At 47.8% G+C, this 86,666-nt stretch carries 84 protein-coding genes, 3 tRNA genes and 1 pseudogene; 46 read left to right on the top strand and 42 right to left on the bottom strand.

The annotated features are described in order from the left end of the window. On the top strand, positions 1 to 314 hold a 314-nt coding region (locus INF29_RS02090), incomplete at its 5' end, for an IS3 family transposase (RefSeq protein WP_193484323.1). 99 nt (positions 315 to 413) lie between these two features. On the opposite strand, the gene INF29_RS02085 is transcribed toward INF29_RS02090, so the two are convergent. Then, the gene (locus INF29_RS02085) at positions 414 to 620 is read right to left on the bottom strand and encodes a hypothetical protein (RefSeq protein ID WP_072848353.1); all 207 of its coding nucleotides are present in this window, start codon (positions 618 to 620) and stop codon (positions 414 to 416) included. Positions 621 to 776: 156 nt separating this feature from the next. Here INF29_RS02085 and INF29_RS02080 point away from each other — a divergent pair, with 156 nt between their 5' ends. The 3 genes from INF29_RS02080 to INF29_RS02070 are packed head-to-tail and all read left to right on the top strand — an operon-like array spanning position 777 to position 2,789. Beyond that, a complete protein-coding gene (locus INF29_RS02080) occupies positions 777 to 1,754 on the top strand; it encodes an alpha/beta fold hydrolase (RefSeq protein WP_072848350.1) in 978 nt (325 codons plus the stop codon). 48 nt (positions 1,755 to 1,802) lie between these two features. Beyond that, on the top strand, positions 1,803 to 2,285 hold the full coding sequence (locus INF29_RS02075) for a PaaI family thioesterase (RefSeq protein WP_193484321.1): 483 nt from the start codon (positions 1,803 to 1,805) through the stop codon (positions 2,283 to 2,285). A 21-nt stretch (positions 2,286 to 2,306) separates the two neighbouring features. Next, positions 2,307 to 2,789 (top strand): PaaI family thioesterase, encoded by a 483-nt coding sequence (locus INF29_RS02070; protein WP_087988902.1) that lies wholly within the window; start codon positions 2,307 to 2,309, stop codon positions 2,787 to 2,789. A 284-nt stretch (positions 2,790 to 3,073) separates the two neighbouring features. Here INF29_RS02070 and INF29_RS02065 read toward each other — a convergent pair whose 3' ends face one another. Beyond that, the gene (locus INF29_RS02065; RefSeq protein WP_072848344.1) at positions 3,074 to 3,322 is read right to left on the bottom strand and encodes a helix-turn-helix domain-containing protein; all 249 of its coding nucleotides are present in this window, start codon (positions 3,320 to 3,322) and stop codon (positions 3,074 to 3,076) included. 131 nt (positions 3,323 to 3,453) lie between these two features. On the opposite strand from INF29_RS02065, the gene INF29_RS02060 reads away from it, so the two are divergent. After that, positions 3,454 to 3,918 (top strand): SLOG family protein, encoded by a 465-nt coding sequence (locus INF29_RS02060; RefSeq protein WP_193484320.1) that lies wholly within the window; start codon positions 3,454 to 3,456, stop codon positions 3,916 to 3,918. Here the strand turns inward: INF29_RS02060 and noc are convergent. The 11 genes from noc to rpmH all read right to left on the bottom strand — a co-directional run bounded on the left by noc (position 3,890) and on the right by rpmH (position 13,634). Continuing rightward, positions 3,890 to 4,720, bottom strand: coding sequence for a nucleoid occlusion protein (noc, locus tag INF29_RS02055; protein WP_243184057.1), 831 nt, complete (start codon positions 4,718 to 4,720; stop codon positions 3,890 to 3,892). The genes INF29_RS02060 and noc overlap by 29 nt on opposite strands. A 225-nt stretch (positions 4,721 to 4,945) precedes the next feature. Further along, positions 4,946 to 5,665: a 16S rRNA (guanine(527)-N(7))-methyltransferase RsmG gene (rsmG, locus tag INF29_RS02050; RefSeq protein WP_193484318.1), complete on the bottom strand. Its 720-nt coding sequence runs from the start codon at positions 5,663 to 5,665 to the stop codon at positions 4,946 to 4,948. A 3-nt stretch (positions 5,666 to 5,668) separates the two neighbouring features. Further along, complete coding sequence (locus INF29_RS02045; protein WP_193484316.1) at positions 5,669 to 6,091, bottom strand: hypothetical protein; 423 nt, start codon at positions 6,089 to 6,091, stop codon at positions 5,669 to 5,671. A gap of 22 nt (positions 6,092 to 6,113) precedes the next feature. Beyond that, on the bottom strand, positions 6,114 to 7,994 hold the full coding sequence (mnmG, locus tag INF29_RS02040) for a tRNA uridine-5-carboxymethylaminomethyl(34) synthesis enzyme MnmG (RefSeq protein WP_193484314.1): 1,881 nt from the start codon (positions 7,992 to 7,994) through the stop codon (positions 6,114 to 6,116). Between the two features lie 121 nt (positions 7,995 to 8,115). Then, positions 8,116 to 9,504, bottom strand: coding sequence for an MATE family efflux transporter (locus INF29_RS02035; protein ID WP_193484312.1), 1,389 nt, complete (start codon positions 9,502 to 9,504; stop codon positions 8,116 to 8,118). Between the two features lie 20 nt (positions 9,505 to 9,524). Beyond that, positions 9,525 to 10,919: a tRNA uridine-5-carboxymethylaminomethyl(34) synthesis GTPase MnmE gene (mnmE, locus tag INF29_RS02030; RefSeq protein WP_193484310.1), complete on the bottom strand. Its 1,395-nt coding sequence runs from the start codon at positions 10,917 to 10,919 to the stop codon at positions 9,525 to 9,527. An 82-nt stretch (positions 10,920 to 11,001) separates the two neighbouring features. After that, positions 11,002 to 11,706, bottom strand: a complete 705-nt coding sequence (gene jag, locus INF29_RS02025) for an RNA-binding cell elongation regulator Jag/EloR (protein WP_087988896.1) — start codon at positions 11,704 to 11,706, stop codon at positions 11,002 to 11,004. Between the two features lie 3 nt (positions 11,707 to 11,709). Next, positions 11,710 to 12,741, bottom strand: a complete 1,032-nt coding sequence (locus INF29_RS02020; protein ID WP_191344035.1) for a YidC/Oxa1 family membrane protein insertase — start codon at positions 12,739 to 12,741, stop codon at positions 11,710 to 11,712. A gap of 72 nt (positions 12,742 to 12,813) precedes the next feature. Further along, on the bottom strand, positions 12,814 to 13,026 hold the full coding sequence (gene yidD, locus INF29_RS02015; protein ID WP_072848327.1) for a membrane protein insertion efficiency factor YidD: 213 nt from the start codon (positions 13,024 to 13,026) through the stop codon (positions 12,814 to 12,816). A 14-nt stretch (positions 13,027 to 13,040) separates the two neighbouring features. After that, a complete protein-coding gene (gene rnpA / locus INF29_RS02010; RefSeq protein ID WP_072848531.1) occupies positions 13,041 to 13,397 on the bottom strand; it encodes a ribonuclease P protein component in 357 nt (118 codons plus the stop codon). Between the two features lie 102 nt (positions 13,398 to 13,499). After that, positions 13,500 to 13,634, bottom strand: coding sequence for a 50S ribosomal protein L34 (gene rpmH / locus INF29_RS02005; protein ID WP_022253700.1), 135 nt, complete (start codon positions 13,632 to 13,634; stop codon positions 13,500 to 13,502). A 928-nt stretch (positions 13,635 to 14,562) separates the two neighbouring features. Between rpmH and dnaA the strand changes: the two genes are divergently transcribed. From dnaA to INF29_RS01910, 19 genes are all read left to right on the top strand, one after another. Then, positions 14,563 to 15,891 carry a chromosomal replication initiator protein DnaA gene (dnaA, locus tag INF29_RS02000; protein WP_022253699.1) on the top strand — a complete coding sequence of 443 codons (1,329 nt, stop codon included), beginning with the start codon at positions 14,563 to 14,565 and terminating at the stop codon, positions 15,889 to 15,891. A 283-nt stretch (positions 15,892 to 16,174) separates the two neighbouring features. After that, the gene (gene dnaN, locus INF29_RS01995; RefSeq protein ID WP_193484308.1) at positions 16,175 to 17,278 is read left to right on the top strand and encodes a DNA polymerase III subunit beta; all 1,104 of its coding nucleotides are present in this window, start codon (positions 16,175 to 16,177) and stop codon (positions 17,276 to 17,278) included. Between the two features lie 51 nt (positions 17,279 to 17,329). After that, the gene (locus INF29_RS01990; protein ID WP_193484306.1) at positions 17,330 to 17,602 is read left to right on the top strand and encodes a hypothetical protein; all 273 of its coding nucleotides are present in this window, start codon (positions 17,330 to 17,332) and stop codon (positions 17,600 to 17,602) included. A 42-nt stretch (positions 17,603 to 17,644) separates the two neighbouring features. Further along, the gene (locus tag INF29_RS01985; protein WP_193484305.1) at positions 17,645 to 17,935 is read left to right on the top strand and encodes a hypothetical protein; all 291 of its coding nucleotides are present in this window, start codon (positions 17,645 to 17,647) and stop codon (positions 17,933 to 17,935) included. 25 nt (positions 17,936 to 17,960) lie between these two features. Then, positions 17,961 to 18,179 (top strand): RNA-binding S4 domain-containing protein, encoded by a 219-nt coding sequence (locus tag INF29_RS01980; protein ID WP_072848320.1) that lies wholly within the window; start codon positions 17,961 to 17,963, stop codon positions 18,177 to 18,179. Positions 18,180 to 18,204: 25 nt separating this feature from the next. Next, a complete protein-coding gene (locus tag INF29_RS01975; RefSeq protein ID WP_193484303.1) occupies positions 18,205 to 18,771 on the top strand; it encodes a hypothetical protein in 567 nt (188 codons plus the stop codon). A gap of 16 nt (positions 18,772 to 18,787) precedes the next feature. Then, entirely contained in the window at positions 18,788 to 19,363 is a 576-nt protein-coding gene (locus INF29_RS01970) for a hypothetical protein (RefSeq protein WP_193484301.1), read from the top strand. Between the two features lie 64 nt (positions 19,364 to 19,427). Then, entirely contained in the window at positions 19,428 to 20,510 is a 1,083-nt protein-coding gene (recF, locus tag INF29_RS01965; protein ID WP_087988891.1) for a DNA replication/repair protein RecF, read from the top strand. Positions 20,511 to 20,844: 334 nt separating this feature from the next. After that, positions 20,845 to 22,746: a DNA topoisomerase (ATP-hydrolyzing) subunit B gene (gene gyrB / locus INF29_RS01960; protein ID WP_193484299.1), complete on the top strand. Its 1,902-nt coding sequence runs from the start codon at positions 20,845 to 20,847 to the stop codon at positions 22,744 to 22,746. A gap of 22 nt (positions 22,747 to 22,768) precedes the next feature. After that, complete coding sequence (gene gyrA, locus INF29_RS01955) at positions 22,769 to 25,309, top strand: DNA gyrase subunit A (protein ID WP_193484297.1); 2,541 nt, start codon at positions 22,769 to 22,771, stop codon at positions 25,307 to 25,309. Positions 25,310 to 25,439: 130 nt separating this feature from the next. Beyond that, positions 25,440 to 26,558, top strand: a complete 1,119-nt coding sequence (locus INF29_RS01950; protein ID WP_072848308.1) for a hypothetical protein — start codon at positions 25,440 to 25,442, stop codon at positions 26,556 to 26,558. Further along, positions 26,555 to 27,382 (top strand): TPM domain-containing protein, encoded by an 828-nt coding sequence (locus tag INF29_RS01945; protein ID WP_193484295.1) that lies wholly within the window; start codon positions 26,555 to 26,557, stop codon positions 27,380 to 27,382. Before INF29_RS01950 ends, INF29_RS01945 begins: the two co-directional genes overlap by 4 nt. Positions 27,383 to 27,582: 200 nt before the next feature. After that, positions 27,583 to 27,870, top strand: coding sequence for a hypothetical protein (locus INF29_RS01940; RefSeq protein WP_193484294.1), 288 nt, complete (start codon positions 27,583 to 27,585; stop codon positions 27,868 to 27,870). A 118-nt stretch (positions 27,871 to 27,988) separates the two neighbouring features. Beyond that, positions 27,989 to 29,167, top strand: a complete 1,179-nt coding sequence (locus INF29_RS01935; protein WP_193484292.1) for a CapA family protein — start codon at positions 27,989 to 27,991, stop codon at positions 29,165 to 29,167. A gap of 151 nt (positions 29,168 to 29,318) precedes the next feature. Then, on the top strand, positions 29,319 to 30,047 hold the full coding sequence (locus INF29_RS01930) for a FadR/GntR family transcriptional regulator (RefSeq protein WP_072848299.1): 729 nt from the start codon (positions 29,319 to 29,321) through the stop codon (positions 30,045 to 30,047). Positions 30,048 to 30,162: 115 nt separating this feature from the next. Then, a tRNA-Thr gene (locus INF29_RS01925) sits at positions 30,163 to 30,235 on the top strand. A 161-nt stretch (positions 30,236 to 30,396) separates the two neighbouring features. After that, positions 30,397 to 30,477 (top strand) — tRNA-Tyr (locus INF29_RS01920). Positions 30,478 to 30,490: 13 nt separating this feature from the next. Beyond that, positions 30,491 to 30,564, top strand: a tRNA-Met gene (locus INF29_RS01915). A gap of 506 nt (positions 30,565 to 31,070) precedes the next feature. Then, positions 31,071 to 31,706: a CatA-like O-acetyltransferase gene (locus tag INF29_RS01910; RefSeq protein WP_193484290.1), complete on the top strand. Its 636-nt coding sequence runs from the start codon at positions 31,071 to 31,073 to the stop codon at positions 31,704 to 31,706. A 103-nt stretch (positions 31,707 to 31,809) separates the two neighbouring features. Here INF29_RS01910 and INF29_RS01905 read toward each other — a convergent pair whose 3' ends face one another. From INF29_RS01905 to INF29_RS01875, 7 genes are all read right to left on the bottom strand, one after another. Continuing rightward, positions 31,810 to 32,529, bottom strand: coding sequence for an MBL fold metallo-hydrolase (locus INF29_RS01905; RefSeq protein WP_193484287.1), 720 nt, complete (start codon positions 32,527 to 32,529; stop codon positions 31,810 to 31,812). Next, positions 32,526 to 33,380, bottom strand: a complete 855-nt coding sequence (locus tag INF29_RS01900; protein WP_193484286.1) for a patatin-like phospholipase family protein — start codon at positions 33,378 to 33,380, stop codon at positions 32,526 to 32,528. Before INF29_RS01900 ends, INF29_RS01905 begins: the two co-directional genes overlap by 4 nt. 100 nt (positions 33,381 to 33,480) lie before the next feature. Further along, positions 33,481 to 36,594: an efflux RND transporter permease subunit gene (locus INF29_RS01895; RefSeq protein ID WP_193484284.1), complete on the bottom strand. Its 3,114-nt coding sequence runs from the start codon at positions 36,592 to 36,594 to the stop codon at positions 33,481 to 33,483. Between the two features lie 3 nt (positions 36,595 to 36,597). Beyond that, on the bottom strand, positions 36,598 to 37,722 hold the full coding sequence (locus INF29_RS01890; protein WP_193484282.1) for an efflux RND transporter periplasmic adaptor subunit: 1,125 nt from the start codon (positions 37,720 to 37,722) through the stop codon (positions 36,598 to 36,600). After that, entirely contained in the window at positions 37,719 to 38,198 is a 480-nt protein-coding gene (locus INF29_RS01885; protein ID WP_193484280.1) for a MarR family winged helix-turn-helix transcriptional regulator, read from the bottom strand. Before INF29_RS01885 ends, INF29_RS01890 begins: the two co-directional genes overlap by 4 nt. Before the next feature lie 203 nt (positions 38,199 to 38,401). Beyond that, positions 38,402 to 39,427 carry a stalk domain-containing protein gene (locus tag INF29_RS01880; protein ID WP_193484277.1) on the bottom strand — a complete coding sequence of 342 codons (1,026 nt, stop codon included), beginning with the start codon at positions 39,425 to 39,427 and terminating at the stop codon, positions 38,402 to 38,404. A 160-nt stretch (positions 39,428 to 39,587) separates the two neighbouring features. Then, on the bottom strand, positions 39,588 to 40,076 hold the full coding sequence (locus tag INF29_RS01875) for a C-GCAxxG-C-C family protein (RefSeq protein ID WP_072848257.1): 489 nt from the start codon (positions 40,074 to 40,076) through the stop codon (positions 39,588 to 39,590). A 166-nt stretch (positions 40,077 to 40,242) separates the two neighbouring features. Between INF29_RS01875 and INF29_RS01870 the strand changes: the two genes are divergently transcribed. Then, a complete protein-coding gene (locus tag INF29_RS01870; protein WP_193484275.1) occupies positions 40,243 to 41,181 on the top strand; it encodes a carbohydrate kinase family protein in 939 nt (312 codons plus the stop codon). 307 nt (positions 41,182 to 41,488) lie between these two features. Here INF29_RS01870 and INF29_RS01865 read toward each other — a convergent pair whose 3' ends face one another. After that, a complete protein-coding gene (locus INF29_RS01865; protein ID WP_193484273.1) occupies positions 41,489 to 41,674 on the bottom strand; it encodes a DUF4177 domain-containing protein in 186 nt (61 codons plus the stop codon). A gap of 14 nt (positions 41,675 to 41,688) precedes the next feature. After that, entirely contained in the window at positions 41,689 to 42,579 is an 891-nt protein-coding gene (locus tag INF29_RS01860; protein ID WP_193484271.1) for a LysR family transcriptional regulator, read from the bottom strand. Between the two features lie 163 nt (positions 42,580 to 42,742). Here INF29_RS01860 and INF29_RS01855 point away from each other — a divergent pair, with 163 nt between their 5' ends. From INF29_RS01855 to INF29_RS01825, 7 genes are all read left to right on the top strand, one after another. Next, entirely contained in the window at positions 42,743 to 43,681 is a 939-nt protein-coding gene (locus tag INF29_RS01855) for a (4Fe-4S)-binding protein (RefSeq protein WP_193484269.1), read from the top strand. A 1-nt stretch (position 43,682) separates the two neighbouring features. Then, positions 43,683 to 44,672: an ABC transporter substrate-binding protein gene (locus INF29_RS01850; RefSeq protein WP_193484267.1), complete on the top strand. Its 990-nt coding sequence runs from the start codon at positions 43,683 to 43,685 to the stop codon at positions 44,670 to 44,672. After that, positions 44,656 to 45,657: a FecCD family ABC transporter permease gene (locus INF29_RS01845; protein WP_193484265.1), complete on the top strand. Its 1,002-nt coding sequence runs from the start codon at positions 44,656 to 44,658 to the stop codon at positions 45,655 to 45,657. Before INF29_RS01850 ends, INF29_RS01845 begins: the two co-directional genes overlap by 17 nt. Then, entirely contained in the window at positions 45,650 to 46,423 is a 774-nt protein-coding gene (locus tag INF29_RS01840; protein ID WP_193484263.1) for an ABC transporter ATP-binding protein, read from the top strand. Before INF29_RS01845 ends, INF29_RS01840 begins: the two co-directional genes overlap by 8 nt. Before the next feature lie 211 nt (positions 46,424 to 46,634). Beyond that, on the top strand, positions 46,635 to 47,021 hold the full coding sequence (locus tag INF29_RS01835; RefSeq protein WP_072848236.1) for a (deoxy)nucleoside triphosphate pyrophosphohydrolase: 387 nt from the start codon (positions 46,635 to 46,637) through the stop codon (positions 47,019 to 47,021). 180 nt (positions 47,022 to 47,201) lie between these two features. Beyond that, positions 47,202 to 47,591, top strand: coding sequence for a hypothetical protein (locus INF29_RS01830; RefSeq protein WP_193484262.1), 390 nt, complete (start codon positions 47,202 to 47,204; stop codon positions 47,589 to 47,591). Positions 47,592 to 47,751: 160 nt separating this feature from the next. Then, positions 47,752 to 47,961 carry a hypothetical protein gene (locus INF29_RS01825; RefSeq protein WP_193484260.1) on the top strand — a complete coding sequence of 70 codons (210 nt, stop codon included), beginning with the start codon at positions 47,752 to 47,754 and terminating at the stop codon, positions 47,959 to 47,961. 135 nt (positions 47,962 to 48,096) lie between these two features. Here INF29_RS01825 and INF29_RS01820 read toward each other — a convergent pair whose 3' ends face one another. Beyond that, a complete protein-coding gene (locus INF29_RS01820; RefSeq protein WP_193484258.1) occupies positions 48,097 to 49,581 on the bottom strand; it encodes a carbon starvation CstA family protein in 1,485 nt (494 codons plus the stop codon). 516 nt (positions 49,582 to 50,097) lie between these two features. Here INF29_RS01820 and INF29_RS01815 point away from each other — a divergent pair. Together INF29_RS01815 and INF29_RS01810 are read left to right on the top strand one after the other, a co-directional pair. Further along, positions 50,098 to 50,859: an arginase family protein gene (locus tag INF29_RS01815; RefSeq protein ID WP_193484256.1), complete on the top strand. Its 762-nt coding sequence runs from the start codon at positions 50,098 to 50,100 to the stop codon at positions 50,857 to 50,859. Between the two features lie 227 nt (positions 50,860 to 51,086). Continuing rightward, positions 51,087 to 51,536, top strand: a complete 450-nt coding sequence (locus INF29_RS01810) for an Hsp20/alpha crystallin family protein (protein WP_072848527.1) — start codon at positions 51,087 to 51,089, stop codon at positions 51,534 to 51,536. 177 nt (positions 51,537 to 51,713) lie between these two features. Here INF29_RS01810 and INF29_RS01805 read toward each other — a convergent pair whose 3' ends face one another. Next, a complete protein-coding gene (locus INF29_RS01805) occupies positions 51,714 to 53,321 on the bottom strand; it encodes an Ig-like domain-containing protein (protein ID WP_193484255.1) in 1,608 nt (535 codons plus the stop codon). 417 nt (positions 53,322 to 53,738) lie between these two features. Between INF29_RS01805 and spoIIID the strand changes: the two genes are divergently transcribed. After that, positions 53,739 to 53,993, top strand: coding sequence for a sporulation transcriptional regulator SpoIIID (spoIIID, locus tag INF29_RS01800; RefSeq protein WP_022255925.1), 255 nt, complete (start codon positions 53,739 to 53,741; stop codon positions 53,991 to 53,993). Between the two features lie 386 nt (positions 53,994 to 54,379). On the opposite strand, the gene INF29_RS01795 is transcribed toward spoIIID, so the two are convergent. Further along, a complete protein-coding gene (locus tag INF29_RS01795) occupies positions 54,380 to 55,012 on the bottom strand; it encodes a Crp/Fnr family transcriptional regulator (RefSeq protein WP_087988865.1) in 633 nt (210 codons plus the stop codon). Between the two features lie 149 nt (positions 55,013 to 55,161). Between INF29_RS01795 and INF29_RS01790 the strand changes: the two genes are divergently transcribed. Further along, complete coding sequence (locus INF29_RS01790; RefSeq protein ID WP_022364961.1) at positions 55,162 to 55,545, top strand: desulfoferrodoxin family protein; 384 nt, start codon at positions 55,162 to 55,164, stop codon at positions 55,543 to 55,545. A gap of 126 nt (positions 55,546 to 55,671) precedes the next feature. Continuing rightward, positions 55,672 to 58,197 (top strand): FAD-dependent oxidoreductase, encoded by a 2,526-nt coding sequence (locus INF29_RS01785; RefSeq protein ID WP_072848226.1) that lies wholly within the window; start codon positions 55,672 to 55,674, stop codon positions 58,195 to 58,197. Positions 58,198 to 58,380: 183 nt separating this feature from the next. Here INF29_RS01785 and INF29_RS01780 read toward each other — a convergent pair whose 3' ends face one another. The 3 genes from INF29_RS01780 to INF29_RS01770 all read right to left on the bottom strand — a co-directional run bounded on the left by INF29_RS01780 (position 58,381) and on the right by INF29_RS01770 (position 61,298). Then, entirely contained in the window at positions 58,381 to 59,790 is a 1,410-nt protein-coding gene (locus INF29_RS01780) for an MATE family efflux transporter (protein ID WP_193484253.1), read from the bottom strand. Beyond that, complete coding sequence (locus tag INF29_RS01775; protein ID WP_193484251.1) at positions 59,772 to 60,242, bottom strand: MarR family winged helix-turn-helix transcriptional regulator; 471 nt, start codon at positions 60,240 to 60,242, stop codon at positions 59,772 to 59,774. The genes INF29_RS01780 and INF29_RS01775 overlap by 19 nt, the downstream gene beginning before the upstream one ends. Positions 60,243 to 60,674: 432 nt before the next feature. Further along, positions 60,675 to 61,298 carry a Maf family protein gene (locus INF29_RS01770; protein WP_193484249.1) on the bottom strand — a complete coding sequence of 208 codons (624 nt, stop codon included), beginning with the start codon at positions 61,296 to 61,298 and terminating at the stop codon, positions 60,675 to 60,677. A gap of 217 nt (positions 61,299 to 61,515) precedes the next feature. Between INF29_RS01770 and INF29_RS01765 the strand changes: the two genes are divergently transcribed. Beyond that, complete coding sequence (locus INF29_RS01765) at positions 61,516 to 62,700, top strand: MFS transporter (RefSeq protein WP_193484247.1); 1,185 nt, start codon at positions 61,516 to 61,518, stop codon at positions 62,698 to 62,700. A gap of 63 nt (positions 62,701 to 62,763) precedes the next feature. Here INF29_RS01765 and rbr read toward each other — a convergent pair whose 3' ends face one another. The 12 genes from rbr to INF29_RS01705 all read right to left on the bottom strand — a co-directional run bounded on the left by rbr (position 62,764) and on the right by INF29_RS01705 (position 76,618). Then, positions 62,764 to 63,306 carry a rubrerythrin gene (gene rbr, locus INF29_RS01760; protein ID WP_072848203.1) on the bottom strand — a complete coding sequence of 181 codons (543 nt, stop codon included), beginning with the start codon at positions 63,304 to 63,306 and terminating at the stop codon, positions 62,764 to 62,766. A gap of 581 nt (positions 63,307 to 63,887) precedes the next feature. Continuing rightward, the gene (argF, locus tag INF29_RS01755; RefSeq protein WP_072848202.1) at positions 63,888 to 64,796 is read right to left on the bottom strand and encodes an ornithine carbamoyltransferase; all 909 of its coding nucleotides are present in this window, start codon (positions 64,794 to 64,796) and stop codon (positions 63,888 to 63,890) included. A 20-nt stretch (positions 64,797 to 64,816) separates the two neighbouring features. Further along, entirely contained in the window at positions 64,817 to 65,989 is a 1,173-nt protein-coding gene (locus INF29_RS01750; RefSeq protein WP_193484245.1) for an aspartate aminotransferase family protein, read from the bottom strand. Between the two features lie 18 nt (positions 65,990 to 66,007). Next, positions 66,008 to 66,862, bottom strand: coding sequence for an acetylglutamate kinase (gene argB, locus INF29_RS01745; RefSeq protein WP_193484243.1), 855 nt, complete (start codon positions 66,860 to 66,862; stop codon positions 66,008 to 66,010). Between the two features lie 16 nt (positions 66,863 to 66,878). Next, positions 66,879 to 68,093, bottom strand: coding sequence for a bifunctional glutamate N-acetyltransferase/amino-acid acetyltransferase ArgJ (argJ, locus tag INF29_RS01740; RefSeq protein ID WP_072848196.1), 1,215 nt, complete (start codon positions 68,091 to 68,093; stop codon positions 66,879 to 66,881). Between the two features lie 32 nt (positions 68,094 to 68,125). Continuing rightward, positions 68,126 to 69,055, bottom strand: a complete 930-nt coding sequence (gene argC / locus INF29_RS01735) for an N-acetyl-gamma-glutamyl-phosphate reductase (RefSeq protein WP_193484241.1) — start codon at positions 69,053 to 69,055, stop codon at positions 68,126 to 68,128. Positions 69,056 to 69,543: 488 nt separating this feature from the next. Further along, positions 69,544 to 70,938, bottom strand: a complete 1,395-nt coding sequence (gene asnS / locus INF29_RS01730; RefSeq protein ID WP_193484239.1) for an asparagine--tRNA ligase — start codon at positions 70,936 to 70,938, stop codon at positions 69,544 to 69,546. Positions 70,939 to 71,060: 122 nt separating this feature from the next. Then, a complete protein-coding gene (gene msrB, locus INF29_RS01725; protein ID WP_087988856.1) occupies positions 71,061 to 72,047 on the bottom strand; it encodes a peptide-methionine (R)-S-oxide reductase MsrB in 987 nt (328 codons plus the stop codon). An 8-nt stretch (positions 72,048 to 72,055) separates the two neighbouring features. After that, entirely contained in the window at positions 72,056 to 72,877 is an 822-nt protein-coding gene (locus INF29_RS01720; protein WP_193484237.1) for a carbon-nitrogen hydrolase family protein, read from the bottom strand. 359 nt (positions 72,878 to 73,236) lie between these two features. Then, the gene (locus INF29_RS01715; RefSeq protein ID WP_191344012.1) at positions 73,237 to 74,421 is read right to left on the bottom strand and encodes an aminotransferase-like domain-containing protein; all 1,185 of its coding nucleotides are present in this window, start codon (positions 74,419 to 74,421) and stop codon (positions 73,237 to 73,239) included. Between the two features lie 418 nt (positions 74,422 to 74,839). Then, on the bottom strand, positions 74,840 to 75,244 hold the full coding sequence (locus tag INF29_RS01710) for a hypothetical protein (RefSeq protein ID WP_193484235.1): 405 nt from the start codon (positions 75,242 to 75,244) through the stop codon (positions 74,840 to 74,842). Between the two features lie 189 nt (positions 75,245 to 75,433). Further along, on the bottom strand, positions 75,434 to 76,618 hold the full coding sequence (locus INF29_RS01705; RefSeq protein WP_072848178.1) for an aminotransferase-like domain-containing protein: 1,185 nt from the start codon (positions 76,616 to 76,618) through the stop codon (positions 75,434 to 75,436). A gap of 631 nt (positions 76,619 to 77,249) precedes the next feature. Here INF29_RS01705 and INF29_RS01700 point away from each other — a divergent pair. From INF29_RS01700 to INF29_RS01670, 7 genes and pseudogenes are all read left to right on the top strand, one after another. Next, positions 77,250 to 77,783: a helix-turn-helix domain-containing protein gene (locus INF29_RS01700; protein ID WP_022255906.1), complete on the top strand. Its 534-nt coding sequence runs from the start codon at positions 77,250 to 77,252 to the stop codon at positions 77,781 to 77,783. Between the two features lie 30 nt (positions 77,784 to 77,813). Beyond that, a pseudogene (locus INF29_RS15190) lies at positions 77,814 to 78,824 on the top strand (ABC transporter ATP-binding protein); the annotation flags it as partial. Positions 78,825 to 79,402: 578 nt separating this feature from the next. Continuing rightward, a complete protein-coding gene (locus INF29_RS01690) occupies positions 79,403 to 80,242 on the top strand; it encodes an ABC transporter permease (RefSeq protein ID WP_072848174.1) in 840 nt (279 codons plus the stop codon). A gap of 3 nt (positions 80,243 to 80,245) precedes the next feature. Further along, positions 80,246 to 81,040, top strand: a complete 795-nt coding sequence (locus INF29_RS01685; RefSeq protein WP_072848172.1) for an ABC transporter permease — start codon at positions 80,246 to 80,248, stop codon at positions 81,038 to 81,040. Beyond that, positions 81,037 to 82,125 (top strand): ABC transporter substrate-binding protein, encoded by a 1,089-nt coding sequence (locus INF29_RS01680; RefSeq protein WP_072848170.1) that lies wholly within the window; start codon positions 81,037 to 81,039, stop codon positions 82,123 to 82,125. The genes INF29_RS01685 and INF29_RS01680 overlap by 4 nt, the downstream gene beginning before the upstream one ends. Positions 82,126 to 82,151: 26 nt before the next feature. Further along, positions 82,152 to 82,544: a hypothetical protein gene (locus INF29_RS01675; protein ID WP_193484231.1), complete on the top strand. Its 393-nt coding sequence runs from the start codon at positions 82,152 to 82,154 to the stop codon at positions 82,542 to 82,544. A 272-nt stretch (positions 82,545 to 82,816) separates the two neighbouring features. Then, positions 82,817 to 83,887, top strand: coding sequence for a stage II sporulation protein P (locus tag INF29_RS01670; protein WP_193484229.1), 1,071 nt, complete (start codon positions 82,817 to 82,819; stop codon positions 83,885 to 83,887). Between the two features lie 389 nt (positions 83,888 to 84,276). Here INF29_RS01670 and INF29_RS01665 read toward each other — a convergent pair whose 3' ends face one another. Both INF29_RS01665 and INF29_RS01660 read right to left on the bottom strand, forming a co-directional pair. Next, positions 84,277 to 85,134: an anti-sigma-V factor rsiV gene (locus tag INF29_RS01665; protein ID WP_193484227.1), complete on the bottom strand. Its 858-nt coding sequence runs from the start codon at positions 85,132 to 85,134 to the stop codon at positions 84,277 to 84,279. Positions 85,135 to 85,152: 18 nt separating this feature from the next. Further along, positions 85,153 to 85,662, bottom strand: coding sequence for an RNA polymerase sigma factor (locus INF29_RS01660; RefSeq protein WP_072848161.1), 510 nt, complete (start codon positions 85,660 to 85,662; stop codon positions 85,153 to 85,155). Positions 85,663 to 85,860: 198 nt separating this feature from the next. On the opposite strand from INF29_RS01660, the gene INF29_RS01655 reads away from it, so the two are divergent. Next, a complete protein-coding gene (locus tag INF29_RS01655; RefSeq protein WP_193484225.1) occupies positions 85,861 to 86,517 on the top strand; it encodes an HAD-IA family hydrolase in 657 nt (218 codons plus the stop codon). The last annotated feature ends 149 nt before the right edge of the window (positions 86,518 to 86,666 follow it).

The following is an 86,666-nucleotide window of genomic DNA, read 5'->3' as shown; positions in this document are numbered from 1 at the left end:
ATGGAACAGGTTTGATTCTCCATTCCGATCAAGGATGGCAGTACCAAAACAAATATTACCGCCAAATGCTCAAACAAAAAGGTATCCGGCAAAGTATGAGCCGAAAGGGTAACTGTCTGGACAATGCAGTTATGGAAAATTTCTTTGGACTGCTTAAGAGTGAACTTCTCTATCTCCAAAAGTTTCAATCCATGGAACACTTCAAACAAGAATTGGTGGAATATTTGGATTATTATAATAACCATCGAATCAAAGCAAAACTAAAGGGCTTGCCACCTGCAATTTACAGACAACAAGCCCTTCTGGCTTCTTAAACAATTTTAATTTGAAAATATTGTCTAACTTTTTGGGTTCAGTTCAATCCGAGGATTCCAGCTTTTTTATTTTTCTATGATTTGGGCATGAACCCATCTTTACAGCCCTCTTGCCAGTCTTTGGAGCATATCCAGCAAATATCCATCCATGAACCGCAGCACCAACACCAGCGCCGCCAGGTATGCCGCCAGAGAAATGACTTTTTGCAGATGGTTCTGGAAACGGTCTGCCGCTGCCACTTCCAGCACCGACTGGATACACACAATGAGAAACAACTGTCCTGCCAGCACCAGAAACCCTTCCATCTGCCCTTCCCCTCCAGAAACAAAAATCTTCATACTATCTTATGAAACTTCCATCTTTCTTATGAAACTGCCTCTTTTCAAATGCACGATTTCGGTTCATAATAATAGTAATGGGATTTTTTTAATTTGCTGAAAAGAAAAAAAGGAGGTAACACGATGATTCAAAAAGCCATTCGGAAACTTTCTCTCCCTCTCTTTGCCTCTGCCGGCATCACTGCCGCCGGACTTATCCTTTATCAGCGCATCAGTCTGCATCGGGCATCCCGTAAGGGAGATAAAACACCTTTTGAAAGCTACACCACCCCCGACGGGGTTTCTATGGCATATGAACGTTTTGGTTATGGTCGTCCTGTGGTACTGCTCCACAGCCTCCATCCCGGGGCATCCAGACGGGAATGGCGCCCCCAGATCGAAAAGCTGGCAAAAGATTTTCGGGTATACACCGTAGATTTGCCGGGCTACGGTCAGTCCGACAAGCCCACCAAGCCCTGGACAGCTTATCAGTACGCCAAAGCCCTTCACAGCTTCCTTTCGGATGTCATCGGAAAACCCGTTGCTCTTGCTGCTGCCAACGGCGGCGCAGACATCGCTCTGGTGCTGTCCATGCTTTACCCGGAAGATCTGGAAAAGATGGTGCTCATCTCTCCCGAAGGCATCGGCAGAGGATTTGCCACACCCAATGATACCCAGCAGCTGAAAAAACTGCTGTCGCCTGTCATCGGCACCCAGGCATTTCTGGACGGCACATCCAAAAAAGCCCTGCGGCTTCTGGCAGAAGAACTCTTTTACCAGAAAGAACGGATGCCGGTTGACTTCGTGAAAAACCTGAAACAAAACGCACGCTACGGCAAAGGCGCACAGGCTAGCTATGCCGGTTATGTGACCCGCTTTGCCGCTGCCGATACCAAACAGGCTTTTGCTTCTCTTTCTCTGCCCTTCCTGCTGATTTGGGGAGAGAGAAATGTACGCAACAGCGCCGTTTATCTGGAAGAAGCCGAAAATTTACAGGAAAAAGGGGAATTTATGCTCTTTGAGGATACGGCTGCCCTGCCCCACATGGAAAACAGCAAGGCATTTGGCCAGATCCTGAAAGATTTTTTGAGTGAAGAAGATCTGGAGCGCAAAGCCATGTGAGCCTTCAGACCAACAAAGGAAAAAAGGAATGGAAAGGATGTTTTTGATTTGAACTTCAATGAACTGCCCGGTCTGTCACAGACCCAAATGGAAGAATGGTACCATCAGGCAGTGGCCCCCAATTCTTCCCGTCTGCGGGAAGGCGCCATTGCCAAACTGGAACCCAAATTCGTATCCTGCGATTTTCAGACAGGAGAAGCCGTGATGGAATATGAAGCGCTGGAATGGGAACTGAACCCCCAGAGCATGGTCCACGGCGGCATCATCATCACTGGTTTTGACACCTCTTTGGGGATGCTCTGCCATTACTACGCATACCCCAATATGCTGACCACCGTCAGCCTGTCCTCCACGTTTGTTCGCCCCATCCGTATGGGCGATACCATGGTGTTCCACAGCAAAATCAAGTCCTTCGGCCGCAGTCTTGTGACACTGGAAGGAAAAGTATATCTGAAAAGCACAGGAGAACTGGCTGCCACCGCAACAGCCACATTCAAGATTCTCCACCATAAAGTCAAAACAGAAATCTAAACAAAAGAAAGGAATCGACCTATGATCTACTTAAGCGAAGAAACCTCCTCACAGGAGAATATGGAAGCATGGCTCAGTCAGCTTTCTGACCCGGAATTTCCACTGCTGAAAGACAGCGTGTTAAAACTGCTCAAACCCAGACTGGTGGCATGCAATTTCGAAGAAAAGTCCGCAGAGTTTGCCTTTACCGTAGAGGATTGGCAGCTGAACCCGGAAAAAGGGCTTCACGGCGGCATTATGGCAACAAACTTTGATGTGTCCTTTGGTCTGCTGTCCCATTATTTCGCAAAACAGCATATGGTTTCCACAGTGACCATCCATACCACATTCTTGAAGCCCGTTATACCCAACGACGTCATCCATTACAAAGTGCAGATGTCCCATCTGGGCAGAACCATCCACAGCATGACAGCAGAAGCTTGGCTGGAACGTGACAACATTCTGGCAGCTACGGCTTCCGCTTCCTACATGAAACTTCATCAGACTTTTGACAGTCCCATCTGATTTTTGGGGGCTGTATCATAAGAAAACAAATATAGCCGGATTCCTTGCATAAAAAGGATTCCGGCTTTCCTGTTTTTATTGGCGTTATTTTCCTCTGAAAACTGCCCCAGAAATCAAGCAATGTGGTGATTGTTCATTAGAATGTGTCCGCATGTCAAAGACACACCCTTCTGTAATCCAAATCATATTATATATGTTATGTAAACAAAAAAACTTCATATTTTCTGAAGAAAATAAATAAAAAAGCCGGTGTTTTTCCATGAAAATATACCGGCTTACGTTTATTATTCTTCCGCTTCTTCATAAACCAACAGGTCAGAAACTTCACAATCCAGCACATAGCAAATCCGTGCCAAAACATCCAGATCCAGTTTTTCCACCTTGCCGCCATACCACTTGTGGATGACTTCATAGCGGGTGCCTGTCAAACGGCTCAGTTGGTTGCGGGTCATACCACGGCTGTCCATGATCTCTGCCAAACGCAGACGGACGGCGCCGTATTTCCGCTGTATCAAAATGGACTTTTCTTCCATATGCTTCACCTCTAGGACTATGCTATCTATATCTTCTCTAAAAATCTATATCCATTTATATCGTAATCTATTCTATTTTAATTATTGATTATCACTATATAAATAGTTACTATAAATATGAGGTGATTTCATTGAAAACAAAAACATGCTGTTTTTCCGGGCACAGAGAACTATATCCCAAAAAAATCCCCCTTCTGGAAAAAGAATTGCACAAAATCATTGCTGACTGTATAGAAAAAGGGTATCGCCGTTTTCTCTGCGGAGGCGCAAAAGGATTTGACTTTTTGGCGGCAAAAACCCTCTTGGCACATCAAAATACCTGTCCTGAAATCCAATTGGAACTTGTTTTCCCCTATAGATACCTGCCGCCCATGTGGAAAGAAATAGCGGCAAAGGCAAACAGCCTGACTTATCTATCTGAAACCTACTACCCCGGCTGTTTTTATGCCCGCGACCGCTATATGGTCAGCCAAAGCCATGGAATCATTTACTATCTGGAAAAAGAAACAGGCGGCACCGCTTACACCGTGCGCTGTGCCAAAAACAGTTCTTTGGAACACTTCCCCATTACTCTTTCTTCCGAATCCGAATGGTAATCTGGCACCCATCTTCCTGTTCCTCATCCTCATAGACCACATCCACCCCTGCCCGGCGGATGACCTCCACAGACTGTTTGATGGTATTGGTGAACAGGCGGAAATCCGTGACGCAGCGCTTTTCTTTCTGTTCCTGTTTCTCCGCCATGGCTTTGGCACGCATTTTCTCCAAGGTATCTGCCACCAATTCTTCCGTCTTACGGACATTCAGTTCCTCCCGGATCATCTGCTCCAGCACCACCGTTCTGGTTTCTTCATTAGGCAGTTTCAGCAATGCCCGGGCATGACGTTCCGTGAAGTTATTTTCCACCAAAAGCCGCTTCAAAGGGTCTTCCAGCTTCAGTATCCGCAGTTTATTGGCAATGAAAGACTGGCTTTTGGAGAGCTTGGAAGCCAGTTCTTCCTGTGTCAAACCATAGTCCTCCATGAGGTTTCGATAGCCTTCCGCTTCCTCCAGAAAAGACAGGTTTTGCCGCTGGATATTCTCCAATAACGCCAGCATGGCGCTGTCATACTCATTGACCTGCACCAGCAGGCAAGGCACCGTTTCCAGCCCAGCCAGTTCCGCAGCCCGAAGCCTGCGCTCCCCCGCTACCAATTCATAAGAACCGCCGCTCATTTTCCGCACCGTTAAGGGCTGCAAGATCCCATACTCCCGGATGGAGGCGGAAAGCTCCTCCAGTGCTGCCCGCTGAAAATAGCGTCGGGGCTGATAGGGATTGGAACGGATTTTTTCTATGGGAATCTGGTATACCACCGCATCTTTTTTCAACCGCATTTCGGGAAATTTCAATACTTCCATACAAACACTCCTTCTGTTCTGCCAAAGTCTGTAAAAAGGGGTTTTTTTTCTGTTCCAGACAGCGGCAAACTCCCTTTTTCCACATTTTAGCACAGAAGGATTGCCCATCCTCAAAAACCGTACAACAAAAAAAGCAGACTCTCGACAGAAAGCCTGCTTTTTTCACAGGGTGCCGAAAAAGTCGACACCCTGTCAACATCATTTTAATTTTTTGATTGCATTTTCTTATTTCAGTGGATTTTTATTGATTTTCCCTGCTTTTCTGGGGTATGCCTTGGGTGTAGGCGCGGTTTTTTCAATGATGACCAGTTTATGCTGCAAGTCTGTGAAAGGGATTTCCACATCCATGACTTCTGCCACTTTGCCCCCCAGTTTTTTCAGCGCGCCTTGGGCTTCGTCAATTTCTCTCAGGGCATCGGGGCCTTTCAGCGCCGCCAGTCTGCCGCCTACTTTCACAAAAGGCAGGCAAAATTCCGCAAGGACTGCCAGATTTGCCACAGCTCTGGATACGCACAAGTCGAACTGTTCCCGATAATCAGGATTCTGACCGCCGTCCTCTGCACGGCTATGGACATAATGCACGCCGGAAAGTCCCAGCTGACTGCCCACTTCTTCCAGAAAGCCAATGCGTTTCTGCAAAGAGTCCAGCAGGGTCATTTCTACCTGAGGACAGGCAATTTTCACAGGGATACCGGGGAAACCTGCCCCTGTACCTACGTCGATGATCTTTTCCTGTCCGGTCAATGACAAATGGGGCAGGATGCTCAGGCAATCCACAAAGTGTTTCTGCACCACGTCTTTTTTGTCTGTAATGGCGGTGAGGTTCATTTTCTCATTCCATTCCAGCAGCAGGGACAGATATGTCATAAACTGTGATGCCATTTCTTCTGTGAGGGTCACGCCCATTTTTTCACAGCTTTCCTGTAACAATACCTTATGTTCCATAAGCTACTCCTTTTCGATACAATAGATTTTCCATTTGCCAAAGTCGTCGGGCTCTGCCACCATGCCAACGGAAATGACTTCCTTTTCTCCTGCCGCCGCAAGGGACAGGGTACGCATGCGCTCCCCTGTTTCCTTCACGAAAAAGCGGTATTTTTCCGCATGGGCAAAAACCCCTTTGATTTCTTCCAAGTCCGCACCACTGATGGCGCTGGACAGATACCCTCTCGCTTCCTCTGTGCCCTCCTGTTTCAGGGCATGGAGAAAGGCAAGGAGTGTGCCTTTGGGACTGACCAGAGAGAAAAACGGAGATTTCCGGGTGGAAAGCACCGCATCCTCCAGCCGAAAGGCTTTATGATTGACGGGCAGAAACAGTTTCCTGCCCTGTGGTTTCGGCATAGGTTTGCCGTTCCATGAAAGAAAGAACATATTTCTTCCCCTCCTTCATTTCTCAGCCATTTCGTTTCTGCTGTTCCATATAAATGAGCAGAACGGAAATGTCCGCCGGGGAAACGCCTGTGATACGGGAAGCGTGACCCATGGAACGGGGACGAATGGCATTGAGTTTTTGACGGGCTTCCAGTCGAAGCCCCTGAATGGTTTCGTAGTCCAAATCTTCCGGCAGCAGACGGTTTTCCAGTTTCTTGAACTGTTCCACCTGTTTCAGCTGCTGGCTGATATAGCCTTCATATTTGATCTGGATATTCACCTGTTCCCGTACAGGGGCAGGCAATTCGGGGCGTTCCTTATCCAAAGGCGCCAGTTTTTCATAATCCAGTTCGGGACGTTTGATAAGGTCTGCCAGTTTGAAACCGGACTTGATGGGAGTACTGCCGTACTGTTCCAACAGTTCCAGTGTTTCTTTGGCAGGGGTGATGGTCAGGGCTTTTACCCTTTCGATTTCTTCCCCAGTCTGACGTTCTTTTTCCAGCAATGCTTCGTAGCGTTCATCGGAAATCAAGCCGATTTCATGACCGATGGGTGTCAGACGCTGGTCTGCGTTATCCTGACGAAGGAGCAGACGGAATTCCGCACGGGATGTCATCATACGGTAAGGCTCTTTGCTGCCTTTGCTGATGAGGTCATCAATGAGAACGCCGATATAACCGTCGGAACGCTGGAGGATAATGGGTTCTTTCTGCTGGATATAACGAACGGCGTTGATACCGCCCATAAGCCCCTGTGCAGCCGCTTCTTCATAGCCGGAGGAACCATTGAACTGACCAGCGGAAAAAAGACCGTGATAGTCCTTAAATTCCAGAGAAAGCTTCAGCTGGGTTGCGTCGATACAGTCATACTCGATGGCATATGCAAAACGGGTGATTTCGCAGTTTTCCAGACCGGGAATGGTACGGTACATGGCAATCTGCACATCCTCCGGCAAAGAGGAGGACATGCCCTGGATATACATTTCTTCGGTGTTTTCTCCTTCGGGTTCTACGAAGAGCTGGTGACGTTCCTTATCGGCAAAACGCACCACTTTATCCTCGATGGACGGGCAATAACGAGGGCCTGTGCCTTCAATCAAGCCGCCAAACAAGGGAGAACGATGGAGATTATCCCGGATGACCTGATGGGTCTTTTCGTTGGTGTAAGTAAGCCAGCACAAATCCTGTTCTCTGGCGATGCCTTCCGGTGTGTTTTCAAAGGAGAAAGGCACGATGTCAGGGTCGCCGTACTGGGGCTGCATTTTGCTGAAGTCCAGAGAGTTCCGGTTCATACGGGCAGGTGTGCCTGTTTTGAAACGGAACAGACGGATACCCATATCCAGCAGGTTCTGGCTCAGTTTTGTAGCAGGCATCAGGTTATTGGGTCCGCTTTCGGTGATGCAGTCCCCGGTCAGGCAACGGCTTTTCATATATGTGCCCATGCAAAGCACAGCCGCTTTACAACGGTAAACGGCACCGCTGGCAGTGACAACGCCCACCACCTTATTGTCTTCCATGAGGATTTCGGAGATTTCCGCCTGCTTGATGCGCAGATGAGGGGTTTTCTCCAGCGTATGTTTCATTTCCTCATGGTATCTTGTTTTGTCCGCCTGTGCCCGCAGAGAGTACACAGCGGGACCTTTGCCTGTATTGAGCATTTTGGTCTGGATATAGGTCTTATCGATATTCTTGCCCATTTCGCCGCCCAATGCGTCGATTTCGCGGACAAGATGGCCTTTGGAGCTGCCGCCGATGGAGGGGTTGCAGGGCATCATGGCAATGCTGTCCAGACTGATGGCAAACATCACCGTTTCCATACCCAGTCTGGCTGCTGCCAATGCGGCTTCACAGCCTGCATGACCGCCGCCCACAACGGCAATATCTATGGTTTCTGCTTCGTACATGTTCTATTTTCACCTCTATTTGAAGTTTATTTACTTCCACATGAATTTCCATTGTACCATTTTATGAGAAAAACCCCCGGAATGCAAGGATTTTCGAGGGTTTCTCCAAAAAAAACATATTTTACGCCTCTGCGGGCTTTTTGCCTGCCTCCAGTTTTTTCATGGCGTTCTTAAACTGGTAAGCAAACATGATGGCTGTGGTGGTCACAGCGATGAAGTCTGCCACGGGTTCCGCCAGAAAAACGGCTCTGTCTTTCTGCTCCAAAATGGCAGGCAGAATATAAATCAAAGGAATGAGCAGGATAATCTTTCTGTAAACTGCCAAGAACAGGGATGTTTTGGCGTTGCCGATGGCAATGAAAGTCTGCTGGCAGGCAATCTGGATGCCGAAAATGCCAGAGAGTGCCATATAATGCCGCAGTGCCCAAGCTGTATAACTCAGTAATTCCTCGTTATTGGTAAACATAGACGGAATCAAACGAGGGAATACCATACAGATTGCCCACAGTATCAGAGAATAAGTCAAACAATACCGCAGCAGCAGGCGGAAAGTCTGACGCACACGGTCCGCGTTGCCGGCGCCGAAATTATACCCTGTAATGGGCTGTGCCCCCTGTGTAAAGCCCTGTAGGGGCAGCATGGAAAACTGCATGATGCTGGTCAAAATACTCATAGCACCTACGGCAATGTCGCTGCCATAACGATACAGAGAGGAATTGAAGCAAACGCTGATGGCGCTTTCCGTTGCCTGCATGATGAATGGGGACATCCCCAGCAGCAGACAAGGTCCCACTACGGAGCCGCGCAGGCGGAAATATTTTTTCTGCAATTTCAGTATGGTTTTCTTGCCTGTCAAAAAGCGCAGTACCCAGATAGCGGAAACCGCCTGAGAAATGATGGTAGCCAGCGCCGCACCTTTGACCCCCATATGGAAACCGAAAATGAAAATGGGGTCAAGTACGATATTGATGATAGCACCAATGACAACGGTGGCCATACTGATTTTGGCAAAGCCCTGTGCGGTGATGAAAGCATTCAGACCCAAGGCAAACTGTACGAAAATGGTACCCAGCGTATAAATGCGCATATAGTCCATGGCATAGCCGATGGTGTTTTCACTGGCGCCGAATGCCATGAGTAGAGGCTCCGCGAATCTGCGGAAAAATACCGTCAGTATCAATGCGATGATGATGAGCATGATAAAGCTGTTGCCCAATGTATAATGCGCTTCTTCGTTATCGCCTCTCCCCATGAGGACGGAAGCACGAGGGGCGCTGCCCATACTCACCAGTGCCGCAAAGGCTGTGATGAGCATGATAATGGGCATGCAGACCCCTACCCCTGTTAATGCCAATGCCCCAATGTCAGGAATATGCCCGATATACATACGGTCAACCACATTATAAAGGACGTTGACCACCTGCGCGGTGATGGCAGGGATGGCTAACTGCCTTAATAATGTCTTGACATTTGCCGTACCCAGTACGTTATCCTGTCCAGATGGGTTCATATGTTTCTACCTTCTTTCCTTTATTTTCCCAAACAGAATTTGGTGAAGATGCGGTCGATGATTTCCTCATCAGCCACATCGCCGGTGATTTCCCCTAATGCCCGGCTGGCGTCCTGCAAGTCCATGGAAATGAAATCCTCGGGCATACGGGTGCCAATGGTCACAAGGCAGCGTTCCATGGCTTCTTTTGCCTGATAAAGCGCATTTTTATGACGGGTATTGCCCAAGAGGGCGTCGTCTGCCGTTGCGGTCTGACCGCTGAAGAACAATGTCTTGATGGCGTCAATGAGGGCATCAAAACCAGTGTTTTCTTTGACGGAAACGAACAGAATCTGTTCCTTTGGCACGAACTGTTCCAGTTCTTCCAGAGAAAGTTTCTGTTCCAAATCAGATTTATTCAGCATAACGATGCTGTGTTTTCCATCAATGAAGGACAAAATTTCTCTATCCTCTGCTTCCAGTGGACGGGAGGCATCCAGCATCATGAGAATCAGGTCTGCCTGTTCCGCATAGGCTTTGGATTTTTCCACGCCCATTTTTTCCACCACGTCCCCTGTTTCACGGATACCTGCGGTGTCTACGATTTTGACGGGGATGCCGTCGATGTTGATATATTCCTCTACGGTATCACGAGTGGTACCGGGAATGTCTGTAACGATGGCGCGGTCTTCTTCCAAGAACCAGTTCAAGAGAGAGGATTTGCCTACGTTTGGTTTCCCAACGATAACAGTCTGCAAGCCCTCCCGGAGGATTTTCCCTCTGTCTGCCCCTGCCAGAAGTTTTTCCATGCGGGCAAGGAGTTTCTTTGCGCCCTGCTCCATGGAATCGTAAGTTTCTTCTTCGATGTCGTAATCTGGATAGTCAATGACAGCTTCGATGGAAGCGATCATGTCGATGATTTCCTGACGCATCTGACGGACTTCTGTTTTCAGTCTGCCTTCCAGCTGATTCACAGCCGCCTGACGGGACAGCTCTGTTTTGGACTGAATCAGGTCAATGATGGCTTCCGCCTGGGTCAGGTCGATACGACCGTTGAGGAAGCCACGTTTTGTGAATTCGCCCGGTTCTGCCAGTCTGGCGCCAGCATTGAGCAGTGCCTGCAAGACACGCTGAGTCACCAAAAAGCCGCCGTGGCAGTTCACTTCCACGATATCTTCTTTTGTATAGGTATGAGGGGCTTTCATGACAGAAACCAGCACTTCGTCAATGACTTCCCCGTCGGGACCGTCGGTGATCTTCCCATAGGAAAGGGTGTGACTGGGTTTTTCCGTCAGTTTCTTTTTGCCCTGGAAAATGGTGTCCGCCAAAGCGATGCAGCCATTCCCGCTCATGCGGACGATGCCGATGCCGCCGCTGCCCAGTGGTGTGGAGATGGCAGCAATGATGTCGTCCAGAAAATTTGCCTGCTGCAGCATAGATAAATCCCCTTTCTTTTCTCATATCTGTAGAAAAAGGCGTCCGCAGGGTATCCCCTTTGGTCGCCTTCTTTTGTAAAGTTTATGCTTCTGCTTTTTCCATTCTTTCCGCTCTTTCGTGTCTTTCGCCCCGTTCCATTTTTCTGGAATCTTTGGGCTGACCGTTTTTGCCTTTCAGGGCAATGACCACATTACGGAAAGGTTCTTTCCCTTCACTGAATGTTGTCACATAGCGGTCATTCTGCAATGCGGAATGAATGATTCTTCTTTCATAAGGGTTCATAGGTTCCAGCACCACATTTTTTCTGGTGTGTTTTACCTTTTTCGCCAGGTTGAACGCCAGTGTTTCCAGTGTTTCTTTTCTTCTCTGGCGGTAGTTTTCTGTATCCAGCATGACGCTGATGTAAGACGCACTGTTTTTGTTCACAACCAGATTTACCAGGTACTGCAGAGCGTCCAGTGTCTGACCTCTTTTACCGATGAGAATCCCCATATCGTCACCAGTCAGGTCAACCAGCAGGTGTTTATCCTGCATTTTTGTTTCGATTTTGATGATCAGTCCCATGGACAGGAATACTTCGCGCAGGAAGTTTTCTGCCGCTTTTTCGGGATTGAAGTTTTTCTTTACCAGTACAACGGCATCTTTGCCGCCGAACATGCCCAGAAAGCCTTTGGAGCCTTCTTCAATAACGGTAATGGTGACCTCGTCTTTTTCCGCCTGCAGTTCTGCCAGTGCAGCTGCAACGGCTTCGTCGATGGTCTTACCGGATTTTCTGATTTCGTCCATTTCTTACAACGCCCCCTCAGCCAGTTTCTTTTTGTAGAATTTCTGCAGGAAAATCTGCTGCAAAATACCGAAGATGTTACTGATTGTCCAGTATACGCCCAGACCTGCAGGAACCTGCAGACAGAAGAATGCCATCATGATGGGCATGAAATACAGCATCATTTTGTTCATGCTCTGTGTCATGGCTGCTGCCTGATCGTTTTCCGCACTTGCGGTGGTGTTCATCAGGGATGTCATGACTTTAGACTGCAGGAATGTGGTCACACCTGCCACAATGGGCACAATAATGCTAGGGAAACTCAGACCACACTTACTTACCAGCGGAATGGTCAGGAATGTTTCGATATTGTTTTTGGTATCCAGCAGAGGCAGCAGTGCGTTGCCGCTGTCACCCAGTGTAGCCAAAATGGTGTTCCAGTCGTCTGCTTTGATATTTGCTACCAGCATAACAACGTCATTGACATTGCTCAGGTCAATGGTGCCCAGATTTTTATAAGTATCTACCAGATCCTGTGCAAAAGGTGTGAAGGCTTCCATACGCAGCGCCGCGGGAATCTGGATGATGGCGTTGGCGATGTCTGTGTAGTTGTTGCCGATGACATCAACGTAAACATAAGCGTTCTGGAAGATGTAGTACAGTGCGTACAGGATAGGAAGCTGGATCAGCATAGGCAGGCAGCCGCCCATAAGGTGTACGCCGTTTTTCTTCTGGAAGTCCTGCAATTCCAGCGCCATTCTCTGCTGAGACATGGTGTCGGTCTTGCCTTTGTATTTATCTCTGATTTTGTTCATCTCCGGCTGAAGCTGCTGCATCTTAAAGGAAGACTTCTGCTGCTTCATCATCAGAGGGAACAAGATAAGTTTCACGATTAAGGTAAAAACGATGATGGCAATCCCCAGCGCACCTGCACTGACACTGCCGTAAATGCCGTTAAAGAGCATGTTATAGATTTTGCCAAGAACGATGGCAATGGGTTCGAAAATACCCGGTTCTCGCACCATACGCATGGTGGACAACAACATCAATTCATTCACTTTTTTGCCTCCTTACAACACCAAACATGAGAATTTTTCTGCACTTTTCATCAGCGCAATCAAACAAAAAAATCAAGGCACCGGATCATAGCCGCCTTCATGAAAAGGATGGCACTTCAATAACCGCCGCACCGCAAGATAGCCGCCCTTTAAGGCACCATACTTCTGGATGGCTTCATAGGCGTATCTGGAACAGGTGGGGGTAAAACGGCAATGGGGCCCGATATAAGGGGAGATCCCCAGCTGATACAAACGAATGAGAAACAAAAATACTTTTTTTACCATACGAACATATCATCTCACTTTTTTTCCGCTTCCTCCGGGCAGAAGAAATTATGTTTTTTCATCAAATGACGCAGAGAATCCCGCACTTCCCAATAAGAAGCCTCATTGCAGGATACACGGGCAATGACCACGATGTCATAGCCACGCTTCAGCTCTGCTTCCATACTGCGGTAGCTTTCCCGGATCAGGCGGGTCACATGGGAGCGGACAACACTCTTGCCGACTTTTTTGCTGACGGAAATGCCCAGACGGTTTTCCGCCGTGCCGTTTTTGATGATATACATCACCAGACGGCGATTGGCAAAAGATCTGCCCTTATGATATACATAGCGAAACTGAAAATTCTTTTTCAGGGATTGTGTAAAAAGCATGGTCATCCAGCTCCCTTCCCGATTTGCCTAAAAAAATTTTTTCCAATGACGAACAAAAGGCCACATTCTGCGGCCTTAATTTACTCTTGGTATCATCGAAAATTATGCGGACAGTACTTTTCTGCCTTTTCTTCTTCTTGCAGCCAGCACTTTTCTGCCGTTTGCAGTTCTCATTCTTTTTCTGAAGCCGTGTTCTCTGCTTCTCTGTCTTTTCTTGGGCTGAAATGTCATTTTCATTGCACATGCACCTCCTTTGTCCTTGCAGGGTTTTAACGCCCTTTTTACGAGCACTGCTACTATTATAGTGAAAAAGCAAGTCCCCGTCAAGAAAAAAATATCCGCTACAAGGGGAATTTACGGCTTTTTTTCCATTTTCCACAAAAAATTGTACGAAAATCCATACCAAAAAAAAGTACATTTGGAACTCTTTGGGACTTTTTGTTCTATATATTGTAATTAACCCGATTTTTTCTCTGTGTTCTGATTTTGTAAAAAATACAGAAAAAATATGGACTATCAAAAAACGGACTGCTGTTTTTGTGTGATTTTCCGTTTTTTTGACAAAAAAATCACAAGTTGTGCCATTTGCTTTTTTGGTGAAAATCTGACTTTTCCACAATTCAGTCCATTTTTTCATTGCGGTTGTGGATAACTTTTGTTATACTGAAAGACAGAATCAAAATGAGATGTGCCTCCGCGGCAGGCAGCTGTCTTGACGTACCGAATACCAAAAGGGAAACAGAGAGCTGTTTTTTTGTCTGAAAATTTGCCGAAAAAAACCGTCCTGCATTGGCGGAACTTGGAAAAAAGGGGCTCCCTTTGACGACAGCGGCAGGATTTTTGTCCTTTTTTTCAGCTATTCCACAATTTCCACGCCTTGTTTCGGAAAGTTATCCACAAGCTGTTGATAACCCTGTGTATAACTTTTGTGAGCTGTGGATTTTCTGCGGATGAAAAAAATATGATTTGCATCAAAAGACCGAAATATCTATTTTTTCGGGATTGTGTAAAACATCGGGACTGTTTTTCCACACCGCTGTGTATAAAAAGCAAAATGTGTTGTCCATACACAGGGAAAAAACAGGGGACTGTGGGCAAACCAATGGGTTATCCACAGCATTTTGCATCGGATTTTTGAAAAAGAAATGTAATAGGAGGATTGTTTATGGACATCAACCAATCTTGGAACGCGGCTTTGAAGCTCATCGAACAGGAAATTTCCTCATCCATCGGTTTTGAAACATGGATTCTGCCCATTGTGCCTGTGGGCATCGACGGCAGCCGTTTTCTGCTGCAGGTCAGTGACAACGTATGCAAGGAAATTCTGGAAAAACGTCATCTGACCCTCATCCGCAGCGCTCTGAAGAACGTGACGGGCATCAATTACGACATCGTCATCCTGACCGAAGGGGAAAAAACTCCCGTCCATACCACAGCAGAAGTGAAAAAAGAAGAAAGCGGCGATGTGGCGCGGAATCTGAATCCCAAATATGTATTCAGCTCTTTCGTGGTGGGCAACAGCAACCGTATGGCTCACGCGGCATCCCTTGCCGTTGCGGAATCTCCCGCAAAAGCCTACAACCCTTTATTTTTGTACGGAAACTCCGGTCTGGGCAAAACCCACCTGATGCATTCCATCGCACACTTTATATTGGATAAGAATCCGGCGGCAAAGGTGCTCTATGTAACCAGCGAAACCTTCACCAACGAGCTGATCCTGTCCATTCAGAACAACAAAAACGAGGAATTCCGCAACAAATATCGGAACATTGACGTGCTGCTCATCGACGATATTCAGTTTATTTCCAAAAAAGAAGGGACACAGGAAGAATTTTTCCATACATTTAATGCGCTGTATGAATCCAACAAACAGATCATCATTTCTTCCGACCGTCCGCCCAAGGAAATCAAAACACTGGAAGACCGTCTGCGCAGCCGTTTCGAATGGGGCCTCATCGCAGATATTCAGCCCCCTGACTACGAAACAAGAATTGCCATCCTGCGGAAAAAAGCAGATCGTGACAACCTCCATGTGCCCGACGAAGTCATGGCCTACATCGCGAAGAATATCGTATCCAACATCCGTGAACTGGAAGGGGCACTGACCCGCATCGTGGCTTACGCAACCCTGACAAATCAGGAAATCACACTGGCGCTGACAGAAAAAACCCTGCGGGATGTTTACAGCGAAAACGCCCAGGCGCCTCTGACACCACAGCTCATTCAGGAGATTGTGGCAAGACGCTACAACATCAGCGTAGAGGACATTCAGGGCAACAAAAAGCCCAAAAACATCGCCTTTCCCAGACAGGTATCCATGTACCTGTGCCGGAAATTATTAGACATTTCCCTGCCGAAAATCGGCGAAAGCTTCGGCGGCAGAGATCATACCACCGTCATCCATGGCATTTCCAAAATCGAAAAGCAGATGGAAAATGACGAAGCACTGAAAAATACCATCATGGAACTGGAAAAAGAGATCAAAGAACGGTAAAAAAGGCAGTCGCAACCTGTGGATAAGTCTGTCCCCATGGGGCTGTGAAATTCCTTGGGACAGGCTGTGGATAAATGGAGGGGAAAATAGACCCCTGTGGAAAGTGTTTATAAGCAGGGGAGTTGTCCTTGGCTTTTCCACATGGTTGTCCCTCGGTGGTTTTTCCCATGATTTCAAGGAAAAATGGGGTTTTCCACAGTTTCCACACCCTCTACTGCTACTGCTACGAACCAAATTCTATTATTCTATCCATGCACTGTGAACAAAAAGGAGATGTGTATAAATGAAACTCATGTGCGGCAAAGAAACCTTGCTGAACTTCATCAATATCGTGAACAAGGCTGTCTCCTCCAGAACAACACTTCCCATTTTGGAATGTATTCTGCTGACAGCAGACCAAAGAGGCTTCACTATGACAGCCAATAATCTGGAACTGGGTATCCAGACTGCATCCATTGATGCAGATGTACTGGAAAAAGGCGAAATCGCCATTGAAGCAAAAATCTTCCATGAGATTATCCGTCGTTTGAACGGCGATACTGTCACACTGGAAACCGATGAGAAAAACAGCATCACCATCACTGGCGGTACTTCCCGTTTTACCATCATGGGGCAGAGCGGCGACGATTTCCCTGCACTGCCTGATGTGGTACAGGAAGAAGCTTATACTTTGGGACAGAATGAACTGCGTAACCTCATCCGTCAGACCATTTTCTCCATTTCTCAGGAATCTACCAAACAGATCCTCACTGGGGAACTGTTCGAAATGAAAGAAAACGCACTCCAGGTGGTTTCCATCGACGGCTACCGCATTTCTTTCCGCAAAAGCCCTCTGGAACATGACTTTACAGAAAAGAGCGTTGTGGTTCCCGGCAAAACTTTGACAGAACTGACAAAAATCCTTTCTCAGGAAGACGAAGATAAGGTGCATCTGTATTTTACAGATAAACACGTGCTCTTCGATCTGGGCATGGCAACCATGGTTTCCCGTTTGCTGGAAGGGGAATATGTCAGCTATGAAAATAACTTTACAGAAGATTTCAAAACAAAGATCATCATTGATACAAATGAATTGATTCAGGCACTGGAACGCGCGTCTTTGGTTTCCAGAGATAACCGTAAAACACCTGTGCGTCTGGAATTGAAACCCAATGTATTGGTCATCACAGCAAGAAGTGATATGGGCACCGCTTATGAAGAAGTGCCGAACGAAACAGACGGCGACGAAATGCAGATTGCTTTCAATCCTCGTTATTTGATTGAAGCCCTGCGTGCTATCGACGATGAAAAAGTGGCAATCCGTTTCACCGGATCTCTCAGCCCTTGTACCATCGTGCCGCTGGAAGGCAAGGCTTATCAGTATCTGATCCTGCCTTTGCGTATGTGATGAAAATCAAATAAAGAGAAGCAATAATCATAGACTGAAAGGAGTTCATACATGTATATGATCATGCGTGCTGTGCAGATCTTGGCACTGGTTGTATTTTTGTGGGGCAGCGCCAATGATAACGCACGGAATCTTGTTGGCAATGGTGCGCCCATTCTGGTTTGGGGAAGTTTTGCCGTAATGATCATTGCGGCTTATCTGGGTGCGAAAGTGCGCCAGAACAGCGGCGCGGTGACAAAAGAACAGACCATGGCGGAAAATAAACGCTCCATCATTTTGATGGCTGTGATTGTCATCGCTGTAATCATCATGTGGATTTTGTAATTTTCGGAACGGATTGCAGATAAACGGAAAGGGGCTTCGTTTATGTATATTGTACTGCGGATATTGCAGATTGCCGCATTGGTGGTGTTTTTGTGGGGCAAGTCCAACAACAATGCGGAACATTTGATGGGGGCAGGTGGACCTTTCCTGGTTTGGGGAAGTTTTGCGGTGATGATCATCGCATCCTATCTGTCGAGAAAAGAATATCTGAAAACCCATGAGGTGACACAGGAACAGATGCAAGCTGGAAATCGCCGTTCCTGGATTCTTGTGGTGGTGATTCTTCTGGCGGCAGCGGCATTGACTGCTGTGCAGTTTTTCATGAAAGAATGATTTTTTGCGGAAAGGAGTGGAAATCATGGATAAAGTCTATATTCATACAGAGTATATCAAACTCCAGCAGGTGCTGAAGCTGGCAGGGCTCATCGATCAGGGCTCTGATGTGAAAGTATTTCTGGCAGACGGCGTTGTCTATGTCAATGGGGTCATGGCAACGGAACGGGGCAAAAAAATCCGCCCCGGTGATGTGGTGGAAGTCGAAGGCATTGGGAAAGTAGAGGTTGTGGCAGAAGACTGATTTTTCTGGGAAAGGGGCATGTCCTATGGAAAAAAACAATCTGAAACCTTTGATTTTATGCGCGGTATTCCTTATCATCGCTGTCATTGGCTGTACCTTTTGGACAAAATGGCAGAATCGCCCTCTTTTGGGAAACACCGATGAGGAAATTTGCGAAACCATTGACCGCGTGGGGAGAGGACGGAAGGCGGAAATTGATCTGAAACACGTAGAGGATGGGGAAGTTGACGGATATACTTACCGCTGCGTCTTTTATGAGAGCGTAGAAAATGAGGATTATCCCCAGTTGGTCATGTTCCGGCAGGATGAAGATGGGAATTTTCTATGGTATGAAGGTAAGCTTTCTCGTTTTAGTCATGTTTACGCTATGCCAGACCCGCCGGATACCCAGGTTGATGTATATCGCTTTTCTCTGGAAGAAGAGTTCTATTATTTCTGTTATGTGACCGGGGAAGATGTGGCTTACCTTACGGACGAAGCGGGAAATGCCTACCCGGTGGGAGAAGAACGCCCGGCGTTTCTGACTTTCCTGTCTTACTGGGATAATATATATACGGAATACCTGGATGCGGAAGGCAATCCTTTGTGGTAAAGGGGGGCGAAGCTTCATGAGAAAATATGTGATTTTGGCAGTGCTCCTTTTGGCGGCAGGGATACTGTTTTTTCTGGGAAAGCCCAAACTGCTGGGCAATGACCGAGAGCAGATACAGGAAAGCATTGCGGCTTTTCACGAAGTACAGCCGGAGGAAATCCAGTTAGAGCTGGTGCAGGATGCGGAAGAACAGGGCGAAACTTATCGCTTTGCTGTTTACATGCGGAGAGACAAGAAAGAAGACCGTGACTGGGAAGAAGATTGGGATTTTCCCTATCTGGCAGTATTCCAGCAGCGGCGAAACGGGGATTTCGTGAAGATGCAGTACAACGGTGACCGTTACTGGCTTTCCCGTTCCTGGGAACGCTTTGCCTATGGCATTCAGGATAAGTATTACGTCTATGATGTGCCGGGCCCGGAAGGGCGGTGTCAGTTTGTGTATGTCATGGACGAGAATGTAGCAGTCTTGCGAAAAGAGAAAACAGGAGAAGTCTATGAGATTACAGACCATCCTTTTTTGATTCCCTTTTTGCCTTATGATGATGGCAGAGGCTTTATAGCAGAAGATGGGGCAGGCAACCGCATTGCATAAACCCAAAACCCCTATGCATGGGTATTATGCATAATTTATAATTATAATAAAAAGGTGCATATTTATGTATATTAAAGAAGTATCTTTACAGGGGTTCCGCAATCTGGAACCCCTCCATATTGCGCCTACAGCAGGCATGAATCTGTTTTATGGCGATAACGCACAGGGGAAAACCAATTTTCTGGAATCCCTTTATTTTTGTGCCTTGGGACGCTCTCTACGGGGCAGAAGCGAGCAGCAGCTCATTGCCTTTGGGGAGGAAGAAAGCCATATCCGCTTGGAAGTCATGCGGAAAAACAGGGGTGACCGTATCGACGTCCACCTGAAACGGGACGAGAAAAAAGGCATTGCCGTCAACGGCATTCCTGTGAAAAAAATGGGGGAATTGTTCGGCACCCTTTACGCTGTCATATTCTCGCCCGAGGATTTATCTCTCATCAAAGACGGCCCGGCGGAGCGCAGACGGTTTTTGGATATGGAGCTGAGCCAGATCAGCAACGTGTATTTTTATGACCTTCAGCAGTATTATCGTGTGCTGAAACAGCGGAACAATCTGCTGAAAGAAATCAAGGTGAAGCCGGCTTTGGCAGACACCCTTTTCGTCTGGGATGAACAGCTTATTGAGCGAGGCGAGCGGATCATGGCTGTCAGAGCCAAATTTTTAGCCCGTCTGGACGAAATAGCCGCCCAGAGGCATGAAATATTGACGGGAGGCAAAGACTGCCTGAAAACGGAATATAAGCCAAATTGCGAGGGGGGCAGTCTGCGGGAGAAGCTGGAGCGGAGTTTAGACCGGGATATTTACACCGGTTCCACCAACGCAGGTCCTCACAAAGACGACATCCTTTTTCTGGTCAACGGAAAAGATGTGAAGCAGTTCGGCTCTCAGGGGCAGCAGCGGACAACGGCCCTTTCGGCCAGACTTGCGGAAATCGAGCTGATTCGGGAGGAAACGGGCGAAAGTCCCGTACTGCTGTTGGATGACGTTCTGTCGGAACTGGACGGCAAGCGGCAGAAATACCTTATGGAAAGTATTGAAGGCTTGCAGGCATTTTTGACCTGCACCGGCATCGAGGATGCTGTCCGCAGTTATTTGAGCAGGGAAAACCTGTTTTATGTGAAAAACGGAAAAATCGGCAAGAAATGATCTCTCTGTCATTGTTCTTGGGAACGGGCAGAGGGATTTTTTTATGTTTCGATTTGTGATAAAACAATTTGGAAAATTTTCCGCAAAAATTCTTTTGCTAGAAAAGACAGTTTGTCCGCGTCAGAAGGAATTTCTGTTTTTTTACCCAAAATCCATAATTAAGGTTAGAAGCCATTGGAAATAATACATAAAAATGGCTGTTTTCCTTGAAAAATCAATGTTTTTATGATATAATACCACTATGATTTACCGGATGCAGGAACATCCGATTTTTTTGGGGCAATTTTTCCTGAAAATCTGGGAAATTGCCAAGATTATGTGAGGAGAGGAAAATATGTCAGCAGAATATAATGAAAGCCAAATCCAGGTCTTAGAAGGTCTGGAAGCGGTGCGCAAACGCCCGGGCATGTATATCGGCTCCACCAGTGAAAAGGGGCTCCACCATCTGGTATACGAAATCGTGGATAATGCCGTGGACGAAGCCCTGGCAGGCTTCTGTACAGAAATCACTGTTACCATCCACCCCGACAACTCCATTTCTGTATTGGATAACGGTCGTGGTATCCCTGTGGGTATCCACCACCAGAAAGGCATTTCCGCTTTGGAGGTTGTATTCACCATACTGCATGCAGGCGGTAAATTCGGCGGCGGCGGATACAAAGTATCTGGCGGTCTGCACGGTGTAGGTGCGTCCGTTGTAAACGCCCTGTCCACATGGCTCTATGTCAACGTCTATACCGACGGCAAAATCTATGAACAGAAATACGAAAGAGGCAATGTCCTTTGCCCTGTTCACGAAATCGGCACCACAGACAAACACGGTACCTTCGTTCATTTCCTGCCTGACCCGGAAATTTTTGAAGAAACGGTGTTTACCTATGATGTTCTGAAACAGCGACTGAGAGAAACTGCTTTCCTCACAAAAGGTCTGAAAATCAACCTTATCGACCTGCGGGAAGGCAAGGAACAGGAACGCTCCTTCCACTACGAAGGCGGCATCAAGGAATTTGTTGCGTATATCAACAAAAGCCGTCAGCCTCTTTATGACAATATTTTCTACGCTACCGGCGAAAAGGACGGCGTGCTGGTGGAAGTGGCTTTCCAGCATAACGACGGCTACACAGAAAATATCTTTACGTTCGTGAATAACATCAACACCCCCGATGGCGGTACCCATCTGGTGGGCTTCAAATCCGGTCTGACCAAGACCATCAACGATTACGGCAAAAAAATCGGCATCATCAAGGATTCCGACAAAAAACTTTCTGGCGATGACGTGCGAGAAGGCATGACAGCCGTTGTCAGCATCAAAGTGGGTGACCCGCAGTTTGAAGGCCAGACAAAGGCAAAACTGGGCACCAGCGAGGCAAAAGGTGCCGTAGAAGCCGTTTTGAGCGAATATTTGACCTATTTCCTGGAAGAAAACCCGGCAGTGGGTAAAATCATCATCGAAAAAGGTCTTATGGCTTCCAGAGCCCGTGACGCTGCCAGAAAGGCAAGAGAACTTGTCCGCCGCAAAACCGGTCTGGAAAATACCCGTATGCCAGGCAAGCTCACAGACTGCACCAGCCGCGACCCTTACGAATGCGAAATCTATATTGTCGAAGGGAATTCCGCGGGCGGTTCTGCCATCAAGGCCCGTGACCCCAAAACACAGGCCATCCTGCCTCTGCGGGGTAAAATTTTGAACGTGGAAAAAGCAAGACTGGACAGAATCCTCAACAGTGAGGAAATCCGCAATATGATTACCGCTTTTGGCACTGGCATTTCTGAGGATTTTGACATTGAAAAACTCCGTTATCATAAAATCGTTATCATGACCGATGCCGACGTGGACGGTGCTCATATCCGTACACTGCTTCTGACATTCTTCTATCGCTATATGCCCCAGCTCATCGAGGAAGGCAAGGTATATATCGCACAGCCCCCTCTGTATCGGGTAGAGAAGAACAAAAAGCATTATTACGTCTATGACGATGCCCAGCTGGAAGAACTGTATAAAGAAATCGGCAGAGATAACATCAAAGACGTACAGCGGTACAAAGGTCTGGGTGAAATGGACTATGACCAGCTCCGAGACACCACCATGGCAGTGGAACACCGTATTTTGAAAAAAGTTGACATCAGCGACGCCCTTTTGGCAGATGAAATCTTCAGCATGCTCATGGGGGACAGTGTGGAACCCAGACGGGAATTTATCGAGGAAAACGCGCAGTATGCGGAAATGGACTTCTGATGAAAGGGATTGAGGTGAAACCATGAGTGAAGTAAACAACGAGATGGATAAGGTCGTTTCCATAGACATCAACGAGGAAATGAAAAAGTGCTATATCGACTACGCCATGAGCGTTATCGTAGCCAGAGCACTGCCCGATGTCCGTGACGGTCTGAAGCCTGTACAGAGAAGAATTCTCTACTCCATGAACGAAATGAATCTGGAGCCCAATAAACCCTATAAAAAGTCCGCCCGTATCACTGGTGATACCATGGGTAAATATCACCCCCACGGCGACAGCTCCATCTATCAGGCAATGGTGCGTATGGCACAGAATTTCTCTATGCGTTATATGCTGGTAGACGGTCACGGGAACTTTGGCTCCATTGACGGCTACGGCGCAGCGGCAGCCCGTTACACCGAAGCCCGTATGTCCAAGGTGGCAGCAGCCATGCTGGCGGACATCGAAAAAGATACGGTGGATTTTGTGCCAAACTACGACGAAACGGAAAAAGAACCTGTGGTTCTGCCTGCAAGAATTCCAAACCTGCTGGTGAACGGTTCCTCAGGTATCGCCGTTGGTATGGCAACAAATATCCCCCCTCATAATCTGGGAGAAGTCATCGACGGTCTGACCGTCATGATAGATAATAAAATCAATGGCAAAGAAACCGATGTGGAAGAACTGATGGAATATATCAAAGGTCCTGACTTCCCCACCGGCGCCACCATTCTGGGTAAAAGCGGCATCCGCGCCGCATACCGCACAGGCAGAGGTAAAATCCTTGTGCGTTCCACAGCGGAAATCCAGCCCATGGGCAACGGCAGAGAAAAGATCGTCGTAACGGAAATCCCTTATATGGTCAATAAACTCCGTTTGATTGAAAAGATTGCCGAACTGGTCAAAGAAAAACGTGTGGACGGCATCAGCGATTTGTACGACGCTTCCGCCGGCGATGATATTCAGATCATCATCGAACTGAAAAAAGACGTAAACGCGAACGTTATCTTGAATCAGCTTTATAAATATACCCAGCTGCAGGAAAGCTTCGGCGCCATCATGATTGCTCTGGTAAACGGCAAGCCTGCGGTGCTGAATCTCCAGCAGATGTTGTCTGAATACCTGAAACATCAGGAAGAAGTGGTGACCCGCCGGACAAAATTCAATCTGGATAAGGCGGAAAAACGTGCGCATATTCTGGAAGGGCTGCGTATCGCCATTTCCAATATCGACGAAGTTATCCGTATCATCCGTACCAGCTACGATGATGCAAAGGAACGTTTGATGGAACGCTTTGGTCTGTCTGAAATTCAGGCACAAGCCATTCTGGAAATGCAGCTGCGCAGACTGCAGGGACTGGAACACGAAAAAATCGACGCGGAATATAAAGATTTGCAGGAAAAAATCGCTTATTATAAATCCCTGCTGGCGGACGAAGCCAAACTCCTTGGCGTGATCCGCGATGAAATGCAGGATATCAAAAATAAATACGCAGACCCCCGCCGTACCCAGCTGGTGGCAAACCCCGGCGAAATCGACGTGGAAGACCTCATTGACGAGGAAACATGCGTATTTACACTGTCTAACCTGAACTATGTAAAACGGACACCTCTCATGACTTATAAGAGCCAGAACCGTGGCGGACGTGGTATCGTTGGCATGCAGACAAGGGATGAGGACTTCGTGAAAGACCTGTTCCTTTGCTCCACCCACGACACTATCCTGTTCTTCACAGACCATGGCAGAGTGTACCGTCTGAAAGGCTACGAAGTGCCGGAAGCAGGCAGAACCGCAAGGGGTATGGCCATCGTGAACCTGCTGGAAATCGCTCCCGATGAATCTGTCACAGCGGTGATTCCTGTGAAGGAATTTAGAGAAGACCGTTATCTGGTGATGCTCACAAAACAGGGTCTGATCAAGAAAACAGATATGGCAAGCTACAGCAATATCCGCAAAGGCGGTTTGATTGCCATCAACCTGCGGGAAGACGATAGCTTGATTTCCGTTATGACCACCGAAGGGGAAGACGAAATTCTGGCAGCAACCAGAAATGGCATGGGCATCCGTTTCAGCGAAAAAGATGTGCGTCCCATGGGCAGAACAGCCACCGGCGTGAAAGCCATCTCCCTGAGAGAAGGAGATTATCTGGTTTCCGCTGTGAAAATGAGCCCCACAGCCAAAGTCCTCAACGTAACGGAAAAAGGCTTCGGCAAACGGACGGTGCCTGATGAATTCAAGGTGCAGTACCGCGGCGGTATGGGTGTGAAGATCCATCAGCTTACAGAAAAAACAGGACTGCTCACCGGCGTTTTGATGCTGGAAGAAAATGAAGAAATCATGCTCATCACTTCCGAAGGTGTTATCATCCGACTGCGGGGAGCGGATATTTCCACCATCGGCAGAGTTTCACAGGGTGTGAAACTGATGAATCTGGATGAAGGCGTCAGCGTGGTAGGCATTGCCAAAATCACTGAGGACGATATCGAATCCGAGGAAGAAGAATTGGCAGAACTGGCGGAAAAAGAGGCAGAAGCGGCTGCGGAAAACGAAGAAATCACCGTTTCTGAAGATACAGAAGCATAAAAGAGAATCAAAAAAATAGATACGGGGCGGAAAGACAGATTTCCGCCCTGTTTTGTTTCCCAAAAAGGAAAAACGGCAGAAAAGTCGAAAAAATCTCTTATACCCAAATGAAAAAAAGGAGGGAATCATCATGGCAGAAGGCATCACCTATCTTTGCCCCGGCTGCGGCGCATATCTGCGCTATGACGGCGGACAGGGCAAATGGGTTTGTGATTATTGTGATTCATCATATACCAAAGAGGAATTGGAACAGCGAGGCGCAAAAACCGAAAACAGCGGCTATACCGTCAGCTCCGGTGACAGCGGCAAGACGGAAACCGTGGATTTTGCCTGTGAGGAAAATGTGGCAGAAGGCAAGGATCAGGAACATCTCAGGGCATACAGCTGCCCCAACTGCGGCGCGGAAATCGTGACCGATGACGTAACAGCGGCGACTTTCTGCGTGTTCTGCGGCAATCCTACCGTAAACCCCCAGCAGTTCAGCGGAAAATATCATCCTTCCGCTATGATCCCCTTTGCAACGGATAAAAAACAGGCACAGGAAGCCTTTCTGAAGCTGTGTAAGGGCAAAAAACTCCTGCCCAAGGGTTTTACCTCCCAGCAGCGTCTGGAGAAAATCACAGGGGTTTATGTGCCTTATTGGCTCTTTGACTGCAAAGCGGACTTCGATTACCACGCAACTGGGGAAAATCACCTGATCTGGAGCGATGGGGATTATGATTATACCAAAACAGATCTGTTCCATATCCATCGGGCAGGGACCATGGATTTTGAAAATATCCCTCTGGATGCTTCGGAAAATATGGAGGATGCCCTCATGGATGCGCTGGAACCCTTTGATTTTACCAAGGTGGAACCCTTTGATATGCGGTACCTCAGCGGTTATCTGGCGGAAAAATACACTTATGAGCCAAAAGACCTCTTTGAACGTATGAAAGATCGTGTTTCCAGAGGCATCGAAAATCGCGCTTCGGAAGAAGGCAGACGGTATGATGTGGTACATAGCGTACAGTGCAACACAAACTATAAATCCGACCATCAGGCATATTTGCTGCTGCCTGTGTGGATGCTGGTAAGCAATTTTAAAGGCAAGAAATATCTCTTTGCCATGAACGGACAGACAGGGAAAATTGTTGGGGAACTGCCCTGTGATACAGGTCGCAGTGTCACCTGGTTCCTGCTGATCTTCGTCATTGTATTTGTGGTTGCCTTTCTGCTGGTATGGCTGATTGGAGGTGTCATGGCATGAGAAAAACAGGTTTGGTATGTTTGTTGACCCTGATTCTTTGTTTCACGGGCAGCCTGACAGCTTTTGGTCGTATGGAAGGCCATGTGTTCGATGAAGCGGGATTGTATACCCAAGAGGAAGCGGCAGACCTGACTTCCCGGGCAGAAGCCATTGGGGAAACCTATGGGATGGATGTGCTGTTTTTGACCACCACAGATACCCAAGGTCTGGAAGCCAGAGAATACGCGGCACAGTTCTTTTTGGACGGGGATTTTGGTTATGGCGCGGAAAAAGACGGTATTGTGTTCATCATCGACATGGGAGGCAGAGATGCCCAGATGGTCACTTCCGGCGAAGGCATCCGTATTTTCACCGATTATTACATCGATAAAATCTGGAATGAAGTGCAGCCGATCCTTTCCGAAGGGGCGTATTACGATGCCATGTCCACATTCCTGACAGATGTGGAATATTACTGCGGGGAATATCAGAAATATCTGGCAAACCCCGAAGCCTACCAGTCTGAATACCAAAAAGAACAGGAAAGCCGGAATATCGTCCTTTATGTGGGCATTTCTCTGATTTTTGCCCTCATTATGGCTGGGGTTTCTGTGGTGTTCATGCGCAAAGGGCATAATAACGTGAAATCCTTCACCGACGGCAGAGCCTATCTGAAGGAAAATGGTGTAAATTTCCGTGTGAACCAGGATTCCTTTGTGACCACTCACACCACCAGAAAACGTATCATCAAAAATGAGGACAACAATAACAATTCTTGGGGAGGCGGCTCCTCTACCTTTTCCAGCGGCGGTCATAACTTTGGCGGTGGCGGCGGAAAATTCTAAATATCACAGGTTGTGAAAATAATTCACAAAACTGCTGCTTTTTTCATAAAAAGGCGGCAGTTTTTTTTGTTTGCCTGACAACTGGAAGAAAATGTAAGAAATAAACAAAGAAATGAAAAGAAAATCAGATTTTTTGTTGAAAATAATCAAATGCGGTGGTATGATAGCTATAAACCCAATGAAACAGGAGGAGAAAAGGCATGTTAGGTTTTTTATATGATCTGGGCTGCACATTTACGCTTTTTGTGTTGGTGGTGTTTATGGAAGGGGTCATTGCCACCAGAAAAAATGCAAAATGGACAGGTCTTATCCTGTCTGCGGTGCTGCTGATCATCTCTGTTTTTGTGGGGGCATATATGCACGATTTGGGCGCGTTCCTGTTTTTGCTCATTCCTGTGGTCTTGTGTCTGGCGGCGTATTTTTTCTCCAGACATCAGGTGAAAAAAGGCAAAATTACGCCTACCATCAAGGAACAAATGAAAGATTGATGGGGAGAAAAAAAGGGAGCCTGTCTGCTCCTTTTTTTGTGGGAAAAATACTGTGAGAAAGCGAAAAATATAGTATACTGGCTGTAATACAAATTGTCGAAGTAAAGGGGGTTTTGTCATGAAAAAACGGTGGATGCTGCTGGCAGCGGCGTTCCTGCTCTGCGGCTGCGGCGGGGCAAAGGCGGAATATACGGCAGAGGCAGGCACTGCGGAGCCTGTGGTGAAGGAAGTCACCATGGCGGTTGTGGGGGATATCATGGTTCATGATTACCAGTACGAGGAAGCCTATGACCCGGCAACGGGAACTTATGACTTCATGCATAATTTTCAGGATGTGAAGCGGTACTTCGAGGGCTATGACTTCGTTATCGGCAATCTGGAATTGACCTTCGGGGGACCGGACAAAGAATACGCTTCTTTCCCTTGCTTTAATACGCCGGACAGCTTTCTGGATGCGGTGAAAGACGCGGGATTCAATCTGCTGACCACTGCCAATAACCACAGCATGGATACGGGAGAAGCGGGCCTGAAACGCACCATTGCCCAGCTGGATGCCTATGATATCGACCATGTGGGCACCTACGCTTCTCAGGAGGCAAGAGATACCATTTATACCAAGGAAGTCAATGGCATCACATTTGCCTTTGTATCGGCTACCTACGGCACCAATGGGATTCCTGTGCCGGAAGATTATCTGGTGAACCACATTGACGATGCCCTTATGGCTGACATCACAAAAGCCCAGGAATTGGCGGACGTTGTGGTGGTGCTGCCTCATATGGGCAATGAGTACGAAACAGTGCCCAATGATATTTTCGTGGAATGGGCAGACAGTATGTTTGCAGCCGGCGCAGATATTGTGCTGGCAAGCCATCCCCATGTGCTCCAGCGGATGGAATACCGTCAGGTGGACCATGGCGACGGCGTCCATGACGGCTTCATCATTTATTCTCTGGGGAATTTCATTTCCTCTCAGACAACACCTCCCAGAAACGCTTCCATTGTGCTCCATCTGACTGTGGAACAGGTGGCGGACAATCCGGCGGAAGTGAAGGAAGTTTCTTTTGTGCCCATTTGGACCCAGTTCCGCAATGCCAATGACCAGAATCATTTCGTTGTGCGCAGTGTTTATGAGATGCTCACACTGCCGGAAGAAGAACGGTATCAGGTGGTGCGCCCAAAGGATTATGAACGCCTGAAGGAAATTCATGAGGAAACAGCCTGCTTCCTTTTGGACAAAAATATCCCTCTGGAACAGATTCAGGACGAATATGTGTTTCCCAAGGAAATAGATTAATTAAAAATGCAGTTTCCCTTGTGAAAATGGTATAAAGTTTCGGGAAAGTCCGCGGAAAGACTTGCGGGAAGTTGACAGCGGTGCTAAAATAATATGGAACGTACAAAAGAGAAAATGAATAAAAATACAGAAAATGTAAGGAGGAAGCGGCATGGGGCGTGATTATTTGATGGAACAGGCGGAATACCTGAAAAAAGACCTGGGAAAACACAATATTTCACAGACACTGTTCCAAAGATTAAAAGAATTGATTATAGAAGGAAAGCTCCCTGCGGGCTATATGATGCCAAATGAAAACATTGTCAGCGAGATGCTGGGGGTGGGCAGAAGCACTTTGCGGGAAGCCTATACAGCACTGGCAGTTTTCGGCTTTATCCGCCGCTCAAAGGCAGGTACATTCGTCAATGAAATCGATAATATCGTCAACATTGCGCCTTTTAGCATCACGGTGGAAAATTCCGACCTGAATGATTTGTTGGAATTTAGGTATATGCTGGAAGGGGAAACAGCAAGTTACGCGGCAAAACGTGCCACAGCAGAGGATATTGCACAGCTGACCCATTGCTATGAGAAAATGATTGCTTACCGCAATGATGTGAACCTGTTCGTAGATTATGACTCTATGTTCCATATGCAGGTTTCTGCGGCAACACATAATAAACTGCTGATCAGTACCATGATCGCGGCGAAGGAATCTTTTGAAAAAGGCATCCGCCTTGCCATGCGGGAGTCTTTGACACAGAATCCCAGAGTGATTGACGTGACCATCGAACTGCATGGGAAAATTCTGGAAGCCATCAAAAACGGCGATTATCAGACAGCATATTCCGCTATGCGGGAACATATTTCCTATGTAAATCTGACAGTAAAATACGGTTGATAGAGAACTTTGCCGGCAGGAAAAAATTTCTGCCGGTTTTTTTAAAAAAGTGCTTGACGAATGAAAAGAGTTATGATAATATTATTCTTGCATTCGGTTCGAGTGCAAAACACATGCCGATGTGGCTCAATTGGCAGAGCAGCTGACTTGTAATCAGCAGGTTATCGGTTCGAGTCCGATCATCGGCTTTTTTCTTATTTCTGGAAACGGAAATAGGTGAGAAATAAGGTTTATTTTTTACTTTCCGAAGGAAAGGAAAAACCATTTCATCATTTTCCATTCATTTCCTCGTGACATTGCAGGCAATGTCAGGTCGGAAATTCATAAACGGAAAATGATTCCATTATATGGGTGGATTCCCGAGTGGCCAAAGGGGGCAGACTGTAAATCTGTTGCGATAGCTTCGAAGGTTCGAATCCTTCTCCGCCCATTTTTTATACTGCCGCGGAGTAGAGCAGTCCGGTAGCTCGTCGGGCTCATAACCCGGAGGTCGCAGGTTCAAATCCTGTCTCCGCAATTCAACAAAAAGCACCATACACGAAAGTGTGTGGTGTTTTTTTGTTGTGTGAAGATGTCTCATGCTGAAGCTGGAAAATTGGGGTCCCCGTGGGCTTGCCCATGGGGTGTCATTCAAATCCCTGCACCCCAAAGAAAATGGGGACGCCGAAGGCGGCTTTGCGGAGCAAAGTGCTTGACCCTGTCTCCGCAATTCAAAGAACATCATGCCAAGCAGGTTCCCCTTAAGAAAACATCATTTTTGCTTTTCGTTTCTTAAGGGGAACTGCGACGGCTGGCTTCAGAAGAAAACATCCGTTGCTTTTTAAAATTTGGACTATTTTTGTTTTCTTATGAAGCAGCCCCTGAAAGCATGGTGTTTTTTTGTTTCAGGGCTGCGACCGACGGGCTTGCGGGGCTTGGGCTGCCACCGCTGCCGGGGATGGCTCGTTTCTGGAATTGTTCATAAGCTTATGGTATAATTTCCTTGAATAAAGCAAGCAATCAATGACAATTGGGAGAACGATTATGAATTATACACGGATGAACTTAAAGGAATGGAGCAGAGGTGATCTGTTTCAATTTTATATCGATAAAATGCGAATCGTCATGAGTTTGACGGTGGATATGGATGTGACTAACTTAAAAGCATATTCCAAAAAGCACCATATGGATTTTTATCCTTTGATGGTGTGGGTTGTGTCAAAAGTTGTTAACGCCCATGATGAATTCAAATACAGTTGGGATGCAGACGGCAATCTCATCAAATGGGATTTTGTATCCCCTTCTTATACGGATTTTCATACGGATGACGAAAATTTCACCAAAATGGTCACGGAGTATGCAGAGGACCTTTGGGAATTTTACGGCAGAATGGAAGCCGATAGAGAGCGATACAAAAATCAGCGCGCCATTTTAGCAAATCAGCCAGCAAATTTCTTTGATGTATCCTGTCTGCCATGGGTAAAATATGCCCATTTTGATGTGCATGTGTTTGATGAGGGGAAATTCCTTGCGCCTGTGGTCACTTGGGGCAAATATGAGCAAAAGGACGGCAAACTCATCATGCCGCTGACCATGAACATTCACCATGCCGTTGCCGATGGCTTCCACCTATCAAGATTTTTTAATGAAGTACAGGAATTGATAGATTCTTTGGATTAAGTGGCTTGTTTCGTTTCAGAGTCAACCCGCCCTTAAACTGGCACAAATTATGATTTTTCAAAAACAAACCCCCTTCGTTTCCACGAAGGGGGTTTTACTTCTATTATTTGATTTTTTCCAATTCCGCTTTCAATTCTGCCAGCAATTCCTCTTTTGTCTGGGGTGCATGGTGACCTTTCAGGCAAAGACGGAAGTCTGTTTCCTCCAACATGCGGATATGTTTTTCCAGCAGGTCTTTATCATAGACCCAATCATCGCCAACGGGTACGGAACAATAAGCATCTCCCAGAAATAATACGCCGTCAGCCAGCATCAATGTGCAGTCATCGGCGTGAGGGGAAACCCCTTCCCATAATTCCAGGGGACAATTCCCCAATTCCAGTGTCAGTCTGTCCTGAAACATAATATCTGCGCCCCGCACCTGAATGCGGCTCAGATCAGGGTATTCCAGTCGAATATGGGTATCGCAAAAGGCGGATTCCTCTCCTGTTTCCAGCCGTTTTGCCATTTCTCTTTCTGACCATCCCCAGCAAGCCATCTGCAGCAGCAGGGCATTGGTCTTTTCGGAAGCGATGGCAGGCAGCCCCAAAGATGCCATACCAAAGGTGTGATCCCAATGAGAATGGGAAATGCAGACCAATTCTGGTCTGGGCAGCCCGGCTCTGCGGACAGCCTCCAGAAACAGTTCCCCATGTGCGCCGCTGTTTCCGGCATCCAGCATCACAGAGCGTCTGTCCCCCATGATATAGCCCAGTGTGGGCCTGTCTGTGGTGCTGTCATGTTCCGTATACCAGATACGGTTCGTCAGTTGGTGTAATTTCATCTCTTTCCTCCCATAAATGCTTGTAATTGAGCAAATTGCTCCTGTGCAAGTATATAACCATGACGATAGAACGTCATCAGTTTCTTATAATCTTTTTCCATGCGACCCACTTCCGGCATGCAGGGGCGGATGGCCAGCACATTGCCCGCTTTTTCCATCCGACGGATATATGCCAGATTTTTGTTGTAGCGCACGGGACGGCGGCGCAGGTCTTCGCCAATGGCAGGATATTTGCCATATGCCCTTGCAATGAGTTTTGTGGAACGGGAAGGCTTCATGCGGAAGTTTCTCCCTCTGGTCTGAATGACAACCACTTTGTCACATCCCATTTCAAAAGCACGTTTCACGGGAATGGAGTCAGAAAGCCCTCCATCCACATAAGGTTTGCCGTCCACCAGAACGGGACGCACTGCCCCCGGCATGGCGCAGGATGCCCGCAGGATGTCCATAAGACGGTCTTTATCCTGTTTTTCGGATAAAAATACAGGTCTGCCTGTGCGGCAGTCTGTGCAGCCGTATTCCACCTCTGTTTCTGACGCAAAATAAGTGTCGTAGTCAAAGGGGAAGTATTCTTCCGGGAATGTACGGAAGATCAAATCCATATCCATGAGCTGACGGGTTTTGAAAAATGTCCGCAGCCCCATATATTCATATTTCTTGTCTTTGTGAATCATGGTGTTTCGGGTACGCCCAATCTGTTTCGATACCAGATCCGCCGCATTGCATGCGCCTGCGGAAACTCCCACCACATAAGGAAAGGTGATGCCCTGTTCCATCCAGTAATCCAGCACCCCTGCCGTGAATACCCCACGGGAAGCGCCGCCTTCCAAAACCAGTCCGATCTTTTCCATAATTGGAAACCTCCTTTTCTCCAAACAATATAACCACAAAAACCGCCGCCAGGCAAGACCTGAGCGGCGGTTGTCACAAATTCTTAATATTACTTTAATATTACCCTTGTATACTTTCTGTAGTTTTTGCTTCTTTTGCTGCCCGTTTTGCCGCTTTTTTCTCCAGACGACGTTCTCTGCGGCTGTTCATCCATGCGTAGAGCACAGGGATGAATACCAGTGTCACCAGAGAGGACAGTGTCAGACCAAAAATAACGCTGATAGCCATAGTACGCATCATTTCGCTGCCTTCCTGCTGGGAGAATACCAGAGGGAGCATACCAAGGATGGTGGTCAGTGTGGTCATGAGGATAGGGCGCAGACGACGGGGACCTGCTGTGGTGAGGGCGTCATAGCACCGCATGCCTCTGTCCATAAGCTGATTGGTATAGTCGATGAGGACGATACCGTTGTTTACAACCATACCTGCCAGCATGATAAAGCCCATCATAGATGTCATGGTGATGGTGTTGCCGGTGATGAACAGACCCAGGATGGCACCGGTAAATGCCAGAGGCATGGAAACCATGATGATCATAGGGTAGCGGATGCTTTCAAACTGGGATGCCATGATCATATAAACCAGCAGTACCGCAACCACAAGGGCTGTCAACAGAGAGCTGAAGGCATCGTTCATCATTTCCAGTGTGCCGGAATAGCCGTAAGTGCAGCCGTCCGGGAAAGTATAGCCTGCCAAAATCTGATCTACCAGCTTCTGGGCTTCGCCGCCGCTCATGCCGTCAGCAGAAGCACTGATGGTGATATAGTTTTTCTGATTTTCACGGTTGATGGCAGTTGCGCTTTCGCCCATTTCCACCGTTGCGATGCTGGAAAGGGGGATTTCGCCGCCATATGCGGATGTGACAGTCAGATTATTCAGATCTGTCAGGAAATTCAGTTTATCTGTGTCATAACGGATGACAACGTCGATCTCTGTACCGTCTACTTTGTACTGGGTAGCGGTGGAGCCGGAAATGGCTGTGTTCAGAGAAGACGCGATGGAAGCGGTGGTGATGCCGTAAAGGGAAGCCTTGCTGCGGTCGATGACCACTTTGGCTTCAGGCACGGTTTCACCGGTGGAGCCTTCCACATCGGTCAGACCCGGTGTGCTGCTCAAAAGTTCCACTAGATCGTCTTCCACTGCCATCAATGTCTGGGAATCATAGCCGTATACATTGAAGGAAATATCTGCGCCGCCAAAGCTGCCCATGGCAGAGCTGGAGGCAGAAGCAGTGATTTCCGCGCCAGGAATGTCTGTCATCATATCCTGTACCTCGTCACAGACTTCAGAGGTGGAGCGGGTACGTTCTGCTTTGTCCACCAAGTTCATGGTAACGGAAGCAGAAGATGTGCCGGAGGAGAGCATGCCGCCCCCTACGGAAGCATATACCAGCTCTGCTTCGGGGATTTCCTGCAGGCGGTAGAGCACTTCCCATACCACTTCTTCTGTATTATCCAAATCTGTGCCGTTTGGCAGTTCTACGGTGATGTTTGCCACACCTTCGTCGGTTTCATCCATGAAGTCCATACCTGTAATGGGAATGGTGAACAGGCTGGCAATGAATGTGATGAGCACCACAGCAATGGTGCGGACGGGGTGGTGAAGGGCTGCCTTGATGAGTTTTTCATAACCGTTAGTAAGGCGGTCAAAGAAAGCATCCCATGCATAGGACAGACGGAATTTGGATTTCTTTTCTTTCTTGTGATGCTCCTTGCGCAGGAACAGGGCGCATGCCATAGGCACAAAGGTGATGGAAACCACCAGAGAGGAGATCAGGGAGTAACAAATGGTGAAGGACAAGCTCTTCATGAGCTGACCTACGGAGCCGGAAACGAAGGCGATGGGCAAAAATACCGCAACCGTTGTCAGGGTAGATGCCGTTACCGCCATGGTAACTTCTTTTGCGCCGGTTTCCGCCGCTTCTTTGGGGTCATAGCCCCGCTCGTAATATTGATAAATGCTGTCCAGTACAACGACGGAGTTATCTACCAGCATACCGATACCGATGGCCAGACCACCCATGGAAATAACGTTCAGGCTCATGCCCGACAGATACATGAGGGCAAAGGACGCCATGATGGATGTAGGGATGGACATGGCGATGATACCGGATGTGACAGGGCTTTTCAGGAACACCAGCAGCACGAAGAAGGCGATGATGGCACTGAGGAGCGCTGTTTCTGTTACGTTGGAGATGGAAAGCTGAATGTATTCTGCTGTATCAGTCAGCATAACCAGCTTCAGTTCGGGGTAATCGGCGTTGATCTTCGCCATTTCTGCGTTCAGCTTGTCGCTGACTTCCACCAGATTGGCAGTGGACTGTTTGTTAACAGAAATCATGATGCCGTAATTGCCGTCGATGATACTCAGGGAGCTGCGGTCAACTTCTGTTTCTTCCACATGGGCAACGTCGCTGAGGTGGATGAGAGCGCCGCCGGGTGTGGTCACAGGCAGATTTTTGATGTCCTCAATGTCCTCAAATTCCCCCATGGTACGCACCTGTACATTGGTGGAGCCCTGAGAAAGGGAACCGGAGGGCAGGTTCATGTTTTCTGCGGAAAGCACCTGAGAAAGCTGGGATGTGGTCAGACCGTAACCAGCCAGTTTATCCGGGTCAACGGTGATGCGGACCTCACGTTCCACACCGCCGGTCAGGTCAACGGAGGCTACCCCTTCGATACGTTCCAGGCGGTTCACCACGTTATCCTCCAGCATTTCGTTGAGGGCTGTCAAATCCATATTTTCCGCCGTTGCGCCCATGTAAATGGGGATGGCGTTCATATCCATTTTGATGATGTTTGGTTCATTGGCATCGTCAGGCAGTGTGGACTTTGTGCGGTCGATGATGTCACGCAGGTCCATGGAAGCGATGTCGATATCCGTGCCGTCTACAAACTGTACCATGACCATGGACATATTCGCCGACGAAACGGAGGTGATGTTTTCTACGTTGGAAACGGTGCTGAGGGATTCCTCCAAAGGCTTCGTTACCAGATTTTCGATTTCTTCGGGCCCTGCGCCCACATAAGTGGTGCTGACAACCACGATGGGGATATCAATTTCCGGCATCAGGTCCATATCCAGATTCATGTAGGATACGATACCTGCCAGAAAAACCATCATGGTGATCATCATTGTGGTAACGCGCCGGCGGATAGCAAGTCTGGAAAACATGGCTTATTCCCCCTCACTCTGCACCTGTGCCCCTTCCACGGGCACCCGCAGGACGTCTTCCTCAGGGTTGGAAACATTGACTTCCTCACCATCGGTGATATAAGTCTGACCTTTGACAACTACCTGCATATCGGTGGTCAGACCGCTGATGATTTCGATGTTTTCACCGCTTTCGATGCCTGTTTCCACAGGGACTTTCTTGGCGATGTTGTTTTCTACTACATAAACATATACTTCACCGTCTTTTGTGATGACTGCATCTCTGGGCAGAATCATGGTGTTGCTGGAAGAATCGGTGATGAAGCGCACTTCAGCCAGCATGCCGGGCTTCAAAAGACCGCGGCTGTTGTCCAGTGTGATTTTTACGGTGTATGTACCTGCCTGACTGGCGGAAGGGCTGATGGTGGATACCTTGCCCTGCAAAGGATCGGGAGAAACAGCTGTCAGCAGTACGTTGACGGTGTCCCCAATGGCGATTTCATTGACCATCTGTTCAGAAACGCCTACTTCCACTTTTACGGAAGAAACGTCCAGAATGGTGTAGGCAGGCTGGCTCTGGCTGGCAAAACTGCCGATTTCCACGTTGCGGGCAGAGATGACGCCACTGATGGGCGCGGTAACGGAGCAGTCTGCAATGTTCTTTTCCAGATTTTCCTTCTGAATCTGGATGGAAGTCAGATTTGCTTCCGCTGTGTCATAAGCCAGTTTCAGCTTGTCATAATCACTTTTGGAAATGATGCCTTCATCATAAAGGATCTGGTTGCTTTCCAATGTGGTCTTTGCGTTGTCCACCTGCAGTTTGGTGGCGTCATAATTGGCTTCCACACTGCGCAGGTTATTCTGTAAGTCTGTGCTGTCCACGGTGAAAAGCACAGCCCCAGCCCCTACGGAATTGCCTACTTCATAGCCAAAACCGGTGACTTTCCCAGCAATGGTAGGCACCACAGACACTTCTCTGGATGCGGCAACCTTCCCGGAATAGGAAAAATCACTGGAAATATCCCCTGTAGTCACTGCCGCTGTCTGGACAGTGCGGGCGGTTTTTTCTTCGGTTACTTCTTCCTTCGGCGTGCACCCTGTCATGGCAATGACACAGGCCAGCGCCAAAAGACTCGCTGTTTTCTTCATTCCCCAAGTCCTCCTGCTTTTAAGATTCGGTTTAATTCCTGCAAATGTGCATAAACTTTTTCCTGCTTTTCTTCATCCAAGGAAGAAAAACAGCCGGCAACGGTTTCCAGTACACGTTCTTCCGCTTCTGTCACAGCTGTCATGCCCTTTTCCGTCAGATAGAAATACATCTTTCTGCCGTCATCTGTGTCAGATGCCTGCTCTTTGCGCAGATATCCGTTTTTCTCCAGTTTGGAGATCATGATGGACATACTGCTTTTGCTGATGTTGAACCAATTGGAAATTTCCGATACGGTATGCATACCCCCGTTTTTGATAAATGTCAGTACATGAAACTGCCGTACCGTCAGTTCTCCTTCTTTTGTTTTCCTGTTGATATTGAAAGACTTTTCAATATGCTCCCGGTTCCACAAAAAAATGTTTGTATTCAGCGCAATGAGTTCTTCGGCGATTTTTTTGTTTTGTGTGGTAGACATTGCCTGACCCCTTTCTGTTTTCCTGTTCAAAAAACCTGAGATAATTTTAGTATAAAACTATTTTACTGTCAATGTTTTCGGCGCAGAATGGGATTTTTTTACAAATACAAAAGGGGGGCTTTCTCTATTTTATGCGTGGTTTCAGAAAAAAGGACGGGATAGAAAAAACCGTATCTTTCTTTTGGAAAGATACGGTTTGTGTATCAGCGGGAAACAGAAAAAGCGATAACGCCTGCGCTTTCCGGCGCGATGATGCCACTGTTCAGATAAAATACCACGGCGTTGTTGTCCAGATAGAAGCCAACTTCATCCAGATTTTTGCTAAGACGGTCTTTGGCGTCGCTGTAGAAAGCATCAGGATTCTGGTCAATGAGGGCAGAGAACCCTTTTTCCATGAGGGTTTCCAGTTCTTTCTCACTGTCGGTGACGATGTCTGTCAAAGCGGCGTCACTGCTGTTTTTCATGTTGTAAGTATCGGCGGAAAGAGTTTTTGTTTCTGTGCCGCCCATAAATGTGCGTTCTTCCAGCACCACAGAAGCAAAGTCGCTGCCTTCACCCTTTGCCTGATAGGTGCCCATGTAGTAAGAGGGCTGGAAGGAAGCGGGATTCTTTTGGTAAGCGGCTGTTGCGGCTGTTTCCATCTGTACGGTCATGACAGAAGCCTTCTGGGACATCTGGTCATAGATGTTTTTGTTGATTTTATCAGCGGCGGTGCTGTTGGAGGTGAGAGGGCTGTAAGTCAGGCTCACCGTTGCCAGCAGGGTGCCGTCGTCGGCATGAATCTGCTTGGAATAATTGCCGCTGGTGGTACCGTCTGTGGTGATGTCGATGACGTAATTGATGCCGTCCCATGCCACATTGGCGTCAAAAGCCACAGCTACGGCACGGATGGGCACCATGGTGCGGTCCTGCATGATCTGGGCAGGCACGTCCATGGTATAGACCACTTTGCCGTTTTTGTAGACCTGTTTTTGACCGATGGTCATGGTGACAACGTCACTGCCTCTGGTGGAAGTGATGGTCTGGGAAGGTTCATCCCATGTGACATCGGCGTCCATGGCTTCAAAGATTTTTCGCATGGGCACCAGTGTACGGTCGTCCACAATGACAGGGGCTTGGTCGGCAAAGACCACTTCCTGCTGGTCTACATATACGGTGATGGGTGGATGTGCCAGGGCAGGCACAGCTATCGAAAGGGCAAGAAGACTGCCCAAAATGATTTTTTTCATGTGCGTTTTTCCTCCGATTCTTTTTCTGGTGTACATTGTGCCCGGGGAACATCCCCATAAAAGGATACCATACCATTATATCATAAAATCCCGCGGGATTCCAAAATTTCCGCCCTGCAAATGAAAAAGGGAAATGCCCCAAGAACATTTCCCCGATGGTTTATACGGTTTTTCCTTCTGCTTCCATGATGTATTTCATGGCGATTTCCGCGCAGTCCCCAATCATCTGCATACAGCTTTTTTTCCGTGCCTTCCCTTCGAAATCCCCGTGAGGGTCAGACAACTCTTTACAGATGAGTGTACCGAATTTTTCTTCCATTTCGTGGACCATTCTGCCGGAAAAGTCATAGATTTCGTTCAGTTCGGCAATGCGTTCCGCCATGGATTCTTTTGCCAAGGGATGCTTTCTGCCTATGACAGCGGAAAGCGCCATAACCCCGCCAGTAATGGCGCCGCAGGTGTTTTTGGTGTGTCCCATACCGCCGCCAAAAACTGTGGCAAGGGCAATGACTTCCGGCGGCAGGTCAGAGCCGTGGATGTCTAAGAAAGACTGCATGACACATTCTGTGCAGTTCAGTCCCTGACGGAAATAATTCTTCGCCTGATCCCGGGCCTGTTCGGGAAGTGTCAGTTCTTTTGTTTCTTCCATAAAACCATTCCTCCTTCATTGTTTCCCGTTTTTTCCTAATTCCAGTGTAGCATAAAGCGGGAGCGGAAAACAGGGGAAAAATACTGTTTCCTGGAAAATTTTGTGGTATCATAGAGAAATGAAAAAGAAAAACGACTGTTTTTTACATATCAAGGAGGGTTTATCCATGAATCAAACATTAGTCATCGGCTCCGCCGTGGTGGACGTCATTGTCCGGGTGGAACATCTGCCCAAATGCGGCGAGGATGTCCACGTCAGCAGACAGAGCCGTTCTCTGGGGGGCTGCGCTTATCTGGTCAGCGATATCCTGCGGCATTTCGGTGCGCCTTACAGCCTTTGTACTGCTGTGGGCGGCGGCATGTATGGGGATTTTGTCTATGAACAGCTGAAAAAACGGGGCGTGCCCATTTATGTACGGAAACCGGAGGAAGAAAATGGCTGCTGTTACTGCCTTGTGGAGGATGAAGGGGACGGCGAACGGAGCTTCATCGTGGACCACGGCATTGAATACACCTTCCATGAAAGCTATCTGGAAAACATCGACACAGATTCCATCGACAGCGTTTATATCTGCGGTCTGGAAATCGAGGAATACACCGGCTGGGAAATCATCAATTATCTGGAAAAACACCCGGAATATACAGTATACTTCGCTCCCGGCCCCCGTATCATGCGGATTCCCACAGACCGTGTGGAAAAACTTCTGTCCCTTGGGGTGATTCTGCACCTGAATGAAGGGGAAAGCATGGCATTTACGGGAAAAGACACGGTGGAAGAAGCGGCAAAAGAAATCTTCCGCAGAACAGGCAGCCCTGTGGTCATCACATTAGGAGAAAAAGGCGCTCTGGCTTATGACGGCAAGGAGATTTTCTTCGCTCCTCCTGTGAAAACTTCCGTGGTGGATACCATCGGCGCAGGGGATTCCCACGCGGGCGCGGTAATTTCCGCCCGTCGGTTTGGCTTGTCCTGGCAGGAAGCCATTACAGCGGCAAATTATGTATCCGCGGCAGTGGTGGCAAAGGAAGGCGGTCAGCTGGAAGATATGGATTTTGCAAAAGTGCTGGAAAGCCTGCCCCGTGAACTGCGGGAAAAAATCGGAAAATAAAAAATAACCCTCCTGTTCCTTTTCGGAATGGGAGGGTTTAGACTGTCAAAAAACTAGTTTTTTACTTTTTTCAAGAACGCGGAAGGGCTTGGGGAACAAAGAGTTCCCCAACTAGAATCCGCAGTCGGAATTGACTTCCGACGAGGAAAAACCGAAGTTTCAAGGCTTTTTAGCCGATGGAACTTTGGTTTTATACTTCTGTCTACTCGTCAAAGGCTTGAATGAAATGAGCCTTTGACGACAGGGTGTCGACTTTTTCGACACCCTCAACCCTCCTGTTCCTTTGGGGAATAGGAGGGTTTTGTGTTTAACAGTCTTTTTCAAAAACCAAGTTGATGTCTTTCAGTTTGCCATAATCATTCATATTGGTGGGAATAAAGCCCACATAACGCCAGCTTTTTGCGGCATAATCGTTGATGATTTCCCGATGCTCCTTAGAAGCCGCACCGAACAGTTTTCCAATGTGGACAGATACGTATTCATACTGTTTCATGGCAAATCTCCTTTCTATCCTTTCACAATTTCCTGATGACAGGCGGCAGTGTATTGCCGGCACAGATGGCAAAAGGCAAGAAAGCTGTCCCCTTGGAATTTATTCTTGTGCCACACCAGCCGGAGGGTGCGGCTCAGTTCGCAGTCTGTCAGTGGGATTTCAAAGAGCCTGCCTGCGGCAAGGGCATCGGCGGCAAGAAGGCGGCTGATGATGGTGACGCCCAAACCGGATTCTGCCGCTTGGAGCAGTGTCTGGGTATTGCTGCATTCCCAGCGGATGTCGCAGGAAATGCCCTTTTCCGCCAAAATACGGTCAGTCATTTCTCTTGTACCGCTGCCTTTTTCCCGCATGAGGAGGGGATAGGTCTGGCAAAGTTCGGCAAGGGTCATGGGCGGCGCAGCATGGGCGCAAACAGCAGTCAAACTGTCCGCCATGACAGGCAGTACCACCAAATCGGGATGGTGGACTTCCCCTTCCACAAAACCGATGTCCAATGCTCCTTCCGCCAGTCTTTGCACGATGGTGCGGGTATTTTCCACCTGTACGGAAGTGGGGATATGTTTTTCCTCCTCCAATTGCCGCAGAATCTCCGGCAGGACACAGGTACCTACCGTGAGGGTGGCGCCAATGCGGAGAATGGCGTGGTCACTGCTGTGACGGAGGGTGTATTCCATTTCGTGAAACAGGGAAAGAAGTTCTCTGGCGTAAATGGTCAGCTGCCTGCCTTCGGGGGTGATGAAAAGCCGCTGGTTCAGCCGTTCAAACAGCAGTACGTCATATTCCTCCTCCATTTCCCGTATGGCGCCGCTGACGGTAGGCTGGGAGATGTAAAGCTGTTCTGCAGCTTTGCGCATACTGCCTGTTTCGGCTACGGCAAGAAAAATTTCCAGATGTCGCAGTGTCATGTGGATTCCTCTTTTTATTTTTTACGTGATGAAAGGTTTTTCCCTATGAGTTTCTTTTTATTTTCCTAGTATACAACACATAGGCTCGATGGTACAATAGGGATAACTATGCAGTTGTCTGCAAAAAGAGGGATTATGTGCAGAAGAAAGAAGGAGAATGTTTATGGTAAAATTAAGTCAGGATGATATCAAGAACGTAAAAGGACAGGGCTTTTTGATTAACAGAGGCACAGAGATGTTTTCTGGTCGTGTACTGCCCGGCAACGGCGTATTCACCGCAAAAGAAATGATGAAAATTGCGGAATGTGCGGAAAAATTCGGCAATGGCAAAATCACCATGACCAGCCGTCTGGCAGTGGAACTGCCCGGCATCCATTTTGATGACATCGAACCCGCCAAAGCTTTTCTGGCAGAAGAAGGTCTGCTCTTCGGCGGCACAGGTGCGAAAATCCGTCCTGTAGCGGCATGCAAAGGCACCACTTGCGTATACGGCAACTTCGACACACAGGGCTTGGCGCAGGAAATCCATGACAAATATTATATTGGCTGGAGAGAAGTGAAACTGCCTCATAAATTCAAAATCGCAGTAGGCGGCTGTCCCAACAGCTGTATGAAACCCAGTCTCAACGACTTCGGCGTGGAAGGTCACCGTGTTCCCCAGTACGACGTGGAAAAATGCAGAGGCTGCAAAAAATGTATGGTAGAAGTGAACTGTCCCATGAAAGCGGCAAAAGTCGTTGACGGCAAAATGCACATCGACCCCAATCTGTGCTCTGCCTGCGGCGTATGCAGCACAGGGAAATGTCCTTTTGGCGCAGTGGCAAAACATGACAAAGAAGTTTATAAAATCTTCGTTGGCGGCACATGGGGCAAAAAGACCCGCATGGGCACCGCTCTGAGCCGTTTTGTGGAAAAAGAAGAAATCTTCCCTCTGCTGGAAAAAACCATGCTGTGGTTCAAAGAAAACGCTTACCAGAAGGAACGTCTGGGCGCAGCTATGGACCGTATCGGCGTGGATAAAATGGAAGCGGCACTGTTCAGCGACGACCTGCTGAATCGTAAGGAAGAAATTCTGGCAGCGCCTGTAAAGGAGAGAGCATAACATGAAATTCACACTTCGCAGAATATTGGCAGCAGCCCTTTCCCTGACACTGTTGGGGGGCACATTGGCAGGCTGCGGCAAAGATGATACCACCATGGAATCCGAAGCGGCGGAAACAGCTGTGCAGGGTGTTACATTCACTGATGCACTGGGTACAGAAGTGCAGATTGAAAGCTGGGATACAGTGGTTTCCCTCTATGGCTCCTTTGCGGAAACATGGACACTGGCTGGGGGCACACTGGCTGGTGTTACAGAAGATGCCATTGAGGAGAGGAACATGGAACTGGGGGACGATGTTGCTATGATTGGCAGTGTAAAAAGTCCTTCTCTGGAATCCATTCTGGCGGTAAATCCTGATTTTGTAATTCTGTCCGCGGACATTGCCACACAGGTGGACATGCAGCAGGCTTTGACAGAAGCAGGTATCCCCCACGCTTATTTCCGCGTGGATACCTTCGCCGATTATCTGTCCATGCTGGAATTGTTCTGCCAGATGACAGGCCGCAGTGACCTGTACGAACAGAATGGCGCTTTGGTGGAACAGAAAATCACAAAAATCAAAGAACTGACCGCAGGGGAAGAAGGTCCCACAGGTCTTTTGATTCGTGCCTTCTCCACAGGGGCAAAAGCCAAAGGCGCCGATAACCAGACAGGCTATATCATGGAGGACTTGGGTGTAGATAATATCGTCGCTCGTCATGAATCCCTGCTGGAAGATTTGAGCATTGAGGAAATCATTACAGAAGACCCTGATTTTATATTCATCACCACCATGGGTGCGGAAGATGCTGCCCTTGCGGCACTGGAAAGCGGTATCATGTCCAACCCCGCATGGGAAGGCCTCACAGCGGTACAGCAGGACAGATGCTATGTACTGCCCAAAGACCTGTTCCACTATAAACCAAACGCGCGCTGGGCAGAAAGTTATGCTTATATGGCAAAACTGCTCTATCCAGAATTAGCAGAGGATATTGATGCGATCATGGCATAAGGGAGCTTTTCTCCTGATATTATTGCTGTGTTGTCTGGCTGGGGCAGTTTGCCTCAGCCTTTTTACCGGTTCCAGCAGTCTGTCCCTGGGGGAACTGTATCACGCCCTGCAAGCGGGGGACAAAACAGATACCACATACCGCATCTTCCTGTATGTGCGTCTGCCACGAACATTGGCGGCCATTTTCGCAGGGGCTGCCCTTGCTGTCAGCGGCGCTATCATTCAGGCGGTGCTCAATAACTCCCTTGCCAGCCCTAACATCATCGGCGTTAATTCCGGTGCGGGGTTCTGCGCCCTTTTGGCTGCTTCTTTGGCACCGACGGCGTGGGCGGCAGTGCCTTTGGCGGCTTTTGTAGGCGCGCTTGCCACCAGTTTGTTCATTTACGCTTTGGCAGCAAAAACAGGGGCGTCCCGTATGACTTTGGTGCTGGCCGGTGTGGCTGTCAGCAGCATTTTGTCCGCTGGTATCGACGTTCTCACTATCCTGTTTCCCGACGATGTCATTGGGGCAACGGGCTTCATGGTGGGCAGTTTTGCCGGCGTCACCATGACAGCGCTGAAACCGGCAGTGGTGCTTATCGTCATCGGTTTGGTGCTGGCGTTGGTGTTCAGCTATGACCTGAATGTCCTTTCTCTGGGGGAAGAAATCGCTGCCAGCCTTGGGATGCGTGTGGTGGTGGTACGGTTTTTGTTCATCGTCATTGCGTCTTTGCTGGCAGGCTCTGCCGTTAGTTTCGCGGGGCTGCTGGGTTTCATCGGGCTCATTGTGCCCCATATTTGCCGCAGATTTGCCGGCGGTGATAACCGTCTGGTCATTCCCTGCGCGGCACTGTTGGGAGCGGTTTTTGCGCTGGTCTGCGACGCTTTAGGCAAATGGGTATTTGCGCCCTTTGAATTGCCTGTGGGCATCATACTGGCACTGCTGGGCGGACCCTTCTTCCTGTTCCTGCTTCTGAAAGGCGGAAGGGGGAAAATCTATGACTGAATCCGTACTGACATTTTCCAACGTTGCTACAGGCTATGCCAGCAAAAAAATATTGGAGGATATCACCTTGGACGTGAAAAGAGGGGAAATCCTCACATTGGCAGGACCAAATGGCTGCGGCAAATCCACGTTGCTGAAGGCTGCCGCCAGACAACTGCCTTTGATGGCAGGAGAAATCATGCTCTTTGGCAGAAAATTAGATGATTTTTCCCAGAAAGAGATGGCAAAACAGGCGGCACTCCTGCCCCAGAGCCGCAGTATTCCGGGGATTCCTGTGGAGCAGCTGGTGCTCCACGGCAGATTCCCTTATCTGGGATTGTCCAGACGACCCGGCAAAGAGGATAAAGAAAAAGTGGCGGAAGCCATGGAACTGGCAGGGGTGGCAGATATGCGCCATCGGGATTTGCGTTCCCTTTCTGGCGGCGAGCGGCAGAAAGCCTATCTGGCTATGGTCATTGCTCAGGATACAGATTTGATTTACTTGGATGAGCCTACCACTTATCTGGATATCGGCAAGCAGTTTGAGATATTGGAACTCATCCGCAGACTGAACCGCGAGGGCAAAACCATCGTCATGGTGCTTCATGACCTTGCCCATGCCCTGACTTATAGCCACCGCATTGCTGTTATGGAAAAAGGACGGCTTTTGGCGGTGCAGCAGCCAGAGGAACTGTTCCAAAGTGGACTTCTCAACGACGTTTTCGGCGTAGAGGGGCACTGGGCAGCGGAAGAAAAAACATATTACTTTACACCACATCATAAATGAGCAAAGCACGCAGGCTGAAAGGGGCTTCTTGAAAACATATCCCATCAAATCGCAGTAAAATCAGAAAGCTGAAATCCTCTAATCGGACAAGGATTTCGGCTTTCTTTGTTTTCTTATGAAGATGCCCTTAGAGATTTCGTGCTTTTTCTGGATTTGCGGCGGATTTTGCCGTACAATGGAAGCAGATTCACAGAGAACGGAGGAGAAACATATGACAGAAGTGGTAGCGGCGCTCATTTGGGACGGCGACCGTTTTTTGATTTGCCAACGTCCTGCCCATAAGGCAAGGGGACTGCTGTGGGAATTTGTAGGCGGCAAAGTGGAGCCGGGAGAAACAAAGGAAGATGCCCTCATCCGGGAATGTCGGGAAGAACTGGACATCACCCTTTCCGTAGGGGATGTGTTCATGGAAGTGACCCACGAATACCCTGACCTGACGGTGCATCTGACACTGTTTCACGCCAGAATTGCCGCAGGCGTTCCCAAGAAACTGGAGCATGTGGACTTGCAGTGGATTACGCCGGCGGAAATCGGGAAATTTGATTTCTGCCCTGCCGATGAGGAGATTTTGGAACGGCTGAAAAAAGGGGAGAGATAAAGCAACTTCCCCTTAAGAAAACATTGGTTTTCTTCTTCCTTGATTTCTTAAGGGGAATTGCGATGGCTGTCTTCATAAGAAAACATATCCAATAAAATCTCATTAGAAATAAGAAAGCTGAAATCCTCTATATGATAAGGATTTCAGCTTTCTTTGTTTTCTTATGAAGATGCCCCATATATGGAACGGGAAAAACAAGAACAGATCTGTCAGCAGTTGCGGGCGTTGGCAGAGGGTCGGCATCCTTTGACAGGGGAAGAACTGCCCCTCACAGGCGCTTTTGCAGATGCTGCCGTTTTGCGGACATTGACACAGGCTTCCCACTGTTTGCGGGATTTATTGGAACAGGACAGACCTGCACCTGCCCCCAGACCCAAACGGGAGCGAAGAGGGAAATTCCGCATCACCCCTTACCAGCTTTCCGGTATCCTGCCCTTGCCGGAAGCGGCAGGCATCACTGCCTTTGTTTCAGCCATTGAGGAGCAGATGGGAAAGGACTGTGGCAGACTTTCTCCTACTGCCATTACGAAAGGGCTGGAGGAAAGCAACTTCCCCTTAAGAAAACATTGATTTTTCTTTTCCTTGATTTCTTAAGGGGAAGTGCGACGGCTGTCTTCATAAGAAAACATAACAAATAAAATTTTAATAAAATAAGAAATCTAAAATCCTTTGTCCTGATAAGGATTTTAGATTTCTTTGTTTTCTTATGAAGATGCCCCTAAGGGGTTTTTTGCTGACAAGGACGAAAGATGACGGCAGAAAGCGGAAAGTCCCTACCAGAGAAGGCATGGATTTGGGCATTTATATGGAGGAACGCCATGGCTATCGGGGGGATTATGAAGCAGTGCTTTATACGCCCAAAGCTCAGCTTTATATTCTGAAACATCTGGCAGACTTGGTACCTGGCACCGTTATGGAGGAAGACGATATTCCTTTTTAATGAAAACTTTTTCGAAAACAAAAATAGCTGGAATCCTTTCAGGACTCCAGCTATTTTCTTTAATAAGAGTGTTTTTTGCGAAGTCTGTTTTCCTTCGCGTTGTTGACAATTTCTTAATATAGTGGATACAGAATCTTATTCTTCTGTATGGCTTGCTGCGTATTTCTTCCCTGCGCGAGGTACCAGAATCAGGTACAGCAGTGCGATGATACCTGCGATGACGTAAGATACGTTCAGAGGCAGACCAAAACCGATGGACTGGCTCAGCAGGAAGGAAGAAATGATGAAGATATAGAATGTACCAGGCAGCAGAGAGATGAGGAACGCGTATTTAGGTGCGCCTTTCTTTGCACACAGGTAAACAGTGATTGCTGCGAAGGCGAATACAGCGATGGTCTGGTTAGCCCATGCGAAGTATCTCCACAGGATGTTGAAGCCTTCTGCATTCAGTTTTGCGAATATCAGAATTGCGATAACGGGGATGAAGATACCCAGTGTTACCATGATACGATTTCTTTTTTCTTTCTGATCGATGTGCAGGTAGTCCGCAACCATCAGACGGCAGGAACGCAGCGCTGTATCACCGGAAGTGATAGGCAGTACGATAACGCCCAGGATTGCGATCAGACCACCAACGGGACCCAGCAGGTCTTTTGCAACTTCGCCGACAACGTCTGTTGCGCCGCTGACGGAGCCTTTGTCATAGATACCCATAGCAGCTGCAGCCCAGATCATAGCGATCAGACCTTCCAGAATCATCATCCAGTAGAATGTGAAACGACCTTCTTTTTCGGAAGTAACGCTGCGGCCGATCAGTGTACACTGTGTGGAGTGGAAACCGGATGTGATACCGCAGGCAACGGTTACGAAGAATACAGGAATGAAAGGTGTGCCTGCGCCAGTGTTGCCGGCTGCATCCCACAGAGGATATACATTGAAGATACCGCTCAGACCATGGGAGAAGTCAATGTTCATCAGTTCATAGCCCTTGAAGAAGATGCCGAAGAATACGCCAACTGCGGACAGCATCAGGATGACACCGAAGATAGGGTAGATTCTGCCGATGATTTTATCGATGGGGAACAGTGTTGCGATCAGGTAGTAAGCCAGGATCACAGCATAGATAACCCATGTCCAGACGTTGACCCCTTCGATACCAACGATCTGGTTTGCGAACAAGTCGCCGGGTGTGTAGGTAAATACGGCACCTACCAGCAGCATCAGGATGCACAGGAAGATGTTGTATACCTGGAATGTTTTGTTGCCCAGGAATTTACGAACGATACCGGGCATCTGTGCGCCGTCCTGACGCAGAGACATCATACCACTCAGGTAGTCATGGGTTGCACCACTGATGACGCAGCCGATGGGAATGGTGATGAATGCGATGGGCCCGAACAAAATGCCCTGAATGGGCCCAAAGATAGGGCCGGTACCTGCGATGTTCAGCAGGTTGATGAGGGCGTTTTTGAATTTGCTCATGGGAACAAAGTCAACACCGTCCTGTTTCCGTACGGCAGGTGTCTGCCGGTCGTCGGGGTGGAAAATGTGTTCTACGAATTTTCCGTATACGGCACCCCCAACAATTAAAAGTACAAGTCCGATTATAAATGTTGTCATAAAATAATACCTCCTCTCCGAACTTGTGTGTAGTTTCTTCCTTTTCTGGAATAGACTGGAAAAACTACGTCTGTCATTATATGAAGTTCATGCACAAAATGCACAAAAAACAATACAATATCTATTTTCTTAACGGAAAATTGGCAAAAAGGAAAATTACACGATGAAAATTCATTTTGAAACATTTTTTGTGAAAAAAGCATCTAATTTTTTCATGGATATTGTTTTTTGTATAAGGTATCTTGTATTTTGTTTTCCTTAGTGGTATGCTGAAGGCAGGCAAAGGGGAACGGTACAAAGCAAATTCCCCTTAAGAAAACATTGATTTTCGCTTCCTTGATTTCTTAAGGGGAATTGCGATGGCTATCTTCGTGAGAAAACATAACAACGAAAATCTTTATAAAAAAAAGCCAAAATCCTTTGTCATCATAAGGATTTTGGCTTTCTTTGTTTTCTTATGAAGATGCCCCTGGGGGTACGGTTCCTTTTTCCTTTTGGAAAGAAAGAAGGGATTTGATGAAATCCGATGTGACCATTATGGATTTTACAGGCATTTATGAGAAGGAGCGTTTTTACCGGGGGGTTCATGTGCACTGGATTGACTGCCGGGATATACAGGGCACCAACTGCTACTGTGACGAAGAAGGGGAACAAGCCTTACGCCGGAAGATTGCCCCGTATTCCGCGGAAGCCATCCATTTCATAGACTCCGGTAATTACCATTATATGACGAAGCTGTGGACGGAAAAACTGCGGGAGCCTTTTGTGCTGGCTGTGGCAGACCATCACCCGGACATGCAGCCGCCTTTGTTTCAGGAATTGCTGTCCTGCGGCTGTTGGGTCAATGGGGTGCTGGATGGAAATCCTTATGTACAAAAGGTGGTGCTGCTGGGTGCTGACAAGGAACTGGTGGCAGCTGTGCCGGAGCCTTACCGCAGCCGTATGGTGGCTTATGAGGAAAGCCAGATTGCGGAAGGCGACCGTTGGGAAAGCTGTTTCCCCAAGGATTTGCCTGTCTATCTGTCCATTGATAAGGATATCCTTTCACCTTCTCAGGTACATACCAATTGGCAGCAGGGTACGCTGACTTTTTCTCAGCTTCAGAACGTGATTCTGGAATTGTTCCACCGTTGCCGAGTGCTGGGGGCGGATATCTGCGGCGAATGTGCCGATGCGCTCTTTCATGCTGCCGACGATAAAGTGATTTTGCAGGATGATTCCGTCAATGGCAGACTGCTTCATATCCTCATGGCATTGGGAAAGGCAGGAAAAGCTTGATTTTTCAAGCTTTTTCCCATGCCAAAAATTTTTTTAAAAAAATTATCACTCACCTCTTGACAGTGCTAACAAATGGTGCTAAGATACAGTCGAACAAAGGAAAGGTACTAAAAGAAAAAAGGCACCTGTGCCCGCGTCCGAAAAGAGAACAACAACACCTTCGGAATTCTCCGACCGTGCTGATTCAAACATGTAAATGTCATTTATGAAGGGAGATATGACTTATGATGATGATGCATAACTTTTTTGGAGATAACCTGTTTGACAACGAAAACTGGCCCGATACCTCTTTCGACAGAGAATTTTTCGCAAAAATGAATCCTTTGTACGGCAAACACGCAAAAGATGTCATGCTGACAGATGTAAGAAGAACAGAAGACAAATATGAAGTGGTTATGAATTTGCCCGGCTTCAAAAAAGAAGACGTACAGATTAACCTGAATAAAGGTTACCTGACCATTTCCGCTACGAAAAAAGAAGAAAAGAAAGAAGAAGATGGCATTTATCTGCGTCAGGAACGTTACGCAGGCTCCATGCGCCGTACCTTCTATGTAGGTGACCATATGACACCTGACGATGTACAGGCAAAATATGAAGACGGCGTTTTGACACTGACACTGCCTAGAAAAGAAGCACCTCAGGTTGAACATGACGGCAGAATCGCCATTGAAGGCTGATGAGGAACCCATCAGCAGGAGATAAATAATCAGCAGGCACGGCACCGAAAGGTGCCGTGCTTTTTTTCTTTCAAAAAAGAAGAAAGCTGGAATCCTTTGCAGGATTTCAGCTTTCTTTGTTTTCTTATCTTATGAAGATGCCCCGAAGGGTATTCGGCTTTTGATGTGCCGGAAAATTTATGCCTGTTTGAAAGATACGCTGCCGTTGGCTGCTTTTGTCAGCTGATAATTCAGTGTCTGGCTGTAGCCGTTGGGTGCGTTGAATACCACTTTCAAAGTATGGTTGCCTGCTGTCAGTGTGGAAGTATCCAGCTGGCAGTTGTAAGGCACGGTTTTCTGTGTGCCGACCCATTTGCCGTCTACGGAATAGGTTACGGTGACAGTCTGACCGATGACATCACAGTATGCACGCAGTGTTACAACGCCATTTGCGCCTGTTACCTGAGACAGAGGCTTGAAGGACTGTGTCACTGTCTGGCTGGGGCTGGACATCAGTGTGGGATTGGATTTCAGTGCGCTGTTGTAAGCTGCCTGTACGGTAGCATTGTTCTGCAGAGAATAATCATAGCCGCTGCCGCTGCGGTCAAAGTGGATGATGGCTTTTACCTGAGGGTAAACCATGTTCAGTGAAGTGTATGCTTCGCGGATACGGTCTGCTGCGAAGGTTGCTGTATCCGCATAGCCGGACAGATAACCGCTGCCCCCTTCGGTGATGATGATGGGTTTGTTGTATTTCTTTGCCAAATCTGCTGTATGGCTCAGGTTTTTCACAGGGTCTGCGTAATCACCGATACCGAAGTACATTTCGTTGTTGTCCACGCCTTTGGTGGGGCTGGAAGCAAACTGATATTTGTTGTTGTACAGGGAAGTACCTACCCAGTCTACCAGAGAAGCGTCAGGGAAGTAAGGTTCCATGCTGCCGCCGAAAGGAGAGGTGTAGTTGGTGGAGAATACCAGTGCCACGTTCGGGCAGATGGTTCTTGCCTGTTTTGCAATGCGGGTATAAGCTGCTTTGAAAGCATCTCCTGTGGTAGCAGTTGTCCAGATGTTCATTTCACCGCCGATACGCAGCAGAACGGGGGCATCGATGGTTGCCAGATACTGGAGTGTCTGCTGGATGTTGCTGTCATAAGAGCCGCTGTTGATGGCACTTACGGTGCTGCCTTCGCCGGGGAAGTTCCAAGCGATGTGGATTACATGGTCGCCGCCTTCATAAGGCTCGATGAAACGTTCATAGTCCGCTGCGTTCTGTCCCATTTCAATATAGAAAGAAACGATGGCTTCGTTCTGAGCGGCGCTGTCATTCTGTTCTGTCCATACACGGCCGTATAATGTACCGTTTTTGGGTTCATGTTTCGCACCATAGTAAGGCGCGGAAGTGTTTGTCAGTGCGTAAACCTGTGCATTGGGAGAAATTTTCCGCATACGTTCGTTTGCCATGGTCACCGCGTCATGAAAGCCCAGATAAGCCCCGTTGGTGGCTACCTGCTGCAAAGCTTCTTTTGCTTTGGTGTAATTGCCCTGTTTTTCATAAATCGGGTAATTTGCGTAGTTGACGTTGTAACGGATGGAAGCGACGTCGCTGTCCAGCGGCAGGTTCTGATAATACTGCAGCAGTTTATTGCCGGTTGTGATCATCTGTGCCTGATTGTTGGCTGTCTTTGCGTTGTTGAACGCAGACAGATAGGGCCAATATCCTTTCGGGTGGGCAGCCAAAGCGGTGCTGCTCATCAAAAGGGAGAGGGAGAGTCCCAGAGCCCCAATGATTTTCCATTGTTTTTTCATAGTATCTACCCCTTTCTCATATTTCCATGCCGTTTGCATACGGCAGTGGTAAACCATTTTTGTTCATTTTATATAGATAAAACGAATAAATCATAAAAATAATTATGATAAAATTTATGATTTCTCATGAAAATCTCATAAAAATTGATTTATAAGAATAAATATATCACTTACAGCCATGAAAAACAAGGCTTTATTATGGAAAAATGACAAAACATAAAAAACATTACTATTAAAAATCATTGTTTTTTGGTGGGAAAAGTATATTTTTTTCTGGGAAAAATCAGAGAAAAGGCTGTTTTACTAGAAAAAAACATATGGGAAAATGTCATAACTTCTAAGGAAGCAGCCTGGATTCATATCCTGTGTGCTCTCTGCATATAGATAATCAAGAATATCTCAGGGGAGTGCTTTTGTTTGAAAAGCTATATTGAAGAACGGGCGGTGGCAGTGGCTCAGTTTATGATCCACACCAATGCCACCGTGCGGGAGACAGCAAAGAAATTTGGCATCAGCAAATCCACCGTACATAAAGACATCACAGACCGGGTGGAGAAGATCGACCCGGAACTGGCAAAGTCTGTGCGGCGGGTGTTGGAGGTCAATAAGGCAGAACGCCATATTCGGGGCGGTATGGCAACGAAAGAAAAATACCTTCATCGGATGCAGTGACCAATCTCCCGAAGGGGAGATGTTTTTATCTGACAGGAGAAACAAAGGATATGGAAACACAAAAAGAGGACTCGGAGCTGGCTCCCTGAAGAATTCTTTTTGCCGGGGGCTGCTTTGGCTGTCTTTTGCAGAAAATCATTCTGATACAAATAAAATAGCTGGTATCCCAAAGCAAATTCCCCTTAAGAAAACATTGTTTTTTCCTTGCTTTCTTAAGGGGAATTGCGTCGGCTGCCTTCAGAAGAAAACGTAACAAATAAAATCTTAATAAAATAAGAAAGCCGAAATCCTTTGTCATCATAAGGATTTTGGCTTTCTTTGTTTTCTTATGAAGGAGCTCCCCAAAGGATTCCAGCTATTTTTGTTTTCTGATAAAGAAATTCTTTTTACATAGGATAAAGATGGACTTGTCTGCCGTTCACGTCCACTAGACCGTCTGCTTTCATTTTCCGCAGTTCTCTTGTCATGGCGCTGCGGTCAACGCAAAGATAATTGGCAAGGGCGCTGAAAGAAAAGGGAATGAGGATTTCGTCTTTTCCCGTTTTCATGCTTTGCAGGCGGAAATAACACAGGAGTTTTTCCCGGATGGAACGATGGGAAAGAATCTCCACTTTTTCGCTGAGCTGCTGCACTTTTTCTGTCATAAGGGACAGGAGGTTTTCCACCACCAGACTGTGATGATGACAGGCGCGGCTGCATCGTTTGGTGATGTGGCAGGTGTCGATGAATACGATGGAGCAGGCTTTTTCGCAGATGGCAATGATCTCACCCCCGTCAAACAGGGAGAAAAAAGAGCCGAAGATGCCCCCATCTGTGAGGTATTCCAGCATGTCCAGATTGCCGTCAGCCCCAAGGCGGTTCAGGGAAACGCTGCCCGAAAGGAGGATGCCCACTTTGCCTTCCATGGGAATCTCCTCTTTTTCCCGAAATGTGCGGTTTTCCATTTCAAAACAGGTTTTCATTTGATCCAGTTCTTCCGGGAGGATGCCGGTAAAGAGAGGATTTTCCAATAAATTCATAAAAAACCTCTTTTCTGTTGCATTTGCAACATATATTTTGCTGATTTTATGGTATCATAAGCCCATAGAAAAGTCAAAGGAAAAAACCTCAGAAATGAGGATAATTTAGATATGTAAAGGGTATTTTATAACACAAGGAGGTATGCAACATGAAGGCACCTAGATTTTTTATCTGCAAACACTGTAAAAACATCATCACAATGGTAGAAGACAAAGGCGTTCCCGTAGTATGCTGCGGCGAAAAAATGACAGAACTGAAAGCCAACACATCTGATGGCGCAGGCGAAAAACACGTTCCTGTAGTTCAGGTAGAAGGCAGCAAAGTAACTGTAAAAGTTGGCGAAGTAACACATCCCATGCTGGAAGAACACCACATCGCATGGATCTATCTGGAAACCAGCCAGGGCGGTCAGATCAAATATCTGGATCACACAGGCGCTCCCGAAGCAGTCTTTGCACTGGCAGAAGGCGAACAGGCAGTAGCTGCTTACGAATACTGCAACCTGCACGGTCTGTGGAAAGCAGAAATCTAAGCATATCAAAATAAATAGAAGAAAATGTAACAGGGAAAACTGGGTACGGGCGTGTGCCCGCCCGGTTTTCTTTTCAGAATATTTGTGAAAAAAAAGACATAAATCATCAAGGAGGCGGAAACACCCATGAAAGCAATGCAACTCAAACCTGATTTTTACTGGACCGGCGTTCTGGACAAGGACCTGCGTGTATTCGACATCATCATGATGACAGAATTTGGTACCACTTATAACTCTTATCTGCTCAAAACAGGTGACAAGACTGTCCTGTTTGAAACAGCAAAAGAAAAATTCTTCGACGATTATCTGGAAACACTTTCTCAGATCACAGATGTTTCCACCATTGACTATATCGTGGTAAACCATACAGAACCCGACCATGTGGGCAGCATCAAACGGATTCTGGACATCTGCCCCAGAGCCAAAGTGGTTGCAACACCTGTTGCCATCGGCTTCCTGAAACACATCATCAATGGTGATTTCTACAGCATTGCCATCAAAGACGGCGACGAACTGAAGATTGGCAATAAAACATTGCAGTTCCATGTGTTCCCCAACCTGCATTGGCCCGATACCATGTACACCTACATCGTAGAGGACAAAACACTGGTGACATGTGACTCCTTCGGTTCTCACTATGCACATGAAGGCATCCTGCGCAGCACAGTTACCGATACAGAAGGTTATATGCGCGCAACAAAATATTATTTCGACAACATTCTGGGTCCCTTCAAACAGCCCTATATGACAAACGCACTGGCAGCCGTACGTCAGATGGATATCGACATGATCTGCCCCGGTCACGGTCCCGTTCTGGACAGCCATCTGTCTGAACTGATGGATATTTATGAAGAATGGTGCAAAGTGCCTGTAAGTGACCGTAAAAAAGTTGTCATCCCTTATGTAAGCGCTTATGGCTACACAGGTCAGCTGGCAGAACAGATTGCAAAAGGCATTCAGGATAACGACGAAATCATCGACGTAAAACTCTATGATATGGTAACAGCCGATCAGGCAGAAGTGCTGGGCGAAATCGGCACAGCTGATGGTATCCTCTTCGGTACACCTACCATTCTGGGTGAAGCCCTGAAACCCATCTGGGATCTGACAACACTCATGTTCCCTCCTATCCACGGCGGGAAATTGGCAAGTGCCTTCGGCAGCTACGGCTGGAGCGGGGAAGGCGTGCCTCACATCATCGAAAGACTGAAACAGATTCGTCTGAAAGTGGTAGACGGTTTCAAAGTACGTCTGAAACCATCTGAAAACGAACTGATGGACGCTTATGAATATGGTTATCGTTTCGCAGATACTCTGCTGAAGAAAGACGAAAAGAAAGCCAGCGCAAGAAGCGGTCTGGTAAGATGTCTGGTTTGCGGCGAAATCTTCGACGCATCCATGGAAACATGCCCTGTCTGCGGCGTAGGCAAAGAAAACTTCGTGCCTGTTGATCTGGATGAAGTAACACACCGCATGGATACCATGGAAAAATTCGTTGTACTGGGCGGCGGCACAGCAGCACTCAATGCGGCAAAAGCTATCCGGGAAAGAAACCAGACTGCAAGCATCATCATGATTTCTGAAGAAAACGAACTGCCTTATGACAGACCCATGCTCACAAAGAACATGTTCGGTGCCATCAGCGGCGGCGCCATCGCAAGCAAAGAAGCTGCATGGTATGAAGATCACTGCATCGACCTGCGTCTGGGCGTGAAAGCAGAAGCTATGGATCTGGGCAGAAGAGAAATCCACCTGTCCGACGGCACTGTCCTGCCTTATGACAAATGCGTATACGCACTGGGCTCCTACAGCTTCATCCCTCCCATCAAGGGCGCAGATCTGGAAGGCGTAACACCTGTCCGCACCATTGCTGACGTAGAAAAGATCAACCATATGGCACTGCAGGCAAAACATGCAGTCGTTATCGGCGGCGGCGTGCTGGGTCTGGAAAGTGCATGGGAACTGCGTAAAGAAAAACTGGAAGTGACTGTACTGGAAGGCGCTCCTGAACTGCTGCTGGGCAAAATGGACGCAGTAGGCGCAGATATGCTGAAGAAGATCGCAGCGAAAAACGGCGTGAACATCGTTGTGGGCGCAAAGATTGCAGAAATCGTCGGCGATGGTAAAGTAGAAGGCGTTATGCTGGCAGATGGCACAAAGATTCCCGCGGATATCGTTATCATGTCCACAGGCGTACGTGCCAATAAAGAACTGGCAGAAGAAGCAGGCATCCTGACAAATCGTGCTGTTATCGTCAGCGACAAAATGCAGACCAGCGACAGCAATGTATTTGCTGGCGGTGACTGTGCGGAATTCGACGGCGCAAACATCGCAATCTGGCCTGTAGCAATGGAAATGGGTCGCATTGCCGGTGCAAACGCAGCTGGCGACAGCCTGCCTTATGTGCCTCAGACACAGGGCATGACACTGAACGCCCTGAACACTTCCGTATATTCCATTGGTGACGTTGGTACAAAAGAAGACGTCACATACAAAACACTGGAAATCCGTGACGATAAGAAACTCACACTGGAAAAATACTATTTCCGTAACAATGCCCTGTGCGGTGTCATCCTCATCGGCGACACAAGCAAGATGGCGGAAGTCACAGAAGCCGTACAGCAGAAAAAAGCATTCCACGAAATTTTTTGATAAAATACCCTTACACAAGCTTTCGTGAGAAAGCAAAACAAGAGAAAGGAAAAGCAAGTTCCCCTTAGGAAAACATTGCTTTTCCTTTTTCTCTTTTCAAAGGGGGATTTTTCATAAAATCATGGTAAAAATAAAAGGCTGAAATCCTTTATAATGACAAGGATTTCAGCTTTTTTGTTTTCTTTAAGCAGCCAGTGCAGGACCTTGGCTTTCTGCGATTCTGCGATTCAGTTTCCGCATTTCCGGCAGGATGAACAGTGCCACAATAACAGCAGAGCCGATGTCTGCGCAGGGACCTGCATAAAGCAGACCATTCAGACCGAAGAACAAAGGCAGGATCAGCAGCAGGGGAATCAGCAGGATGAGCTGACGGAGCATGGAAAGCAGAGAAGCTTTCAAAGGCTGACCGGTTGCCTGGAAGTAGTTGGTGGAAACGATCTGGAACCCGGCACAGAAAATACCGCCCAGATAAATCCGCAGACAGCGTACAGCAAAGTCTGTAAATGTCTGATTTTCTTTCCCGAACAGGCTCAGCACCAGATGAGGCGCCAGCTGGCATACAGCCCAGCCGATGAGGATGGAGCCTGTGGCAATGGATACGGCAAGGAGATAGGTGTGACGTACACGGGCGTATTTTTTCGCACCCAGGTTAAAGCCCAGAATAGGCTGGGCGCCGATACCAAAGCCGATACATACAGACGCCAGAATCATGGCAATCTTCATGACGATACCCATGGCGCTGAGGGCAACGTCACCGGTGATTTCTGTCTGATTGCCGTAGTAAACCAGAGAGTTGTTCATGACCACCTGCATGATGCAGGCAACCAAAGAAGTGATACCGGAGGAAATGCCCAGAGAGAAGATTTTATACCAGACACGACCTACGGGTTTCATATATCTGCGGGTAAAGCGCATATTTCCTTTTCTCAGGAAGTAGTAACACAGCACCACGGTGGAAACGAACTGCGCAGTAATGGTAGCGATGGCAGCGCCTTTTACGCCCCAATCCAGTACGAAAATATAAATGGGGTCCAGAACGGTGTTCAGTGCGGCGCCGATGAGGATGCCGTACATGGACATACGGGGGTGTCCGTCTGTACGTGCCATGTTGGACAGGGCAATACTGATGACACTGAAAGGTACGCCCATGAGGACGATGGATGTATAGTCGATGGCGTAAGGCATGGTGGTTTCCGTTGCGCCGAACAATGTCAGAATAGGTTTCAGGAAAATCAGACCAGTTGCTGCCAGCAGGATACCCAGACCGATGGCAATGACCAGCAGGTTATTCAGTGTCAGAAGGGCTTCCCGTTTTCTGCCTTCGCCCAGTCGCAAAGCGGCGTAAGCGCTGCCGCCGGAGCCGATGAGGGTGGCAAAAGCCATGATGATGGTCATCAGAGGGAAAGCAATGGTGGTAGCGGCGTTCCCCAGATAGCCGACACCCTGACCGATGAAAATCTGGTCGACGATGTTATACACGGAGTTGACCAGACAGGAAATGATGGCAGGGATGGAAAAAGAGAATAACAGTCCTTTAATGGGGCGTACACCCAAAGGGTTTTCTCCCTCCATTGTCAGTGTTCTTTGCTGCATGTGACTTCCTCCTCCTTTTTGGCAATGTAGGTTTGGGCATTTTGTACCATTTGTTTCATGAGTTTATTGATGAGCAGACATTCTTCGTCTGTCATGCCTTCTGTCAGGGCAGAGTTCCATTCTTCTCTGGCATTCAGCAGCGTTTCGATGATGGGCGCAGCGGCGGGGGTGACGAATAATTTCCGGCATCGTCTGTCGTTCTCATCGGTGATAACGGTGATGTAGCCGGCTTCCTCCAGCTTTTGCACACCGCGGCTGACGGTGCCTTTGTCAAAAAAGCCCAGCTGTGCCAGACCGTTCAGGGGAATGCCGGGATTTTCGTAGATGCGCAGCAGGAAAAACTGCTGTCCGCTGCTGATGGGAAGATGCCGCAGACAAAGGTCGAAATTCCGGTTGGCATACCGGCTGATGGCTGACGCGTTGATGGAATAACGCAGATTTTTTTTCTCCATGAGTACCTCCTGTGGGTAGTGGCGGTGGAAATGTGGATAACATCAAACAGAAATGGCTGCCGCCTCAGCATATTCTGTGGATAAGTCAAAATTAGTTGCGTCTGCAACAAATACAGTATACTTCTAAATTCGTTGCGCTGTCAACTATTTGCATGCAATATAAAGAAATTGATAAGATTTTTCCAAAAGGAATGAGAAAGCAGTTGGTTTTTTGGAAAAAATGGCAGAAAAACCTCCTTTTGGGGATGGTTTATCGGGACATAAAAACGCCGGAATTTAGGGGCATCTTCATAAGAAAACAAAGAAAGCCAAAATCCTTATCATAACAAAGGATTTTGACTTTCTTTGTTTGTTCGAATTTAATTTGTTATGTTTTCTTATGAAGACAGCTGTCGCAATTCCCCTTAAGAAATCAAGGAAAATCCCTGTTTTTTATTTCCAGTTTTCCATGAGAGAAATGCCTTGCGCCCGCAGTTCTTCGTAAAGGGCAGTCAAAGGCAGCCCCACCACGTTGAAGTAGTCGCCTTCCATCCGTTCCACCAGCAGGGAACCTTTGCCCTGTATGCCGTAAGCGCCGGCTTTGTCCATGGGTTCCCCTGTGGCAATGTATGCGTCCATTTCTTCCTCCGTCAAAGGGCGGAACACCACTTTTGTGCCGATGGTCTGGGCGTGTACCGTTTCTTTGCCCTCCGCGTCTTTGTAAATGACGCATAAGCCTGTGAAAACCATGTGGCTTTTGCCGGAAAGATGGGTGAGGATGGCTTTGGCGTCGGCTTTGTCCTTGGGTTTGTGGAGGATGGTGTCCCCCTCTGCCACCATGGTGTCGGCGGCAATGATGATGGAATTTGCGGGAGCGGTGCGGCTTACGTCTGTGCCTTTGGCTTCTGCCATAAATGATGCCTGTTCCGCAGGGGTGCGGCGGATGCCGGCTTTTCTGTCTGCTTCCTCCAATGCACGTTCGTCCACATGGCTTTCCTGTACGGTGAAGGGCACAGAAAGCATGGACAGCAGTTCTTTTCTCCGGGGAGAATTGGATGCCAATATGATTTGCTGCATAAAAACAGTCCTTTCCATAAAAAAGTGTGTACGGGTAGATTGTACGAAAAGCCCGCATCTTTTGCAAGGGAAAAGCCATATTTTTGCCAAGGGATAGGCAGATTCCATAAAAATAACGGCGTTTTCCAAGAAAAAACACGGGATTTTCCTCCTTGACGGCAGAAGGGCAGATGACTATAATCATACAGGATTTGGAAAGAAGAAAGGAAGAAGCATCATGCCAAAAAAAGAAAAGGTATTCACCATGCCTGTCATTGCTTTGATTTTACTGAGTTTTGCACTGGGCACCAGCGAATTTATCATTGTGGGGATATTGCCGGATATTTCCGAAGGGCTGTCCGTATCCCTGACCACTGCCGGTTCTCTGGTTTCCATGTTTGCCTTTGTTTACGCTGTGGGAACGCCTTTTACGGCGGCTCTGGCAGGGCGGTTCCATCGGTTTGCCCTCATCATTTCCCTGACGGTGGTATTTGTTGTGGGGAATTTCCTTTGCGCCATTGCCCCCAGTTATCCTTTGCTGGCGGCGGCGAGAATATTGCTGTCCATCGTTTCCGGCACCCTCATTTCCGTTTCCATGACATTTGTGCCGGATATTTCCTCTCTGGAGCATCGGGCAACGGTGGTTTCCTGGGTATTCGCGGGATTTTCTCTGGCATCTATTTTCGGCGTGCCCATTGGCACCACCATCAGCCACGTACTGAGCTGGCAGGCAGCTTTTGTGGGCATTACCCTGTGCAGCATTTTGGTGCTGGCGCTCATGTTCGTTTCTCTGCCCAGAAAACATGAAAAAGTGCCTTCCGGCATCATGCAGCAGTTTGTCCTGCTGAAAGACAGCCGCATCCTGCTGAGCATCCTGACGGTATTCTTTGGCGCTTCTGCTTCTTATGTGTTATATACGTATCTGACACCTGTGTTTGAGGACTATGTGGGGATTCCTGCCCAGTATATCAGTTTTGTGCTGCTGCTGTTCGGGGTCATGGTGCTTTTCAGCAACCTGATTTCCGGTCGTATGGCACTGAAAAACGGCATTTATAAACTGCGGTTCACGTATGTTGCCCTGGCGGCATGTATGTTTCTCCTGCCTGTGGCATTGGGAAACCCTGTGGCAGGGATGGCAGTGATTTTTGCCATTGGTCTTTTGATGTATCTGCAAAATTCCCCCATACAGGTCAATGTGCTGAACATTGCCACGGCGGAATATCCCGGCGCCATCACATTGGCGGCGTCCACCAATTCTTTTTCCTTTAACTTCGGCATTGCTTTCGGCTCTGTCTGCGGCAGCGCCATCGTGGAAAAACTGGATATGCGCCTGTTGGGGCTGGGCGGCGGCGTGCTTGCCCTCTGCGCTTTGACCTGTGCGTGGATGCTCCATAACAAAGTACAGAAAAAAACGACGGTATAAATACCGTCGTTTTTTTAGTGTTCTATGAAAAATTGGGATAAGAGAGTATCAAGGTTTTTAGAATTAGTAGTTTCTTGCTTCGATCTGGAAGTAAGCCTGAGGGTGTTCGCAAACGGGGCAAACCTGAGGTGCCTGTTTGCCAACGTGGATGTGGCCGCAGTTAGCGCACTGCCAGATCATGTCGCCATCTCTGGAGAATACCAGACCGCCTTCAACGTTTTCCAGCAGTTTGCGGTAACGTTCTTCGTGATGTTTTTCGATCTGACCGACTGCTTCAAACAGGTAAGCAATGCGGTCAAAGCCTTCTTCTCTTGCTTCTTTCGCAAATGTAGCGTACATGTCTGTCCATTCGTAGTTTTCGCCCTGTGCAGCGTCCAGCAGGTTTTCAGCTGTGGAAGGCACAGCGCCGTCATGGAGCAGTTTGAACCAGATTTTTGCGTGTTCTTTTTCGTTGTTGGCTGTTTCCAGGAACAGAGCTGCGATCTGTTCATAGCCTTCTTTTTTTGCTTTGCTTGCGTAATATGTGTATTTGTTTCTTGCCTGGGATTCACCAGCGAATGCTGCCATCAGGTTGGCTTCAGTTTTTGTACCTTTCAGATTCATCATAATAGTTTCCTCCTTACACACTAAAAATATTTCTTAATTGATAATTATTATCATTTACTGTTTGATATCATTATAACAGAATTTTGGCGTTTGTCAACGGATTTTTTCTAATTTTTCCAAAAAAAAATAAAAAACCCTGCAAACGATAGGGAAATAGGCGCAAATGCCGGTATTTCGGGCATACAACACACAAAAAACCCTGCTGCAAAAGTCCCATTTTATGCAAGGTTTGGATGCATTGGTGGGGGTGATTTTGTTCTGCAAACTGCGCCGAAAGAAAATAGAAAAACCACCGGAAACATACTGTTTTCGGTGGTTTTGGTATGTCGAAAAACGAAGTTTTATACTTTTTTCAAAAACGCTGAAGGGCTTGGGGAACGAAGGGGTCAACACATTTGCTTCGCAAATGCCAGCCATAAATGGCTGTCCGCATCTCTTGCGGTGTGGGGTTCCCCGAATGGAATCCCAAGGGGAAAAGCCGAAGTTTCAAGGCTTTTAGCTGATGGAACTTCGGCTTTATACTTCTGTCTACTCGTCAAAGGCTTGAATGAAATGAGTCTTTGACGACAGGGTGTGGTTTATCAGTCTGCCATCAGTTTTACCAGAATCGCTTTCTGTGCGTGCAGACGGTTTTCTGCTTCGTCGAAGATTTCGTCAGCGTGTGCTTCGAATACTTCCGCTGTAATTTCTTCGCCTCTGTGAGCAGGCAGGCAATGCTGTACCATACAGCCTTCGTTTGTTACTGCCATCAGTTCGTCGTTTACCTGGAAGCCTGCGAAAGCAGCTTCTCTGATCTTCTGTTCGCTTTCCTGACCCATGGATGCCCAAACGTCTGTCAGGACAACGTCAGCATTTTTCGCAGCTTCCAGAGGGCTTTCTGTCATCTGGAATTTATCGCCGTACTGTGCCGCAAAGTCCAGAACGTCTTTATGAGGCTGGTAATCTTTGGGGCAGGCAATACTTACGGACATGCCAACTTTCAGACCGCCCACGATGAGGGAGTTTGCCATGTTGTTGCCGTCGCCGATGTAGCACATTTTCAGCCCTTCCAGTTTGCCTTTGTGTTCCCGGATGGTCTGCAGGTCAGCCATAACCTGACAGGGATGGCAGAAGTCTGTCAAACCGTTGATGATGGGGATGGAGCCGTATTTTGCCAGTGTTTCCACTTCTTCCTGTTCAAAAGTACGGATCATGATGCCGTCCAGATACCGGGACAGAACTCTTGCGGTGTCTTCTGTAGGTTCGCCACGACCGATCTGTGCGTCTTTGGAGCTGATGAACAGCGCATGACCGCCCAGCTGATACATGCCTGTTTCAAAGGATACACGGGTTCTGGTGGAGGATTTTTCAAAAATCATGCCCAGTGTTTTGCCTTTCAGGATAGGGTGTTCAATGCCCTGTTTTTTCTGTAATTTCAACTGGTCTGCCAGGTCCAGCAGTTCCAGAATTTCTTCTGTTGTCAGGTCTAAAAGTTTCAGAAAATGTTTCATATATTATCTTCCTTTCTCAATCAAAGTGAAGCCAGTGTCTGTTCCAAAATGGTAAGCCCTTTGTCCAGTTCCTCCTGTGTGATGGTCAGAGGAGGCAGCAGACGGATTTTGGTCTTTGCGGAAAGTACCAAAAGTCCTGCTTCCAGCAAAGCGTTGATAACGGGTTTTGCTTCCACATCCAACTGGATGCCCAGCATCATGCCCAGACCTGCCACGTTTTCAACGTGAGGCATTTTTTCAATTTTTTCTTTCAGATATGCGCCTTTTTTCTGTACGTCCTGCAAAAAGGCTTCGTCCATGGTGTTCAGGATATGTACCGCACCGGCACATACAACAGGGTTGCCGCCGAAAGTAGAGCCGTGGTCGCCGGGAACGAATACGGTTTCTGTTTTTTCGCCGAACAGCACCGCGCCGATGGGAAGACCGCCGCCCAGACCCTTTGCACAGGATACCAGGTCAGGCTGGATGCCAAACTGCTGATAGCTGAACAGGGAGCCTGTTCTGCCCATGCCTGTCTGTACTTCGTCCACAATGAGCAGGATGTCTTTTTCCTTGCAGGCTTTGGCTACTGCCTGTACATATTCTTTGTCCAGAGGAACCACGCCGCCTTCCCCCTGTACGGTTTCCAGTATGACCGCGCAAACATCGTCAGTCATTTTGGAAAGAATGTCGGCAAAGTCATTTGCTTTGGCAAATACGAAGCCATCCACGAAGGGGAAGAAGAAATTGTGGTAAGCGTCCTGTCCGGTGGCGGAAAGGGCTGCCATGGTTCTGCCATGGAAAGAGTTCTGCAGGGCAATGATTTTGTTTCTGCTTGCGCCGTATTTCAAAAAGCTGTATTTTCTTGCGGCTTTGATAACGCCTTCATTGGCTTCTGCGCCGCTGTTGCCGAAAAATACTTTTTTCATGCCGCTTTTTTCACAGAGGAGTTTCGCTGCCTGAATGCAGGGCTCTGTGTAATACAGGTTGGAAGTGTGCTGCAAAGACTGAAGCTGTGCGCTTACCGCCTGTACCCAGCTGTCGTCGCAAAAGCCCAAAGCGTTTACGCCGATGCCGCTGGTGAAGTCGATATATGTTTTGCCTGTGTCATCCTGTACGGTGGCACCTTTGCCTTTTGTCAGGAGCACGGGGAATCTGCCATAGGAATGGATGATGTATTCGTCGTCATATTGTTTTGCTGTCTGAAAATCCATGTGTTTCCCTCCTTCTTTTTATGGTAAAAACATGGTGCCAATACCTTCGTCAGAGAACATTTCCACCAGTATGGAATGTTCGATTCTGCCGTCAATCATAACGGCTTTTTTCACCCCTGCACGAACTGCGTTTTCACAGCTCTGTACTTTGGGGATCATGCCGCCGCTGATGATGCCTTTTTCCACCAGATTTGCCACTTCATCCACATGCACCACAGGGATGAGGGAGTCTTCGTCGTTGACGTCTTCCATAAGACCGCGAATGTCTGTCAGTGTGATGATGTTTTCTGCGTGGAGTGCACCGGCAATCTCAGCTGCTGCTGTATCGGCGTTGATGTTGTAAATATTGCCTTTGCAGTCGGTGCCAACGGTGGCAACGACGGGGATGTAACCGCTGTCGATGGCGTTTACAATGGGGGTGGTGTCGATTTTGGTGATGTCGCCTACATAGCCGTAATCACCTTCCAGTTTTTTCGCCTGAATCATGCAGCCGTCAATGCCGCAGAGGCCAACGGCTTTGCCCCCCAGCTGACCGATCAGACCAACCAGATCTTTGTTTGTTTTCCCAGCCAGTACCATCTGTACCACTTCCGCTGTTTCTTTGTCGGTGTAGCGCAGACCGTTGACGAAGCGGGATTCAATGTCCAGTTTTTTCAGCATGCCGCTGATTTCCGGACCGCCGCCGTGGATGAGCACCACATGAATCCCTACCAGAGAAAGGAGGATGATGTCGCTCATAACGGCTTTTTTCAAATCGGGATGAACCATGGCGTTGCCGCCGTATTTGATGACAACGGTTTTGCCGTAATATTTCTGAATGTAAGGCAGGGCAGCCGTCAGGACTGTTGCCTTCATGGTATTGATGTCTTTCATGTTGTCTGCCCTCCCATCATGTGCGGTAGTCGCCGTTGATTTTCACGTAATCGTATGTCAGGTCGCAGCCCCAAGCGGTGGCTTCGCCGTCCCCCTGCTGCATATCCACGTCAATGTGGATTTCTTCTTGCAGGAGAATTTCTTTTGCTTTGTCCTCGTCGAAAGGAACGCCTGCGCCTTTTTCACATACCAAAATTTCACCTTTGGGAGAAGAAATGGTAACGGAAATGGTGTCTACGGCAAAATCACCTTCGGTGTAGCCGATGGCACAAAGGATACGTCCCCAGTTGGCGTCAGCGCCGAACATGGCAGCCTTTGTAAGGCTGGAAGTGATGATGGATTTGGAAATGGCTTTTGCCAGTTTGGTGTCGGGTGCGTGGTGTACGCTGCATTCTACCAGTTTTGTGGCACCTTCGCCGTCGCCAGCGATTTTCTTCGCCATGGAAGTGCAGATTTCTTTTACAACCAAAAGGAAAGCGTCGAAGTCTGCGCCTTCGCTGTCGATGACGGGGTTTTCTGCCAGACCGTTTGCCATGATGGAAACCATGTCGTTGGTGGAAGTGTCACCGTCTACGCTGACCATATTGAATGTGTCGTCCACAGCCAGTTTCAGTGCTTTCTGCAGCATAGGTGTGGTGATGGCACAGTCTGTGGTCAAAAAGCCCAGCATGGTTGCCATGTTGGGGTGGATCATGCCGCTGCCTTTTGCCATGGCACCGATGGAAACGGTTTTGCCGCCGATTTCGATTTCGTAAGCTTCTTCCTTGGGTTTGGTGTCTGTGGTCATGATGGCTTCCACCGCGTCCGCGTGACCTTCCTTGGACAGGATGGGTGCCAGTTTGGGGATGCCGGATGCAATGGGTTCAATGTTCAGTGTCATACCGATAACACCTGTGGAAGCAACGATGATGTCTTTGGGGGAAATGCCCAAAGCCTTTGCGGTCATTTCGCACATCATTTCTGCTTTTTCCACGCCGTCAGCGTTGCAGGTGTTGGCGTTGCCGCTGTTGCAGATCATGGCCTGTGCCATACCGTCGGCAATGTTTGCTTTTGTGACGGTGATGGGTGCGCCATAAACTTTATTCTGTGTATAAACAGCTGCTGCGTTGCAGGGAACTTCGCTGTAAAGCAGCGCCAGATCTTTTTTTGTCTGATTGTTGCGGATGCCGCAATGGATGCCTGCGGCCGTAAAACCTTTGGGGGCAGTAACGCCGCCTGTGATCTTCTTCATAAGTATTTCATCCTTTCTTTTGTAAGGCTCTATCAAATCAAACCGGTGGTTTCCGGCAGACCCAGTACCAGATTCATGTTCTGTACTGCCGCGCCGGAAGCGCCTTTGCCTAAGTTGTCAAATACGCTGATGAGGGTCATTCTGTCGTCATTGCCCTCAATGTAAAGTTTCAGCTTGTTGGTATTTCTGATCTCGTTGGCTGCTAAGAAACCAACGTCCGTATCTTCCACGGAAATGAGGGGATGTCCCTTGTAGTAGTCCTGCAGCATTGCCACAAGTTCCGCCTTGGTGACTTTCTTCTGGAACAGGTTGGTGTGCAGGGGAATGCAGGTTGCCATGCCGCTGTAGAAGTCGCAGACAATGGGCATGAACACAGGGGGCTGTGTGATGCCGGTGACATGCTGCATTTCCGGCAGATGTTTATGCATCTGAGAAAGACCGTACTGTCTGGGGCTGTCGAACTGGTAGGAGCGTTCCTCTGCTTCGTATTCGGCAATCATGGATTTGCCGCCGCCGCTGTAGCCTGTGAGGCTGTGAGCGGTGAAGGGATAATCGGGAGCAACGATGCCCAGATGCACCAGTGGATATGCCGCCGCAATGAACCCTGTGGCGTGGCAGCCGGGGTTTGCAATGCGTTTGGAGTGGATGATGGCTTCTCTGTGTGCCGGAGAAAGTTCCGGGAAACCATAAGTCCAACCTTCTGCCGTTCTGTGAGCGGTGCTGGCATCAATGATGCAGGTATTGGGATTTTCCACCAGCTTCACGGCTTCTTTTGCTGCCGCGTCAGGCAGGCAAAGGAAAACCACATCCGCCAGATTCATAAGCCGTTTCCGTTCGGCTTCGTCTTTTCTTTTTTCTTCCGCGATGAGCAGCAGTTCCACGCCGTCGTGGTGGGACAGCTTTTCTTGGAGCTGTAAGCCTGTGGTGCCTGCCTGCCCGTCGATGTATACTTTGTATGGCATAAACATACCTCATTTCCTTTGATTTGCTGAATGTTATGGTATTATTATAAATGTTTATACGGGAAAGTCAATAAAAATACGCATATTTATACAAGTTCGGGGAATTGGTGGTACAGAACGAAAATAGGTGGCAAATTTTGGGTAATATCCCAATAAGTACAAGGGATACAGTGGGTTTGGAAAGAAATGGTTTTGTGAAAAGTGCAAGAAAGGAAAGGGGTGCATCTATATGCAGCATATAAAATTGCTGAATTATGCATGAAAATAGCATATATACATTTATATACGGTGTATATGAGTGCGTGAAATGGGAAAATATGCTGTGAAAATGGGAGATAGAGGGGGATTTTTTGAAAAAAGGGTATGTATTTTGGTATGGGAAACAGCTGGTACCGTTGTTCTGAAAGAAAACAGCCCTGATAAAAGAAAACAGCTGGAACCCTTTATGGTAAGGATTCCAGCTGTTTGTTGTTTTTTCTTTATCAGAATTAGAATTCTGCGTTCTTCACAGTTCTAGGGTAAGGCAGTACGTCACGGATGTTGCTCATACCTGTCAGGTACATTACCGCACGTTCGAAGCCCAGACCATAACCGGAGTGTCTGGTGCCGCCGTATTTGCGCAGATCCAGATACCACCAGTAGTCTTCTTTTTTCAGACCCAGTTCGTCCATACGTTTTTCCAACAGTTCCAGACGTTCTTCTCTCTGGCTGCCGCCGATGATTTCGCCAACGCCGGGAACCAAGAGGTCCATAGCGGCAACGGTCTTGTTGTCATCGTTCATGCGCATGTAGAACGCTTTGATGTCCTTAGGATAGTCTGTAACGAATACAGGTTTTTTGAAGATTTCTTCTGTCAGATAGCGTTCGTGTTCTGTCTGCAGGTCGATGCCCCAGGATACGGGGTATTCGAATTTCTTGCCGGATTTGATGAGCAGATCAACGGCTTCTGTGTATGTCACACGGCCAAAGTCGTTGTTCAGGATGTTATGCAGTCTGTCCAGCAGACCTTTGTCCACGAAGCTGTTGAAGAATTCCATTTCTTCGGGTGCGTTGTCCAGTACATACTGAATGATATATTTCAGCATTTCTTCTGCCACTTCCATGTTGTCTTCCAGATCAGCGAAAGCCATTTCGGGCTCGATCATCCAGAATTCCGCAGCATGACGCGCGGTGTTGGAGTTTTCTGCACGGAATGTGGGACCGAATGTGTAAACATTGCGGAATGCCATGGCAAATGTTTCAGCGGAAAGCTGACCACTTACTGTCAGGTTTGTTTCTTTGCCGAAGAAGTCTTTGGAGAAGTCTACAGTGCCGTCTTCTTTCTTAGGCAGGTTGTTCAGGTCCAGTGTGGTAACGCGGAACATTTCCCCAGCGCCTTCGCAGTCGCTGCCGGTGATGATGGGAGTATGTGCGTATACAAAGCCTTTGCCCTGGAAGAACTGATGGATTGCATATGCAATCAAGCTTCTCACACGGAATGTTGCGGAGAACATGTTTGTTCTGGGACGCAGATAAGCGATCTGGCGCAGGAATTCTACGCTGTGACGTTTTTTCTGCAGAGGGTAGTCAGGAGTGGAAGTGCCTTCGATGGCGATTTCCTGTGCCTTTACTTCAAAGGGCTGTTTTGCTTCGGGTGTTTCCACCAGCAGGCCTTTGACGATGATGGCAGCGCCAACACCCAGTTTTGTGATTTCGGCATAGTTGGACAGCGTATCTGCTTCAAAAACGATCTGGATGTTTTTGAAGAAAGAACCGTCGTTCAGTTCGATGAAGCCGAAATTTTTGGATACACGCATGGTACGGATCCAGCCGCCCAGTGTCACTTCTTTATTGGCATAGTCCGCTGTGTTGCGGTAAATTGATTTTACGGTGTTCAAATCCACTAGAATCTCTCCTTTATGCAAAATTGCGTTATTTCACCTGTCCTTTATTGTAGCCTGTTTTTGGGAAAAACACAACCTTGTTTCCGTCTTTTCCGAAGGAAAAAGGGAAAAAGAGGGATTTTTTATGCATCTTCCTCCACATAAGGCAGGAAAGCGCCGTAGCCTTCCTTTTCCATGTCCTCTTTGGGGATGAAGCGCAGGGCTGCACTGTTGATGCAGTAGCGCATGCCGCCCAGTTCTGCGGGACCATCGTCGAATACATGTCCCAGATGGGCATTGCCTACCCGGCTGCGGACTTCCGTACGAATACGGTTCAGAGAAAGGTCATCATATTCATTGATGGCATTGGGGTCAATGGGCTTGGCGAAAGCAGGCCAGCCGCAGGCGGAAATGAATTTATCCTTGGAGGAGAACATGGGCTCACCGGAAGTGATGTCCACATACAGCCCCGGTGTTTCCTTATCCCAGAATTCGTTCTGGAAAGGGGGTTCTGTGGCGTTCTGCTGGGTCACGTTGTACTGCATTTCTGTGAGGTTTTCCCGCATTTCTTCCTTTGTCATGACTTTGTAGTCCTCGGGATTGATGCAGCGAGCCTTTTCCTTTTCGATTTTGGCAAAATTGATATGGCAGTAGCCGCCGGGGTTTTTGGTGAGATATTTCTGATGGTATTCCTCTGCGGGAATAAATTGCAGCAAAGGCAGGTTTTCCACCACCACAGGGCGGTCGTATTTGGTCTGAAGTTCCGCCAAAGCTTCTGCTGCCACTTTCTGCTGGTCTTCTGTCAGGCTGTAAATGCCGGTGCGGTACTGGATGCCGAAGTCTGCCCCCTGTCTGCCCAGAGAAGTGGGGTCGATGGTGTAGAAATATTCCTGCAAAATGTTGGTCAGTGTGGTTTCGTCTGCGTCAAAAACAACTTCCACTGTTTCGGCGTGACCGCTGTGGTTGCAGACTTCCTCATAAGTGACGGTGTCCCATACTTTCTGTTCCACGCCCTTCTGCTTGCCCAAAGCGTAGCCCACACGGGTGGAGAGTACGCCGGGCACCATTTCCATATATTTTTCTGTTCCCCAGAAGCAGCCGCCTGCCAGGTAAATGGTTTCTTTCTTCATATTACACCTCATTTCTTGATTTCCCGCAGCTCGTACAAGTCCACACGGCGGTGGCGGAGCAGGGGCAATTGGTCACGAATGGCATCTTCCCGTTCAAAATCCGCATGAGCAAAGAGAATGCCTTCGGTTTCGTCTAATTGTGCCATGACTTCGCCCCAAGGGTTTGTGGCAATGGAGTGCCCCCAAGAATGATAGGATGCCTCCATGTCCCTTGCGGGAGCGCAGCCAAAGAGATAAATCTGGTTATCCAGCGCCCGTGCCCGGAAAGACAGTTCCCAGTGGGCAGGACCAGTGGTCATATTGAAAGCGGCAGGGATGAAAACAGCTTTCGCTCCTTCCAGTGCCATAAGCCGCATCCATTCGGGAAAACGAATGTCGTAGCAGATGCATAGCCCCATTTTTCCCCATGGGGTGTCGAATGTGGTAAGGCTGTCGCCGGCGGTGAGTGTTTCCGATTCCATGAAACGCTGGCCGCCTTTGACGTCGATGTCAAAAAGATGGACTTTCCGGTGTTTGGCGATGCACTTGCCTGTGGGGTCGAATACATAAGATGTGTTGTAAGTCTTGCCGCCATCGTCCTCGGGCACGGAACCAGCCACCAGATACAGGCTGTTTTCCTTTGCCATATCCGATAATGCCTGCCAGATTTCGCCGCCTTCCTTCTGGGTAAAGCGGGGGAAATTGGGGGTTTCGTAAGGACAACAGAACATTTCCGGCAGTACGGCAATGTCCGCGCCGCCAGCCGCCGCGTCTTTCAGATGGGCACGGGCAGTCTGTAAATTTTCCCCAGGGGAAGATGCTACCTGCATTTGTATCAAAGCCACTTTCATGGAAATACACTCCTTTCAGATGCGTGCCAAAGGGTTTTCGGCACAAAGATATTTGTCCGTTATTATAGCACATTTTTGAAAAAAACAATACAAAAAAAGTAGGATTAAAAAAGAAACTTCCCCTTAAGAAAACATTGGTTTTATTTCTTAAGGGAAAGTGCAAAAGCTGGTTCTCTTCAGAAGAAAATATATCAAATAAAATCTCAATATCATAAGAAAGCCAAAATCCTTTGGCATGATAAGGATTTCGGCTTTTTTGTCCCCTCATTTCGTTATCCAAAAACAAAAAAAGCGGATACCGCTTTCGCGATATCCGCTCTTTTGTCTTGTTTTAGAATGAATCTTCGATCCGGGAAGACTTATTTCAGGTTCGCTTTCAGAACTTCTGCAATTCTTGTGATACCTTCTTTGATCTTGTCTTCAGGCATGCAGGAGTAGTTCAGACGGAAGTGGTTTTCTTTGCCGCCGTTAGGGAAGAAGCTGCCGCCGGGAACGTAAGCAACTTTCTTTTCAAGGCACTGTTTAGCCAGTACTTTTGCATCCATGTATTCGGGCAGTACGCACCATGTGAACAGACCGCCTTCGGGATGTGTGAATTTCACTTCTTTAGGGAATGTTTCTTCCATTGTTTTCAGCATAACGTCACGTCTCTTACGATATACGTCTTTGATCTTTTCAACGTGTTCGTCCAGATCGTACATATCCAGGAATCTGTCAGCGATCAGCTGGTCGATTGTGGAGGACTGCAGGTCAGCACCCTGTTTGATGAAGTTGTATTTAACCAGGTTTTCTTTGGATGCGCAGATCCAGCCGATACGCAGACCAGGAGCCAGGATCTTGGAGCATGTGCCCAGGAATACAACCAGTTCTTTGGTATCCAGGGATTTCAGGGAAGGCATGTTTTCGCCTTCGAAACGCAGTTCGCCGTAAGGGTTGTCTTCGATTACAGGGATTTCATATTTGTTGATGATATCCATGAATTTATGACGTCTTTCCAGAGACCATGTTTTACCTGTAGGGTTCTGGAAGTCGGGGATAACGTAGATCATTTTTACGTTTTCTGTTGTAGCCAGGATTTTTTCCAGTTCTTCTGTGATCATACCGTCATCGTCTGTAGGAACTTCGATGAATTTAGGTTCACAAGCTTTGAATGCGTTTACAGCACCCAGGTAGGAAGGGCTTTCCAGCAGAACAACGTCGCCGGGGTTCAGGAAGATACGAGCGGAGAAATCCAGACCCTGCTGAGAGCCGCTGGTGATCAGCACGTGATCGATATCTGTATCGATGTTATTTTTTGCTTTCATTCTAGCAACCAGTTTTTCACGCAGAGAAGGCAGACCTTCTGTGGATGTATACTGCAGAGCAACCTGACCAACTTCGTCCATAACTTTGATACAAGCCTGTTTAACGCCTTCACAAGGGAACAGTTCAGGAGCGGGCATACCACCGGCAAAGGAAATGATGTCGGGTTTGGATGTCAGCGCCAGCAATTCTCTGATTTCGGAACCTTTTAAGAGATCCATTCTGTTTGCATACTGTACCATGTAAAATTCCTCCTTATGTAATAGAAATTGATAAATAATAGTTTCAAGTCGCTGTCTGACATGCTGCCGAAAAGGGAGGGCATATCAGACAAATTACTAAAAAATAACCCCTTTTCTTTATTAAAACACAAATAATACACAAAGTCAATGGGAACTTTCAAAAGAAAGCTATTAATTTTTGCTCAAAAGAATTGGGAAAAAGACGAATTTCTTCACGTTTTCGCCTGTGCAGCAGGTTTTGTGTGAAATGGTTTTTGTCACATTGTATGGTTTTTTATACAGTTCTGGGAAAAAGGGCATTTTTCACCAATAGGCATTGGGCAGAAAGAAAAAAGATTGCGAAAAAAATAACAGCTTTTGCCTTTTTTACAAAAAAAGCCCTCTGCCTCAGAAGGCAGAAAGCTTTTGGAAATTGCAATCAGGATTTTTGTTTTCGGGAAATGTAGGTCATCAGGGGCAAAATGGTCAGGGCAAACAAATGCAGTGCCACATTGGCAGCCGTGAAGTTATAGGTGTTGGAAACTTCCCCGTATTCCAGCAGATAGCGGAAAATGAGCCCAAGGACTGTCATCCCCAGATTCAGGGCTGCCGCAAAGCCTATGGAGCCATTGGGAAACAGGGCTGCTTGGAGCATGCCCAGTTCTGTATAAAATATGAAAACAGACAGCAGGATGATGGTTTTCATGACCAGACTTGTTTCCACGGGATTTTCCGGGTTGCAGTTGACGATGGGAAACAGGCAGCCGCCTACGATACAGCTGAACAGGACCATGCCGATCAGCAGGGGTTTTCGATATTGTTGTATGCGTTTTGAGGGTCCCATGGCAAAGCCTCCTTCAAAATGGGTGTGTTGTTTTCTGTATTTTAACACGGGAGGCGGTCAGAAACAACGCAGATGCAAAAAAATAGCCGCTGCCCAAAGGGGAAGGGGCAGCAGCCGAGGCTATACACGAAAAGTCCTTCGCTGTATGCGGCACAGCGGAGGACTTAGTGTATCCTTTAATAAGATAGATTATTTCAAGTTTGCTTTGATGACTTCTGCGATGGCTTTGACGCCTTCTACGATCTTGTCGTCAGGCATGCAGGAATAGTTCATGCGGAAGCAGTTTTCATGACCGCCGTTGGGGAAGAAGGAGCCGCCGGGAACGTAGGCAACTTTCTTTTCCAGACACTGCAGTGCCATTTTACGGGTGTCGATGTATTCGGGCAGTTCTACCCATGTGAACAGACCGCCGTCGGGATGTGTGAATTTTGCTTCTTTGGGGAATGTTTCTTCCATGGTTTTCATCATCACGTCACGTCTGTGTTTGTACAGTTCGCGGATGGTGTCAACATGTTTGTCCAGGTCGAACATTTCCATATATTTGTTGGCTTCCAGCTGGGTAACGGTAGGTGTCTGCAAGTCCGCACCCTGTTTGATGAAGTTAAACATAGACAGGATTTCGTCGGAAGCGCAAACCCAGCCCAGACGATAGCCAGGTACCAGAATCTTGGAGAAGGTACCTAAGAATACAACCAGCCCTTTGGTATCCAGAGATTTCAGAGCAGGCATGTTTTCGTTTTCAAAACGCAGTTCGCCGTAAGGGTTATCTTCGATAACGGGGATTTCATATTTATTGATGATTTCCATGAATTTGTGACGGCGTTCCAGTGTCCATGTTCTGCCGGTGGGGTTCTGGAAATCGGGGATGACATAGATCATCTTTACGTTAGGTGTGGTTGCCAGGATTTTTTCCAGTTCTTCCATCACCATACCGCCTTCGTCTGTAGGCACTTCCATGAAAGTGGGTTCACATGCTTTGAAAGCATTGATGGCACCCAGATAGGAAGGGCTTTCCATCAGGATCACGTCGCCTTTATCTACAAATACACGGGCGGAGAAATCCAGACCCTGCTGAGAACCGCTGGTCACCAGAATATGGTCCGCATCCGTTTCAATATTATTTTTGGCTTTCATTCGCTCAGCGATTTTTTCCCGCAGTGCAGGGAAGCCTTCTGTAGAAGAATACTGACAGGCTACTTTCCCCATTTCCTCCATGACAGCGTCGCACGCCTGACGGAGCTGGTCTACGGGAAACAGTTCTGCTGCGGGCAGACCGCCTGCGAAGGAAATAATATCGGGTCTTGCAATCAGTTTCAGCAGATCGCCGATATCGGAATTCGTCAGTTGTTCCATTCTTTTCGCATAACGCACCATACTTGTTTCCTCCTTTGTGTCTTACATTCATAACAAACATTCTCTTTTGTATCAATCTGTGGAATAGATTTGATACTTATGAAACCACATCAGACGCTTGTTTGTCAATGGGTGGCGGACATGGATTGTATGGCTTTTTGTACATGGGAAAAGGCGAATTTTTTGTGCGAAATTCACGCAAAATAAATTGTATGTATAAAAAAACATGTGAATTTGCATATGAAAATAGATTGTATTTTCATCAATACAGAAAAAAACAGTGGATTTGCTGATTTTTTTTCATGAGTATTTTTCTTTTGGCTGTCCAGCCTGCCCTAAAGAGATGGAGAAAGACAGTTTTTTGGGGAAAATGCAGTTTAGAAATTCTGATATTTTCGTTTGGTATTGGAAAACTTCCGCCTGCACTTGGTTTCTGTAAAATCTGCGTAAAGTCTGGGTTTTCCGGCTGTCGTGGAACCGTACAATTTTGGTTTCTTTTGAGAGGACTTTTTGCCGCAAAATGTCAAAAAGTTTAATAAATGAAATTTTTTGTTTATTTTCTCTTGCTTTTCATGACAAAAGATGTATAATGATTTAGGTTTCGTAAAAATAATCAGAAAGTTTAGTATTTCTACACAACGAGGTGTTATTTATGGATATCGGCCACAAGATCAAACAGCTCAGAATCCAGAAGGGTCTGACGCTGGAAGAACTGGCCAGCCGCAGTGAGCTGACAAAGGGATTTCTCTCCCAGATGGAGCGAAATCTGACCTCTCCTTCCATTGCCACCCTCAACGACATCGTAGAGGCTTTGGGCAGCAGTCTTTCGGAATTTTTCCGGGAGGACAAGGAGGAGCAGATCGTTTTCCACAAAAAGGACTTTTTTGTGGATGAGCGGGAAAATTATACGGTGCATTGGATCGTGCCCAATACACAGAAAAACGAAATGGAACCGATCATGGTGGAATTGCCTCAGGGCGGGGAATCCTTTGTGATGGACCCCCACAGCGGTGAGGAATTCGGCTATGTGGCGGAGGGCTGCGTGACGCTGGTCTGCGGCGAGGAGAGCCATGTGATCCACAAGGGGGAAACATTCTATCTCTCCGGCAAGAACCGCCATTACCTGAAAAATGAGAAAAAAACAACGGCAAAGGTCATCTGGGTTTCCACACCGCCGCTGTTCTGAAAAAGTGACAAGAAAAAGGAGTAGCCGCCGATGAAAAAGAAACTGATTCAGTTTAAAAATATCGTCAAGGAATTTGACGGCAAACTGGTACTGAAAGGTGTCAATCTGGACATCTATGAAAATGAGTTTGTGACACTGCTGGGCCCCAGCGGCTGCGGGAAGACCACGCTGCTGCGTATTCTGGGTGGTTTCCTGACACCAAACGAAGGTACAGTTCTCTTCGACGGAGAGGACATCAGCAAAATCCCTCCTTATAAACGGGAGATCAACACCGTATTCCAGAAATACGCCCTGTTCCCCCACATGAACGTATATAACAATATCGCCTTTGGTCTGAAAATCAAAAAAGAACCCAAGGACATCATCGAACAGAAAGTAAAACGTATGCTGAAGCTGGTGAATCTGGAAGATTTCGCTGACAAGAACGTGACAGAAATGTCCGGCGGTCAGCAGCAGCGTGTTGCCATCGCAAGAGCATTGGTAAACGAACCCAGCGTACTGCTTCTGGACGAACCTCTGGGGGCACTGGACCTGAAGCTGCGTCAGGAAATGCAGCACGAACTGAAAAAAATCCAGCAGGAAGTGGGTATCACATTCATTTTCGTTACCCACGACCAGGAAGAAGCTCTGACAATGTCCGACAAGATCGTTGTTATGAAAGACGGGGAAATCCAGCAGATCGGCAGCCCCACAGATATTTACAACGAACCTGTCAATGAATTCGTTGCAAACTTCATCGGCGAAAGTAACATCATCGAAGGCGTCATGCTGGATGATTACAAAGTTATGTTTGAAGGCAGAAAATTCGACTGCGTGGACGACGGCTTTGAGAAAAATGAAGTGGTTGACGTTGTCATCCGTCCCGAAGACTTGGATATCGTACCCAGAGAACAGGGCAAGCTGAAAGGCGTTGTCAAATCCGTACTGTTCAAAGGTGTACACTATGAAACCATGGTGGAAACCAAAGTGGGTACAGAAATCACCGTAAAAATGCAGGTATCCAATGACCAGCCTGTATTCAACGAAGCGGCAAACGAAAAAATGTCTGCCAACGACTTCTATCTGGATGTGGACGACGTAGAAGAACTGGATGAAGCAACCATCATTGCCCGTGCCGACGCCCAGGCGTGGAACCCCGATGAGGACGAGCTCATCTCCATCAAAGAAGTGAAGTACAACATCAAAAAGGAAAACGGCACTTACCCCGTAACCTTCTCCACAGCGGCTGGTACATCCGTAACGGTGAACATGATCGTGAAGGATGAAAACCGTGTCACCAGTGAAGAAAATGAAGAATATATCTTCGCTGTGAACTTCTTCAAAAAGGCAGACGAAATTCAGGAATCCATCGCTTTGGATACAGACCTGAAAACATGGGCAAACGCTTCCGCATACTCTCTGGAAGACGACATGCCTGTTGAAATCACCGATGTCAAATATGACTTCGATCCCGAAAACATCACCCCCGGCATTTACGATGTCACCTTTGCCACCAAGGGGTATGAATATAAAGTAGATACCACGGACAAACATGAAGTAGGGGAAGAAGTTGGTCTGATTTTTGAACCCGAAGATATTCATATCATGTCCAGAGAGCAGTAAGGAAAGGAGGCGGAAAAATGCGACAGTTTCGCAGTATGGTATATCCTTACGTGGTCTGGATTGCCATTATGATCGTTGTGCCCATGCTGATGATTTTGCTTTACGCATTCACCGGAGAGGGCAACGATGTGACCACCTTCCGCTTCACACTGGAAAACTTCGGCAGATTCTTCAGTGACGCCGTATTCCTGGATGTATTGAAGCGCTCCCTGATTATTGCAATATTCACCACCATCATCTGTGTCCTGCTGGGCTATCCCATTGCTTATGCCATTGCGACAGGACCGGAAAAAAGCAAGATGTTCTGGATTCTCATGATTACACTGCCCACATGGATCAATATGCTGGTGCGTACTTACGCATGGGTGGGTATTTTGCAGGACGATGGTCTTTTGAACAGCTTTTTGGGACTGTTCGGCATCGGACCTTTCAAAATGATGTATACCACATTCGCCGTGGTGCTAGGTATGGTTTATAACTTCATTCCTTTTATGATTTTGCAGATTCATACCTCTCTGGCGAAAATGGACAAGAGCCTGCTGGAAGCAGCCAGCGACCTGGGCGCAAACCGCATGCAGTGCTTCCTGCGTGTGACACTGCCTTTGAGCCTGCCCGGTGTTCTCAGCGGTATCACACTGGTATTCCTGCCGGCGGTGTCCAGCTTCTTCATTCCCAAACTGCTGGGCGGCGGACAGTATGTCCTCATCGGTAACGTCATCGAAACCCAGTTCCTCACCAGCGGCGACTGGAACTTCGGCAGTGCCATTTCTCTGATCATGGCAGTCATCATCATGATTTCCATGTATCTGACCAGAAAAGTAGACACAGACCCGGCAGCAAACGGAAGGGGGGAATAAGCCGTGGAAGAAAAAAGACACAGAATCGGCGCCAAACTTATTTTGGGCATCACGGCGTTATTCTTCTATCTGCCCATACTGTATATCATCGTCTTTTCCTTTAACGACTCCCGCTCCCTGACAAAGTTCAGCGGTTTTTCACTGCGGTGGTATGAAAAGATGTTTTCTGACAGTGCCATGATGCAGTCGGTGGTTTATACCATCGTCATTGCCATTCTGGCAACCATCATTTCCACAGTGGCAGGTACATTGGCTGCCATCGGTCTTTCCCGTTCCCGGAAAGCCCTCCGCAACGTGGTGGAACAGGTGAATAACCTGCCCATCATGAACCCGGAAATCGTAACAGCCATCGGTCTTTTGATGTTCTTCAGCGCATTGGGCATCAATAAAGGCTTTACCACACTGCTGTTGGCGCACATTATGTTCTGTACGCCTTATGTGATTTTGTCCGTATCCCCCAAACTGCGGTCCCTGGACCCGAACCTGGCGGATGCGGCACTGGATCTGGGTGCCACACCTTTGCAGGCATTGACAAAAGTCATCGTGCCCCAGATCATGCCCGGTATCGTTTCCGGCGCGCTGATTGCTTTCACCATGAGCTTTGACGATTTCATCATTTCTTATTTCGTCACCGGCAATGGTGTGAACAATATTTCTATTTTGGTGTATACCATGAGTAAGCGTGTCAACCCTTCCATCAACGCATTGTCCACTTTGGTCATTGCCATCATCACGGTTGTGTTGATCGTTGTCAACGTAGTACCCATCATTAAAGAGAAAAGGAGAAAAAAGGTATGAAAAAATTGATTGCTATGGCTCTTGCAAGCGTAATGCTGCTGGCAGGCTGCGGCGGCGGCAGCAGCGAAGGTGCATCTGCGGAAGACGCAGTTGCAAAATATGGTTCCGATACCCTGAAGCTCTACAACTGGGGCGAATACATGGGCGAAGACCTGATTTCCAATTTTGAAAAAGAATTCGGCGTAAAGGTTATCGTGGAATACTTCGATTCCAACGAAACCATGTACACCAAACTGCAGGCTGGGGATTCCTATGACGTGCTGGTTCCTTCCGATTACATGATCGAAAGACTGATCAACGAAGGCATGCTCCAGGAACTGGATCTGTCCCTGATCCCCAATATCTCTAACCTGGCAGAAGGCGTAAAAAATCTGCCTTATGACCCTGAAAACACATACTCTGTACCTTACTTCTGGGGCAGTGTAGGTATCGTTTACAACCATAATAACGTAGACCCTGCTGTTGTGGAAGAACAGGGCTACAGCATCCTGCACAACACAGATTACAAAGGCAAAATCTATGTGTATGACTCCGAACGTGACTCTTTCATGATGGCCTTCAAAGCACTGGGCTACTCCATGAACACAGACAATCAGGATGAAATCCAGGAAGCTTATCAGTGGCTGCTGGATATGAACAACACCATGGAACCCGTTTATGTAACTGATGAAGTGATCGACGGCATGATCAACGGCACAAAAGACATCGCAGTTGTTTACAGCGGCGACGCAACAACCATTCTGGAAGAAAACCCCGACATGAGCTTCTGGATGCCTACAGAAGGCACAAACCTGTGGAGCGATGCGATGGTTATCCCTGCAAACGCAGAAAACCCCAAACTGGCACACGAATTCATCAACTATGTGCTGACATATGAAGCATCTCTGGGCAACAGCGAATACGTTGGCTACGCTTCTTCCAACCAGGAAGTTCTGGATGAACTGAGCGGCGAAGGCGGTCTGTTTGCGGATAACGAAGCATACCTGCCTCGTGCCGGCTATGAAAAAGACGAAGTTTTCGTAGACAACCAGGTGCTGAAAAAAGAACTGGCTGAACTGTGGATCAAAGTAAAAGCAACAAAGTAATAGAGAAAAGATAAGGAGGGAAACGGATGTTACAGAATGCTTTGGACATCCTGCGTAAAGAAGGAAAAGAGATTCTGGTCTGCCTTTCCGGCAGCGACGAAGCCCAGAAAGCGTGGCTGGCAGCCGGTGGGGAAGCGGGGCATATGCTCTCAGCCCGTCAGGTGGAAAGCTGGCTTATGACCGGCGGCGCTACATTGCCCAAGGAAATCGCTTTTTCCGGTACGCTGGAGGAATTTGTTTCCCTCTTTCCTAAGACAAACGCCGAGGACAGCAAGCGGAAAGTGAATGGCCTCCTCTCCGGGGCGGTTGTGGAATACAAAGACGGAAACTGGGAATATTTCACCTGTAATGTGGTGGTCATGGGCTGCTGCATGGGGGAATATCTCAGCATCGTCAATAAAAAAGAAATGAGTTTTTAAAAAAGGCGGAAGTACCTTTAGGAGCATCTTCATAAGAAAACAAAAAGCTGAAATCCTTGTTATATAGAGGATTTCAGCTTTCTTGTTTATACAGGATTTTATCAGGTATGTTTTCTTCTGAAGATGGCCTTTGCAGTTCCCCTTAAGAAATGAAGGAAAACGAAAATCAATGTTTTCTTAAGGGGAATCTGCTTTAGGTATTTCCGCTTTTTTCGTTCTAACCTCTTTTTTGTCTGCATAAACTATTTGCAGACCGAAAGGAGGTTACGCCCATGGGGAAGAAAGAAAAGGATCAACGGCTCCTGCGCCGGAATCTGCTGGGCGTTTGTGTGTTTTTGCTGGCGCTGCCTGTGCTCTGGCCCATGGGCGGCGCGGCTTTTGCCATGCGGGAGATTTTGCCGGGACAAGTATCGGCAGCGGAGCCTACAGGGGAGGAAGGCGCAGACACCACAGGAGAAACAGAAACAACGGAGGAGCCTGCCAAAGAAACGGGGCTTTTCGGCATTGATGATCTGCAATTCAAGGAGGAAGAACAGGTGGCAGCGGCCTATCTGCCCCGGGAAGAAGTGGAGCGCATGCAGGATTTTTCCTATCTCCAGAAAACTTATTACACCACCGATTCCCGTACCATGCTGCTGCCTACGGACATCAACGTCAATGACGCGCTGGCGAATGATTTCACCATAGATATAGACGTGGACGGTCCACAGGTGCTGATTTTCCATACCCATATTTCCGAAGGCTTTGCCGACAGCGATATGTCAAAAGGCAAGGAAGAAGGCATCTGGGGCGCGGGGGAATATCTGAAGGAGTTGCTGGAAGAAAAGTACGGCATTGAAGTCCTCCACCATGATGGGGTGTACGACCAGGTCAATGGCAAAGGACAGGTCACAGGGGCTTATGAACGTATGGAACCGCCTATCCGGCAGATTTTGGAGGAAAATCCCTCCATTCAGGTCTGCATCGATATGCATCGGGATGGTGTCCCCGAAGGTACCCATCTGGTGACGGAAGTCAATGGGAAACCGACGGCGAAAATCATGTTTTTCAACGGTCTGTGCCGTTTGAACCAGAACGGGCAGGCAGTGCCCACGCCGGGACTGGATAACCCTTATGTTTCCGATAATCTGGCATTCAGTTTGCAGATGCAGACTCAGTCAGCGGCAAGATTTCCTGACTTTAACCGGAAAATCTATCTCAATGCTTATCGCTTCAGCCTGCATATGCTGCCACGGTCTACCCTTATTGAAGTGGGTGCTCAGACCAATACCAAAGAGGAAGTACATAACGCCATGGAACCTCTGGCGGAAATTTTGGCGGCGGTGCTGCTGGGCGGGGAATAAAGAAAAAGGCACGACATTTCCAAAAAGGAAATGCCGTGCCTGAGGGTGTCGAAAAAGTCGACACCCTTCGTCAAAATCAGGATTTTGACGAGGTTACTGTATGTATAAACAGTACGTTCCATCGGCATAAAAATGCCTTGAAACGTGCTGTTTTCCTCGTCGGAAGTGAATTCCGACTGCGGGTTGAATTTGGGGAAACCACACCGCAAGAGATGCGGGCAGCCATTTATGGCTGACATTTGCGGAGCAAATGTGTTGACCCTTTGTTCCCCAAGCCCTTCCGCGTTTTTGCAAAAGTGTAAAATATCATTTTTTGACAGTCTAAAAGGCACGACATTTCCAGAAAGGAAATGCCGTGCCTTTTGTTATGAGGATATCCTCGAAAGTGGTTATTTTGTTACATCTTTGGGAATGGTGAAGGATACAGTACCCATGTAACCGGGTGCTACTTCGTATTCACCGAATACGATGACCAGTTCACCAGCTTCGTTCAGATAGAAGTTTTCATCCCCTGTCAGACCTGTGAAGCCGCCAGGTTCGCCTTCTGTGAAGTAAACCTTGCCTTCATCTTCTGCCATCTGTGCTGCCATCTGGTCTTTGATGTTCTGGCTCACAGCTTCCAGTTTTTCAGGGCTGTTCAGATAGTCTTTCAAAGATACGGTTTGACCTGTAGCTTTGTCTACAGTGAAGATTTTGACGAATTCAGCGCCGCTTGCCATGGTTTCCACAGTGTTGATGCGGATGCTCACATATTTGTCGTTGTCGGAAACCACTTCATAACTGGATTCCAGTGCATAGTGGCCTTCTTCCTGACCCAGCTGGGCAACGACTTCTTTTTCATAACGTGCAATCAGTTCTTTTGCGTAAGCGTCCATTTCCGCGTTGGCTGCCACGTTGCCGTCGATCTGGGGCACGCTGATGTCAGCCATCATGCCGTTGTCTGTACTTTCGTTGTAGTTGCGGATGGTCACCACTCTTGCAATGCTGCCGATAACGGGGATGCCGTCCATGGCCTGTGCCACAACGGGGCTGGCGTTTACGGCAATGCCAAATGTGAGTACAAGTGCTGCGGCGGTCACGCCGGTACGTTTCATGTTTTTCATACGATCGCTCCTCTTCTTTTCTAATCTCGCTCTCATGATGCCTGCTTCTATTCTATCTCTTGCTTCCTGGGGTACGGGAATCTGGTCATACTCTTCTTTCCACATTTCCATGGGCTCCCTTCTATGATCGTCCTGTGTTTTCATAACCCCCGACGCTCCTTTCTAAATTCTATTCTGCTCCGCTTCGGGTCGCAGTTTTCGCAGTGCCCGGTACAGCCGTGCCTTGACGGTGTTCAGGTTTTCGCCTGTGATCTGGGCGATGTCCTCCAGTTTACAGTCCTCAAAAAATCGTAGTATGATGACACTTTTCTCTCTGTCATTGAGGTGTTCCAGCATTTCCTCCAGTTCCCATTTGCTGTGGAGCTGGGCAAGCTCATTGGTGTAATCCCCCACGGCTGCTGTCAGCGGTTCTGTCACCTCCTCTACCGTATCTTCACGCTTGTTTTTCCGCAGAAATTCCAAAGCGGTGTTGATGACGATGCGATACAGCCAGGTGCCGAGGTAAGCGTCGTTCTGGACGCTGCGGCAGTCCCGCATGGCTTTGTAGGCGCTTTCCTGCACGATGTCCAGGGCGTCCTGCTCGTTGTGGACGTAGCTGTAAGCCAATCGGTAGTACCTGCTGTACTGACTGAGGAGAAGGTCTTCTGTCTGTTTTTCCCGTTTGGTTTTCATAGGATCTCCTCCGAAAAAGATGAAGTATTTTGTGTTTCTGATTGTTAGATGCACGAGATGCCAAAAAAGTTGCGAAAGTTTTTTGAAAAAATTTTTCTTTTTTTCAGTGTAGCCAAAAATGAGGAAAAAGGGAAGCTTTACAGGGTGGGAAGCTGGGTGTAAAATAGTACGAAAGCAAAAGAGAAAGGATTGGGAACCATGAAAAAATGGCAGCAGAACATCGTCCTGTTCGATCTGGACGGCACATTGACAGATTCCGCGGAGGGCATCATCCGCTCCGTACAGCATATGCAGGAAAAAACAGGCAGAGAAGTTTGGGAAGCGGAGAAACTGGGCTTCATCGTAGGACCTCCCCTCAGGGACAGCTTCCGTGACGCTTTCGGCATGAAAACAGAAGAAGAAATCGACAACGCTGTAGCTGTATTCCGTGAACGGTATTTTTCTGTAGGGCTTTTTGAAAACGCAGTCTATCCGGGCGTCAAAGAAATGCTGGAAGAGCTGAAGAAAATGGGCAAACGCCTTGCCGTTGCTACATCTAAACACGAAAGCACCGCTGTGCGCATCCTGACACATTTCGGTCTGGCAGATTATTTTGAGGTCATCGGCGGTGATGACCCTGCATCCCAGCGGGATAATAAGACCAAAGTCGTGGCTTATGTGCTGGAACGGATGAATGCAGAAAAAAGCGACGTTGCCATGGTCGGCGACCGGAAATATGACATCGAAGGGGCACACGCTTTGGGCGTGGAAGCCATCGGCGTCCTTTATGGCTATGGCAGTCGGGAAGAATTTGCCGCCTGCGGCGCAGATGCTGTGGTGGAAACACCGGCTCAGCTGGTGGAACTGTTTCGGTAAAGAAGAAGGGATTTCCCCTTCTTTTTAGTACCATATAAGTGTAAGAGATAAAGCATATCATTTGTGCTTTACCCTCTGCACTTATTTTTTTATGATAAGGGAGTAATTGGTCTGGCGAGGCTCTTTTTGGATTAATCACATCCGTCATA

Origin of the sequence: Anaerotignum lactatifermentans (assembly GCF_014982935.1) — a bacterium.
GTDB lineage: Bacteria > Bacillota > Clostridia > Lachnospirales > Anaerotignaceae > Anaerotignum > Anaerotignum lactatifermentans.
Note: the sequence above shows the minus strand (reverse complement) of the source record. Positions and strands in the feature narration are given on the sequence as shown.

Coding starts and splice junctions, on each gene's coding strand:
- INF29_RS01775 (WP_193484251.1), bottom strand. CDS start 60,242: ATGGAGAAAAAAAATCTGCGTTATTCCATCAACGCGTCAGCCATCAGC.
- INF29_RS01810 (WP_072848527.1), top strand. CDS start 51,087: ATGATGATGCATAACTTTTTTGGAGATAACCTGTTTGACAACGAAAAC.
- INF29_RS01665 (WP_193484227.1), bottom strand. CDS start 85,134: ATGAAAACACAGGACGATCATAGAAGGGAGCCCATGGAAATGTGGAAA.
- INF29_RS01945 (WP_193484295.1), top strand. CDS start 26,555: ATGAGAAAAACAGGTTTGGTATGTTTGTTGACCCTGATTCTTTGTTTC.
- INF29_RS01790 (WP_022364961.1), top strand. CDS start 55,162: ATGAAGGCACCTAGATTTTTTATCTGCAAACACTGTAAAAACATCATC.
- INF29_RS01975 (WP_193484303.1), top strand. CDS start 18,205: ATGGAAAAAAACAATCTGAAACCTTTGATTTTATGCGCGGTATTCCTT.
- INF29_RS01875 (WP_072848257.1), bottom strand. CDS start 40,076: ATGGAAGAAACAAAAGAACTGACACTTCCCGAACAGGCCCGGGATCAG.
- msrB (WP_087988856.1), bottom strand. CDS start 72,047: ATGAAGAAAGAAACCATTTACCTGGCAGGCGGCTGCTTCTGGGGAACA.
- INF29_RS01780 (WP_193484253.1), bottom strand. CDS start 59,790: ATGCAGCAAAGAACACTGACAATGGAGGGAGAAAACCCTTTGGGTGTA.
- INF29_RS01990 (WP_193484306.1), top strand. CDS start 17,330: ATGTATATGATCATGCGTGCTGTGCAGATCTTGGCACTGGTTGTATTT.
- INF29_RS01815 (WP_193484256.1), top strand. CDS start 50,098: ATGAAATCCGATGTGACCATTATGGATTTTACAGGCATTTATGAGAAG.
- mnmE (WP_193484310.1), bottom strand. CDS start 10,919: ATGCTGCAGCAGGCAAATTTTCTGGACGACATCATTGCTGCCATCTCC.
- INF29_RS01840 (WP_193484263.1), top strand. CDS start 45,650: ATGACTGAATCCGTACTGACATTTTCCAACGTTGCTACAGGCTATGCC.
- INF29_RS01905 (WP_193484287.1), bottom strand. CDS start 32,529: ATGAAATTACACCAACTGACGAACCGTATCTGGTATACGGAACATGAC.
- INF29_RS01900 (WP_193484286.1), bottom strand. CDS start 33,380: ATGGAAAAGATCGGACTGGTTTTGGAAGGCGGCGCTTCCCGTGGGGTA.
- INF29_RS02065 (WP_072848344.1), bottom strand. CDS start 3,322: ATGGAAGAAAAGTCCATTTTGATACAGCGGAAATACGGCGCCGTCCGT.
- INF29_RS01670 (WP_193484229.1), top strand. CDS start 82,817: ATGGGGAAGAAAGAAAAGGATCAACGGCTCCTGCGCCGGAATCTGCTG.
- INF29_RS01970 (WP_193484301.1), top strand. CDS start 18,788: ATGAGAAAATATGTGATTTTGGCAGTGCTCCTTTTGGCGGCAGGGATA.
- INF29_RS01895 (WP_193484284.1), bottom strand. CDS start 36,594: ATGTTTTCCAGACTTGCTATCCGCCGGCGCGTTACCACAATGATGATC.
- mnmG (WP_193484314.1), bottom strand. CDS start 7,994: ATGTACGAAGCAGAAACCATAGATATTGCCGTTGTGGGCGGCGGTCAT.
- INF29_RS01835 (WP_072848236.1), top strand. CDS start 46,635: ATGACAGAAGTGGTAGCGGCGCTCATTTGGGACGGCGACCGTTTTTTG.
- rpmH (WP_022253700.1), bottom strand. CDS start 13,634: ATGAAAATGACATTTCAGCCCAAGAAAAGACAGAGAAGCAGAGAACAC.
- INF29_RS01655 (WP_193484225.1), top strand. CDS start 85,861: ATGAAAAAATGGCAGCAGAACATCGTCCTGTTCGATCTGGACGGCACA.
- rnpA (WP_072848531.1), bottom strand. CDS start 13,397: ATGCTTTTTACACAATCCCTGAAAAAGAATTTTCAGTTTCGCTATGTA.
- INF29_RS01705 (WP_072848178.1), bottom strand. CDS start 76,618: ATGGTGCGTTATGCGAAAAGAATGGAACAACTGACGAATTCCGATATC.
- INF29_RS01860 (WP_193484271.1), bottom strand. CDS start 42,579: ATGACACTGCGACATCTGGAAATTTTTCTTGCCGTAGCCGAAACAGGC.
- INF29_RS02045 (WP_193484316.1), bottom strand. CDS start 6,091: ATGTTCTTTCTTTCATGGAACGGCAAACCTATGCCGAAACCACAGGGC.
- INF29_RS01930 (WP_072848299.1), top strand. CDS start 29,319: ATGGGGCGTGATTATTTGATGGAACAGGCGGAATACCTGAAAAAAGAC.
- INF29_RS01845 (WP_193484265.1), top strand. CDS start 44,656: ATGCGATCATGGCATAAGGGAGCTTTTCTCCTGATATTATTGCTGTGT.
- INF29_RS01805 (WP_193484255.1), bottom strand. CDS start 53,321: ATGAAAAAACAATGGAAAATCATTGGGGCTCTGGGACTCTCCCTCTCC.
- INF29_RS02080 (WP_072848350.1), top strand. CDS start 777: ATGATTCAAAAAGCCATTCGGAAACTTTCTCTCCCTCTCTTTGCCTCT.
- INF29_RS01770 (WP_193484249.1), bottom strand. CDS start 61,298: ATGCAGCAAATCATATTGGCATCCAATTCTCCCCGGAGAAAAGAACTG.
- rsmG (WP_193484318.1), bottom strand. CDS start 5,665: ATGGAACATAAGGTATTGTTACAGGAAAGCTGTGAAAAAATGGGCGTG.
- INF29_RS01765 (WP_193484247.1), top strand. CDS start 61,516: ATGCCAAAAAAAGAAAAGGTATTCACCATGCCTGTCATTGCTTTGATT.
- INF29_RS01850 (WP_193484267.1), top strand. CDS start 43,683: ATGAAATTCACACTTCGCAGAATATTGGCAGCAGCCCTTTCCCTGACA.
- INF29_RS01690 (WP_072848174.1), top strand. CDS start 79,403: ATGCGACAGTTTCGCAGTATGGTATATCCTTACGTGGTCTGGATTGCC.
- INF29_RS01980 (WP_072848320.1), top strand. CDS start 17,961: ATGGATAAAGTCTATATTCATACAGAGTATATCAAACTCCAGCAGGTG.
- INF29_RS01660 (WP_072848161.1), bottom strand. CDS start 85,662: ATGAAAACCAAACGGGAAAAACAGACAGAAGACCTTCTCCTCAGTCAG.
- jag (WP_087988896.1), bottom strand. CDS start 11,706: ATGGACGAAATCAGAAAATCCGGTAAGACCATCGACGAAGCCGTTGCA.
- INF29_RS01890 (WP_193484282.1), bottom strand. CDS start 37,722: ATGAAGAAAACAGCGAGTCTTTTGGCGCTGGCCTGTGTCATTGCCATG.
- INF29_RS01985 (WP_193484305.1), top strand. CDS start 17,645: ATGTATATTGTACTGCGGATATTGCAGATTGCCGCATTGGTGGTGTTT.
- INF29_RS02085 (WP_072848353.1), bottom strand. CDS start 620: ATGGAAGGGTTTCTGGTGCTGGCAGGACAGTTGTTTCTCATTGTGTGT.
- INF29_RS01785 (WP_072848226.1), top strand. CDS start 55,672: ATGAAAGCAATGCAACTCAAACCTGATTTTTACTGGACCGGCGTTCTG.
- rbr (WP_072848203.1), bottom strand. CDS start 63,306: ATGATGAATCTGAAAGGTACAAAAACTGAAGCCAACCTGATGGCAGCA.
- INF29_RS01675 (WP_193484231.1), top strand. CDS start 82,152: ATGTTACAGAATGCTTTGGACATCCTGCGTAAAGAAGGAAAAGAGATT.
- INF29_RS01795 (WP_087988865.1), bottom strand. CDS start 55,012: ATGAATTTATTGGAAAATCCTCTCTTTACCGGCATCCTCCCGGAAGAA.
- dnaN (WP_193484308.1), top strand. CDS start 16,175: ATGAAACTCATGTGCGGCAAAGAAACCTTGCTGAACTTCATCAATATC.
- INF29_RS01750 (WP_193484245.1), bottom strand. CDS start 65,989: ATGGATTTTCAGACAGCAAAACAATATGACGACGAATACATCATCCAT.
- INF29_RS01715 (WP_191344012.1), bottom strand. CDS start 74,421: ATGGTACAGTATGCAAACAGAATGGATCTCTTAAAAGGTTCCGAAATC.
- INF29_RS01855 (WP_193484269.1), top strand. CDS start 42,743: ATGGTAAAATTAAGTCAGGATGATATCAAGAACGTAAAAGGACAGGGC.
- INF29_RS01830 (WP_193484262.1), top strand. CDS start 47,202: ATGGAACGGGAAAAACAAGAACAGATCTGTCAGCAGTTGCGGGCGTTG.
- INF29_RS02035 (WP_193484312.1), bottom strand. CDS start 9,504: ATGAACCCATCTGGACAGGATAACGTACTGGGTACGGCAAATGTCAAG.
- INF29_RS01935 (WP_193484292.1), top strand. CDS start 27,989: ATGAAAAAACGGTGGATGCTGCTGGCAGCGGCGTTCCTGCTCTGCGGC.
- gyrB (WP_193484299.1), top strand. CDS start 20,845: ATGTCAGCAGAATATAATGAAAGCCAAATCCAGGTCTTAGAAGGTCTG.
- dnaA (WP_022253699.1), top strand. CDS start 14,563: ATGGACATCAACCAATCTTGGAACGCGGCTTTGAAGCTCATCGAACAG.
- gyrA (WP_193484297.1), top strand. CDS start 22,769: ATGAGTGAAGTAAACAACGAGATGGATAAGGTCGTTTCCATAGACATC.
- INF29_RS01880 (WP_193484277.1), bottom strand. CDS start 39,427: ATGAAAAAAATCATTTTGGGCAGTCTTCTTGCCCTTTCGATAGCTGTG.
- INF29_RS01910 (WP_193484290.1), top strand. CDS start 31,071: ATGAATTATACACGGATGAACTTAAAGGAATGGAGCAGAGGTGATCTG.
- INF29_RS01680 (WP_072848170.1), top strand. CDS start 81,037: ATGAAAAAATTGATTGCTATGGCTCTTGCAAGCGTAATGCTGCTGGCA.
- argJ (WP_072848196.1), bottom strand. CDS start 68,093: ATGAAGAAGATCACAGGCGGCGTTACTGCCCCCAAAGGTTTTACGGCC.
- INF29_RS01865 (WP_193484273.1), bottom strand. CDS start 41,674: ATGAAACAGTATGAATACGTATCTGTCCACATTGGAAAACTGTTCGGT.
- INF29_RS01870 (WP_193484275.1), top strand. CDS start 40,243: ATGAATCAAACATTAGTCATCGGCTCCGCCGTGGTGGACGTCATTGTC.
- INF29_RS01710 (WP_193484235.1), bottom strand. CDS start 75,244: ATGGGACCCTCAAAACGCATACAACAATATCGAAAACCCCTGCTGATC.
- argC (WP_193484241.1), bottom strand. CDS start 69,055: ATGCCATACAAAGTATACATCGACGGGCAGGCAGGCACCACAGGCTTA.
- recF (WP_087988891.1), top strand. CDS start 19,428: ATGTATATTAAAGAAGTATCTTTACAGGGGTTCCGCAATCTGGAACCC.
- INF29_RS01820 (WP_193484258.1), bottom strand. CDS start 49,581: ATGACAACATTTATAATCGGACTTGTACTTTTAATTGTTGGGGGTGCC.
- INF29_RS01950 (WP_072848308.1), top strand. CDS start 25,440: ATGGCAGAAGGCATCACCTATCTTTGCCCCGGCTGCGGCGCATATCTG.
- INF29_RS02070 (WP_087988902.1), top strand. CDS start 2,307: ATGATCTACTTAAGCGAAGAAACCTCCTCACAGGAGAATATGGAAGCA.
- argF (WP_072848202.1), bottom strand. CDS start 64,796: ATGAAACATTTTCTGAAACTTTTAGACCTGACAACAGAAGAAATTCTG.
- INF29_RS01885 (WP_193484280.1), bottom strand. CDS start 38,198: ATGTCTACCACACAAAACAAAAAAATCGCCGAAGAACTCATTGCGCTG.
- noc (WP_243184057.1), bottom strand. CDS start 4,720: ATGGAAGTATTGAAATTTCCCGAAATGCGGTTGAAAAAAGATGCGGTG.
- yidD (WP_072848327.1), bottom strand. CDS start 13,026: ATGGTAAAAAAAGTATTTTTGTTTCTCATTCGTTTGTATCAGCTGGGG.
- INF29_RS01700 (WP_022255906.1), top strand. CDS start 77,250: ATGGATATCGGCCACAAGATCAAACAGCTCAGAATCCAGAAGGGTCTG.
- INF29_RS01940 (WP_193484294.1), top strand. CDS start 27,583: ATGTTAGGTTTTTTATATGATCTGGGCTGCACATTTACGCTTTTTGTG.
- INF29_RS01720 (WP_193484237.1), bottom strand. CDS start 72,877: ATGAAAGTGGCTTTGATACAAATGCAGGTAGCATCTTCCCCTGGGGAA.
- argB (WP_193484243.1), bottom strand. CDS start 66,862: ATGAAAGACATCAATACCATGAAGGCAACAGTCCTGACGGCTGCCCTG.